The 114775-nt window shown below is 62.8% G+C and carries 96 protein-coding genes, 1 tRNA gene and 9 pseudogenes (2 of these 106 running past the window's edge); 57 read left to right on the forward strand and 49 right to left on the reverse strand.

Features of this window, described 5'->3' with window-relative positions; translation table 11 throughout:
• Positions 1–810: the 5' portion of a nucleoside triphosphate pyrophosphohydrolase gene (mazG, locus tag ACHMW7_RS17050; RefSeq protein WP_395446795.1), read on the reverse strand. 15 nt of this gene lie to the left of the window's left edge; only the first 810 of its 825 coding nucleotides appear in the window; the start codon lies at positions 808–810; its stop codon lies off the left edge, out of view.
• A 167-nt stretch (positions 811–977) separates the two neighbouring features.
• On the opposite strand from mazG, the gene crcB reads away from it, so the two are divergent.
• The 6 genes from crcB (at position 978) to ACHMW7_RS17080 (ending at position 6226) form a co-directional block, all read left to right on the forward strand.
• The gene (gene crcB, locus ACHMW7_RS17055; RefSeq protein ID WP_395446796.1) at positions 978–1355 is read left to right on the forward strand and encodes a fluoride efflux transporter CrcB; all 378 of its coding nucleotides are present in this window, start codon (positions 978–980) and stop codon (positions 1353–1355) included.
• Positions 1356–1390: 35 nt separating this feature from the next.
• Positions 1391–2374, forward strand: a complete 984-nt coding sequence (locus tag ACHMW7_RS17060) for an RluA family pseudouridine synthase (protein WP_395446797.1) — start codon at positions 1391–1393, stop codon at positions 2372–2374.
• A 35-nt stretch (positions 2375–2409) separates the two neighbouring features.
• Entirely contained in the window at positions 2410–3060 is a 651-nt protein-coding gene (locus ACHMW7_RS17065; protein ID WP_395451347.1) for an HAD-IA family hydrolase, read from the forward strand.
• A 143-nt stretch (positions 3061–3203) separates the two neighbouring features.
• Entirely contained in the window at positions 3204–4130 is a 927-nt protein-coding gene (locus ACHMW7_RS17070) for a DMT family transporter (RefSeq protein ID WP_395446798.1), read from the forward strand.
• A gap of 2 nt (positions 4131–4132) precedes the next feature.
• A complete protein-coding gene (locus ACHMW7_RS17075; RefSeq protein ID WP_395446799.1) occupies positions 4133–4927 on the forward strand; it encodes an ATP12 family chaperone protein in 795 nt (264 codons plus the stop codon).
• Positions 4928–5185: 258 nt separating this feature from the next.
• Positions 5186–6226, forward strand: a complete 1041-nt coding sequence (locus tag ACHMW7_RS17080) for a glutamine synthetase beta-grasp domain-containing protein (protein ID WP_395446800.1) — start codon at positions 5186–5188, stop codon at positions 6224–6226.
• A gap of 80 nt (positions 6227–6306) precedes the next feature.
• On the opposite strand, the gene ACHMW7_RS17085 is transcribed toward ACHMW7_RS17080, so the two are convergent.
• Positions 6307–6612, reverse strand: a complete 306-nt coding sequence (locus tag ACHMW7_RS17085; protein ID WP_395446801.1) for a ribbon-helix-helix domain-containing protein — start codon at positions 6610–6612, stop codon at positions 6307–6309.
• Between the two features lie 202 nt (positions 6613–6814).
• Here ACHMW7_RS17085 and ACHMW7_RS17090 point away from each other — a divergent pair, with 202 nt between their 5' ends.
• The 3 genes from ACHMW7_RS17090 to ACHMW7_RS17100 all read left to right on the forward strand — a co-directional run bounded on the left by ACHMW7_RS17090 (position 6815) and on the right by ACHMW7_RS17100 (position 9433).
• Positions 6815–7210: a VOC family protein gene (locus tag ACHMW7_RS17090; RefSeq protein WP_395446802.1), complete on the forward strand. Its 396-nt coding sequence runs from the start codon at positions 6815–6817 to the stop codon at positions 7208–7210.
• Between the two features lie 68 nt (positions 7211–7278).
• The gene (locus ACHMW7_RS17095) at positions 7279–7812 is read left to right on the forward strand and encodes a twin-arginine translocation signal domain-containing protein (protein ID WP_395446803.1); all 534 of its coding nucleotides are present in this window, start codon (positions 7279–7281) and stop codon (positions 7810–7812) included.
• A gap of 49 nt (positions 7813–7861) precedes the next feature.
• A complete protein-coding gene (locus ACHMW7_RS17100) occupies positions 7862–9433 on the forward strand; it encodes a GMC family oxidoreductase (protein ID WP_395446804.1) in 1572 nt (523 codons plus the stop codon).
• 109 nt (positions 9434–9542) lie between these two features.
• Here the strand turns inward: ACHMW7_RS17100 and glnA are convergent, their stop codons facing one another.
• Together glnA and ACHMW7_RS17110 are read right to left on the reverse strand one after the other, a co-directional pair.
• Positions 9543–10952, reverse strand: coding sequence for a type I glutamate--ammonia ligase (glnA, locus tag ACHMW7_RS17105; RefSeq protein WP_115731910.1), 1410 nt, complete (start codon positions 10950–10952; stop codon positions 9543–9545).
• A 48-nt stretch (positions 10953–11000) separates the two neighbouring features.
• On the reverse strand, positions 11001–11339 hold the full coding sequence (locus ACHMW7_RS17110; RefSeq protein WP_091913600.1) for a P-II family nitrogen regulator: 339 nt from the start codon (positions 11337–11339) through the stop codon (positions 11001–11003).
• Positions 11340–11663: 324 nt separating this feature from the next.
• Between ACHMW7_RS17110 and ACHMW7_RS17115 the strand changes: the two genes are divergently transcribed.
• The gene (locus tag ACHMW7_RS17115) at positions 11664–13172 is read left to right on the forward strand and encodes an NAD(P)H-hydrate dehydratase (RefSeq protein ID WP_395446805.1); all 1509 of its coding nucleotides are present in this window, start codon (positions 11664–11666) and stop codon (positions 13170–13172) included.
• Between the two features lie 335 nt (positions 13173–13507).
• On the opposite strand, the gene ACHMW7_RS17120 is transcribed toward ACHMW7_RS17115, so the two are convergent.
• Positions 13508–14296, reverse strand: a complete 789-nt coding sequence (locus tag ACHMW7_RS17120) for an SDR family NAD(P)-dependent oxidoreductase (RefSeq protein ID WP_395446806.1) — start codon at positions 14294–14296, stop codon at positions 13508–13510.
• A 96-nt stretch (positions 14297–14392) separates the two neighbouring features.
• On the opposite strand from ACHMW7_RS17120, the gene ACHMW7_RS17125 reads away from it, so the two are divergent.
• On the forward strand, positions 14393–15019 hold the full coding sequence (locus ACHMW7_RS17125) for a TetR/AcrR family transcriptional regulator (RefSeq protein ID WP_395446807.1): 627 nt from the start codon (positions 14393–14395) through the stop codon (positions 15017–15019).
• Between the two features lie 9 nt (positions 15020–15028).
• Here the strand turns inward: ACHMW7_RS17125 and ACHMW7_RS17130 are convergent.
• Positions 15029–15806, reverse strand: a pseudogene (locus tag ACHMW7_RS17130) (DUF72 domain-containing protein).
• A gap of 297 nt (positions 15807–16103) precedes the next feature.
• Here ACHMW7_RS17130 and ACHMW7_RS17135 point away from each other — a divergent pair.
• On the forward strand, positions 16104–17117 hold the full coding sequence (locus tag ACHMW7_RS17135; protein WP_395446808.1) for a hypothetical protein: 1014 nt from the start codon (positions 16104–16106) through the stop codon (positions 17115–17117).
• Positions 17118–17187: 70 nt separating this feature from the next.
• On the opposite strand, the gene ACHMW7_RS17140 is transcribed toward ACHMW7_RS17135, so the two are convergent.
• The gene (locus ACHMW7_RS17140; protein WP_395446809.1) at positions 17188–17430 is read right to left on the reverse strand and encodes a hypothetical protein; all 243 of its coding nucleotides are present in this window, start codon (positions 17428–17430) and stop codon (positions 17188–17190) included.
• An 88-nt stretch (positions 17431–17518) separates the two neighbouring features.
• A complete protein-coding gene (locus ACHMW7_RS17145; RefSeq protein ID WP_395446810.1) occupies positions 17519–18862 on the reverse strand; it encodes a S8 family serine peptidase in 1344 nt (447 codons plus the stop codon).
• A 252-nt stretch (positions 18863–19114) separates the two neighbouring features.
• On the opposite strand from ACHMW7_RS17145, the gene ACHMW7_RS17150 reads away from it, so the two are divergent.
• Positions 19115–19486 (forward strand): hypothetical protein, encoded by a 372-nt coding sequence (locus ACHMW7_RS17150; RefSeq protein WP_395446811.1) that lies wholly within the window; start codon positions 19115–19117, stop codon positions 19484–19486.
• Between the two features lie 92 nt (positions 19487–19578).
• Here ACHMW7_RS17150 and uvrA read toward each other — a convergent pair whose 3' ends face one another.
• The gene (uvrA, locus tag ACHMW7_RS17155; RefSeq protein ID WP_395446812.1) at positions 19579–22500 is read right to left on the reverse strand and encodes an excinuclease ABC subunit UvrA; all 2922 of its coding nucleotides are present in this window, start codon (positions 22498–22500) and stop codon (positions 19579–19581) included.
• 808 nt (positions 22501–23308) lie between these two features.
• Between uvrA and ACHMW7_RS17160 the strand changes: the two genes are divergently transcribed.
• Complete coding sequence (locus ACHMW7_RS17160; RefSeq protein WP_395446813.1) at positions 23309–24022, forward strand: aspartate/glutamate racemase family protein; 714 nt, start codon at positions 23309–23311, stop codon at positions 24020–24022.
• Between the two features lie 426 nt (positions 24023–24448).
• Here ACHMW7_RS17160 and ACHMW7_RS17165 read toward each other — a convergent pair whose 3' ends face one another.
• The gene (locus ACHMW7_RS17165) at positions 24449–24643 is read right to left on the reverse strand and encodes a hypothetical protein (RefSeq protein WP_395446814.1); all 195 of its coding nucleotides are present in this window, start codon (positions 24641–24643) and stop codon (positions 24449–24451) included.
• Positions 24644–24887: 244 nt separating this feature from the next.
• Between ACHMW7_RS17165 and ACHMW7_RS17170 the strand changes: the two genes are divergently transcribed.
• From ACHMW7_RS17170 to ACHMW7_RS17205, 8 genes and pseudogenes are all read left to right on the forward strand, one after another.
• Positions 24888–26174 (forward strand): ABC transporter substrate-binding protein, encoded by a 1287-nt coding sequence (locus ACHMW7_RS17170; RefSeq protein ID WP_395446815.1) that lies wholly within the window; start codon positions 24888–24890, stop codon positions 26172–26174.
• Positions 26175–26431: 257 nt separating this feature from the next.
• Entirely contained in the window at positions 26432–27250 is an 819-nt protein-coding gene (locus ACHMW7_RS17175) for a carbohydrate ABC transporter permease (protein ID WP_395446816.1), read from the forward strand.
• Between the two features lie 67 nt (positions 27251–27317).
• Positions 27318–28199, forward strand: a complete 882-nt coding sequence (locus ACHMW7_RS17180) for a carbohydrate ABC transporter permease (protein WP_395446817.1) — start codon at positions 27318–27320, stop codon at positions 28197–28199.
• Positions 28196–29065: an ROK family protein gene (locus ACHMW7_RS17185; protein WP_395446818.1), complete on the forward strand. Its 870-nt coding sequence runs from the start codon at positions 28196–28198 to the stop codon at positions 29063–29065. Before ACHMW7_RS17180 ends, ACHMW7_RS17185 begins: the two co-directional genes overlap by 4 nt.
• Positions 29062–29802 (forward strand): GntR family transcriptional regulator, encoded by a 741-nt coding sequence (locus ACHMW7_RS17190; RefSeq protein WP_395446819.1) that lies wholly within the window; start codon positions 29062–29064, stop codon positions 29800–29802. Before ACHMW7_RS17185 ends, ACHMW7_RS17190 begins: the two co-directional genes overlap by 4 nt.
• A 42-nt stretch (positions 29803–29844) precedes the next feature.
• On the forward strand, positions 29845–30639 hold the full coding sequence (locus ACHMW7_RS17195) for a sugar isomerase domain-containing protein (protein WP_395446820.1): 795 nt from the start codon (positions 29845–29847) through the stop codon (positions 30637–30639).
• 239 nt (positions 30640–30878) lie between these two features.
• Positions 30879–31472, forward strand: coding sequence for a single-stranded DNA-binding protein (gene ssb, locus ACHMW7_RS17200; RefSeq protein WP_395446821.1), 594 nt, complete (start codon positions 30879–30881; stop codon positions 31470–31472).
• 262 nt (positions 31473–31734) lie between these two features.
• Positions 31735–32633: pseudogene (locus tag ACHMW7_RS17205) on the forward strand (HNH endonuclease).
• Positions 32634–32853: 220 nt separating this feature from the next.
• Here the strand turns inward: ACHMW7_RS17205 and ACHMW7_RS17210 are convergent.
• A pseudogene (locus ACHMW7_RS17210) lies at positions 32854–33019 on the reverse strand (amino acid transporter); the annotation flags it as partial.
• Positions 33020–33049: 30 nt separating this feature from the next.
• Positions 33050–33679, reverse strand: coding sequence for a MarC family protein (locus ACHMW7_RS17215; RefSeq protein ID WP_184767681.1), 630 nt, complete (start codon positions 33677–33679; stop codon positions 33050–33052).
• 251 nt (positions 33680–33930) lie between these two features.
• On the opposite strand from ACHMW7_RS17215, the gene gyrA reads away from it, so the two are divergent.
• Positions 33931–36720, forward strand: coding sequence for a DNA gyrase subunit A (gene gyrA, locus ACHMW7_RS17220; protein ID WP_395446822.1), 2790 nt, complete (start codon positions 33931–33933; stop codon positions 36718–36720).
• Between the two features lie 110 nt (positions 36721–36830).
• Here gyrA and ACHMW7_RS17225 read toward each other — a convergent pair whose 3' ends face one another.
• On the reverse strand, positions 36831–36983 hold the full coding sequence (locus tag ACHMW7_RS17225; RefSeq protein ID WP_395446823.1) for a hypothetical protein: 153 nt from the start codon (positions 36981–36983) through the stop codon (positions 36831–36833).
• A 206-nt stretch (positions 36984–37189) separates the two neighbouring features.
• Here ACHMW7_RS17225 and coaD point away from each other — a divergent pair, with 206 nt between their 5' ends.
• The 6 genes from coaD to tgt are packed head-to-tail and all read left to right on the forward strand — an operon-like array spanning position 37190 to position 41504.
• On the forward strand, positions 37190–37690 hold the full coding sequence (gene coaD, locus ACHMW7_RS17230) for a pantetheine-phosphate adenylyltransferase (RefSeq protein ID WP_395446824.1): 501 nt from the start codon (positions 37190–37192) through the stop codon (positions 37688–37690).
• A 17-nt stretch (positions 37691–37707) separates the two neighbouring features.
• A complete protein-coding gene (locus ACHMW7_RS17235; RefSeq protein ID WP_395446825.1) occupies positions 37708–38295 on the forward strand; it encodes a peptidylprolyl isomerase in 588 nt (195 codons plus the stop codon).
• Positions 38296–38322: 27 nt separating this feature from the next.
• Positions 38323–38838: a peptidylprolyl isomerase gene (locus tag ACHMW7_RS17240; RefSeq protein WP_395446826.1), complete on the forward strand. Its 516-nt coding sequence runs from the start codon at positions 38323–38325 to the stop codon at positions 38836–38838.
• 7 nt (positions 38839–38845) lie between these two features.
• A complete protein-coding gene (locus ACHMW7_RS17245) occupies positions 38846–39295 on the forward strand; it encodes a DMT family transporter (RefSeq protein ID WP_395446827.1) in 450 nt (149 codons plus the stop codon).
• On the forward strand, positions 39295–40371 hold the full coding sequence (gene queA, locus ACHMW7_RS17250) for a tRNA preQ1(34) S-adenosylmethionine ribosyltransferase-isomerase QueA (RefSeq protein ID WP_395446828.1): 1077 nt from the start codon (positions 39295–39297) through the stop codon (positions 40369–40371). Before ACHMW7_RS17245 ends, queA begins: the two co-directional genes overlap by 1 nt.
• On the forward strand, positions 40368–41504 hold the full coding sequence (gene tgt / locus ACHMW7_RS17255) for a tRNA guanosine(34) transglycosylase Tgt (RefSeq protein WP_395446829.1): 1137 nt from the start codon (positions 40368–40370) through the stop codon (positions 41502–41504). The genes queA and tgt overlap by 4 nt, the downstream gene beginning before the upstream one ends.
• Before the next feature lie 3 nt (positions 41505–41507).
• Here the strand turns inward: tgt and dinB are convergent.
• Positions 41508–42756: pseudogene (gene dinB / locus ACHMW7_RS17260) on the reverse strand (DNA polymerase IV).
• Positions 42757–42899: 143 nt separating this feature from the next.
• On the opposite strand from dinB, the gene ACHMW7_RS17265 reads away from it, so the two are divergent.
• The 3 genes from ACHMW7_RS17265 (at position 42900) to ACHMW7_RS17275 (ending at position 46540) form a co-directional block, all read left to right on the forward strand.
• Positions 42900–43874: a threo-3-hydroxy-L-aspartate ammonia-lyase gene (locus ACHMW7_RS17265; RefSeq protein ID WP_395446830.1), complete on the forward strand. Its 975-nt coding sequence runs from the start codon at positions 42900–42902 to the stop codon at positions 43872–43874.
• 178 nt (positions 43875–44052) lie between these two features.
• Positions 44053–44811 (forward strand): class I SAM-dependent methyltransferase, encoded by a 759-nt coding sequence (locus ACHMW7_RS17270; protein WP_395446831.1) that lies wholly within the window; start codon positions 44053–44055, stop codon positions 44809–44811.
• Positions 44812–44938: 127 nt separating this feature from the next.
• Positions 44939–46540: an ABC-F family ATP-binding cassette domain-containing protein gene (locus ACHMW7_RS17275; protein WP_395446832.1), complete on the forward strand. Its 1602-nt coding sequence runs from the start codon at positions 44939–44941 to the stop codon at positions 46538–46540.
• 7 nt (positions 46541–46547) lie between these two features.
• Here ACHMW7_RS17275 and ACHMW7_RS17280 read toward each other — a convergent pair whose 3' ends face one another.
• Together ACHMW7_RS17280 and ACHMW7_RS17285 are read right to left on the reverse strand one after the other, a co-directional pair.
• Positions 46548–46961 carry a DUF4864 domain-containing protein gene (locus ACHMW7_RS17280; RefSeq protein ID WP_395446833.1) on the reverse strand — a complete coding sequence of 138 codons (414 nt, stop codon included), beginning with the start codon at positions 46959–46961 and terminating at the stop codon, positions 46548–46550.
• 93 nt (positions 46962–47054) lie between these two features.
• The gene (locus tag ACHMW7_RS17285) at positions 47055–47459 is read right to left on the reverse strand and encodes a DUF4864 domain-containing protein (protein ID WP_395446834.1); all 405 of its coding nucleotides are present in this window, start codon (positions 47457–47459) and stop codon (positions 47055–47057) included.
• Between the two features lie 167 nt (positions 47460–47626).
• Here ACHMW7_RS17285 and ACHMW7_RS17290 point away from each other — a divergent pair, with 167 nt between their 5' ends.
• The 6 genes from ACHMW7_RS17290 to ACHMW7_RS17315 all read left to right on the forward strand — a co-directional run bounded on the left by ACHMW7_RS17290 (position 47627) and on the right by ACHMW7_RS17315 (position 53437).
• A complete protein-coding gene (locus ACHMW7_RS17290) occupies positions 47627–47863 on the forward strand; it encodes an Lrp/AsnC ligand binding domain-containing protein (RefSeq protein ID WP_214386181.1) in 237 nt (78 codons plus the stop codon).
• Positions 47864–48016: 153 nt separating this feature from the next.
• A complete protein-coding gene (locus tag ACHMW7_RS17295; RefSeq protein ID WP_395446835.1) occupies positions 48017–49429 on the forward strand; it encodes a circularly permuted type 2 ATP-grasp protein in 1413 nt (470 codons plus the stop codon).
• A gap of 19 nt (positions 49430–49448) precedes the next feature.
• Positions 49449–50390, forward strand: coding sequence for an alpha-E domain-containing protein (locus ACHMW7_RS17300; protein ID WP_395446836.1), 942 nt, complete (start codon positions 49449–49451; stop codon positions 50388–50390).
• A gap of 12 nt (positions 50391–50402) precedes the next feature.
• Entirely contained in the window at positions 50403–51197 is a 795-nt protein-coding gene (locus ACHMW7_RS17305; RefSeq protein WP_395446837.1) for a transglutaminase domain-containing protein, read from the forward strand.
• 33 nt (positions 51198–51230) lie between these two features.
• Positions 51231–51962, forward strand: a complete 732-nt coding sequence (locus ACHMW7_RS17310; protein ID WP_395446838.1) for a peptidase — start codon at positions 51231–51233, stop codon at positions 51960–51962.
• Positions 51963–52012: 50 nt separating this feature from the next.
• The gene (locus ACHMW7_RS17315; RefSeq protein ID WP_395446839.1) at positions 52013–53437 is read left to right on the forward strand and encodes a pyridoxal phosphate-dependent decarboxylase family protein; all 1425 of its coding nucleotides are present in this window, start codon (positions 52013–52015) and stop codon (positions 53435–53437) included.
• Between the two features lie 72 nt (positions 53438–53509).
• On the opposite strand, the gene ACHMW7_RS17320 is transcribed toward ACHMW7_RS17315, so the two are convergent.
• On the reverse strand, positions 53510–54166 hold the full coding sequence (locus tag ACHMW7_RS17320; RefSeq protein WP_395446840.1) for a TerC family protein: 657 nt from the start codon (positions 54164–54166) through the stop codon (positions 53510–53512).
• Between the two features lie 357 nt (positions 54167–54523).
• On the opposite strand from ACHMW7_RS17320, the pseudogene ACHMW7_RS17325 reads away from it, so the two are divergent.
• Positions 54524–55301: pseudogene (locus tag ACHMW7_RS17325) on the forward strand (DeoR/GlpR family DNA-binding transcription regulator).
• Positions 55302–55332: 31 nt separating this feature from the next.
• Here the strand turns inward: ACHMW7_RS17325 and ACHMW7_RS17330 are convergent.
• Entirely contained in the window at positions 55333–55839 is a 507-nt protein-coding gene (locus ACHMW7_RS17330; protein ID WP_395446841.1) for a BA14K family protein, read from the reverse strand.
• A gap of 127 nt (positions 55840–55966) precedes the next feature.
• A tRNA-Lys gene (locus ACHMW7_RS17335) sits at positions 55967–56042 on the reverse strand.
• Between the two features lie 236 nt (positions 56043–56278).
• On the opposite strand from ACHMW7_RS17335, the gene ACHMW7_RS17340 reads away from it, so the two are divergent.
• The 5 genes from ACHMW7_RS17340 to ACHMW7_RS17360 all read left to right on the forward strand — a co-directional run bounded on the left by ACHMW7_RS17340 (position 56279) and on the right by ACHMW7_RS17360 (position 61819).
• The gene (locus ACHMW7_RS17340; RefSeq protein WP_395451348.1) at positions 56279–56611 is read left to right on the forward strand and encodes a hypothetical protein; all 333 of its coding nucleotides are present in this window, start codon (positions 56279–56281) and stop codon (positions 56609–56611) included.
• Between the two features lie 185 nt (positions 56612–56796).
• Positions 56797–57543: a cytochrome c biogenesis CcdA family protein gene (locus ACHMW7_RS17345; RefSeq protein ID WP_395446842.1), complete on the forward strand. Its 747-nt coding sequence runs from the start codon at positions 56797–56799 to the stop codon at positions 57541–57543.
• A 100-nt stretch (positions 57544–57643) separates the two neighbouring features.
• Positions 57644–59011 carry a bifunctional UDP-N-acetylglucosamine diphosphorylase/glucosamine-1-phosphate N-acetyltransferase GlmU gene (gene glmU / locus ACHMW7_RS17350; RefSeq protein WP_395446843.1) on the forward strand — a complete coding sequence of 456 codons (1368 nt, stop codon included), beginning with the start codon at positions 57644–57646 and terminating at the stop codon, positions 59009–59011.
• 145 nt (positions 59012–59156) lie between these two features.
• Positions 59157–60980, forward strand: a complete 1824-nt coding sequence (gene glmS, locus ACHMW7_RS17355) for a glutamine--fructose-6-phosphate transaminase (isomerizing) (protein ID WP_395446844.1) — start codon at positions 59157–59159, stop codon at positions 60978–60980.
• An 83-nt stretch (positions 60981–61063) separates the two neighbouring features.
• A complete protein-coding gene (locus ACHMW7_RS17360) occupies positions 61064–61819 on the forward strand; it encodes a DUF502 domain-containing protein (protein ID WP_395446845.1) in 756 nt (251 codons plus the stop codon).
• Here the strand turns inward: ACHMW7_RS17360 and recG are convergent.
• Positions 61771–63879: an ATP-dependent DNA helicase RecG gene (gene recG / locus ACHMW7_RS17365; protein ID WP_395446846.1), complete on the reverse strand. Its 2109-nt coding sequence runs from the start codon at positions 63877–63879 to the stop codon at positions 61771–61773. The genes ACHMW7_RS17360 and recG overlap by 49 nt on opposite strands.
• A 92-nt stretch (positions 63880–63971) precedes the next feature.
• Between recG and ACHMW7_RS17370 the strand changes: the two genes are divergently transcribed.
• On the forward strand, positions 63972–64259 hold the full coding sequence (locus ACHMW7_RS17370; RefSeq protein WP_395446847.1) for a succinate dehydrogenase assembly factor 2: 288 nt from the start codon (positions 63972–63974) through the stop codon (positions 64257–64259).
• Between the two features lie 8 nt (positions 64260–64267).
• The gene (gene mfd, locus ACHMW7_RS17375) at positions 64268–67768 is read left to right on the forward strand and encodes a transcription-repair coupling factor (protein ID WP_395446848.1); all 3501 of its coding nucleotides are present in this window, start codon (positions 64268–64270) and stop codon (positions 67766–67768) included.
• A 151-nt stretch (positions 67769–67919) separates the two neighbouring features.
• Here the strand turns inward: mfd and ACHMW7_RS17380 are convergent, their stop codons facing one another.
• Complete coding sequence (locus tag ACHMW7_RS17380) at positions 67920–68597, reverse strand: DsbA family oxidoreductase (RefSeq protein WP_395446849.1); 678 nt, start codon at positions 68595–68597, stop codon at positions 67920–67922.
• A 27-nt stretch (positions 68598–68624) separates the two neighbouring features.
• Positions 68625–70445 (reverse strand): extracellular solute-binding protein, encoded by a 1821-nt coding sequence (locus tag ACHMW7_RS17385; protein ID WP_395446850.1) that lies wholly within the window; start codon positions 70443–70445, stop codon positions 68625–68627.
• A gap of 234 nt (positions 70446–70679) precedes the next feature.
• Here ACHMW7_RS17385 and ACHMW7_RS17390 point away from each other — a divergent pair, with 234 nt between their 5' ends.
• Positions 70680–71306, forward strand: coding sequence for an invasion associated locus B family protein (locus ACHMW7_RS17390; RefSeq protein WP_395451349.1), 627 nt, complete (start codon positions 70680–70682; stop codon positions 71304–71306).
• Between the two features lie 72 nt (positions 71307–71378).
• On the opposite strand, the gene hspQ is transcribed toward ACHMW7_RS17390, so the two are convergent.
• Positions 71379–71702, reverse strand: a complete 324-nt coding sequence (gene hspQ, locus ACHMW7_RS17395; RefSeq protein ID WP_184767712.1) for a heat shock protein HspQ — start codon at positions 71700–71702, stop codon at positions 71379–71381.
• Positions 71703–71972: 270 nt separating this feature from the next.
• Here hspQ and ACHMW7_RS17400 point away from each other — a divergent pair, with 270 nt between their 5' ends.
• Entirely contained in the window at positions 71973–72935 is a 963-nt protein-coding gene (locus tag ACHMW7_RS17400; protein WP_395446851.1) for an AEC family transporter, read from the forward strand.
• Between the two features lie 2 nt (positions 72936–72937).
• On the opposite strand, the pseudogene ACHMW7_RS17405 reads toward ACHMW7_RS17400, so the two are convergent.
• Positions 72938–74168: pseudogene (locus ACHMW7_RS17405) on the reverse strand (UbiH/UbiF family hydroxylase).
• Positions 74169–74536: 368 nt separating this feature from the next.
• Between ACHMW7_RS17405 and pcsA the strand changes: the two are divergent.
• The 6 genes and pseudogenes from pcsA to ACHMW7_RS17435 all read left to right on the forward strand — a co-directional run bounded on the left by pcsA (position 74537) and on the right by ACHMW7_RS17435 (position 81125).
• Entirely contained in the window at positions 74537–75277 is a 741-nt protein-coding gene (gene pcsA, locus ACHMW7_RS17410; RefSeq protein WP_395446852.1) for a phosphatidylcholine synthase, read from the forward strand.
• 4 nt (positions 75278–75281) lie between these two features.
• Positions 75282–76259, forward strand: coding sequence for a quinone oxidoreductase family protein (locus ACHMW7_RS17415; protein ID WP_395446853.1), 978 nt, complete (start codon positions 75282–75284; stop codon positions 76257–76259).
• Between the two features lie 100 nt (positions 76260–76359).
• Positions 76360–77938: pseudogene (locus ACHMW7_RS17420) on the forward strand (ABC transporter ATP-binding protein).
• A gap of 242 nt (positions 77939–78180) precedes the next feature.
• Positions 78181–79038 (forward strand): annotated as a pseudogene (locus ACHMW7_RS17425) (ABC transporter permease); the annotation flags it as partial.
• Positions 79031–79945 (forward strand): ABC transporter permease, encoded by a 915-nt coding sequence (locus ACHMW7_RS17430; protein ID WP_310318714.1) that lies wholly within the window; start codon positions 79031–79033, stop codon positions 79943–79945. The pseudogene ACHMW7_RS17425 and the gene ACHMW7_RS17430, both read left to right, overlap by 8 nt.
• A gap of 109 nt (positions 79946–80054) precedes the next feature.
• Positions 80055–81125, forward strand: a complete 1071-nt coding sequence (locus ACHMW7_RS17435) for a BMP family ABC transporter substrate-binding protein (protein ID WP_395446854.1) — start codon at positions 80055–80057, stop codon at positions 81123–81125.
• 92 nt (positions 81126–81217) lie between these two features.
• On the opposite strand, the gene rimO is transcribed toward ACHMW7_RS17435, so the two are convergent.
• The 11 genes from rimO to tagH (ACHMW7_RS17490) all read right to left on the reverse strand — a co-directional run bounded on the left by rimO (position 81218) and on the right by tagH (ACHMW7_RS17490) (position 95223).
• On the reverse strand, positions 81218–82534 hold the full coding sequence (gene rimO / locus ACHMW7_RS17440) for a 30S ribosomal protein S12 methylthiotransferase RimO (protein ID WP_395446855.1): 1317 nt from the start codon (positions 82532–82534) through the stop codon (positions 81218–81220).
• Between the two features lie 198 nt (positions 82535–82732).
• On the reverse strand, positions 82733–83428 hold the full coding sequence (locus ACHMW7_RS17445) for a TerC family protein (RefSeq protein ID WP_395446856.1): 696 nt from the start codon (positions 83426–83428) through the stop codon (positions 82733–82735).
• A 195-nt stretch (positions 83429–83623) separates the two neighbouring features.
• A complete protein-coding gene (locus tag ACHMW7_RS17450; protein ID WP_395446857.1) occupies positions 83624–83965 on the reverse strand; it encodes a hypothetical protein in 342 nt (113 codons plus the stop codon).
• Between the two features lie 79 nt (positions 83966–84044).
• Positions 84045–85058, reverse strand: coding sequence for a YncE family protein (locus ACHMW7_RS17455; RefSeq protein ID WP_395446858.1), 1014 nt, complete (start codon positions 85056–85058; stop codon positions 84045–84047).
• Positions 85059–85161: 103 nt separating this feature from the next.
• Positions 85162–86640, reverse strand: a complete 1479-nt coding sequence (locus ACHMW7_RS17460; RefSeq protein ID WP_395446859.1) for a M23 family metallopeptidase — start codon at positions 86638–86640, stop codon at positions 85162–85164.
• A gap of 22 nt (positions 86641–86662) precedes the next feature.
• Positions 86663–87520 carry a hypothetical protein gene (locus ACHMW7_RS17465; RefSeq protein WP_395446860.1) on the reverse strand — a complete coding sequence of 286 codons (858 nt, stop codon included), beginning with the start codon at positions 87518–87520 and terminating at the stop codon, positions 86663–86665.
• The gene (locus ACHMW7_RS17470) at positions 87517–87906 is read right to left on the reverse strand and encodes a DUF1036 domain-containing protein (RefSeq protein WP_395446861.1); all 390 of its coding nucleotides are present in this window, start codon (positions 87904–87906) and stop codon (positions 87517–87519) included. The genes ACHMW7_RS17465 and ACHMW7_RS17470 overlap by 4 nt, the downstream gene beginning before the upstream one ends.
• A 73-nt stretch (positions 87907–87979) precedes the next feature.
• On the reverse strand, positions 87980–88744 hold the full coding sequence (locus ACHMW7_RS17475; protein WP_395451350.1) for a PP2C family protein-serine/threonine phosphatase: 765 nt from the start codon (positions 88742–88744) through the stop codon (positions 87980–87982).
• A gap of 131 nt (positions 88745–88875) precedes the next feature.
• Entirely contained in the window at positions 88876–92391 is a 3516-nt protein-coding gene (gene tssM, locus ACHMW7_RS17480; RefSeq protein ID WP_395446862.1) for a type VI secretion system membrane subunit TssM, read from the reverse strand.
• A gap of 28 nt (positions 92392–92419) precedes the next feature.
• On the reverse strand, positions 92420–93610 hold the full coding sequence (gene tssL, locus ACHMW7_RS17485; protein WP_395446863.1) for a type VI secretion system protein TssL, long form: 1191 nt from the start codon (positions 93608–93610) through the stop codon (positions 92420–92422).
• Positions 93611–94113: 503 nt separating this feature from the next.
• Positions 94114–95223, reverse strand: a complete 1110-nt coding sequence (gene tagH, locus ACHMW7_RS17490; RefSeq protein WP_395446864.1) for a type VI secretion system-associated FHA domain protein TagH — start codon at positions 95221–95223, stop codon at positions 94114–94116.
• A 201-nt stretch (positions 95224–95424) separates the two neighbouring features.
• On the opposite strand from tagH (ACHMW7_RS17490), the gene ACHMW7_RS17495 reads away from it, so the two are divergent.
• The 3 genes and pseudogenes from ACHMW7_RS17495 (at position 95425) to ACHMW7_RS17505 (ending at position 98531) form a co-directional block, all read left to right on the forward strand.
• On the forward strand, positions 95425–97752 hold the full coding sequence (locus ACHMW7_RS17495; protein WP_395446865.1) for a type VI secretion system Vgr family protein: 2328 nt from the start codon (positions 95425–95427) through the stop codon (positions 97750–97752).
• A gap of 11 nt (positions 97753–97763) precedes the next feature.
• Positions 97764–98189 (forward strand): DUF6484 domain-containing protein, encoded by a 426-nt coding sequence (locus tag ACHMW7_RS17500; protein ID WP_395446866.1) that lies wholly within the window; start codon positions 97764–97766, stop codon positions 98187–98189.
• Positions 98189–98531 (forward strand): annotated as a pseudogene (locus ACHMW7_RS17505) (hypothetical protein). Before ACHMW7_RS17500 ends, ACHMW7_RS17505 begins: the two are co-directional and overlap by 1 nt.
• A gap of 21 nt (positions 98532–98552) precedes the next feature.
• Here ACHMW7_RS17505 and ACHMW7_RS17510 read toward each other — a convergent pair.
• The 14 genes in view from ACHMW7_RS17510 to tssE are tightly spaced (at most 40 nt apart) and all read right to left on the reverse strand, a layout consistent with a single transcriptional unit that may run on beyond the window.
• Complete coding sequence (locus ACHMW7_RS17510) at positions 98553–99437, reverse strand: hypothetical protein (protein ID WP_395446867.1); 885 nt, start codon at positions 99435–99437, stop codon at positions 98553–98555.
• Positions 99438–99472: 35 nt separating this feature from the next.
• Positions 99473–100138: a hypothetical protein gene (locus ACHMW7_RS17515; protein WP_395446868.1), complete on the reverse strand. Its 666-nt coding sequence runs from the start codon at positions 100136–100138 to the stop codon at positions 99473–99475.
• Positions 100116–100547 carry a PAAR-like domain-containing protein gene (locus ACHMW7_RS17520; protein WP_395446869.1) on the reverse strand — a complete coding sequence of 144 codons (432 nt, stop codon included), beginning with the start codon at positions 100545–100547 and terminating at the stop codon, positions 100116–100118. The genes ACHMW7_RS17515 and ACHMW7_RS17520 overlap by 23 nt, the downstream gene beginning before the upstream one ends.
• A complete protein-coding gene (locus ACHMW7_RS17525) occupies positions 100544–101569 on the reverse strand; it encodes a 3-oxoacyl-ACP synthase (protein ID WP_395446870.1) in 1026 nt (341 codons plus the stop codon). Before ACHMW7_RS17525 ends, ACHMW7_RS17520 begins: the two co-directional genes overlap by 4 nt.
• Positions 101566–102675 carry a DUF2169 domain-containing protein gene (locus ACHMW7_RS17530; protein WP_395446871.1) on the reverse strand — a complete coding sequence of 370 codons (1110 nt, stop codon included), beginning with the start codon at positions 102673–102675 and terminating at the stop codon, positions 101566–101568. The genes ACHMW7_RS17525 and ACHMW7_RS17530 overlap by 4 nt, the downstream gene beginning before the upstream one ends.
• Entirely contained in the window at positions 102675–103217 is a 543-nt protein-coding gene (gene tagF, locus ACHMW7_RS17535; RefSeq protein WP_395446872.1) for a type VI secretion system-associated protein TagF, read from the reverse strand. Before tagF ends, ACHMW7_RS17530 begins: the two co-directional genes overlap by 1 nt.
• Positions 103199–106738 (reverse strand): type VI secretion system membrane subunit TssM, encoded by a 3540-nt coding sequence (gene tssM, locus ACHMW7_RS17540; protein WP_395446873.1) that lies wholly within the window; start codon positions 106736–106738, stop codon positions 103199–103201. The genes tagF and tssM (ACHMW7_RS17540) overlap by 19 nt, the downstream gene beginning before the upstream one ends.
• A 3-nt stretch (positions 106739–106741) precedes the next feature.
• Entirely contained in the window at positions 106742–108061 is a 1320-nt protein-coding gene (gene icmH / locus ACHMW7_RS17545) for a type IVB secretion system protein IcmH/DotU (protein ID WP_395446874.1), read from the reverse strand.
• A 4-nt stretch (positions 108062–108065) separates the two neighbouring features.
• On the reverse strand, positions 108066–109400 hold the full coding sequence (tssK, locus tag ACHMW7_RS17550; protein ID WP_395446875.1) for a type VI secretion system baseplate subunit TssK: 1335 nt from the start codon (positions 109398–109400) through the stop codon (positions 108066–108068).
• A 40-nt stretch (positions 109401–109440) separates the two neighbouring features.
• Positions 109441–109893 (reverse strand): type VI secretion system lipoprotein TssJ, encoded by a 453-nt coding sequence (gene tssJ / locus ACHMW7_RS17555; RefSeq protein WP_310318946.1) that lies wholly within the window; start codon positions 109891–109893, stop codon positions 109441–109443.
• A gap of 3 nt (positions 109894–109896) precedes the next feature.
• Positions 109897–111402 (reverse strand): type VI secretion system-associated FHA domain protein TagH, encoded by a 1506-nt coding sequence (tagH, locus tag ACHMW7_RS17560; protein ID WP_395446876.1) that lies wholly within the window; start codon positions 111400–111402, stop codon positions 109897–109899.
• Complete coding sequence (gene tssG, locus ACHMW7_RS17565; protein ID WP_395446877.1) at positions 111399–112463, reverse strand: type VI secretion system baseplate subunit TssG; 1065 nt, start codon at positions 112461–112463, stop codon at positions 111399–111401. Before tssG ends, tagH (ACHMW7_RS17560) begins: the two co-directional genes overlap by 4 nt.
• Entirely contained in the window at positions 112427–114301 is a 1875-nt protein-coding gene (gene tssF, locus ACHMW7_RS17570; RefSeq protein WP_395446878.1) for a type VI secretion system baseplate subunit TssF, read from the reverse strand. Before tssF ends, tssG begins: the two co-directional genes overlap by 37 nt.
• A 2-nt stretch (positions 114302–114303) precedes the next feature.
• Positions 114304–114775, reverse strand: the 3' portion of a protein-coding gene (tssE, locus tag ACHMW7_RS17575) for a type VI secretion system baseplate subunit TssE (protein ID WP_395446879.1). It continues 290 nt past the right edge of the window; only the last 472 of its 762 coding nucleotides appear in the window; its start codon lies off the right edge, out of view — the gene reads right to left on this strand; its stop codon occupies positions 114304–114306.

Here is a 114775-nt window from a genome sequence, read left to right on the forward strand (position 1 = left end):
TGCCTGCTGCCAGAGCGCTTCCATCTCGTCCAGCGTAGCTGCCTCGAGGCTGCTATCGGCATCACCAAGTGCCTGCTCGATGTAATGGAAGCGCTTGCGGAACTTGTCGTTGGTTCCTGAAAGCGCTGCCTCGGAGTCGAGCTCCAGATGCCGGCCGAGATTGACGAGTGCAAACAGCATGTCGCCGAATTCGTCCTTGACCGCGGCCCAGTCGCCCTTGGCCATCGCCTCGCGCAATTCGCCGATCTCTTCTTCGATCTTGTCGAGGATCGGCGCTGCCTTGCCCCAGTCGAAGCCGACGCGGGCGGCCTTTTCCTGCAGTTTCAGCGCCCGCGTCAGCGCCGGCAGCGCTACCGGCACGCTGTCCAAAAATCCCTTGCCGTGATCTTCGGGATCGAGCCCGCGAGCGATGCGAGCGGCGCGCTTCTCTGCCTTCTCCTCCGCCTTGATCTTTTCCCACATGCCCTTGGCCGAGCGCGCCTCGCGCGCCTTGGCGTCGCCGAATACATGCGGATGGCGGCGGATCATCTTGGTGGTGATACCCTGAACCACGTCGCCGAAGGCGAATTCGCCAGCCTCCTGCGCCATCTGGGCGTGATAGACCACCTGCAGCAGCAGGTCGCCGAGCTCCTCGCGCAGATGGTCGATGTCGTTGCGCGCAATCGCGTCGGCGACCTCGTAGGCCTCTTCGATCGTGTAGGGCGCGATCGTCGCGAAATTCTGTTCGATGTCCCAGGGACAGCCGGTTTCCGGCTCACGCAGGGCGGCCATGATCTCGATCAGGCGGGAAATGTCTTTGGAAGGTTGCATGATCGCGATGCTATAGCCCGGCAAGCTCCGGCCCAACAGTGCCTTCCCGAGCCTGGGCCTTGTCCACATGTTGTTTGTCGCGAAAGCGAGCCGTTCTGGCTGCATGAGATTGCAACGGCTGCGCTTTGGCTATTGACCGGCTTTTCGCGCGCAGGCAGGAAATCCCGATGCTGCATCTATCTCTCGTTGCACTCGGCGGTGCCATTGGGGCTGCGCTTCGACATCTCGCCAATCTGCTGGCATTGCGTCTTGTCGGCCCCAATTTTCCCTGGGGTACGCTGGCGATCAATGTTGTCGGCTCCTTTGCGATGGGCCTGTTTATCGGCTGGCTTGCTCGCCGCAGCGGTACATCGAACGAACTCCGGCTGTTCGTGGCCACCGGCATCCTTGGCGGCTTCACCACGTTTTCAGCATTTTCGCTCGATTTTGCTACCTTGTGGGAGCGCGGATGGACACTTCCTGCCTTCGGATACGCCTTTGCCAGCGTCATATCAGCCATTCTGGCACTGTTCCTGGGAATGTGGCTCGCAAGAAGCATCGGCTGATGCTATTGGGCCGCTTCGAAAAGGACGATTGAAAAATGGCTGGCGTTGAACAGATCACGGTGGAAGCCGGCGAAACGGGCATGAGGCTCGACCGCTGGTTCAAGTCCCATTTTCCGGGGCTCGGCTTCGGTCACCTGCAAAAACTGCTGCGCTCGGGCCAGATCCGGGTCGATGGCGGCCGCGTCAAGGCCGACACACGTGTCGAGCCCGGCCAGGTCATCCGCATCCCGCCGCTGGAAGTCGACAAGAAGAATGATGGCCCGCTGACGGCCCGCACCATGCGCGATCAGGACGATGGCGACGTGCTGGCCAAGATGCTGATCTATGAAGACTCCAAGGTCTTTGTCTTCAACAAGCCGGCCGGCCTTGCCGTCCAGGGCGGCTCGGGCATCGTGCGCCATCTCGACGACATGCTCGAAGCCTGGCGCAGCAAGAAGGGCGAAAAGCCGCGCCTGGTGCACCGGCTCGACCGCGACACCTCGGGCGTGCTGGTTGTGGCGCGTACGCGTCTCGCCGCGATGAAGCTCGCCGAGGCCTTCCGCGCCCGCGAAACCAAGAAAACCTATTGGGCTCTGGTCAAGGGCGCGCCACCCAAGCGCGAAGACAAGATCTCGACCTGGCTGATCAAGGAACAGACGCCCGACGGCGACCGCATGCGTGTCGCCAAGCATGGTGAAAAGGGTGCCGACCACGCTGTTTCCTATTACCGCGTGCTGGAGCAGGCGGCCCAGACCATGACCTGGCTGGAGATGGAGCCCTATACCGGCCGTACCCACCAGCTGCGCGTGCATGCCGCCTATATCGGCTGCCCGATCATCGGTGATCCGAAATATTTCGAACACGACACCAACTGGGAATTCCCCGGCGGCCTGCAGAACAAGCTGCATCTTCATGCCCGCCGCATCGTCATTCCGCATCCCGATCATGGCGTGATCGATGTCACCGCACCAATGCCGCCGCATATGCGCCAGAGCTGGAACCTGATCGGCTTCGACGATGAAAGCGGGGAGCCGGCGTGACGGCTGCCGCGTCGCGTGACAACGCATCCGCATCGCTGAAGCTTGTGCTGTTCGATTGCGACGGCACGCTGGTCGACAGCGCCGACATCATCCATGGCTCGATGGTGGCAACGTTCCGCGAAGCCGGCTTGCAGGAGCCGACGCTGGAGGCAACCAAGAGCATCATCGGACTGACGCTCGATCTCGCCATCGCGACCTTGCTTGGGCGCCCGCTCGATGCCGAGTGCGGCCGCCTGGCCGAGCGCTACAAGGAGCATTTCATTGCATCGCGCCAGCTGCCGACCTTCCGCGAGCCCCTCTACGAGGGCATTGCCGAACTGATTGAAACGCTGGCCAAGCGCGACGACGTGCTGATCGGCATGGTCACCGGAAAGTCGCGTCGGGGCGTTCAAAGGGTTCTGGAAACCTACGGTTTCGAGCGCCATTTCGTGACCATTCGCACCGCAGATGATTGTCCGTCGAAGCCGCACCCGGCCATGGTTCTGGAATGCTGTGCTGAAACCGGGATCGATCCGGCGTCGACCTATGTCGTCGGCGACGCCGTCTATGACATGCAGATGGCCAGAAGTGCAGGCGCCCGTGCCATCGGCGTGTCCTGGGGCTACCACAGCCGCGACGGCCTGCTCGCCACTGGCGCACATGCCGTGCTTACCACGCCTAGCGAATTGCTACCTCTTATCGATTAGCTGGACCAAGTGGTGTCAGGCATCTTGTTTTATGTTGCGACCCGCGTCGCGCCGGGTTCCGATCCGCTGCCGATGGCCGGCGAGGCTCAAGGCAGGACCACGACGGCGTATCTGGATCGCGCCCGGCGGGCGTGGAGGGTTTGATGACAGCCACAGCGCAGCCGTTGGATCGTCGCGACAGCATCGATGCTGCCGCCGTCGTGTTCATGCTCTTGCTGACGATGTCGTGGGGCATGAACGGCGTCGCGGCCAAGCTTGCCACCTCGGGTTACAATCCGATCTTCCTCAACGTGGCGCGCTCGGGCATCGGCTGTAGCTTGGTCTTCCTGTGGTGCCTCTATCGCCGTGTTCCGCTGTGGACCAGGGACGGTACGCTGTGGGCGGGCATCGCTGCCGGGCTTTTGTTCGGTGCTGAATTCATCCTTGTTTTCGTCAGCCTTGAATACACGACGGTGGCGCGAAACTCGCTTTTGGTCAACACGATGCCGTTTTGGGTTCTGCTCGGGGCGCATTTCTGGCTTGGCGAGCGAATGACGCTGCAGAAGCTCCTCGGCCTGCTCCTGGCATTCGGCGGCGTGGTGGTGGTCTTTGCCGACAAGCTTGGCGTTACCGGATCGTCGACCCTTGTCGGCGATCTTCTCGCCCTCGTTGCCGGGCTGCTTTGGGCGTTGACCACGCTGGTGATCAAGGGCACCAGGCTGTCGAATGCCGGCGCCGAGAAGGTGCTGCTTTATCAGTTGGTCGTGTCGGCGCTGATGGCGATTCCGCTGGTGTCGCTCGCCGGTCCGGCGATCCGCGATGTGTCGACCGTTGCCACCAGTGCACTGTTGTTCCAAGCTGTTTATGTCGTTGCGTTCACCTATATTCTCTGGTTCTGGCTGATGCGGCGCTATCCCGCGGCAGGGCTTTCCAGCTTTGCCTTCCTGTCGCCGGCATTCAGCGTGATATGCGGCTGGCTGGTGCTCGGCGAGCCGCTGACCTGGAACATTTTTCTGGCGCTCGGCCTCATCGCGGCCGGGCTGATCATTGTAAATCGGCCGTCGCGGAAAACCGCGCCGGCAGCGGAGTAAAGATGCGAGACATTCTGAGCGACCTCGAAACCAGCGACGGCCTGTCCGACCCCGATCCGATCCGCCGTGCGCAAAGCACGTTGCGCAAGCAACTGCCCAAGCGGTTCTACAAAACAGCTTCGGTTGCCGCCGTCGACAATGGTCATGCAGTGCAACTCGACGGCAAGCCGGTGCGCACGCCGGGCAGGGCGCTTCTTGCCCTGCCGACCACGGCGGCTGCCCAACTGATTGCCGACGAGTTCGCGGCCCAGGTCGAAAACATCGACCCTTTCACCATGCCTGTACTGCGCCTGGTCAACACCGCGATCGACGGTGTCGCCACCGACCCGCAGGCGGTGCTTGAAGACATCCTGCGCTTTTCGTCGTCCGACCTGCTTTGCTACCGCGCCGACCAGCCCGAGCGGCTTGTCGAGCGGCAGGCCGAGGCATGGGACCCGGTCATCGACTGGGCTCGGGCGTCGCTTGGCGCGCATTTCGTGCTGGCCGAAGGCGTCATGCATGTCGAGCAGCCGCGTGCGGCAATTGCCGCGCTTGGCGTGCACCTGTCGCAGCGCGCCGAGCCGATGCGGCTGGCTGCGCTCCACCTGATGACCACGCTGACCGGCTCGGCACTTCTGGCGCTGGCGGTCGAGATGGGCGAACTCGGCGTCGACGAGGCCTGGGCCGCAGCCCATGTCGACGAGGACTGGCAGAGCGAGCATTGGGGCCAGGATTCCGAGGCCGTGGCCCGTCGCGCCAACCGCAAGCGCGACATGCTCTCGGCGGTGGCGCTGCTCGAAGCGCTGCAGGCTGGCTGACATCCGTTTGCCGGCCGGCAAGGCGTCGCCTGACGCTAGAGCCGTCCGACACTTGGGGAGCCGGACTTCTTGGGCAGCCCGACTCTTGGGCAGAATGTCAGCCATGCTGCCGTAGTTTGCCTGTTTTTTGAGCACTACGTTTTTCCTGGCCGTCGAACATCGTGCGAATGCTGCATTTTCAAATTGGCACGAGGCTTGCTTCTTCTTATGTGACGCGCCGGCCGCCAATGGCCGGCAGCACGACACTGAGAGGACAGCATGACGAAGTACAAGCTCGAGTATATTTGGCTGGACGGGTATTCTCCTGCGGCCAACCTTCGCGGCAAGACGCAGGTCAAGGAATATGCCGAATTCCCCAAGCTGGAGCAGCTGCCCTATCGGGGTTTTGACGGCAGCTCGACGATGCAGGCCGAAGGCAAGAGCTCGGACTGCGTCCTGAAGCCGGTTGCCATTTATCCCGATCCCGCACGCAAGAACGGCGCGCTCGTCATGTGCGAAGTGATGATGCCGGATGGCGTCACCCCGCATCCGTCGAACACCCGCGCCACGGTCCTTGACGATGAAGGCGCATGGTTCGGCTTCGAACAGGAGTATTTCTTCTACAAGGACGGCCGTCCGCTCGGCTTCCCCGAAACCGGTTTCCCGGCGCCGCAGGGTGAGTACTACACCGGTGTCGGCTACAAGAACGTCGGCAACATCGCCCGCCAGATCGTCGAGGAGCATCTCGACCTCTGCCTCGAGGCGGGGATCAACCACGAAGGCATCAATGCCGAAGTGGCCAAGGGCCAGTGGGAATTCCAGATTTTCGGCAAGGGCTCGAAAAAGGCCGCCGACGAGATGTGGCTGGCGCGCTACCTGCTGCAGCGCCTGACCGAGAAGTACGAGATCGACATCGAATACCACTGCAAGCCGCTCGGCGACACCGACTGGAACGGTTCGGGCATGCACGCCAATTTCTCGACCACCTATTTGCGCGAGAAGGGCGGCAAGGCCTATTTCGAAGCGCTGATGGCTGCTTTCAGCGAAGCTCGCGCGGAACACATCGCGGTCTACGGTCCCGACAACCACCTGCGCCTGACCGGCAAGCACGAGACGGCTTCGATCGACGTGTTCACCTGGGGCGTCGCCGATCGTGGCGCGTCGGTGCGCGTGCCGCACAGCTTTGTCCGTGACGACTATCGTGGCTATCTTGAGGACCGCCGTCCGAACTCGCAGGGCGACCCCTACCAGATCGCCTCGCAGATCCTGAAGACCATCAGCGTGGTTCCGACCGACGTCGAGACCAGGGCTGCTGCCTAACAATCAGGTACATCGTTCCAACAAAAAGCCCCGGGTGCAATCCCGGGGCTTTTTGTTTCTAGCTTGCCGGCGACGCGGCGCTAGGCTGCCTGGCGTTTCAAGGCATCGATCTCGTCGGCGCCCGGCTTGTGGCCGCGCAGATAAAGCGCACAGGTGGTGCGCAGCATCGAAGCGAAGTTCGGGATCTCGCCGTTGATCTCGATTGCCTCGTCATAGAGCTTCGAGATGAATTTAGGCGTCGTCAGCCCTTGCGAGGATGCGATCTCGTCGAGCAGGTCCCAGAAGGTCGCCTCCAGCTGGATGCTGGTCGAATGTCCGGCGATCCGGATCGACCGGTTGATCTGGCGATAGCCCCTCGGATCCTGTCCGGCAAATACCTTGCACATATCAATCCTCCCGATGGCTTGCCCCCGGCTGATTGCTCAGGTGCTGGCTGTTGAAAGCCATCATCGACCCATCGGCACGCCATCGCAACCATGCATTCGTGCCTGGGTAGCAAACTATGCTCCGGCAAGCGTGGTAACGGGCTGCCACCACTTGGCTTTGCACGGATTCATAATCGTCCTGTTCCAACTGCCAGGAGGGCGAATGGCCAAGGCAATTCATTCCATGGTGCGTGTGCTCGATGAAGCGCGCTCACTGTCATTCTATCGCACGGCTTTTGGCCTCGAAATCGCCGACAGGCTCGACTTCGAGACCTTCACGCTGATCTATCTCAGCAATCCCGAGACTGAGTTCGAGGTCGAACTGACGGTCAACAAGGGCAGGGCTGAGCCCTATGCCCTCGGCGACGGCTATGGCCATCTCGCCATGTCGGTGGCCGATCTCGACACCGAGCGCGCCCGCATGGTCGCTGCCGGGCTCACCCCCAAGGACATCGTCGACTTCGCGCCGGGCGGCACGCCGCTTGCCCGCTTCTTCTTCATCGAGGATCCCGACGGCTACAAGATCGAGGTTTTGCAGAGGAGCGGCCGTTTCAAATGACATGCCGCGGCGGAGGAGCGCCGCGCCAGCCAAGCGCCCAGCGCGCATAGCAAGCAAGGGAGGAAATCATGGTGACGATCTATCAAGGCAGGCCCGGCCTGTCGCGGCGTGAGCTGCTCAAGCGTGGCACTGCCGCCGGCGCGCTGCTCATCATCAGCGGCTCCGCGGTGCTCAGTACCGGCGAAGCCTGGGGGCTCGAAAGCACGGCGTTGAAACCTCAAACCGTGGCGACGCTGATCCAGATGGCGCGCGACGTCTATCCGCACGACCAGGTGCCGGACAAGTTCTACGCCATTGCCATCAAGAGCCATGACGAACTCGCCGGCAAGGACGTGGCCCACAAGGAGCTGATCGAGAAAGGCATCGCCGATCTCGACCAGAAGGCCGGCGCCGGCGGTTACACGGGCCTTGGCTGGGAAGACCAGCGCGTCGCCGTTCTCCGGCAGATCGAAAGCACCCCGTTCTTCCAGGCTGTCAGGGGCGGGCTCGTCGTCGGACTCTACAACCAGAAGGAGCTGTGGCCGATCTTCGGCTATGAAGGCGAGTCCTACTCCAAGGGCGGATATATCGCGCGCGGCTTCGACGACATCGAGTGGCTCTAACCGGCCACAGTCGCGAACCCAGCCTTTTCAGCATTCCCGGGAGGAAAACATGCCTGCACCTTATGGTCTCAACGACGACAGCGTCGTCGTCATCATCGGCTCCGGAGCCGGTGGCGGCACGCTCGGCAACGAACTCGCCCAGAAGGGCATCGACGTCGTCATTCTCGAAGCCGGCCCGCGCATCGAATATGAGGACTTCATCAACGACGAGTGGGACTCCTTCGGCCAGCTCGCCTGGCTCGACAATCGAACCACAGGCGGCGGCTGGCGCGTGCACAAGGACTTTCCCAACCTGCCGGCCTGGATCGTCAAGGCGGTCGGCGGCACGACCACACACTGGGCGGGCGCATCGCTGCGCTTCCAGGAGCATGAGTTCAAGACGCTGACCAACTACGGCAAGGTCGAGGGCGCAAATCTGCTCGACTGGCCGATCACGCTCGCCGACCTCGAGCCTTATTACGCCAAGGCCGAAGACAAGATGGGCGTGACCCGCACCAACGGCATCGAAGGCCTGCCTGGCAACAACAACTTCAAGGTGTTCAAGGCCGGCGCCGACAAGCTCGGCTACAAGGAGTGCCACACCGGGCGGATGGCCATCAATTCCGCCGACCGCGACGGCCGCATGGGCTGCCAGCAGACCGGCTTCTGCTTCCAGGGCTGCAAGTGGGGCGCCAAATGGTCGACGCTCTACACCGAAATCCCCAAGGGCGAGGCGACAGGCAAGCTGGAGGTCAGGCCGAACAGCCACGTGCTCAAGGTCGAGCACGACGACAGCGGCAAGGTGACCAGTGTCGTCTATGCCGACAAGGACGGCAAGCTGCAGAGCCAGAAGGCGCGCATCGTCTGCGTCGCCGGCAACTCGATCGAAAGCCCGCGGCTGCTGCTCAATTCGGAATCGTCGAAGTTCCCTGACGGCCTTGCCAATTCTTCGGGGCAGGTCGGCAAGAACTACATGCGCCACACCACCGGTTCGGTCTATGCGGTGTTCGACAAGCCGGTGCATTTCTGGCGCGGTACGACCATGGCCGGTATCGTCAGGGACGAGGCGAAGCACGATCCGTCACGCGGTTTCGTCGGCGGCTACGAGCTCGAAACCTTGGCGCTCGGCCTGCCGTTCATGGCGGCGTTCCTCGATCCCGGCGGCTGGGGCCGTTCGTTCACCACCGCACTCGACCACTACGACAAGATGGCCGGCATGTGGATCGTCGGCGAGGACATGCCGCAGGAGCAGAACGCGGTGAAATTGCATGGCGAGCTCAAGGACAAATACGGCATGCCAATCCCCGATGTCTGGTTTACCGACCATCCCAACGACGTCGCCATGCGCAACCACGCCTACAAGCAGGGCATGGCCATGTACGACGCCGTCGGCGCAACCAGGACCTTCCCGACGCCGCCTTATCCCTCGACCCACAATCTCGGCACCAACCGCATGAGCGAGAAGGCGTCCGACGGCGTGGTCAACAAATGGGGTCAGACGCACGACATCAAGAACCTGTTTGTCTCCGACGGCAGCCAGTTCACCACTGGTGCTGCCGAGAACCCGACGCTGACGATCGTCACCCTGGCCATCCGCCAGGCCGACTACATCGCCGAACAGATGAGCGCGAAGAGCATCTGACCGTTTGGCGGCGCATCCTCCGCGGTCGTCGTCGACCTGCCGACGGCTGGCCCGCCAAACAAAAAAGCCCCGGAGCGATCCGGGGCTTTTTCTTATTATTTTCCGGTGATTACACCGAGTAATACATGTCGTATTCGACCGGGTGCGGGGTCATATCGTAGCGCATGACCTCGGCCATCTTGAGCTCGATGTACGAGTCGATCTGGTCGTCGTCGAAGACGCCGCCGGCCTTCAGGAAGCCGCGGTCCTTGTCGAGGCTCTGGAGCGCTTCGCGCAGCGAGCCGCAGACGGTCGGGATCTTCTTGAGCTCCTTGGCCGGCAGGTCGTAAAGATCCTTATCCATCGGCTGGCCGGGATGGATCTTGTTCTTGATGCCGTCGAGGCCGGCCATCAGCAGGGCCGCGAAAGCGAGATAGGGGTTCGCGCCCGGATCGGGGAAGCGGACTTCGACGCGCTTGGACTTCGGCGAATTGCCGAACGGAATGCGGCAAGAGGCCGAACGGTTGCGCGCGGAATAGGCGAGCAGGACGGGGGCTTCATAGCCGGGGACGAGGCGCTTGTAGGAGTTGGTCAGCGGGTTGGTGAAGGCATTGATTGCTTTGGCGTGCTTGATGACGCCGCCGATGAAATAGAGACAGCTTTCCGACAGGCCGGCATATTCGTTGCCGGCGAAGGTCGGCTTGCCGCCCTTCCAGATCGACAGGTGGACGTGCATGCCCGAGCCGTTGTCGCCGAAGATCGGCTTCGGCATGAAGGTTGCCGTCTTGCCATAGGCGTTGGCGACCTGGTGCACGACATACTTGTAGATCAGCATCTTGTCGGCGTTGCGGACCAGCGTGTCGAACTTGACGCCGAGCTCGTGCTGGGCGGCAGCGACTTCGTGGTGGTGCTTTTCGACGCGCACGCCCATTTCGGTCAGCACGGTCAGCATTTCCGAACGCATGTCCTGGCAGCTGTCGATCGGGGGAACCGGGAAATAGCCGCCCTTGACGCGCGGACGGTGGCCGAGGTTGCCGGTCTCGTAGTCGGTGTCGTCGTTCGACGGCAGTTCGGTCGAGTCGAGCTTGAAGCCGGTGTTGTAGGGATCGGCCTTGTACTTGACGTCGTCGAAGACGAAGAATTCGGCTTCCGGGCCGACATAGACGGTGTCGCCGATGCCTTCGGCCTTCAGGTAGGCCTCAGCCTTCTTGGCGATGCCGCGCGGGTCGCGGTTGTAGGCTTCGCCCGAAACCGGATCGAGGATGTCGCACAGGATGACCATGGTCGACTGGGCGAAGAACGGGTCCATGTGGACCGTGTCCAGGTCGGGCATCAGCACCATGTCGGATTCGTTGATGGCCTTCCAGCCGGCGATCGACGAACCGTCGAACATGACACCGTCGGCGAACATCTCTTCCTCGACCTCGGCAATGTCCATGGTGACGTGCTGGAGCTTGCCCTTGGGGTCGGTGAAGCGCAGGTCAACGAACTTAACGTCGTTGTCCTTGATCTGCTTCATTACGTCTTTGGCTGTCGTCATGTGATGGTTCCCTGTCTGATGACGTTAATACGAGAGCTGATAACGAGGTCAGATGGCGTCGATGCCGGTCTCGCCGGTGCGGATGCGCACGACTTCCTCGATGTTGGAGACAAAAATCTTGCCGTCGCCGATGCGGCCGGTCTGCGCCGCCTTGCGGATCGCCTCGATGGCCGCTTCGACCGATTCGTCGCCAAGCACGACCTCGATCTTCACCTTGGGCAGGAAGTCGACGACATATTCTGCGCCGCGATATAGCTCGGTGTGACCCTTCTGGCGGCCGAAACCCTTGGCTTCGGTGACGGTGATGCCCTGCAGGCCGGCTTCCTGGAGCGCTTCCTTCACTTCGTCGAGCTTGAACGGCTTGATGATCGCTTCGATTTTTTTCATGCGGATATGGCCTCCACTGCCGTAACTCAGGGGTGATGCACCCACTCGCGCATCTTTCAAGCACGAAGCGTGCCAAGTCGAGTGGCTGCGGCAACTTTGTTCGGTTTGCCTTGATGGCAACCGCAGACGTGGCGATTGGAGCGGATTTCCGCCGTTGGGTCGAGATGCGCACAAAATTTCATCGCTTTGTCGAAAGCCCATGTGCACAAAAAAGCAGCAATATGCTCATGATTTGTACGCGGCGCAGGCGGGCGCTTTGCCGATTGGGCGGGATGCCGCGGCGTGTGCTAGTTCTCAAGCCAGAACTCATCCGGGATGACCGCCATGGCGTTTGAATTGCTGACCCCAAGCGAGATGGCCGAGGCCGACCGCTTGACGATCGTTGCCGGTCCGGCGGACGGCATCGGCCTGATGCGACGGGCAGGGGGCGCCGTTGCGGATGTTATCCTCGCGCGGTTTGCGGGAGCGCGCGCCGTGCATGTGCTGTGCGGGCCGGGCAACAATGGCGGCGACGGTTATGTCGTGGCCCGCCTGCTGCGCCAAAGCGGCGTTGCCGTCCGGCTTTTCGCGGCAGGCAGCCCGCGCGCCGGCAGCGATGCGGCGCTGGCCATGGCCGAGTGCCCGGTTGCCGCAGAGCCGCTGGCGGCCTTTGCGCCCGAGCCAGCTTCCGTCGTGGTTGACGCGCTCTATGGCGCCGGGCTGTCCAAGCCGCTTGACGGTACGGTGCTGGTGGCGATCGCGCGGACGGTCGCGGCCGGCGTGCCGGTCGTTGCTGTCGACCTGCCTTCGGGCGTGTCGGGTGTCTCGGGCGAAGTTCTGGGCGCCGCCTTCCAGGCGGCGATGACAGTGACCTTCGCCCGCAAGAAGCCCGGCCATTTGCTCTATCCCGGCCAGGCGCTTTGCGGCGAAATCGTCGTCGCCGACATCGGCATCTCAGATGCCACTGTCGTCGCGACTTCCGCGCGTTGTTTCGAAAACAATCCGGCGTGGTGGCAGCCGTGTTTCCCGTCGCCGGCAAACGACGCCCACAAATACAGTCGCGGCCATGTCGGTGTCTTCTCCGGTGGGGCGTCGGCCACGGGGGCGGCGCGGCTGTCGGCGACGGCAGCGGCACGGGCCGGGGCGGGCGCGGTGACGGTGTTGTCGCCGAGTGCGGCACTGGCTGCCAATGCAGCGCACCTGACTTCGGTCATTCTCAGGCGTTCCGATACGCTCGAGGACGCGCTGGCCTTCTTGGGCGCGCGCAAACCCGAAGTGCTGGTCTATGGCCCCGGTCTTGGTCCCGAGCCCGAGGTCGGGCGTTTCGCGCTCGAGCTGATGTCGGTTGCCGACGGCCGTTTCGGTGCACTGGTGCTTGATGCCGACGGCATCACCTCGCTGTCGCATCAGCGCGCCGCCTTCTTCGAGGCAGCGAAACGGCCGAATGCGCCGGCACTTGTGCTGACGCCGCATCATGGCGAGTTCGGACGCCTGTTTCCCGACATCGCTGCCGATGCAAGCTTGTCGAAGCTGGAGCGGGCGCGGGCGGCGGCGAGGCGCGCCCAGGCGATCATCATCTACAAGGGACCTGATACGGTGATTGCCGCACCCGACGGACGGGCGGCGATCAATGCCAACGGCACACCGCTTCTGGCGACCGCCGGTTCTGGCGACGTGCTGTCGGGCATCGTTGCAGCATTGCTGGCGCAGCGGATGCCGGCTTTTCAAGCCGCCAGTGCTGCCGTCTGGATGCATGCCGAGGCGGCACGGCGCTTCGGGCCAGGCCTGATCGCCGAGGACCTGCCGTTGGCGTTGCGCGAGGTGCTGCAGGAGCTGAGCGCGTACAGGGGGTGACGGTTGGGTCGCTGCTGTCAGGCAGATATTCAACGCCTCATTCCTTCGCACCCCCTCTGGCCTGCCGGCCATCTCCCCACAAGGAAGGCGATCACGCTTCCATCGATGCCCCGGCTAATCCCTAACGCTGCAGGGCTTACTCTCACGACGTTGCAGAACGAGTGCCGCCTTGGACGTGACTAATCTTCCTCCTTGTGGGGGAGATAGCCGGCAGGCAAGAGGGGGTGGGAAGGATCGTGACGGTGAAAATTAGGAGCCCAAAGCCCAACAAAAATCACTGCGCGTTCAAAACCTCTCCACGCCCGCAAGGCACGAGGCGCGGAGAGGTCACTTCGTCAGGCGTTGGTGCCGCCGTCGATGGTGAGTGCAGCCCCGGTGACGAAGCGGCCTTGCGGGCCGGCAAGCCAGGTCACCAGCCCGGCAATGTCGTTGGGTGAGCCGAATTGCGGGATCGCCATCAGGCTGCGCTGGTAGTCGGCGATGTCGCCCTCGGCCGGGTTCATGTCGGTTTCGGTCGAACCGGGATGGACGACATTGACGGTGATTCCGCGCGGGCCGAGGTCGCGTGCCAGCCCCTTGGTCAAGCCGACAAGCGCCGCTTTGCTGGCGGAGTAGAGCGCTATGCCTTCGAACGGCACGCGATCGGCGAGATTGCTGCCGATCGAAATGATCCGGCCGCCTTCCTGCATGACGCTGGCTGCGGCCTTCGAGGCGATGAACGGGGCGCGGAAATTGACGGCCATGGTTTCGTCGAGCTGTTCGAGCGTCACCGTGTCGATGGTTCCGGCGTGCCAGATGCCGGCGCTGTTGACGAGGATGTCGAGACGTCCGAACGCCTCGATGGTTGTGGCGACGGCCGCCTCGACAGCTGCCGCATCGGCATTGTCGGCCTGGATCGCCATACCGCGCGGGCCAAGGGCTTCGATCTGCTTGACGACGGCCTCGGCCTTTTCAGCCGACCGGACATAGGTCAACGCGACGTCGGCACCGGCCGCGGCGAGCTGGATGGCAATGGCAGCACCGATGCCGCGGCTGCCACCGGTGACAAGTGCGACCTTGCCCCGTAGTTCGACATGGGGGAGTTCGAGCCGGGAGAGTTCTTTCGTGCCGTTGTGGGAGGGCATGTTTTTGCTTTCTGTATTGAACGATACAAAATACATGGCAGCCTTGCCTGGGCGCGTCAAGGGCATTATGTATCGATCACAACAGAAAGGTTTCAGATGTCTCAGAAGGGTCGTCCGCGCAGCTTCGACCGCGATGCCGCCTTGCGGCAGGCGATGCGGGTGTTCTGGAAAAAGGGTTATGACGGGGCGTCGCTTTCGGATCTGACGACGGCGATGGGCATCAACTCACCCAGCCTTTACGCCGCTTTCGGCAGCAAGGAGGCGTTGTTTCGCGAGGCTGTCGATCTCTACGGTGCAACCGAAGGCATCGAGATATGGGGCGCCTTCGAACGACCCGGCAGTGCCAGGCAGGCAATTGCTGATTTCCTGCGCGCTTCGGCACGCGCGTTCAGCGAACCGGGCGATCCCAGAGGCTGCCTGATCGTGCTGGGCGCGCTCAATGTCAGCGAAACCAATGTCGAGGTGTTCCGCGATCTCAGCGAACGCCGCATGTCGAGCGCGCGCGACTTGGCCGGCCGTCTGAGACAGGCCGTGGCCGAGGGCGAGTTGCCCGCGACTGCCGATTGCGACGCGATCTCGGCGTTTTACCTCGCCGTGCAGCAAGGCATGTCGGTGCAGGCACGCGACGGTGCATCGCGTGAGGCGCTGTTGGCGGTTGCCGAAGGGGCGATGGCCGCCTGGGGAGCGCTGACTTCAGGCTCCGAACGCGGCGCCGGAGCCTGAAGCGGCTGCCTAGCCGTTGATCCTGTTCATGAAGGCCATGGCGCCGAACGGCGCGCGGACCTTGCCTTCGGTGATGAAGTAAACGAACACGTCGCGCGGCTTGACTGGTGCCTCGGTGGCAGGATCGGCGCGGGGCAGATCGGCGGGGGATTCCGCCGGCGGCCCAGACCTTTGCCCGCTCGGCCCACGCGTCGAGTGCCTCTGATGTGTAGCAGTCGTGGTTGTCGTCGCTGCCGGTCTGCAGCCGCGCATAGACGAAATCACCTGTGACGTCAGCGATTGCCGGATATTTGGCGTGGTCGGCATAGACGATGGCGACGTCGTGCTTCCTGGCGAGCGCGGCGAATTCCGGGACGATGAAGGAATCGTGCCGCACCTCGACCGCGTGGCGCAGTTTCACACCATCCTGCTTTTCCGGCAGAAGCTTGAGGAAGGCGCCAAAGTCGTCTTCGTCGAACTTCTTGGTCGGCGCGAACTGCCACAGGATCGGGCCGAGCTTGTCGCCGAGTGCTGCAACGCCGGAGCCGAGAAACCGCATCATCGATTCGCCGGCCTCGCCGAGCACGCGGCGGTTGGTGACGAAGCGGTTGCCCTTGAGCGCATAGACGAAGCCGTCGGGAGCTTCGTTGGCCCATTTCAGGAAGGTCGGTTCCTTGAAGGACGAATAATAGGTGCCATTGACCTCGATCGTCGGCACGTGGCTGCTGGCGAATTGCAGTTGCTTCGCCTTGGACAGCTTTTCGGGATAGAACGTGCCTTCCCAGGGCTCGAACGTCCAGCCGCCCATGCCTGCCCGGATGTTTCCACTCATCGATCTACCCCTTGCTGCGTCAGTGCGGCCTTTTCTAGCCTAAGGTGCAGGGGCGTCAAAGCCGCGAACGATATCAAGGGGAAGTATCCTGACAGAGCAAGGCGACCAAGGCCAAGACCAACCGGCAATATATCGCACGAGACAGTCGCCGGATTTACTGTTTGTTGGCGGGTAGCCAGCTAGCGAAGCTCATACAAACGCAAACATGTGTGTGTGGGCTTGATGTCGGCGATTCCAGGGACGCGGGTAGCTTCACCATTCGGGGCGGTGCGGATGGGCATGATCACCGCTGCCGGGACGATCATAGTGTCGCTGATTGCCTACGATTTCGCCATCAACGACCGCGACCTTCTGGCCAAGGACAGGGTCGACTGGACGATGTTCGGGCTAATCAGGCCATTCGTCGCCTTGGTCTCGGCCTGCCTGCTGGTCGCGGCTTTGTTCCAGCCGGCAATTGGCCGTCCGCTTTTGGATGAAGGCCAGGCGCCGCTGCTGCTCGGCGCTGCCTATCTGATAGCCGGTGCGTTGCTGATCACTGCGACCGCTGTCGCCGTGATGCCGACAATCCTCAACGAGACCGTGCGGGAAGGGCAGGTGCTGAGCATCCTGACCGAAGTCGTCTTCATTGGCGCGCTGGCGGCTCTGGGGGCCGCTGCATGGCGTGGGCGCCGCAATCGCGCGCGTGTGCTCGGCCTGCCATGCTGGGCGGTCCATGCGGCACTGTTCCTGGTGACGTTGCTGATCCTGATGGAGGAGATGTCGTGGGGCCAGCACTGGATCGGCTGGACGGCCGGGCCGATGTTTGCCGGCAACGTCCAGAACGAGACGAACCTGCATAATTTCGCGACCTACAGGTTCGAGGCCGTCTATTATTCGGCGGCGTTCCTGCTGTTCGTGGTCCTGCCGGTTGCCTGGCCGTCGCATGTCGCAGCCTGGCTGCGGCCGGTCGGGCAGTTCGTTCCGCCGAGGCTGTTTGCGCTGGCGGCCCTGCCGCTGGCCGGATTGCTCTATGAGGAATGGAACATCGTGCCCTACCAGATCTGGTTCTTCATGGGCGTGGTGATCGCGTTCCGGCTGGCAGCTGAATTGAGGCAGGCGCCGGCGGCGTATCGCGCGTCGGGGCTGGCCGTGGCCGTGCTTTTGCCGGCCTCGCAACTGCTGTTCATCTTTGGCGGGCACAGGATGGCCGACGGATACGAACTGTCGGAAATCCGCGAATTCCTGATCGCCTGCGTCATCCTGCTCTATGGCTGCTGGCTGCTGCGGCGGCAGACCGAGGCGGCGTAGGTGTCACCCTACGCGGAGCCTGGATTGCTCAAAGCTTTCGGGCTGGTCCTTCGTCGTGCCGGAGACGATCCTATTGCGGCGTCTTGGGGTCCATCGGCGGCAGCGAAAACGTGCCTTCCTCACGCACCGCGGCGACGCCGTCGATGCCACGCAGGCGCTCGATCAGGTTCTCGTCGAGCTCGCCGGTGATGGTGCGCAGGCCGCGCATCACCTTGTCGACGCGCAGGCCGCCTTTTTCGACAGCATCCTGGACGGATTCGAAGCTGTTGCCATGCTTGGTGTCGATAAGCACCATGACATTCCGTGCCGCCATGACCATGCGTCCTCATGATTTCTCGAACGGCATTATATGGCGCTGCTTGCAGGCAAGTCCACAATCGCAGGCTGCGACGCCTGAAAGCTCAGGGCGCCATGACAAGGCCTTTGCCGACGTCGCGGTCAGGCAGGCCGATGTTCTGGGCGGCGCGTTCGAGCGCCTCCCATAGTGCTTTGCCGCGCAGGCTCTTGTCTGACTGGGCCAAAAGCGCGGCGATGCCGGCGACATGCGGCGTTGCCATCGAGGTGCCGGACAGGCGCTCGTAGCGGCGCGGCATCGGAAACGCCGAGAAAATGTCGACGCCGGGGCCGGCGATGCTGACCGTGCCGCCGGGCGGGATGAGCCCGCCGCAGGAGAAATTGGCTATCTTGAACTTGGCGTCGATGGCGCCGACCGCCATGATCGACTCGCAATTGGCTGGCGAGTTGACCGGCTGAATGGTGCTGTACTGGCGCCAGCTGTCGTTGCCGGCGGCAGCGATGATCAGCGCGCCCTTTTCTAGCGCATATTCGCCGGCGTTTTCATAGAACGGATCCGGTGGCTCGTCGGGCAGGACCGGGCGGCCGAGCGACATCGAAATGACTTCGCAGCCGCTGTCGACCGCCCATTCGATGCCGGCGAGCACCCAGCCTTCCTGGCCGGAGCCGGCATTGTTGAGAACCTTGCCGACATAGATGTCGGCCTCGTGGGCGACGCCGTAGCGGATCTGGCCGGCAGGGGCGCGCGGGCCGCAGGCGGTGCCGATGCAATGGGTGCCGTGGCCCTGGGCGTCCTGGACCGAAGCATCGTCGGGCACAAAGGACTGCTGGACGATGGTGCGACCGGAAAAATCCGGGTGGGTGAGGTCGAAGCCGGTGTCGAGCACGGCGACCTTGATGCCGGCGCCGCTATAGGCCGAAAGCTCGGCTCTTGTGCAGGCGAGGCCCCAGGTGGCCGCCGACTGGGCCGAGATCGCTGTTGGCAGGCCGGTGACAGGCAACGGGGCGACGGGCGGCGCGAAACTGGCCTTCAGCTGCGGCGCGGCACCATTTCCGCTCACGGCCTGGTCGGCCAGCAAAGCGAGGCCATCGCGAACCCAGGCGGCGTGACGGTCGTTCCAGCTGCTCAGCGCTCGCAGCCAGAATTCGGGCCGGGCGAGGCGCACATGCTTGTCGGCGTTGAGATTGGCAGTGGCGACTGCCATCGCGCTGCCGGGCTGCGTTGCAACCACGGCGATGCCGATCCTGTCGAGATTGAGCACGCCGGATTCGGCGAAGGCATCGACCATACGCGAGTCGAGCGTATTGAAGTCACTGGAGTGGGCGACGTTCTTCAGACCGAGCGTGTTGGAAACCAGCCTGTCGACCTGCTTGGGTTTCTGGCCCGGTTGGAACATCACCAATAGGTTGCCGGTCGGCTGTGGCGCCAGGATTGTGGCTGTGCTCGTCATCGATCCCTCCCCAGATCATGATCGACAATTTTTGCGAGCATAATCTGAAAATGAATCAACTGCTAGGTGCATAGAAGATCGTGTTCAGATACTGCCACGAAATTCAGAGAGTCAGATTGGTCGGGCAGCCCGAGCGTGGGTCGTTCATGCGCACTCCCAAAAACCTATTGCAAGATAAGATCAGTCAACTTACTTTGCAACCGGTTGCATCATGCAATCAGAAGTTCGCTGGCGTCAGGCAAAGGTAGTGGCATGGCCGAGCCCGCCGCCGGCAAGCCGATCTACGTCCAGCGTCGCGAGCTCGACGACGCACACAGCGACGGGAACGAATACCCTCTTCGCGAGTGGGTCGATGCGCCCGGCGTGCGGTATGTGCCGGTTGACGGCGAACTCGAACTGCTTCCCGGGCTCCGGCTCGTCCCGGCGCCCGGCCACACGGCCGGGATGCAGGTCGTCGTGATCGAGACTGGTGGGCGGCCGATCGTCGTTGGCGGCGACGTGGCGGTCTGGTTCGGCGAGCTTGACGAGCCGCACAGCGAAGGCCAACTGCGGGTGCTCGCGCTCGACCCCGAATTGGTCTGGCTCGCGCACGAGCACCAGCCGTGGCGACCCAGCACTAGATAGGGCATCACGCCGGCGCTCTCTGGGCGGGCGGGGCAAGCACATATCAAATCTGACTGCACCCTGGCGCAAGCCGTCCGGCGCCGCGCCAATCGCTACTCCGCCGCCTCCTGCTTGCCGCGGGGGCGACGCTCCAAAAGCTCCTTGAGGAACTGGCCGGTGTAGCTGCGCGGTTCGGCGACGATGTCTTCGGGCCGGCCCGAGGCGACAAGTTCGCCGCCGCCGTCGCCGCCTTCGGGGCCGAGGTCGAGCACCCAGTCGGCGGTCTTGATGACCTCCAGGTTGTGCTCGATGACGATCACCGTGTTGCCCTGGTCGACAAGTTCGTGCAGCACCTCGAGCAGCTTGGCGACGTCGTGGAAATGCAGGCCGGTGGTCGGCTCGTCCAGGATGTACAGCGTCTTGCCGGTGGCCTTGCGCGACAGCTCCTTGGCGAGCTTGATGCGCTGGGCCTCGCCGCCGGACAGTGTGTTGGCCTGCTGGCCGATATGGATGTAGCCGAGGCCGACCTGATTGAGCGTGATCAGCTTGTCGCGCACCACGGGCACGGCGGCGAAGAACTCGACGCCTTCCTCGACCGTCATGTCGAGCACGTCGGCGATCGACTTACCCTTGAACAGCACGTCGAGTGTTTCGCGGTTGTAGCGCTTGCCGTGGCAGACGTCGCAGGTGACGTAGACGTCGGGCAGGAAGTGCATCTCGATCTTGATGACGCCGTCGCCCTGGCAGGCCTCGCAGCGGCCGCCCTTGACGTTGAAGGAGAAGCGGCCGGGCTGATAGCCGCGCGCCTTGGATTCGGGCAGGCCGGCGAACCAGTCGCGGATCGGCGTGAAGGCGCCGGTGTAGGTCGCCGGGTTGGAGCGCGGCGTGCGGCCGATCGGCGACTGGTCGATGTCGATGACCTTGTCGAGGAATTCGAGGCCCTCGATGCGGTCGTGATCGGCTGGATGTTCGCGCGAACCCATGATGCGGCGCGACGCTGCCTTGAACAAGGTCTCGATCAGGAAGGTCGACTTGCCGCCGCCCGACACGCCGGTCACGGCGGTGAAGGTACCCAACGGGATTTCGGCGGTGACGTCCTTCAGATTGTTGCCGCGCGCGCCGACCACCTTGATGCGGCGGTTCTTCTTCAGCTCGCGGCGCTGGGCGGGTATTGCGATCTCGAGCTCGCCCGACAAATATTTGCCGGTGATCGAGTTCGGGTTGGCCATGACCTGCTGCGGCGTGCCTTCGGCGATGATGCTGCCGCCATGGATGCCGGCGGCCGGGCCCATGTCGACGACATAGTCGGCGGTGAGGATCGCGTCCTCGTCATGCTCGACAACGATGACGGTGTTGCCGATGTCCCTGAGGTGGCGCAGCGTGTCGAGCAGGCGGGCGTTGTCGCGCTGGTGCAGGCCGATCGACGGCTCGTCGAGCACGTAAAGCACGCCGGTGAGGCCCGAGCCGATCTGCGATGCCAGCCGGATGCGCTGGCTTTCGCCGCCCGACAAAGTGCCGGAGTTGCGCGACAACGTCAGATATTCGAGGCCGACATCGTTAAGGAAACGCAGGCGCTCGCGGATCTCCTTGAGCACGCGGACGGCGATCTCGTTCTGCTTGTCGTTGAGCGACGCCGGCAGTTCCTCGAACCAGGCATTGGCTTTGCGGATCGACTGTTCGGTGACTTCGCCGATGTGCTTGCCGGCGATCTTGACCGCCAGCGATTCCGGCTTGAGCCGGTAGCCGGCACAGGTCGGGCAGGGTGTTGCCGACATGAAGCGCTCGATCTCCTCGCGCATCCAGGCGGATTCGGTCTCCTTCCAGCGCCGCTCGAGATTGGGGATCACACCCTCGAAGGTCTTGGTCGTCTTGTAGGAGCGCAGGCCATCGTCATAGTTGAAGGTGATTTCCTTCGCGCCGGTGCCGCGCAGGATCGCATCCTGTGCCTCCAGTGTCAGGTCGCGCCAGCGGTCGCCGATCTTGAAGCCGTAGACCTTGCCGAGCGCTTCCAGTGTCTGGGTGTAGTAGGGCGAGGTCGACTTGGCCCAAGGCGCCACAGCACCCTCGCGCAGCGACACGTGGTCTTCCGGAACGATCAGCGCCGGGTCGATGGCGCGCTGGTTGCCGAGGCCGTCGCAAGCCGGGCAGGCGCCGAACGGGTTGTTGAAGGAGAACAGCCGTGGTTCGATCTCGGGGATGGTGAATCCCGACACCGGACAGGCGAATTTCTCCGAGAAAAGAATGCGTTCGTGGGTTTCGTTAGCGGATTTGTTGACCGAATCCGCGCCGGTCTGGCTGGCGTCGAGCGGCTTGTCGGCGAATTCAGCGACGGCCAGGCCCTCAGCCAGCTTGAGCGCGGTTTCCATCGAGTCGGCGAGGCGCGTGGCGAGGTCGGGACGGACGACGATACGGTCGACGACGACGTCGATGTCATGCTTGTACTTCTTGTCGAGCACCGGTGCTTCGCCGATCTCGTAGAAAGCGCCGTCGATCTTGACGCGCTGAAAGCCCTTCTTCTGGAGCTCGGCCAGCTCCTTCTTGTATTCGCCCTTACGGCCGCGGACGATGGGCGCCAGGATGAACAGGCGGGTGCCTTCGTCGAGCGCCAGCACCCGGTCGACCATCTGCGACACCGTCTGGCTCTCGATCGGCAGGCCGGTAGCGGGCGAATAGGGCACGCCGACGCGCGCGAAAAGCAGGCGCATGTAGTCGTAGATTTCGGTGACCGTGCCGACCGTCGAGCGCGGGTTCTTCGAGGTCGTCTTCTGCTCGATCGAAATCGCCGGCGACAGGCCGTCGATCTGGTCGACATCGGGCTTCTGCATCATCTCGAGGAACTGGCGGGCATAAGCCGACAGGCTCTCGACGTAACGGCGCTGGCCCTCGGCATAGATGGTGTCGAAGGCAAGCGACGATTTTCCCGAGCCGGACAGGCCGGTCATGACGATCAGCCGGTCACGCGGCAGGTCGAGATCGACGTTCTTGAGATTGTGTTCGCGCGCACCGCGAATGGAGATGTACTTGTGATCGGCCATTGCCGCGCCGCCGCCTCAAATCTGGAATTGCTTGGAGTGGCGGGTTTGCCCGACCATCCCCTCATGTAGGTATTTTCGCCGCCCGGTCGAGAGGCAACCCAATGCGTTTAAGCGCCTTTGGCGGGCAGGGGCAAGTGAAAAGAACAAAGGCCGAACGCCATCCTGACAACGTTATGGCAGGAGCATGGCTGGAATCCGAGGCTGCGAATCCGGCCTTCGATCACATTTTTCCCGACTAACAATGTTGTGGTTGACGTAGCGGAATCAGGGATGCAGAGTGCTGGTGTCGCCTGAGGCCGAGCCTCCTTGAGGGCTCCTCACCATGCTACGGTCGGTCTGCGAGACGCCGCAGACACGCGAGTTGAGCAGCAGGCGAACAAATGGCGCAACTGACGAAGGAGCTAGGCATGACTCCACCGGACAGTCCCAAAGGGTTCCGCTAACAGGACGGAACCGCAGCAGGCGCAGGTGCCTGGCTTTCCCTTAGTGAAAAGCCTCACGCAAACCCCGACCTGTTGATCCCCACGACAATTTGAAACCATTGGTCGGATCGTTGGCCGAGCGCCACGAAGCATCCGAGAGAGCAAGCCGGTAAACCACTCCCGGTAGTCAAGGGTATAACCCGACACAAGGCCCCGTGCGCTCCTGGGAGCGGCGGGGCCATATTTTTGTTTTGTCTGTCGTGAGCCTGTTTCGGGTGTGCCCGCCACGTGATGCGAGGTTAGCCGAACTCCCCTTGCACAAACGATCGATCATGCCGACCTGACATTCGGCACGTCATCGCGGCCGAACCGCGGGGGAGACAACCGTGACTGTTAGGCAGACCAAGCTGATCGGGCTTTTGGGCGGCATGAGCTGGGAATCCAGCGTGCTCTACTACCGGCTGATCAACCAGGCGGCGCATGACCGGATGGGCGGGCATCACAACGCCCGTTCGCTGATGTTTACGCTCGATTTCGACGAGCTCAATCGGCTGGCCGCGCAAGGCGACTGGACTGAGGTCGCGGCGGTGGTTTCAAATGCGGCACGCAGCCTGGAACAGGCGGGTGCTGCCTTCGCCATGCTGACTGCGGTGACGCCGCACACCGTTGCCGAACAGGTGGAAAGCGCAATCGGCATTCCATTGCTGCACATCGCCGACCCGACCGGCGAGGCGATCCGCGGCGCCGGCCTCAAGCGCGTTGGGCTGCTGGGCACGCGCTACACGATGGAACTGGGATTCTTCGCCGAACGGCTGCAGAAGCGGTTCGGCATCGAGGTGATCGTTCCGCCGGACGAGCAGCGCACGGCGCTGCACCGCATCATCATCGATGAGCTGACGCTCGGCGTGGTCAGGCCGGAGTCGAAGGCTGTGCTGTTGCAACTTGCGGCCGACCTTGGCGCGCGCGGCGCGGAAGCCGTCGTGGTCGCTTGCACCGAACTGCCGCTGCTGGCGGGGATGGATGCCTATCCGATGCCGGCTTTCGATGTGGTGAGGCTGCATGCCGAGGCGGCGGTAGAGCGGGCGCTGGCGGAGGGGTGAGGGATGGGACATTTGCCCGGGACGATTGTCGGGGGGCGTGGCGCCACGTCGCGGGCAATCAGTTTCAAGTCGGGGTGGGAAGGTCCGGTAACTTGCCAGGAAGCACAGATTCGATCGAATAGGGCAGGTCGCCCCGAGAGGCTGGCCCTCGATCTCGGCCCATGTGCGTCCGATCATGCGGAGATAGGCAGGGTTCGCCTTGATGTAGCGAGGATCGATCGTTGAAATCGAGAACGGCACAGCGACAGCTCGAACAGATCTCCCAGGGCTGAATCAAGAACATGTTCAGCAATCATCGTCAAGCCGCCACCCGCTCGCCCCATGATGACCTGAACGGGTATTGTCCGCTTGTGAACGTTCGCTGAACATTGGGGCAACTTGACCGCGAAAACTTGCTTGGGAGACCCTGCCTGATGCAACGCGCTGCTAGGCGGGAGCGGCGACGCCAAGGACGATGGCGATCAGCATCAGCAGCGGGCCCATCCATTTGAACTGACGCACGAGGTTGGCGAGCCATGGCTGGTTGGGCGGCACCGGCAGCTCGACATAGCCGAATCCGACTGCCGTCATCCACGCGCCGGCGCAAAACATGATGAATTCGTCGATATAGGCGGCGATCAACGGATCCTCCCCGGTGAGTTGTAGTGGCCCTGTCAGAAGCGCTGACCGTAGTTTTTCGCGGATGGCCGCCGGCGCTGCAAGCCGGTGCCATCGGTCTCCTGCCAAATCGACCGTTCCACCTGAACTGCTGCTCGACTTGCGTTGGGGCCAAGCGAATTTGCCTGCTTGACAGGTCAGTATGACGTTATAACCTATTGGCGCGGATGAAGCCGGGAACATGGCCCCGCATGTGGAGGACGATTTCATGAAACTCGCGTGGATCAAGGGCGCGCTGGCCGCCGGCATTGCCCTGTTGCCAAGCACTGTTTTGGCGCAGTCAGTCAACATTTCCTACCTGACCCACTGGGCGCCGGAGACGGTGGCGCTGCTTGAGCAGGCGGCCAAGGACTTTGCCAAGGACAATCCCGACGTCGCGGTGACGGTGCGGGCCGTGCCGTTCGGTGACCTTTTGACGACACTGCGCTCGCAAGGCGGCGGGCAGGGCGCGACGATCGCCGGCATCTACGACCTGTGGCTGCCGGAACTGGCGCGCGACAAGCTGGTGGCGGCAGCGCCCGAGTCTGTCGCCGGCGAGGTCAAGGGCGGCTGGCCGGCAGGCGTGGTGACGGCGGCAAGCGTCGGCGGGGTTCTCTACGGCATCCCCAACGAGATCGACGTCTATGCGCTCAACTACAACAAGGCGTTGTTCAAGGACGCCGGTATCGCAACCGCGCCCAAGACCTGGGACGAGCTCAAGGACGCCGCCGCCAAGCTGAGCAGGAAGGACTCGGGACAGCAGGGTTTCGGCATGATCAACAGCTGGGCCGCCGGCGTTGTGCATCCGTTCTCGTCGCTGCTGGTGTCCAATGGCGGCGAACTGGTGATGGACGGCAAGCCGATGCTCGACAGCAAGAACGCCGGCGAGACCTTCCAGCTCTACGAGGACCTGATCAAGGCGGGATCGAGCGACCCGGCCATGGGCACGGCCGACGCCAACACGACCGGGCCGTTCCTTGACAACTTCGTTTCCGGCAAGACCGGTATGATCATCATGGCCAATTGGTGGGAGAGCGCGCTCAAGGCAGGCATGACCGACAAGTTCGCCGATATCGCCACGGCACCGATCCCTGTGGGGCCGTCTGGCGACAAGCCGCGCTCGATCTCCTATTCGTGGATGACCGTTGTGAATGCCGGGGTTGCCGAGGCCGAGCAGAAGGCGGCGTGGGATTTCCTCGCTTGGCTGAACAGCCCGAAGTCAGGCCCGAACGGCGCTTCTGCCATGGCCAACATCCTGATGTCGATGGGCATCCTGCCGTCGCGCAGCTCCGACGTCGAAGCCTTCAAGGACAAGCTCGGCTCCGAGTTCCTGTCGGGTTATGTCAGCGTCCTGGCCGACGCCAAGCCTTTTCCGGTCGTTCTCGGCGGCCAGGAGTTCTCGGAATCGCTGCAGCAGACCATCGAGGCGCTGCAATATGGCAAGGTCACGGCCGCAGAAGCGCAGGCGAACGCCCAGGCCGACGCGGCCTCGATCCTGGAGAAGGCTGCGAAGTAGTGCCCGAGCCCGCGTTTTTCTTTCTCCCCGTTCACGGGGAGAGAGTGGCCCGAAGGGCCGGATGACGGGCGGCTCCACGTCTGGAGACCGACGCGCTGCCCCTCATCTGCCTGCCGGCGTTCGATGCTCGAAAAGCCAAGCAATTGGCTTTTCGTCCGCTGCGCGGACCGCCTCTCACCTCCCCATGAACGGGGAGAAGAACGAAGCGGCGACCGTGCCGAGCAACGACAGAGCGCCATCGGGCGCGCGACGTGAAAATGACCAGAACCCACCAACATTCCGTTTGGATGATGCTGACGCCGGCCGTCTCGCTGATCGGTGCCTTCATCTTCGTGCCGATGCTGCTGACGATGTGGCTGTCGTTGCAGGACTGGTCGACGCAGACCGGGTTCCAGACCGCCGATTTCGTCGGGCTCGACAATTTCCGCGAGATTTTTGGCTCGACCTCGGTCGGGCGCGACTTCAAGGGCGCGCTTGTCAACACCGCACTCTACACGCTGATGTCGGTGGCGCTGATCCTGCCTGTTTCGGTCGGGCTCGGGTTGCTCGTCTACCAGCGCAACGTCGCCGGCGGCAACGCGCTGAGGACGATCCTGTTTTCGACCTATATGGTGCCGATGATTGCGGTCGCCCTGGTGTGGTCGAAGCTCTATTCGCCGAGCGAAGGGCCGATCAACCAGATGCTTGGCTGGATCGGCATAGGCCCGCAACCGTGGCTGTCGTCGCCCGGCACGGCGCTGGTTTCCATCGTCTTCCTCAATGTCTGGCAGCAGGTCGGCTATTTCACCGTGCTCGTCGTGGCCGGGCTGACGCAGATCCCAACCAGCCTCTACGAGGCGGCGACCATCGATGGGGCGAATGCGCGCCAGCAGTTCACCGCGATCACCTTGCCGCTGCTGCGCCGGACGTTGCTGTTCAGCGCCGTGATTGCCATCATCAATGCGGTGCAGGTGTTCGAGCCGGTGGCATTGATCACGCAAGGCGGGCCGGTGGGCTCGACCAATGTGCTGACCTATCACATCCGCCGCGTCGGTATCGAACGTGCCCAGGGGGGCTCGGCTCGGCCATGGCAGTGACGCTGATGCTGTCGCTGATCGTGGTGATCTTCGCGCTGTTTTCATTTGCCCGGAAGGGAGACGACGAATGAGCGCGGTTGGCGAGTGGCGGCCGCGCCGCGGCTTGTTTTTCTTCAGGCCGCGCCCGAGCGGGGGCGACTATGCCATGGCACTGCTGATGCTCGTGGTGGCTGTCGCCTCGGCCTTTCCGCTGGTGTGGATGGTGCTGTCGAGCCTGAAGACGCCGGCCGAGACCATGCAGGTGCCGCCGGTATGGCTGCCCGAGAGCCCGAGCCTCGAAGCCTTCGGCAAGGTCTCCGGCGTGATCAATGTCGGCCGCTCGATGCTGAATTCCGCCGTCATTGCCACTGTTACCACCGCCGGCATCATCGTCACCAGCCTGATGGCCGGCTACGCTTTTGCCAAGCACCGCTTTCGCTGCCGTGACGCATTGTTTGCGCTGCTGATCGCGACCATGTTCCTGCCGCCGATCGTGACGCTGATCCCGCTGTACCGGATGATCGGTTCGATCGGGCTCGACGGAAGCCTCGCCGGCGTCATCCTGCCGAATCTGGCCAACGCCTTTGGCATCTTCCTGATGCGGCAGTTCATTGCAGGCGTGCCCGACGACCTGATCGATGCGGCGCGCATGGACGGCGCCTCGGAGATGCGCATCCTGTTCGTCATCGTGGCCCCCCTGGTGACGCCGGCCGTGGCGGCGCTGGCGCTGTTTGCCTTCGTCTATCACTGGAACAGCTATCTCTGGCCGCTGACGGTGCTGCAGGGCAATGCCGACCAATACCCCATCGTCATCAGCCTCAGCCGGCTGTTGAGCTACAACAGGGGCGCGACGAACACCAATCTTGTCATGGCGGGCGCTACGCTGGCCGTGCTGCCGCCGCTGGTGCTGTTCGTGTTCCTGCAGCGCTTCTTCGTCGACTCCATTGTCAGCTCCGGAGTGAAGGGATGAGCAAGGTTCTGGCCATCGACCTCGGTGGCACGCAATTGCGGGCAGGGCTTTCGACCGCACCCGCTGCCGTGGAGCACATCGGTGCCTGGCCGGCACCGGCGGGACTGGATGATCTTCGCACGACGGTCGCCCGGCTGGCCCGGGCGCACGGAGCGACGCGGCTCGGTATCTCGGTGCCGGGCACGGCGCGCGGCGCGCGCTGCCTATGGATACCCAACCTGCCGTGGCTCGACGGGATCGACCTGTCCGAAGTGTTGCCTGATCTCGCAATCGGCCTTGGGCAGGATGCCCAGCTGGCGCTGCTGGCCGAGGCATCGGCGGGCGCGGCCAAGGGTCTGTCGGATGCGATCCTGGTGGCGATCGGCACCGGCGTCGGCTCGGCGGTGCTGTCGGGTTCGCGCATCGTGCGTGGCGGACAAGGTGCTGCCTGCTCGTTCGGCTGGGCCTGTGCCGATCTCGACGATCCCGGCCACGACCGCGATGGTTGGCTGGAGCGGCAGGCAGCGGGCAGGGCGCTCGATGCCATCGGGCGGATGGCAGGGTTCAGTGACGGACGCGGGGTGGTGGCGGCCGCGCGTGCGGGAAATACGGATGCGATTGATGCATTGGCGCGGCCGGCGAAGGCGCTGGGCGTGAGCCTGGCAACCGCCGTGGCGCTGCTCGATCCGCAGGCGGTGATCCTGGCCGGCGGCGTGGCGGAAGCCGCCGACGTGCTGGTGCCGATGGTAAGACACGCAATGGAACGGCAACTGCCGCCGCATCTCAGGGGCGTGCGCATCGAAGCAGGCGCCTTCGGCAAGGACGCCAGCCTCGTGGGCGCGGCATTCGCCGGGGCGCGAGGCCAACAATGGGACGAAATCCGATGAGTGGAACTTTCGCAAAACCCAACCGCAGCCGGCCAGAACCGCTGTGGCACCAGGCCGAGCAGGCGATGCGGACGCTGATCTCATCGGGCGAATGGGCGACGGGCGCGCAGATCCCCAACGAAGAGCGGCTGTGCGACCTGCTCGGGGTCAGCCGCATCACGGTACGCCACGCGCTGCGCAACCTCGAGGATTCCGGCCTGCTCAGCCGCGAGCACGGGCGCGGCACCTTCGTGCGCAGCCCAACTGTCATTGCCGGCGTGCGCGGGCTGACCAGCTTCACCCAGGAGATGGCAAATCTCGGCCTCAATCTGGGCACGCGGCTGCTCGATGCCCGCATCATTCCGGCCGACGCCCAGGTCGCCGGCGCACTGGAGATCGAGGAAGGGACATCAGTGCTGCGGCTGCGTCGTCTCAGGCTCGGCAACGACCAGCCGATCGGCATTCAGACCGCGCATCTGCCGGCGGCACGCGTGCCGGGCCTGCTGGAGACGGCGGCAGGCGTCTCCTCGCTCTACGAGACGTTGAAGGCCAGCTACGGCATCGTGCCCCAGGAGGCGCGCGAGATCTACCGCATCGGTGAGGTCAAGGCCGAGGATGCCGCACTGATCCAGCTGCCAGCCGGCAGCCCTGCTTTCATGGTCGAGCGTATCGCCTTCGACCGCTCTGGCCCGTTCGAATTCACCGTCTCGACCATGCGCGGCGACCGCTACGAAATCCGTTCCGTTCTCCATCTCTGACAAGCGACATCTGACAATCTGACAACCGAAAGGTCTTTTTCCATGACGACTTCCTACATCAGCCGGCTGGCCAAGCTCATCGACGGCGCGGCGAACGCCAACGAAGCGGCGTTCGAGGCCGTATCGGCGCGACTGGCCGAGACGCTCGCCAACAAGGGCTTGGTGCATCTGTATGGCTCGGGCCATTCGGTGCTGCCGTGCCAGGAGGCGTTTCCGCGCTACGGCTCCTATGTCGGCTTCAACCCGCTGACCGACCCGCGGGTGATGTGGCACAACGTGCTCGGCTCCGGCGGTGTCCGCGAGCTTCTGTGGCTTGAGCGCACCGAGAAATACGCCGAAAAGTTCCTCGACCACCAGCCGCTCAACCCGGGCGATTCCATCATCATCTTCGGCCATAGCGGCCGCAATGCCTCGGGCATCGATGCCGCCCTTTATGCCAGGAAGCGCGGGCTGTTCGTCGTCGCCATCACCAGCAAGAACAATCTCGACAAGCCGGCGAGCCATTCCTCCGGCAAGCGCCTGGCGGACGCTGCCGACATCGTCATCGACACGACCTCGCCGATCGAGGACGCGATCGTGCCGGTGGAGGGGTGGAGCCGGCCCGTGGCCGGCTCGTCGACGGTGCTGGCCATGATCATGACTCACGAATTGATCGCGCGCACAGCGCAGAAGTTGGCCGACCGTGGCATCGAGCTGCCGACTTTTGCCTCGCCGACCATCGAGGGTGTGACACTGCACGACACCGACGTGATCTACGGCATCTACCGCGAGACGATGATCGAGGCGCAGCGCAAGCATCTCGATTTCTTCAAAGATCGCATGCAGGGCGAGGCGTAAGCTGCACTGCCGACGTCAAAACCCAGCGGGCTGCCCGAAAGGGCGGCCCGCTGGCATTTGGCATGACAACCTCTTGCCAACTGCCGCGATTGACGATAGAACAAAATAAGAACAAAAAATGTCTTGTGGACGGAACGAGGTTTTCCGCCGGCAGGGGGCGCGGGCGGAGGGTGCCATGGGCTAGTGTGCGCCCTCATATTTTTCTGGAATTTGGTTTCGGACGAGCGCGGAGCGGTGTCATGGCAGGTAGCGTCAACAAGGTCATTCTGGTCGGTAATCTGGGCGCTGACCCCGAGATTCGCCGGCTCAACTCGGGTGAACCGGTCGTCAACCTGAGGATCGCGACTTCGGAAAGCTGGCGCGACAAGAATTCGGGCGAGCGCAAGGAAAAGACCGAGTGGCATCAGGTCGTCATCTTCAACGACAATCTGGCCAAGGTCGCCGAGCAGTACCTCAAGAAGGGCATGAAGGTTTACATCGAAGGCCAGCTCCAGACCCGCAAGTGGGAAAAGGACGGCATCGAGCGCTACACCACCGAAATCGTGCTGCAGAAGTTCCGTGGCGAGTTGCAGATGCTCGACGCGCGCGGCCAGGGTGGCGACGCCGGCTATAGCGGCGGCGGTGGCCAGGTCGGCTATGGTGGTGGCCAGGGCGGTGGTGGATATGGCGGTGGCGGTGGTCGTTCCGACTTCGGCCAGTCGAGCCCGACCGACAGCTATGGCGGTGGCCGTGGTGGCTCGGGTGGCGGTGGTGGCCGCAGCGGCGGCCAGGGCGGCGGTGGCGGCATGGGTGGTGGCGGTTCGCGCGACCTCGACGACGAAATCCCGTTCTGATCGAAACAGAGCGGCGATATCGGCGAATGCCGGCTTAACAGTTTGGGGGCCTGACGCAGCAAAAAGCCTGTCCCGAAGCTGTGGCGAAGGTATGCATGGCGTGATTTACGCCATGCAGGTTGCACGGAAAGTGCAGCCAGAGATGCGGCTGATTTTGGCGGCAGCTTCGCTGAGGCGAGGCGACAAAGAATAGACAAGTTGACCACTCGATTTCGCGAGCAACTGTGCTCGCGAATCTTGCTGCTTCGCGTTACTAAGGCGAATGGGGTACGGGGTCTTCATTCACCGGTCGGATTCGATTTACGACGACAGTCCGGCTGAACGGTATCAATTTCCAGCCCAGTATCTGGGCAGGGTCCAAGGCTGCGTCGGCGACTGGATTATTTATTACGAGCCGCGCAAAGTCACCGAAACACGCGGATACTTCGCTGTTGCCAAGGTGCAGCGGGTCATCCCGGATCCCGGCTCGAAGGGCATGTTTCTCGCGCTTGTCGAACCTGGCACTTATCTCGATTTTGCGAGTCCTGTCCCGTTCAGCGGCGCTAATGGCGTGGTCGAACGTGGGGTTCTCAATGAAGATGGACGAATTTCCGGCCGCGCCCAAGCGGCGGTGAGGCCACTTTCAGCAAGCGACTTCAGTCGGATCGTTACTCTGGGGCTGGATCAGCCGAGCCCGTTGCTGCCAAGAGTCGATCCAGTATTGCCGGTCACCGGCTTCTTCGAGGAACAGGCGCCTTTCGAGTTTGAAGAGAGCCGCGAGCGAGCTCAGTTCTTGACGTCCCGCATTGTACGCGACCGCGTCTTCCGGAAGATCGTCCTGCGCGCCTATGATGAGCGCTGTGCGGTCACTGGATTGAAGCTCATCAACGGTGGCGGACGAGCGGAAGTGGCGGCAGCCCATATCGACCTGTCGAGGCAAACGGGCCGGACATCATCAACAACGGTATCGCGCTCTCAGGGACAGCGCACTGGATGTTTGACAGGGGGCTCATCAGCCTTTCCGATGATCTCGAAATTCTGATTTCGCGGCAAGTGAACGATCCCGATGGCATCCAGGGCATCGTCAATCGCACCGGCCAAGCGATCGGCCCGCAGCGCTTGTCCGACCGTCCCCATCCAAACTTCCTGCAATGGCATCGAGAGCACTGCTTCAAGCAGTAGGCTAGGCTTGCTTGGGGTATCTGTGGTTCCCAAGAAAGTCCGCCGAAACGCAATTCGGCGAAGGCGGTCAGAGCCTGCCTGCCCATTCATGGACTGGATGGCAGATGCCGAGGCATTGTTTCAAACATGTCCGGCGCGGCAGCGTCGTTCCTCGAGGTGCTGGCGCCAAATCTGCGAAATCGCTGCCGGAGGGTCTCGGTGATCTGGTCGTCGCGGAGCCTGTGGACTCAAGGTCGTCGTGTTCGCAGGTCTGCTTGCCGTGCCACAGGTCAAGCGCCCAACCGCCGACGACACACCACGACCTCGATGGGCCAGCCAGGCGCCTCGCCAGCTCGGTTGGATGCCAAGCTCCACGCGTCGTGGTCGACTGCTTCTTGCTCGATCATCCGGCGTCAGCTTGCGCGTTCGCGTGCAGTTCACATTGCCATCAGCGCCTTGATGCCGTCGGCGACGAACTGGACGGCAAGGGCGGCGAGGATGACGCCGAGCAGGCGGGTGAGGATCGAGCGGCCGGTCTGGCCCAGGAACTGGTCGATGCGCTCGGCCAGGATGAACACCAGGTAGGTCAGCGCGAGGCATGCCAGGATGATCAGCACCAGTGCCGCCTGTCCGGCCAAGCCCTGGAACGAGCCCGACAAAAGCACCGTCGCCGAGATGGCGCCGGGGCCGGCGATCAGCGGAATGGCAAGCGGGAAGGCGGCGATGTTGTGGATGTGGTCGCGGGTGATCGCGACATCGGAGATCTTCTCCTTGCGGTCCTGGCGCTTCTCGAAAACCATCTCGAAGGCGATGAAGAACAGCAGGAACCCGCCGGCGACACGGAAGGCCGGCAGCGTGATGCCGAAGACGGTGAGGATGGCCGCACCCGCAACCGCAAAGACGGCCAGCACGATGAAGGCGATGATGCTGGCGCGCATCGATACCTGGAGGCGCTGCTCGCGGTTCATGCCGCGGGTGACGGCAAGAAACAGCGGCGCCAGGCCCGGCGGATCGATGGTCACGAGAATGGTGACGAAGGCATTGAAAACACTGTCGAAAAACGGCATCCGATGTCTCCCCGGCGGATGCAGGCTAACCCGAGGCGGCCGGCAATGCCAGAGCCCTTGCTCATGATTGCTGTGCGATGCGCCTGCGGACGGCAGCAGAGCTGACGGACAGACTGTCGCGGATCAGGTGGTGGCGCCTATCCTGTTGATATCTAGTGAAAAATCAGCGTTGGAAAAGCGCTCCCAAAATTGGTCAATTGCGGGCTGTTCCTATATAAGGAGCAAATGATTCCCAACATGTGTGATCAGAGTTGACCGACCAGAAATCACCGCGCGGACCTGACGGTCCCTCCGGCATCGAGCCGATTTCCATCATCGAGGAGATGCAGCGCTCCTATCTCGACTACGCCATGAGCGTGATCGTGAGCCGCGCGCTGCCCGACGTGCGCGACGGTATGAAGCCGGTGCATCGGCGCATCCTCTTTGCCTCGCATGAGAGCGGCTACCACTGGAACCGGAAATATGTGAAGTCGGCGCGCCCCGTCGCCGACGTGATGGGTAAATATCACCCGCACGGTGACGCCTCGATCTACGATGCCTTGGTGCGCATGGCGCAGGACTGGTCGATGAGCGTGCCGCTGATCGACGGACAGGGCAATTTCGGCTCGATCGATGGCGATCCGCCCGCGGCAATGCGCTACACCGAAGCGCGCCTGACCAAGGTCGCGCACGAACTGCTTGAGGATATCGACAAGGACACCGTCGATTTCCAGGACACCTATGACGCGTCGGGCCAGGAGCCGCGCGTCCTGCCGGCGCGCTTCCCGGCATTGCTGGTCAATGGTGCCGGCGGCATCGCCGTCGGCATGGCGACCAACATTCCGCCGCACAATCTCGTCGAGATCTGCAACGGCGCTATCGCCGTCATGGAAAATCCTGGTATCGACCTGCCTGATCTGATGGAGATCATTCCCGGGCCGGACTTCCCGACCGGCGGCCTGATCCTGGGGCGCTCGGGCATCTACAATGCCTATTCGACCGGCCGCGGTTCCGTCATGATGCGCGGCAAGGTCAACATCGAGCAGAGCCGCGGCGACCGCGAAGCGATCATCATCACCGAAGTTCCGTTTCAGGTGAACAAGGCGACGATGATCGAGAAGATGGCCGAGCTGGTGCGCGACAAGCGCATCGAAGGTATCTCCGACATTCGCGACGAAAGCGACCGCCAGGGCTACCGCGTCGTCATCGAGCTCAAGCGCGATGCCAACGCCGAGGTCATCCTCAACCAGCTTTATCGCTTCACGCCGCTGCAGACCTCGTTCGGCGCCAACATGGTGGCGCTCAATGGCGGCAAGCCGGAGCTGCTGACGCTGCTCGACATGCTGAAGGCGTTCGTGTCCTTCCGCGAAGAGGTGATCAGCCGGCGCACCAAGTTCCTGCTCAAGAAGGTGCGCGACCGCGCCCACGTTTTGGTTGGCCTGGCAATTGCCGTCGCCAACATCGACGAGGTCATCAAGCTGATCCGCACCGCGCCCGATCCGCAGACGGCGCGCGAGCAACTGATGACGCGGCGCTGGCCGGCGGCCGACGTCGAGTCGTTGATCCAGCTGATCGAAGATCCGCGCCACCGCATCAATGACGACGGTACCTACAACCTGTCGGAAGAGCAGGCGCGCGCCATTCTCGAACTGCGCCTGCAGCGCCTGACGGCACTTGGCCGTGACGAAATTTCCGACGAACTCAACAAGATCGGTGCCGAGATCACCGAATATCTCGAGATACTGTCGTCGCGGGCCCGTATCCAGCAGATCGTCAGGGAAGAACTGGTCGCGGTGCGCGACGAATTCGGCGTTCCGCGCCGGACCGAGATCACCGATGCCGGCTCCGACATGGAAGACGAGGACCTGATCCCGCGCGAGGACATGGTCGTCACCGTCAGCCATTCCGGTTACATCAAGCGCGTGCCGCTGTCGCTCTACCGGGCGCAGCGCCGCGGCGGCAAGGGCCGCTCGGGCATGTCGACGAAGGACGAGGATTTCGTCACCCGGCTGTTCGTGGTCAACACGCACACGCCGGTGCTGTTCTTCTCGTCGCGCGGCATCGTCTACAAGGAAAAGGTCTGGCGCCTGCCGATCGGCAATCCGCAGTCGCGTGGCAAGGCTTTGATCAACCTGCTGCCGCTGCAACAGGGTGAACGCATCACCACGATCATGCCGCTGCCCGAGGACGAGGCGAGCTGGGCCGAACTCGACGTGATGTTTGCGACGACGCGCGGCACCGTGCGCCGCAACAAGCTCAGCGAGTTCGTCCAGGTCAACCGCAACGGCAAGATCGCCATGAAGCTGGAGGAAGAAGGCGACGAGATCCTCGGCGTTGAAACCTGCACCGACAATGACGACGTGCTTTTGACCGCCGATTCCGGCCAGTGCATCCGCTTCCGCGTCGACGACGTGCGTGTGTTCCAGAGCCGCAACTCGGTCGGCGTGCGCGGCATCAGCATGGGCGAGGGCGACCGCGTCATCTCGATGGCGGTCATCGAGCATGTCGAGGCGAGCCCGGCCGAGCGCGCCGCCTATCTCAAGCGTTCGGTCGCCGAGCGGCGACTGGCCGCCGGTGTGGTTGCGGGCGAGGACGAGGACATCGCGCTGACCAACGAGGAGGTCGGCGAAGAAGCCGATATCTCCGAGGAACGCTACCAGTTCCTGACCCAGCATGAGCAGTTCGTGCTGACGGTCACCGAATATGGCTACGGCAAGCGCTCGTCGTCCTACGATTTCCGCCTGACCAATCGTGGTGGCAAGGGTATCCGCGCCACCGACGTGTCGAAGGTGGCGGAGATCGGCAAGCTGGTGGCGACCTTCCCGATCGGCAATGACGACCAGATCATGCTCGTCTCCGACGGCGGCCAGGTGATCCGCGTACCGGTCGACGGCATCCGCACGGCGAGCCGCGCCACCAAGGGCGTGACCATCTTCAACACCGCCGACGGCGAGAAGGTTGTTTCGGTCGAGCGGATTTCCGAGCCACAAGGCGAGGACGACGCTGACGAGGCTTCAAACGACGACGCTTCGAACGGTGAAGCGCCGGCGGGCGAGAGCTGATCTCGCTGATGCCTGAACAGCGTTGATGTTCAGGGCGTTAAGTCGGGGAATTTAGGAAAAGAAGGAAGCGGCGCCGAGGCGCCGCTTTTGCCTGGAGGGGCAGAAACTGTTCAGCGCGGGGCGCGCGGATTGCGCCAGCCGGGAAGCTGGAGGCGCGCGGTCTGTACCTTCGTGCGCAAGCGGTGGGCCTCCTGGTGAAGGCTGAAGGCAGTGGCGACAAGCATGGCCAGGGTCATGGCCGCGGCGAGCATAATGATCATCATGGCGCTGTTCTCCTGCTGGAAACAACGGACGACGTGCCGTTTGGTTTCATCTGTTATAGCGACTATCTATTCACATCCGCTTGAACTGATCCTGAGATTGCCATTCATCTCGCATTCATCTCGTAAACCAATTTCCGGCCCGCTCGGGGCCAAGTTGGCGGCAAAGTGCGCTTCCACCTTTGGCGCCGATGTTCTAGAAGCAGCCCATGACTGATCGCATTGCCATCTATGCCGGGTCGTTTGACCCGCTCACCAACGGCCATCTCGACGTGCTCAAGGCGTCACTGGCCGTCGCCGACGTTGTCTATGCCGCAATCGGTATCCATCCCGGCAAGAAGCCGCTGTTTTCCTTCGAGGAACGCGTCGCGCTGATCGAGGAAGCGACCAAGTCGGAGTTCGGCACCGATGGCGGCCGCATCAAGGTCGTGGCCTTCGACGGGCTGGTGATCGACGCGGCGCGCAAGGAAGGTGCTTCGATCATGATCCGCGGCCTGCGCGATGGCACAGACCTCGACTATGAAATGCAGATGGCGGGCATGAACGAGACCATGGCGCCGGAACTGCAGACGGTTTTCCTGCCCGCCAGCCCTTCGGTTCGCACCATTACCGCCACACTTGTCCGCCAGATAGCCTCGATGGGCGGCGACATCCGTCCGTTCGTGCCGGCGGCGGTCGCTGGCGCGCTCAAGGCCAAATTTGCGAAATAATTTCGGAGTATCGGAAAATGCAGCTCAGGAAGCTTGCCTCGTCCTTCGTTGTCCTCGCCGGCCTCATGGCCGGTTCGACTGCGGCCATTGCCGCCGAACCCGACAACACCATGATCATCACGCTGAAGGGCGGCGACGTGACGGTGGCGCTGCGCCCCGATCTCGCACCCAAACACGTCGCCCAGATCAAGACGCTGGTGCGCGAAGGCGCTTATGACAATGTCGCGTTTCACCGCGTCATTGGCGGCTTCATGGCGCAGACCGGCGACGTCGAGTTCGGCGACATGAAGGACGGCTACAATGCTGCCCGCGCCGGTATGGGCGGCTCGAAGCTGCCCGACATCCAGGCCGAGTTCTCGCAGGAGAATTTCAAGCGCGGCGTTGTCGGTATGGCGCGTTCGCAGGATCCGAATTCGGCGAATTCGCAGTTCTTCATCATGTTCGACACCGCGTCTTCGCTTGACGGCCAGTACACCATCGTCGGCGATGTCGAGAGCGGAATGGAACTCGTCGACGCCATCAAGAAGGGTGACGCTGCCAACAACGGGTCGGTCAGCGATCCCGACCGCATGATCAAGGTCCGCATCGCCGCGGACGCCAAGTAACTGAAAACGAAAAGAAGGAGTTTCACCATGGCCGAGATCAAGGACCGCGAAAACGCGCTGATCATGGAAACGACCAAGGGCAAAGTGGTCATCGAACTGTTGCCAGACCTGGCGCCCGGCCATGTCGGTCGCATCAAGGAGCTGGCGCGCGAAGGCGCCTATGACGGCGTTGTCTTCCATCGCGTCATCGAAGGCTTCATGGCTCAGACCGGCGACGTCAAGTTCGGCAAGTCGGGTGGCAAGGACTTCAATCCCAGCCGCGCGGGCATGGGCGGTTCGGACAAGCCGGACCTCAAGGCCGAGTTCTCCAACATGAACCACGGTCGCGGCACCTGCTCGATGGCCCGTTCGCAGAACCCGAACTCGGCCAACTCGCAGTTCTTCATCTGCTTCGAGGACGCCGGCTTCCTGAACCGCCAGTACACGGTCTGGGGCCAGGTCATCGAGGGCATGGACAATGTCGACAAGATCAAGCGCGGCGAGCCGGTGCAGGATCCGGACAAGATCGTGTCGCTGAAGGTCGCGGCCGACATCGCGGAATAACAGGCAGATGTCAGGCGCTCTCTGGTCGCTTCTCGGCGTTCTGGCGGGCGCCTTCATTGCCATTCAGGCTCCCATCAATGCGCAGCTGGCGCGCGGGCTCGGTGTGCCCGTCGCGGCGGCTGCGATTTCGTTTCTTTCTGGCGCGATCGTGCTCGGCGTGATCACTTTGCTTACTACGCGTACGCAAGGGCTGGTCATCGACTGGAAGGCGCCCGCGCCGTGGCTGTTCGTGGTCGGTGGCATGCTGGGGGCGGTCTATGTCACCTCCACGGTGCTGTTGACCCCGCGCATCGGTGCGGCGGCCCTGATGGCCTTCCTGGTGGCGGGCCAGTTGCTGGCCGGCATGCTTGTCGACAAGGCCGGCATACTGGGTGTTGCCGTGCGCGAGATTTCCATGGGCCGCATCATCGGCGCCGTGCTGCTGCTTGCCGGCGCCCTGATGATCCGTATCTACTGATGCGTGTAGACCTTTTCGATTTCGACCTGCCGGAAGAGCGCATCGCGCTGCGTCCGGCCGAACCGCGCGATACGGCGCGGCTGCTGACCGTTCGCCCGGGTGAAGCGTTGGCCGATCTGTCGGTGCACGACCTGCCGTCGCTGCTGAATCCCGGCGATGTGCTGGTGCTCAACGATACGCGCGTCATCCCGGCCCAGCTCAAGGGGGTTCGCGTTCGCGGCGAGGCGGTAGCGCATGTCGATGCGACGCTGCACATGCGCACCGCGCCTGATCGCTGGCTCGCCTTCATGCGGCCGGGCAAGCGGGTCGCTGTTGGCGACCGCATCCAGTTCGGCCACAGCGCCGAGGCGTGCATGCTGGGCCAGCTCGACGCGACAGTGGTGGAAAAAGGCGAGGGCGGCGAAGCACTGCTCGCGTTTGACTTTTCCGGTGCGGCGCTCGACGAAGCGCTGCATGTGGTGGGGCATATCCCCCTGCCGCCCTATATCGCTTCCAAACGCGCCGACGACGCGCGCGACCGCGAGGACTACCAGACCGTATATGCCCGGGAAGAGGGCGCCGTTGCCGCCCCTACCGCCGGCTTGCATTTCACGCCTGAGCTGTTTGCGGCACTCGAGGGCAAGGGCGTCGAGAAGCAGTTCGTGACGCTGCATGTCGGTGCGGGCACCTTCCTGCCGGTCAAGGCCGACGACACCGCCGAGCACAAGATGCATTCGGAGATCGGCCATGTCTCCGAGGAGACGGCGCGGGCGCTGAATGCCGCCAAGGCGCGGGGCAGCCGCATCGTTGCCGTCGGCACCACGTCACTCAGGCTGATGGAAAGTGCAGCGCGCGCTGACGGCAGCATCGTTGCCTGGTCGGGGCCGACCGACATCTTCATCACGCCCGGCTACCGCTTCAGGTTCGTCGACGCGCTGATGACCAATTTCCACCTGCCGCGCTCAACGCTGTTCATGCTGGTTTCAGCCTTTGCCGGGCTGGAGCGCATGCAGGGCGTTTACGCGCACGCTATTTCCAGCGGCTACCGCTTCTACTCTTATGGCGACGCCAGCCTGCTGTTCAGGAACGACCGATGAGCGAAGAATTCACATTCAACGTCCTTGCCACCGACGGCAAGGCGCGGCGCGGCGAGATCACCATGCCGCGCGGCACCATCCGCACGCCGGCCTTTATGCCGGTCGGCACCGGCGGCACGGTCAAGGCGATGTACATGGACCAGGTACGTGGCGTTGGCGCCGACATCATTCTGGGCAACACCTATCATTTGATGCTGCGCCCCGGTGCCGAGCGCGTGGCACGACTTGGCGGCCTGCATGAGTTCGCCCGCTGGCCACACCCGATCCTGACTGACTCAGGTGGTTTCCAGGTGATGTCGCTGTCGAAGCTGCGCAAGCTCAGCGAAAAGGGCGTGACCTTCCGTTCGCATATCGACGGTGCTGCCTATGAGATGTCGCCGGAGCGTTCGATCGAGATCCAGGGGTTGCTCGATTCCGACATCCAGATGCAGCTCGACGAATGCACCGCACTGCCGTCGACGCCGAAGGAAATCCAGCGCGCCATGGAGCTGTCGCTGCGCTGGGCCGAGCGCTGCAAGACGGCCTTCGGCGACCAGCCGGGAAAGGCGATGTTCGGCATCGTCCAGGGCGGTGACATTCCCGACATGCGCGTGCGTTCCGCACAGGCGCTGAAGGCGCTCGACCTCAAGGGCTACGCGGTGGGCGGCCTTGCCGTCGGCGAGCCGCAGGATGTGATGCTCGACATGCTCGACATCACCTGTCCAGAACTACCTCAGGAAAAGCCACGCTATTTGATGGGTGTCGGGACGCCCGACGACATCGTCAAGTCTGTGGCGCGTGGCATCGACATGTTCGACTGCGTGATGCCGACGCGCGCCGGCCGCCATGGCCTCGCCTATACAAGGCGCGGCAAGGTCAACCTGCGCAATGCGCGCCACGCCGACGATCCGCGTCCGCTCGATGAAGAGAGCGATTGCCCGGCGGCGCGCGACTATAGCCGCGCCTACCTCCATCACCTGATCAAGTCGGGCGAGTCTTTGGGCGCGATGCTTTTGACCTGGAACAACCTGTCCTACTACCAGCAGCTGATGGGCGAGATCCGCGCCGCGATTGAAGCCGGAAAATTCGTCGACCGCTCGGTGGAGATCAGCGAAGGCTGGGCGCGAGGCGACATTCCGCTGTACCAGGGCTGAGGCTCACAACTCCTTTTCGGCCAGTTCGCGGAAGGCATCGGGCACCGAGCCGGCGCGCCCAAGGGCGATTCGAGGCATAGCCGACGGCACCCCAGCCGAAACGTTCGCGGATAATGTCCATGGCCCGGTCGGCGTCCCAGCGTGCCTGGCCCTTGAGGGTGCCTGGCCGGTGTCGTTCGTCGGCGAGATCAAGCGGCAACTCGAGCTGCAGGCCGGCGTGTTGTTCGAGATGCGAGACCGAGATCGCCAGCAGCGAGATGCTGCGCTCGCCCGGATATTGGGCAAGTACACCGCGTACCAGTTCTTCGGCGATCTCCGCTATCATCGAGGTAGCAGAGATCGGGGCGTCAAGCGTGATCGACCGTGTCACCGCGCGCATGTCGGCAAAGCGGACGCGGACGGTGATCGTGCGCCCCGGGCGTGACTTGGCCCGGAGGCGCGAAGCGACGCGGTCGGCGAGGTGGCGCAGCGCCGGCACGTAGACATCAGGCCGCGCAGGCTTCATGCCCAGCGCCGACTGCGCGCCAGCCGAATGGGCACGGCGGGACGGCTGGAGCCGCCGCGGATCGCGGTTCCAGGCAAGTGCCGACAGTTTTTCGCCGACGGCAGTACCGAGGAGGCGTTCCAGCGAATGCCTGTTGGCGGCGGCCAACTGGCCGATGGTGGTGATGCCGGCGTCGGTGAGGCGCGTTTCGGTGGCCGGTCCGACGCCCCACATCAGCCCGATGGGCAATTCGTGCAGGAAGGCGAGCTCAGTTCCTGGGTCGACGACGACCAGTCCGTCGGGTTTGGCGACCTGCGAGGCGATCTTGGCGAGGTGCTTGGTCCGGGCGACGCCAACCGAGATCGGCAGGCCGAGCTCGGCGCGGACCCTGTGCCTGACCTGCCTGGCGATTTCTTCCGGCGGACCGAACAGGTGGGTGCAGCCGGCGACATCGGCGAAGGCTTCATCAATCGAGATGCGCTCGACGAGCGGGGTGAAGTCGTCGAGCACCGCAATCGCGGCGTCGCCGAGGCGCTGGTACTCCGTGAAGTTGCCGCCGACGAAGATGAGCCCGGGGCACAGCTCGCGGGCGCGCCGGCCGGGCATGCCGCCGTGGACGCCGAAAGCCTTGGCCTCGTAGGAGGCGGCGAGCACCACCCCGCTGCCGACGGCGATGGGCTTGCCCAGCAGGCTGGGGTCGAGCAGCTGTTCGACCGACGCGTAGAAGGCGTCGAGATCGGCATGCAGGATCGTGGCTGCGCTTTCCATCGTGGTGTTCTGCGGAGAATGGATAAGAACACAAAGGGAACATGTGGGCGATAAGTCAAGCGCTGGCGCAAGCGGTGATGCGCCGTGCGGGCTTCTTGAAACAGCTCGCCTCGACTAGAGTGCCGCGCTCAAGGAGGATTCTCATGACTGTTTCGCTGCGCGTTCCGACATTCGAAGACGTCAAGGTTGCGGCTTCGCGCATCGCTGGCGAGGCACATCGCACGCCGGTGCTGACCTCGCGCACCGCCAATGCCAAGGCGGGCGGCGCTCTCTTTTTCAAGGCCGAGAATTTGCAGCGGGCGGGGGCCTTCAAGTTCCGCGGCGCCTACAACGCTGTTTCGGCGCTTTCACCGGAATCCAGGCGGAGGGGCGTCGTCGCCTATTCTTCGGGGAACCATGCCCAGGCGTTGGCCTACGCGGCGACGCTGCTCGGCGCGCCATCGGTCATTGTCATGCCCAAGGATGCACCCGAGATTAAGATTGCCGCGACGCGCAGCTATGGCGCCGAGGTGGTGTTTTTCGACCGCCACAGCGACGACCGCGACGCGATCGCGCGGCGCATCTCGGAGGAACGCGGCATGGCGCTGGTGCCCCCCTTCGATCACCCCGACATCATCGCCGGCCAGGGAACGGCGGCCGTGGAACTGTTCGAGGAGGTCGGGGAACTCGACATCCTGATCACACCGCTGGGCGGCGGCGGACTGCTCGCTGGCTGCGCGCTGAGCGCCAAGGCACTGGCACCCAACTGCCGGGTCATTGGCGTCGAGCCGGAAGCCGGAAACGACGGTCAGCAGTCATTGCAAAAAGGCGAGGTGGTTCGGATCGCGCCGCCCAGATCGATCGCCGACGGCGCACTGACGACATTCATCGGCGACCACAACTTCCCGATCCTGCAGGCAAAGGTCGACGAAATCGTCACCGTCAGCGATGCACAGCTGGTGTCGACGATGCGCTTCTTCGCCGAACGGATGAAAATCATCGTCGAGCCGACCGGCTGCCTTGGCGCGGCTGCGGCGCTCAACGGTGTTATCGACTGTACGGGAAAACGTGTCGGCATCGTGCTCAGTGGCGGCAATGTCGATCTCAAGGCGCTGAGCGGGTTTTTCGCCGGCGCCTGACACGGGGCCGCCGACACCTGGCGCAAGGCGTGGTTATTGCGCCACAGGCTCCGTGGAACCATTCCAGCTGATGAAGCTTGCGACTGGACGCGGCAAGCAAATCCGTCCTATGGCGCGCCAGCTGCATGCTTGGACCAAAGATCATGCATGTAGCGGAACGTCAGTGGGGCGATGTCGAATGAACAACAGATACGGAACGCTTGCCTCCTGGGTCTACAATCTCGACAAGCCGGTCGGCCGCTCTTTCGGCGACATCGAATATTATCGCGAACGACTTTCAAGCTGTGCGGGACCGGTTCTGGAACCCGCCGTTGGCAATGGCAGGTTCTTCATTCCGATGTTCGAGGTAGGTATCGACATCAGGGGGTTCGATCCGTCCGAGGAAATGCTCGGTTACTGCCGCAAGGCCGGCGCAGCGTGTTCGCTCGAAGGCCGGCTCAGCCGCCAGACCTTCGAGCGCTTCAGCTATGACACCGATTTCGCAGCGATCGTCGTACCATTGGGCTCGTTCCAGCTGATCACAGACGTGGTCGCTGCCAAATCGGTGTTGCGGCGGTTCTTCGAGCACTTGGCGCCTGATGGACGGCTGATGATCGATCTCGACGCCATCGGCGGGTTCCTGGGCGAGTGCGGCAGGGTGCGCAGCTGGACCACCGAGGACGGCGACCTGCTGACGCTGACCGACACGCGGGTTTCCATCGACCACATCGCGCAGACGACAGTGACGCATCTGCGCTACGAGTTGTGGAAGGAGACAAGACTCGCCGACACCGAACTGGAGTTGTTCAGCCTGCGCTGGTGGGGCGTCGAGGAATTCGCCATGGCGCTGCGCGAGGCGGGCTTCATCGATGTGGTTGTCTCAGGCAACTATCGATACGGCGAGGCGCCGGCGAAGGGTTGCGAGACGATCAGCTTTGAGGCGTACCGGCCGCAATGAATTCGACGGCTTGAACCAGGACGACAAGCGGACTATCTAGTCGCCATCAGCAATTTCAACAGGATGTGTGCAGCAATGGATCTTAACCCGACAGCAACGCCGAACCGCTTTGCCATTGGGGAATTCCATGCCTGCATCCATCTCTCTGTCGAACATTGCCTGGACCACGTCTGACGGCCGGACGCTCTTTTCCGATCTATCGCTGAATTTCGAGGGCGGCCGTTCGGGGCTCGTCGGGCGCAATGGCGTCGGCAAGTCGACGTTGCTGCATCTGATATCAGGTTGGCTGCAACCGCAGGCGGGCAAGGTGTCCGCCAGCGGAACGCTCGGCCTGTTGCGACAGGCAGCGCAGACCTCCGCCGATGAAACCGTGGCCGACCTGTTTGGGGTCGCATCCGGGTTCGACGTGCTGCGCCGCGCCGAAGCCGGGCTTGCCGATGTCGATGAGCTCGCTGCCGCCGACTGGACGCTGGAGGCGCGCATCGCGACGGCTCTCGCCCGTGTCAGGCTGAGTGCGGCGCCCGATACCCGGCTTTCGACGCTTTCAGGCGGCCAGCGCACACGCGTTGGGCTTGCCGCGCTGGTCTTCGGCGAACCTGACTTCATCCTTCTTGACGAGCCGACCAACAATCTCGACCGTGACGGGCGGATGGCGGTGATCGACCTTCTCGCCGGCTGGCGGGCCGGCGCGATCGTCGTCAGCCATGACCGCGAACTGCTCGACACGATGGATGCAATCGTCGAGCTGACCTCGCTGGGCGCCAGCCGCTATGGCGGCAACTGGAGCCATTATCGCGGGCGCAAGGCGATTGAGCTGGAGGCTGCCGAGCATGATCTGCTCGACGCTGAACGGCGCGTCGCGCAAGTGGCCCGGGCCACGCAGGCCACCGCCGAGCGCAAGGCGCGCAAGGACGGCGCCGGCAAGCGCAAGGCTGCCAGGGGCGACATGCCGCGCATCCTGATGAATGGGCTCAAGAACCGCGCCGAAAACACGTCCGGTGACAATGCCCGTCTTGCCGAGCGCCAGCGCGTGCAGGCCGTGGCCGATGCTGCCGCGGCACGCGAGCGGATCGAGGTGCTGCAGTCGTTTGCCGTGAAATTGCCTTCGACCGGGCTGCCGTCGGGCAAGGTGGTGCTGCGGATCGACGGACTGACAGTGGGCCATGAGCCGGGCCGGCCGGTGATTTCTGGGTTTTCGCTCGATATCGCCGGACCTGAGCGTATCGCGGTGAGCGGTGGCAACGGGAGCGGCAAGACCACCTTGCTCAAGGCGATCTCAGGCGCGCTAGGCCCATGGGAGGGACGTGTCGAGGTCATGACCGGCTACGCCATGCTCGACCAGCAGGTCGGCCTGTTCGATCCCTCCAGCTCGATCCGGGACAATTTTCGCCGCATCAATCCGGACACGGACGAAAACGCTTGCCGATCGGCGCTGGCGCGCTTCATGTTCCGCGCCGATGCGGCGTTGCAGATCGTGGGCAGCCTGAGCGGCGGACAATTGCTGCGGGCAGGGCTAGCCTGCGTGCTCGGCGGCAAGGTGCTTCCGCCATTGCTGATCCTCGACGAGCCGACCAATCATCTGGACATCGACTCGATCGAAGCCGTGGAGGCGGGGCTGCGTGCCTATGACGGCGCGTTGCTGGTGGTGAGCCATGACGAGCGGTTCCTCGATGCCATCGGCATTGGCAGGCGAATTGTGCTGGAAAAGGGATCTGCGACCGCGAGATGACCGGCTGCTAGGTGCTCAGCGAGTTCGAGGCGCGCAGGCTGACGCCGGTGATGCGCCAGACGCCGTCGGGCTGCAGTTCGAGCGTGTAGACGGCTTCATAATCCTTGCCGTCGGCGCCGACGATGATGACCTGCTGGACGATCGCGGTCGGGCTCACTTGCTGCGACTTGCCGAAGGAAAAGCTCTGCGGCTTGTGCACCGGCTTGTAGGCGCCTGACACCATACCCATGAAGGTGTCGAGCGTTGGGAAGATGCGCTTCACATTGGGCGCGGCAAAACTGTAGGCGCTGGCATTGTCGTTGGCGCGGAAGGCTCGCAGCTGGCCGGTGATGCTATCCTGTGCCGCGTTGATCTCGGCATCGCCGGCGAGCGCGGGGAATACCAATAGCAAAGAGAAAAACAGGGCTGTTGCACGGCGCATGACGTTCTCCGGCGCATGTCGCCACCATCGGGCGACGCTTGCAGACACGCTGGACGCCGCGAAATGGTTGCATGCGACGACGAGTTTATCAGATCAGCCGGTCGTTCGCCTGCTGGATCGTGACGCCGGTGATGCGCCAGGCGCCGTCGCCTTGAAGCTCGAGCGTGTAGAACGCCTGATAGCACCGTCGGAGCCTTCGATGGTCCGCTCCTGGGTGATCGTCGTAACGTTGATCTCGTCGACGCGGCCGAAAGTGAAGACCCTGGCATTGGCGAGCGGCTGGAAGCTGTCCCTGATCAGCGCCATGTAGGCGGCGAGCGTCGGATAGTTCTCACGCACGTTCGGGGCTGACAGTTCGTAGGCGCGCTTATGGTCGCCTGAGCGGAAAGCCACGATCTGTTCGGCGATGGTTTGCTGCACCGCGTCGATCGAGACGTGATCGGCGCGTGCGGGCAGGGCCAACACAAGCAGGATGAAGGCGATTGTGGCGCTGCGCATAAGGCGTCTGATCCGGCTAGGAGGCCGAGGTTCCACCGGTATTCGCGAGCGTTGCGGCAATTGCTACATTGGCGTGGGTTTTTTGGCCTGTTCACGATGAAGCTGCCGCGCTTGAAAGGGGTGGCGTGTTCTGCGACAAGACGGGCAAAGATGGAATGGACGGTGCGATGAAGACCTTTTTCGTGCAGATCAAATGCGAACTCGGCAAGGCCTATGAGGTGGCGAGCGCATTGGCGGACGCCGAGATCGCCTCGGAAATCTACTCGACCGCCGGCAATTTCGACCTGCTGGCGAAGTTCTATGTCGACGACGAGGAAGACGTCGGACATTTCGTCAACGAAAAGGTCCATGCCATCGGCAACATCAAGGACACGTTCACGACTGTGACCTTCCGCGCGTTCTGAGCGTGGAAAGGGCAGGGATGCGCCCAAAGTCCCTGCATCTTGCCGAAATGCTGGGCAATTTCCCGATTATGAAGCCGGCTGCGCCTGAAACCGGCGATTGCGCTTGATTTTCTCCCCCGAGGTCATTTCACTGGTGATGAGGGGAGTTCGCCATTGGTCGCGTTCGATGAAATGCTCCCGGCAGAAGCCGGACTGAGACGGCCTTATGAAGCCTATGACGGCTGGCTGAAGAACCAGGATCCTGCCCGCCTTACCGAAAAGATGCGCGATGCCGAACGGGTGTTCCGCAAGACCGGCATCACCTTCGCCGTCTATGGCGAGCAGGAAGCCTCCGAGCGGCTGATCCCATTCGACATCGTGCCCCGCATCATTTCGGGCAATGAGTGGCGCAGGCTGACGCAAGGCATCGAACAGCGCGTCCAGGCGCTCAACGCCTTCCTCGATGACATCTACCACCGCCAGGAAATCCTGCGCGCCGGGCGCGTGCCACGCGAGTTGATCGCCACCAACGAGGCCTTCCTGCCGGAGATGATCGGGGTGAGACCGCCTGCCGGCGTCTACACCCACATCATCGGCGTTGACATCGTGCGCATCGCTGAGAACGAGTTCTATGTACTCGAGGACAATGCGCGCACGCCTTCAGGCGTTTCCTACATGCTGGAGAACCGCGAGACGATGCTGCAGCTCTTCCCCGAGCTGTTCCAGCGCATCAAGGTGCATCCGGTCGAGAACTATCCGCAACTGCTCCGGCAGTCGCTGGCGGCGGTGCGGCCGAACGGGGTGAACGGCGCGCCGACGATCGCCGTGCTGACGCCCGGCAGCTTCAACTCGGCCTATTTCGAACACGCCTTCCTGGCCGACCAGATGGGGGTGCAGCTTGTCGAGGGGCAGGATTTGCGCGTGGTCGACGGCCACGTGGCGATGCGCACCACCGAGGGCTACAAGCAGATCGACGTGCTCTACCGTCGCGTCGACGATGCCTATCTCGATCCGCTGACCTTCAGGCCGGATTCGGCCCTTGGCGTGCCAGGTATCATGGATGTCTACCGCGCCGGCAACATCACCATCGCCAATGCGCCAGGCACTGGTATCGCCGACGACAAGGCGATCTATTCCTATATGCCGGAGATCATCGAGTTCTACACCGGCCGCAAGCCGATCCTCGGCAACATTCCGACATGGCGCTGCTCGGAGCCTGACAGCCTGAAATACGTGCAGGAGCACCTCGCCGAACTGGTGGTCAAGGAAGTGCACGGCTCGGGCGGTTACGGCATGCTGGTCGGACCGGCCGCGAGCAAGAAGGAACGCGAGGAGTTCTCCAAAAAGCTCGCTGCCAGACCGTCGAACTACATCGCCCAGCCGACGCTGTCGCTGTCGACCTGCCCGATCCTGACCGAAAAGGGCCTGGCGCCGCGCCATGTCGATTTGAGGCCGTTCGTGCTGGTCTCCGACCGCATCCGCATCGTGCCTGGCGGGCTGACACGCGTGGCTTTGAAAGAGGGCTCGCTGGTCGTCAACTCGTCGCAAGGCGGGGGAACGAAGGATACGTGGGTTTTGGATGACTAAAGGGGGACGCTGACACCTCATGCTTCTGGGACGCACAGCCAACGGCCTCTATTGGATGAACCGCTACATCGAGCGGACCGAGAACATGGCGAGGTTGATTGATGCCGGCTTGCGCATCGCACTAACCCGCAGCCAGGACGCCTCGGAAGAATGGAACTCGGTGCTGCTTTCGGCGGGGGCGGCGACTGCGTTTGCCGCCAAGCACAGCGACTATACGGCCGAGAATGTCGCCGATTTCCTTCTGCGCGACATGTCGAACCCGTCAAGCGCGGTTGCAGCGATCGAGACGGCGCGCAACAATGCCCGCATGGTGCGCACGGCTTTGACCCGGGAAACCTGGGAGAGCATTAACGAGGCGTGGATGTCGCTGAAGCGGGTGCTGGCAAGCCCGATCGACCAACGCGAACTGCCCGGCGTGCTCGACGCCATCAAGCGCGAGACAGCACTGATCCGCGGCTCGTTCTACGGCACCATGCTGCGCAACGAGATCTTCGATTTCGCCCAACTCGGCACCTATGTCGAGCGCGCCGACAACACCGCGCGCATCCTTGACGTCAAATATTACGTGCTGCTGCCGTCCGTCTCATGGGTCGGCTCGTCGCTGGACAACTACCAGTGGGAATCGATCCTACGTTCGGTGGCTGCGCACCGCTCCTATCGCTGGGTCTACGAGGCCGAATACAAACCGACGAACATCGCCGAATATCTGATCCTCAATGCGCGCATGCCGAGGTCGCTGTCGTTCAGCTACCGTTTTCTGGCCGAGCACCTGAAGTTTCTCGGCGAGGATTATGGTGCCCGCCATCCGGCTCAGGAGATCGCCGAACGGACCTATGCCAGGCTGCGCGGCACCGAGATCAAGGATATCTTCGAAACCGGGCTGCACGAATTCCTGGCCGACTTCATCAGGGACAACAACCGGCTGGGCGATCAGGTCGCCCAGGATTTCGGCTTCTATTGATCGGATAGCAAGATGCGGCTCAAGGTCACCCACCGCACCGAGTACAATTACGACGAGCCGATCCGCTACGGCCTGCAGCGGTTGCGGCTGTGGCCGGCCAGCGGCCCGGCGCAGACCATGCTGACCTGGGCGCTGCACATCGAGGGCGCGCGTGAGGAAGTGCGTTTCCTCGACCAGTTTGGCAATGACACGCGGTTACTGTCCATCGACGGCGAGCCCCACACGATCAGCGTGGTGGCCGAAGGCGAGGTAGAGACCAATGATACGGCAGGCGTGTCGGGGCCGCATCGTGGCTTTGCCCCGCTCTGGCTGTTCGAACACCAGACGCCGCTGACGGCACCTGGCGCGGCAATTCGCGATCTGGCGGCTGATATCGCTGCGGCTGGCGAGCTGGAGCGGCTGCACGCGCTGATGGCGCTGATCCAGCAACGCATAGCCTATGTCACCGGCACGACAGACTCCCGCACGACCGCCGAAGAAGCGCTGTTGAAGGGGACCGGCGTCTGCCAGGACCACTCGCATGTCTTTGCGGCTTGTGCCCGCCTGCTTGGATTTCCGGCGCGCTATGTCAGCGGCTACCTGATGATGAACGACACCATCGATCAGGTGGCAAGCCATGCCTGGGCGGAAGCCTATGTCAACGGCCTGGGCTGGGTCGGCTTCGATGCCGCTAACGGTATGTCGCCCGACGAGCGTTATGTGCGCGTGGCTGTCGGGCGCGACTACCGCGAAGCCATGCCGATTGCAGGCATTCTGATCGGCACGGCGCAGGAACGGCTTGCAGTCCACATCACGGTAGAGCAGTAATCCGGCATAAAAGCTTTCGCCGGACTGGAATCGATGACCTATTGCGTCGGCCTGAAAATTGATCGCGGCCTGGTGTTCATGTCGGACACCCGGACCAATGCCGGGGTCGACAACATCTCGACCTTTCGCAAGATGCGTATCTGGGAGCAACCAGGCGAGCGCGTCGTCGTGCTGATGTCGGCGGGCAATCTCGCCACCACGCAAGCGGTCGTCAGCCTGCTCGACGAGCGGACCAAGGCCGCCGCCGAGCGCGCGCCGACGCTGCTCGAAGCGCCTTCGATGTATCAGACAGCGCGGCTGGTCGGCGACACGGTCAAGGAAGTGATCGCCCAGTCGGCGCCGGCCGGACAGACGGCGGATGCGGCATTCAACGCCTCGTTCATTCTCGGCGGCCAGATCAAGGGCAGCGAACCCAGGCTGTTCATGATCTATCCGGAAGGCAATTTCGTCGAATGCAGCGACGACACGCCGTTCTTCCAGATCGGCGAGACGAAATACGGTAAGCCGATCATCGTGCGCGCCTATGACCGCAAGATGAGCTTTGCCGAAACGGTCAAGCTGCTTTTGGTGTCGTTCGATTCGACGCTGAAATCGAACCTGTCGGTCGGCCTGCCGCTCGACCTGGCATTTTACGAGAAAGACAGTTTCAAGATTGGACTGAAGAAGCGCATCGGCGCCGACGATCCCTATTACAGGAGCGTCTCGGAGGGCTGGTCCGATGCGCTCAAGACGGCGTTCCAGAGCCTGCCTGATTTCACCGAGTAGCGGATGCGTTGCCCGGTCCACGGGCCGATGGCAAGACCGGGGGAATAGCCATGGATAACAATGCGTTTCGCCACTGGTCGCTGAAGGCGGCCGAGTGGGGCGTCGACTACCGCGACGGTTTGCGCGACCGGCCGGTGCGGCCGAAGCTCGAACCCGGCCAGGTGCTGAACTCCATCGCGGCCAGCCCGCCTGAAGCCGCCGAGTCGATGGAGGCGATCTTCGCCGATTTCGAGGCCAAGATCGTGCCCGGCATGACGCATTGGCAGCATCCGCGCTTTTTTGCCTATTTCCCGGCCAATGCCGCGCCCGTGTCGGTGGTGGCGGAGTATCTTGTCAGCGCGATGGCGGCGCAATGCATGCTGTGGCAGACCTCGCCGGCGGCGACGGAACTTGAAACCCGCGTCGTCGACTGGATGCGCCAGGCGCTTGGGCTGCCTGACGGCTTCTCCGGAGTCATCCAGGATTCCGCGTCGTCGGCGACACTCGCAGCGGTGCTGACGATGCGCGAACGCGCGCTCGACTGGCAAGGCAACAAATCGGGGCTGTCGGGCGCTCCGCGGATCCGCGTCTATTGCTCGGAGCACGTGCACACTTCAATTGATCGCGCGATCTGGATCGCCGGTATCGGCGAGGAAAACCTCGTGCGCATTCCAACCGGCGGACGCTTTCGCGCCATGTCGGCTGCAGCACTGGAGGCGGCGATCGTCGAAGACCGCAGCCAAGGCTTTTTGCCAGCAGGAGTTATCGCTTGCGTCGGCGGCACCAGCATCGGTGGCACCGACGACATCGCTGCGGTCGTGGATATAACCGCCCGCCACGGCCTTTACTGCCATGTCGACGCGGCATGGGCCGGATCGGCGATGATCTGTCCGGAATTCAGGCACTTCTGGGCCGGGGTTGAGCGCGCCGATTCGATCGTCTTCAACCCGCATAAATGGCTCGGCGCGCAATTCGACTGTTCGATCCAGTTCATCCGCGATCCCGAAAGCCTGGTGCGGACGCTGGCGATCCGGCCGGAGTTTTTGAAGACGCATGGCCGCGACGGTATCACCAACTATTCCGAATGGTCGGTGCCGCTTGGCCGGCGTTTCAGGGCGCTGAAACTGTGGTTCCTGCTGCGCGCGCATGGCTTGCAAGGTCTGCGGACGATGATCCGCAATCATGTGTCGTGGAGCGGGAAACTGGCCGAACGGCTGAGGCGCGAGCCCGGTTTCGAGATCACCAGCGAGCCGATGCTGTCGCTGTTTTCGTTCCGCCATGTGCCCATGGGGTTGAGCGATCTCGATCAGCACAATCTGGCGCTCGCCGAGGCGATCAATCGTGATGGGCGGATTTATCTGACCCAGACGCGGGTCGACGGCCGCACCGTGATCCGTTTCCAGGCCGGGCAGTTCGAGGCGACCGAGGCCGATGTCGACAAGGCCTTCGAGGTCATCGTCGAGATCGCCCGGGCTGTAGGATCGCCACCGGCCTGAGAGGCTGGGGCCGACAAAAAAACCGGCCGGAACATGCCGTTCCGGCCGGTTTTTGTTCGTTCAAGCGACGCGTTACGTGCCCTGGATGTAAGGCAGCACCTCGATCGTGCCGCGATAGATCATCTCGCCGGCGACATAGAGGATGATGACCAGGCCGACATAGGCAATCCAGCGGTACTTCTGCAGCAGATTGGCAATGAAGCTTGCGGCAATGCCCATCAAGGCGATCGAAAGCACGAGGCCGAAGATCAGCACGTTCGGGTGGTCGCGCGCCGCACCGGCAACCGCCAGCACGTTATCCAGCGACATCGACACGTCGGCGATGAGGATCTGCCAGGCGGCCTGGGCAAACGTCTTGCGTGGTGCGGTGCCGGCGACCTTGCCGTCGCGGTCGATATCCGCGCCGGTCAGGGCCTCGACGCCCTGGGTCTCTTCTGCGTGGCTGTGCCTGAGTTCGCGCCACATCTTCCAGCAGACCCACAGCAACAGCACGCCGCCAGCAAGCAGCAACCCGACGATCTGCAGAAGCTGTGTCGTTGCTGCGGCAAAGCCGATCCGGAGAACAGTCGCGGCGATGATGCCGACGACGATCGCCTTGGTGCGCTGGTCCTTGGGAAGGCCCGCCGCAGCGAGACCGATAACGATGGCATTGTCGCCGGCCAGCACCAGATCGATCATGATGACCTGGAACAGGGCGGTTAAGGCTTCGGGAGTAAAGAATTCTGTCATATGGCACCCTTTGTTTCAGCAAGGGCGACATGGCTTGCAGGCGTGACCTGCCGCACAGGGATTGCTCCGAGTGGGCGCGAGTCAAGAACTGCCGGAGATAAGGAACATCAAAGCCAGGCCGCCGGATTGGAACTCCAGTCCGACATCGCAGCCATTGTGACTGCCAGAGGGGCCCGGCCTGGGTGGCAGCTTCGTAGTCGATCGTTGCCGTAATTTCAAGTTCGAATGAGCGCTACCGCACATCCGGCGAGCGCCAGGGACTGGACACCTAGCGCTTCGATGTGACTTTCGAAGCGCCTTTTCACTGCTTTCGTTTTCGCCTATCGTTGGTCAAAACGAAATTCGGGGAATGCCCAGATGTATCTGTCGCCGCGCCAATCTGAAATCATCCAGCTCGCCAAGGACAATGGGCGGGTGCTGGTCGACGATCTGGCGACGCATTTTCAGGTCACGCCGCAGACGAATTCGTAAGGATCTCAACGACCTGTGCGATCAGCGCCTGCTCAGCCGCATCCATGGCGGCGCGCTGTTTCCCTCGGGCATCGAGAACCTCGAATATGAGGCGCGACGCAAGATCGCCGCCGATGAGAAGGACGCGATTGGCCAGGCCGCGGCGCGGATCATTCCCGACAACGCGTCGCTGTTCGTCAATATCGGCACCACGACCGAGGCCGTCGGCAAGGCACTGCTCGACCACAAGGGGCTGATGGTGATCACCAACAACATCAATGTTGCCAACAGGATGCGGGTGTATCCTGATATGGAGGTGGTGATTGCCGGCGGTGTGGTGCGCGGTTCGGACGGCGGCATCGTCGGCGAAGCGGCCGTCGATTTTATCCGCCAGTTCAAGGTCGATTACGCGGTGATCGGCGCATCGGCGATCGACCATGACGGTGCGCTGCTTGATTTCGATTTTCGCGAGGTCAAGGTGGCGCAGGCGATCATCGCCAATGCGCGCCATGTCATCCTGGTGTCGGACCAGACCAAGTTCGAGCGCACCGCACCCGTGCGCATCGCGCATCTGTCGCAGATGGACACCTTCATCACCGACCATTGCGATATTCCGAGTATCCGCAAGATCTGCGCGGAATCGGATGTTCAGCTCGTCGAAACGAAAAGACCCGCGCCTTTGTGAGCGCGGGTCCGATCCTGCCGAACGCCACCCCTTAATAGGGCGAATAGCACTGCTGGCGCGGCCCGTTGTAGGGCTGGAACGTGTTGTCGGATGCACGATAGGAGCGGTAGCGGTCGTAGCACCACTGAACGTGCGAATTGCCATAGCGGCTCGGCTGGACATAACGCGGCTGTGGCTGGTTGGCCAGGGCGCCGCCGATGATCGCGCCGGCAATGAAGGCGCCTGCCGGGAACCAGAAGTCATTGTGGCGGCGATAGCCCGGGCGGTAGTCACGGTAGCCGCGATGGCCGTTGAAATAGACGGCGTCGCCACGGTCGCGGTAGAAGCCGCTGCGCGGCGCGCGGAAATGGCTGGCGCTGTCGCTGCTCATGATGCGACGCTTCTTCCAGTAGCCGTCATACTGGATCTGCTGGACCGCCGTATCGGCCTGCGGTGCCTTGGGCATGTAGGTTGGTGCCGCCGCGGCCTCGGCGACAGGCATCATCGCAAACGATGCCGCGATGGCCGTCGCCATCAAGCTTGAGATTACCTTGTTCATTGTCTTCTCCTCGTAGGACGGGTCGTTCCTTCACGGGCATAACGACGCGAAGCGCCAAATGTTCCTGAAGCCGGAACAGGTGTCGTGCGGCAATGCAAGTTTGACAATGATATTGGCCAAGATTTGGTGGTGAGCGCGCAGGGATTCGAACCCTGGACCTACTGATTAAAAGTCAGTTGCTCTACCGGCTGAGCTACGCGCTCCCGAAGGCCGCGCGGCGACCTCGAAATTCCGGCGGAACATAGGGAGAGTGCCCCTGCGGGTCAACCGGAAAAACGCTCTTGCAAACAGCCTGTTAAATACCGGTCGCCGGACGGCGGCGATGCGCATCCGGATGGCGTAATATTACCGGGCGGTGATATTGCTGGCGTCATGGCCTACTGCTAGACAATGGTGCCCAATATCGGGCCGCCATCGTTTTGGAAATTGATAAATGCGTATGCTTTTGAAACTCGCCTTTGCTTCCGTTGTCGCAGCTTCCGTTCTTCCCGCCGTTGCCCAGGCAGAAGACCTTGTCTTTACGCTGAAGAACGGCACGACCTCGGTGCTGACGAATTTTTATGCCTCACCGGTCGGTGTCGACAAGTGGGAAGACGACATTTTCGGCCGTGATACGCTGGGCGCGGGCGAAAGCATGCAGATCACCATCGCCGACGGCCGCAGCGTCTGCGAATACGACATGCGCTTCGAGTTCGAGGAATCCTCTGATCTCGACACCACCGAAGACAAGCAGAACCTCTGCGAACTCGGCGAATACACCATTCACGAATAAGAACCGGCCACGAATAAGAACCGGTCACGAATAAGAACCGGTCACGAATGGTCGCTACGGGCAACGCGGCTGACGAGAACTTGTTCGGGCCGGCAGCAACCGGCCCGGCTGCCACAAAATGGTGATTGGTACCTGAATGCCGCCGCCGCTATAGCGGCGCCTGTATAGCAGTGGAGCGGCACTAAATGGCATTGGACGTCGGTTATCTCAGCGCCTTGGGGGCAGGAGCCCTGTCTTTCCTGTCGCCTTGCGTGCTGCCGCTGGTGCCACCCTATCTCTGCTACATGGCCGGCGTGTCGGTCGACGATTTCAGGGCCGAGGGCGGGGCGGCCACCGTTTCCAGGGCCCGCGGCGCGCTGCTGACCGCGTCGGCCTGTTTTGTGCTTGGCTTTTCCACCGTCTTTATAGCGCTCGGTGCCGGTGCTTCGACCATCGGCCAGCTGCTGCGCACATGGCAGGAGCCGCTGGCGATGGCCGCCGGTGTGCTGATCATCCTGATGGGGCTCAATTTTCTCGGCGTCCTGCGCATTCCGCTCTTGTCGCGCGAGGCGCGGTTCCAGTCGCAGGGCAAGCCGGCAAGCAATCTCGCCGCCTATCTGATGGGCCTGGCCTTCGCTTTTGGCTGGACACCGTGCATCGGACCGGTGCTGGGTCCGATCCTGACTTTGGCCGGCGGGCGTGAGACTGTGGGCGAGGGTGCCGCCCTGCTCGCGGTTTATTCGCTCGGGCTCGGCATTCCGTTCCTGATCGCCGCGCTGTTTTCGGGCGCCTTCATGCGCTTCCTGCAGAAGTTCCGTGTGCACCTGGGCAAGGTCGAAAAGGCCATCGGTGCGCTTCTGGTGGTGGCCGGCGTGCTGTTTTTGACCGGCGGCGTGCAGACCGCTTCCTACTGGCTGCTGGAGCGCTTCCCAGTACTGGGGCAACTCGGCTAGCTCCAACAGACGGCCCGATTCCGTGTGCATTGGAGGTGATTGCCAGCAATGCTAGAAAGGTGGCCGATTCCAGCCGCCTTCTTCCAATCCGGACAACGTCATGACCTCGAGAACCTGCCTGTCGATCATCCTTGCCGCCGGCGAAGGCACGCGCATGAAAAGCAGCAAAGCCAAGGTGCTGCACCAGATCGCCGGCTTGGCGATGGTGGCGCATGTCGCCAGGGCAGCCGAGCAGGCGGGCGCGGACGCCATCGCGCTGGTGGTCGGACATGGCGGCGACGAGGTCAGGAAGGCAGCGGAAGGTTTTGCGCCAAAGGCCGACATATTCGTCCAGAGCGAACGCCTCGGCACCGCACACGCGGTGCTGGCGGCGCGCAGCGCGATCGCACACGGCTTCGACGACATTTTGGTGATGTTCGGCGACACCCCGCTGGTCGAGGCCGATTCGCTGGCTTTGGCACGGGCGAAGCTTGCCGAAGGTGCTGCCGTCGTCGTCATCGGCTTTCGGCCGCCTAATCCGGCAGGCTACGGCCGGTTGATCGAAAAGGCCGGCAAGCTGGTGGCGATTCGCGAAGACAAGGATTGCAGCGACGAAGAGCGCAAGATCGGCTTCTGCAATGCCGGCCTGATGGCGATCTCCGGTGCGCACGCGCTCAAGCTGCTTGACCAGGTCGGCAATGCCAATGCCAAGGGCGAATTTTACCTCACCGACATCGTCGAGATCGCCGACAAGGCGGGACTGACTGTCGTTGCCACCGAGGCGAGCTTCGAAAGCGTGCTCGGTATCAACAACCGCGCCGAACTGGCCGAAGCCGAGGCGATCTGGCAGAGGCGCCGCCGCCGCCAGGCGATGCTGGAAGGTGCGACGCTGATTGCACCCGAGACCGTCTATTTCTCCCACGACACCAGGATCGGTGCGGACGTGCTGGTCGAGCCGAGTGTCTGGTTCGGACCTGGGGTCAAGGTTGCCGATGGCGCGACAATCCATGCGTTCAGCCACCTTGAGGGTGCTGATGTCGGGCCACGCGCCGAAGTCGGGCCGTATGCGCGACTGCGTCCGGGCGCCGAACTGCACGAAAAGGCCAAGGTCGGCAATTTCTGCGAGGTCAAGAAAGCGACGGTCGAGAGGGGCGCCAAGGTCAACCACCTGACCTATATCGGCGACGCACGGATCGGCGCGGGCGCCAACATTGGTGCCGGCACAGTCACCTGCAACTATGACGGCTATTCCAAGTTCTTCACCGACATCGGCGAGGGCGCCTTTGTCGGCTCGAACTCGTCGCTGGTCGCCCCGATCGTCATCGGTGCCGGCGCCTATGTTGCCTCGGGCAGCGTCATCACCGAAGAAGTGCCCGAAGACGCGCTCGCATTCGGCCGGGCGCGCCAGAAGACGCTGCCGGGCAAGGGCAAGGAATTGCGCGAACGCTTTGCTTCGGCGGCGGCAGCGAAGAAGGCCGGCGCAAAGTAACCGCATTTCAATCCGGGCGTGCCATTGTGGCCTCACCTGACGGACGGGATGGCTGATACGTTGCGAAACGGAATGTGACTTCCGCTTGATCGTTACGCTGCCTAAAAGGCCGACAGGGTTTTGAGGGATTGGACGGGGCAAGATCATGTGCGGAATTGTCGGAATCGTCGGCCAGGCGCCGGTTGCACCGCTGATCGTCGATGCGTTGAAGCGGCTTGAATATCGCGGCTACGATTCCGCCGGTGTCGCCACCATCGAGAATGGCGAACTGGCGCGCCGCCGTGCCGAGGGAAAGCTGATCAATCTCGAGCGCCGGCTCAAGGAAGAGCCGCTCGACGGCAATATCGGCATCGGCCACACCCGCTGGGCAACCCATGGCGTGCCCAACGAGACCAACGCGCACCCGCATTTTTCCAACGGCGTGGCGATCGTCCACAACGGCATCATCGAGAATTTTGCCGAGCTTCGTCATGAACTTACGGCCGACGGCTACGAATTCACCTCGCAGACCGACACCGAGGTGGTGGCGCATCTGATCGCGCGCGAACTGGCCGGTGGGGCAAAGCCCATCGATGCGGCTCATGCGGCGCTGAAGCGGCTCAATGGCGCCTTTGCGCTCGCCATCATGTTCAAGGGCGACGAGGACCTGATCGTTGGCGCCCGCAACGGTCCGCCGCTGGCTATCGGCCATGGTGAGGGCGAGATGTTCCTGGGCTCGGATGCCATTGCACTGGCACCGTTCACCAATTCCGTCACCTATCTCGAGGATGGCGACTGGGCGGTTGTGCGCCGCAACGAATTCCAGATCTACGACATGGATCGCAAGCCGGTGGAGCGCCAGAGGCGCCAGTCGGTCGGCACCAGCTATCTCGTCGACAAGGGCAATCACCGCCACTTCATGGAAAAGGAAATCCATGAGCAGCCGGAAGTGATCTCGCACACGCTTGCGCATTATCTCGATTTCACCCAAGGCACGTCAAAGCCGCTCGACCTGCCGTTCAATTTCGCCGACATCGACCGCCTCGCGGTTTCCGCCTGCGGCACGGCCTATCTCGCCGGGCTGGTCGGCAAATACTGGTTTGAGCGCCATGCGCGGTTGCCGGTCGACATCGATGTCGCCTCGGAATTCCGCTACCGCGAGATGCCGATCTCGAAGAAGAGTGCGGCGTTCTTCGTGTCGCAGTCGGGCGAAACCGCCGATACGCTGGCGTCGCTGCGCTACTGCCGTAGGGAAGGCGTGCCGATCGGTGCCATCGTCAATGTGCGCGAATCGACGATGGCGCGCGAATCCGACGTCGTGATGCCGACGCTTGCCGGTCCCGAGATCGGAGTCGCCTCGACCAAGGCATTCACTTGCCAGCTTTCGGTGCTGGCGGCGTTGACCATCCGGGCGGCCTCGCAACGCGGCACCATTACGGCGGACGAGGAAAAGGCCCTGGTGCGCAGCCTTTCGGAGACGCCGCGCTATGCAGCCCAGGTGCTCAAGCTCGACAAGCAGATCGAGAAGGTTTCGCGCGAACTGGCTTCGTACAAGCACGTGCTTTACCTCGGACGTGACACCAATTTCCCGCTCGCCATGGAAGGCGCGCTGAAGCTCAAGGAAATCTCCTACATCCATGCCGAAGGTTATGCCGCAGGCGAGCTGAAGCACGGCCCGATCGCGCTGATCGACGAGAACATGCCGGTTATCGTCATTGCGCCGCATGACCGCATCTTCGAAAAGACCGTGTCGAACATGCAGGAAGTGGCGGCGCGCGGCGGCAAGATCATCCTGATCACCGACCAGAAAGGCGCGGCGCAGGCGACGGTGAAGACGATGGAGACCATCGTTTTGCCCGACGTTCCGGAATTCATCGCGCCGATCATCTACGCCCTGCCGATCCAGATGCTGGCCTATTTCACCGCGGTGTTCATGGGCACTGACGTTGACCAGCCGCGCAACCTGGCGAAATCGGTGACGGTGGAGTAGGGCGAAGCACCCTACGAAGATCGCTGTTTCAAAGCGCGGTGCGCTTGACTAATGTTGCACTGCAAACAATGCGGCGGTGAGCGATGTCGGACGGCCACAAGACCTCGGCGATGACGCGGTTGAGGAACTATTTCCTCACCGGCTTCATCGTCTGCGCGCCGCTGGCTCTGACCAGCTACATCGTCTGGTCGTTTGTTGGCTGGGTCGATTCCTGGGTGAAGCCCTATATCCCGCCGAGCTATAACCCGGACAACTATCTCTCGATCAAGATCCCCGGCTTCGGGCTGATCGTGGCGCTGGTGCTGATCACGCTGATCGGCTTTCTCACAGCCAATTTCATCGGCCGTGCCATTGTCGGTTTTGGCGAGCGGCTGCTGAATGGCATGCCACTGGTGCGTGGCCTCTACAAGGCATTGAAGCAGTTGTTCGAGACGGTGCTGTCGAACAAGAACGAGATGTTCCGCACCGTTGGCATGGTCGAATACCCGCGCAAGGGCGTGTGGTCGCTGGTCTTCGTCGCCAATGAGAAGCAGACCGAGATCAACGAGAAGCTCGACAAGGAAGGCGATCCGCTGATTGCCGTGTTCATGCCGTGCACGCCCAACCCGACGACCGGCTTTTTGATGTATGTGCCGAAATCCGAGATCGTCGTGCTCGACATGAGCATCGAGGATGGGGCCAAGCTGATCGTCTCGGCCGGTCTGGTGGCGCCCGAGGTCAAGAGCAAGGCTGCGGCGAAGGGCATTGTCGTCGAGGGGCCGATCGGCAATCCGCCGGTCGGCACCCTGCCTCAACCGGCTCTCAGCAAGCGCACCGCCTCGTCCCTGCCGAACACATAAAGCAGCAGCCGCAGCGCTTCGCCGCGCGGTGACACGAGATCGGGATCGCGGTTGAGAACCAGGCGAGCGTCATCGCGGGCGATTTCCAGCAGATCGGCATGTGCCTCGATGCGGGCTACCTGGAAGCCCGGCGTGCCAGACTGGCGCGTGCCGAGCAGTTCGCCTTCGCCGCGTAGTTTCAGGTCTTCTTCGGCGATGAGAAAACCGTCCTCGGTGTCGCGCATCACTGACAGGCGGCGCTTGGCAGTTTCGCCGAGCGGATCCTTGTAGAGCAGGACGCAGGACGACGGCTTCGACCCACGGCCGACACGGCCGCGCAGTTGATGCAACTGGGCGAGGCCGAAACGCTCGGCATGTTCGATGACCATGATGGTGGCGTCCGGCACGTCGACGCCAACCTCGATGACGGTCGTGGCGATCAGCACGCGCGTTTCGCCGGCCTTGAACGCGCGCATCGCCTCGTCCTTGTCAGCGCCCTTCATGCGGCCATGGACGAGGCCGATGCGGTCACCGAAGACTGGTTGCAGCGAGGCGAAGCGATCCTCCGCCGACATCAGCTTGATCTCTTCTGATTCCTCGACCAGCGGGCAGATCCAGTAGATCTTCTGGCCCTCGGCGACGGCATCCCTGATCCGGCCGACGAGTTCGTCGATGCGCTCCAATGGCAAGGTGACTGTGCGGATCGGCTGGCGTCCGGCGGGTTTTTCGGTGAGGCGCGACACATCCATGTCGCCGAAAGCGGTGAGCACCAGGGTGCGCGGGATGGGCGTCGCCGTCATTACCAGCATGTCGGGCGCCTGACCTTTGGCGTTCATGGCCAGGCGCTGGTGCACGCCGAAACGGTGCTGCTCGTCGATGACGGCCAGCGCCATGTCGCGGAAGATGACGGTTTCCTGGAACAGCGCGTGCGTGCCGATGACGATATCGATCTCGCCGCTCTCAAGCCCGGCCAGGGTCTGGGCGCGTTCGCGGCCCTTTTCGCGACCGGTCAGCACGGCAACACTCATGCCGACGCGCTCGGCCAGCGGCGCGATGGTGGCGAGGTGCTGGCGGGCGAGGATTTCGGTCGGCGCCATCAGAGCTGCCTGGCCGCCGGCTTCGACGGCCCGGGCCATGGCAAGCAGCGCGACAACCGTCTTGCCGGAGCCGACATCGCCTTGAAGCAGGCGCAACATGCGTTCCGGCTTGGCGAGGTCGGCGTCGATTTCTTCAAGCGCTGTCTGCTGCGAGCCGGTCAGCTGGTAAGGCAAGGCCGCGCGGAGTGCATTGACGATGCGGCCGTCGCCGGTCAACGGGCGTCCGTGCAGCTTGCGCACCCGGGCCCGGACCAGAGCCAGCGAGACCTGGCCGGCAAGCAGTTCGTCGTAGGCCAGCCGGCGCCATGCCGCGTTCTCGGGCGAAGCGTCGATCGGGTCGGCAGGGTTGTGGACGCGCTGCAATGCTGCGGCGAAGGTGGGGAAACTTTGCCGGCGCATGATTTCGGCATCAAGCCATTCTGGCAAAGCCGGCAGCCGCTCCAGCGATTGGCCAATGGTGCGGCGCAGCACCTTGCCCGACAAGCCGGCGGTGAGCGGATAAACCGGCTCGACCAGTGGTAGCTTGTCGGCCTCGCTGGCGAGCGCGATGTGATCGGGATGGACCATCGACGGGCGGCCGTTGAACCATTCCATGCGGCCTGAGACGATGACCTTTTCGCCTTCGGGCATCGCCTTTTCGAGATAGGCGGCGTGGGCATGGAAGAAGGTCAGCGTGATCTCGCCGGTGTCGTCATGGGCAAAAACACGGTAGGGCGCGGAGCGGTTGCCGCGCGGCGCCGGCTGGTGGCGGTCGATGCGCACATCGAGCGTGACGATGGCGCCTTCGGCAGCGAGCGCGATGCCGGGACGATGGCGCCGGTCAATCACGCTGTTGGGCAAAACGAACAACAGGTCGCCGACGCGTGCCGCCCGGTCACCCAGATCGGCCGGCACGACCTTCTCGATCAGCACGGCGACTTTCGGTCCGATGCCGGCAAGCGAGGTGATGGGGGAGAACAGGGGATCAAGCAGGGATGGGCGCATGATGTCAGCTTATGCGCTGGAGTTGCCGGGGCAAAGGCTGACAGGGGCGGCTATCCACGCTATATGCGCCCCGACATCAGAGGATTGCTGAAATGACCGGATCGACACGCTCGAGCGAAGGGCTTGATACACGCAGGCGCAAGCTGCTGTTCCGTTCATGGCATCGCGGCATGCGCGAGATGGACCTGATCCTTGGCAGTTTCGCCGATGCCAATATCGACAAGCTCAGCGATGAAGAACTCGACCACTACGAGGTGCTGCTCGACATCACCGACAGGGAACTGCTGTCGTGGATCATCGGCGAGCACCCGGTACCCGCGGCGGTCGACCATGACGTCTATCGCCAGATCGTGGCATCGCGCGGCGCATTCACAGCCTGAGTGAAATCATGAGCCTGATCAAACCAATCGGCCTGCCCAAAGGTCGCGCCGGACAGTTCATCGTCGATGGCGTCGCCGATGGCTACGAGGCCTTCGCGCTGGCGACCGCGGCCGCCGAGATGGCACCCGACAAGCCGCTGCTGTTTGTCGCGCGTGATGGTCAGCGGCTGCCGCAGATCGTCGAAGCGCTGGCGTTTGTCGCACCCGAACTGCCGGTTCTCGAACTGCCGGCCTGGGACTGTTTGCCTTACGACCGCGTCTCGCCGGGCTCAGATGCGGCGGCACGCAGGCTCGACGCGCTTGCGGCGATGATCGCGCTGCGCAAGGAGCCGCACAGGGCGATCGTTTTGACGACCGCCAACGCGCTGCTGCAGCGCGTGCCTCCGTCAGCCGCCATCGAAGCCCAGGAATTCCGCGCCAAGCCAGGCAACCAGGTCGAGATGAACCGGCTTGTCGCGCGGCTCGAGCGCGCCGGCTTCGAGCGCGTGCCGACAGTGCGCGGCGTCGGCGAGTTCGCCGTGCGTGGCGGTATCCTCGACCTTTATGCGCCGGGCGCCACAGACGCGCTTAGGCTCGACTTCTTCGGCGACACGCTTGAGACGATCCGCGCCTTCGACGTCGCCAGCCAGCGTACCACCGGCAGCCGCAATTCGGTGACGCTTCAGGCCATGAGCGAAGTGGCGCTGACGCCGGAGACGATCAGCAAGTTCCGCCGCAGCTACATCGACGCCTTTGGCGCGCCATCGCGCGACGATGCGCTTTATGCCGCGGTCAGCGAGGGCCGGCGATTTGCCGGCATGGAGCACTGGCTGCCGTTCTACTATTCGCATCTCGAAACGATGTTCGACTATCTGCCCGACGCGCCGGTGGTGTTCGACCATCTGGCGCGCGAGGCGCTGGGCGAGCGCCATACGCTGATCCTCGATCACTACGATTCCCGACGCAAGCAGGGTGAAGGCAAAGGCCTGAAGGACGCGGTGCCTTACAAGCCGGTAGCGCCGGAACAGATGTATCTTTCGCCGGACGAGGTGACTTCGGCGCTCGCCGACCAGCCCAATGCTGAACTTACGCCCTTCGACACGCCCTTTTCGAGCGGGCGCAAGGTGCTGCATGCCGGCTCGCATGCCGGCCGCAGCTTTGCCGAGGAACGCGCTGACCCCAACGCCAATGTCTTCGACGTGGTGGCAAGGCACATCGCCGACCAGCGTGCCGCCAAGCGGCGCGTTGTCGTTGCCGGCTGGACTGAGGGTTCGCTCGACCGGCTGACGCAGATCCTCGACGAGCACCATCTCGGCAATCTCAAACGCGTGACGAACCTTGCCGACGTCGAAGCGCTGAAGCCGGGCGAGGCGGGTCTTGCGGTGCTGCCGATCGAGGCCGGCTTCGAGTCGGGCGATCTGGTTTTCGTTGCCGAGCAGGACATTCTGGGCGACCGGCTGATCCGGCGCTCGAAGAAGCGCAAGCGCGCCGCCGATTTCATCGCCGAAGCCTCGGCGCTGTCATCAGGCGATATTGTCGTGCATGCTGACCACGGCATCGGCCGCTTTGTCGGCCTCAAGACCATCGAGGCGGCAGGCGCACCGCATGACTGCCTCGAGATTCACTATGCCTCCGACGGACGGCTGTTTCTGCCGGTCGAAAACATCGAGCTTCTGTCGCGCTACGGCTCGGATTCGGCTGAAGCCCAGCTCGACAAGCTCGGCGGTGGCGCCTGGCAGTCGCGCAAGGCCAAGCTCAAGCGGCGTCTGCTCGAAATGGCGGGGCAACTGATCAAGCTCGCCGCCGAACGGCACATGCGCGAGGCGCCGGCGATGAACCCGCCGGATGGCGTCTATGGCGAGTTTGCCGCGCGCTTCCCCTATGAGGAAACCGAAGACCAGCAGAGCGCCATCGATTCCGTCATGGAGGACCTCGGCGCCGGCAAGCCGATGGACCGTCTGATCTGCGGCGACGTCGGCTTCGGCAAGACGGAAGTGGCGCTGCGCGCCGCCTTCATCGCGGCCATGGAAGGTTTCCAGGTCGCGGTGGTGGTCCCGACGACGCTGTTGTCGCGCCAGCATTTCAAGACGTTCACGCAGCGCTTCGCCGGCCTGCCGATCAAGGTGCGGCAGGCCTCGCGGCTGGTTGGCACCAAGGAACTGGCAGAGACCAAGCAGGGCATTGCCGACGGCACCGTCGACATCGTCGTTGGCACACATGCGTTGCTCGGCTCGTCGATCCAGTTCAAGAACCTTGGTCTGCTGATTATCGACGAGGAACAGCATTTCGGCGTCAAGCACAAGGAACGGCTCAAGGAGCTGAAGAGCGACGTGCACGTGCTGACGCTGTCGGCAACGCCGATCCCGCGCACGTTGCAACTGGCGCTAACGGGGGTGCGCGAGTTGTCGCTGATCGCCACGCCGCCGGTCGACCGAATGGCGGTGCGCAGCTTCATTTCGCCCTTCGATCCGCTGGTCATCCGCGAGACGCTGTTGCGCGAACGCTATCGCGGCGGCCACAGTTTCTATGTCGTGCCGCGCATCGCCGATCTCGCCGAGATCCAACAGTTCCTGCAGGAATCGGTGCCTGAGCTGAAGGTCGCGGTGGCGCATGGTCAGATGCCGGCGGGCGAGCTCGACGACATCATGAACGCCTTCTACGACGGCCAATATGACGTGCTGCTGTCGACGACGATCGTCGAATCCGGTCTCGACATTCCGACCGCCAACACTCTGATTGTGCATCGCGCCGACATGTTCGGCCTGGCGCAGCTCTACCAGCTGCGCGGGCGCGTCGGTCGTTCCAAGGTGCGCGCCTACGCGCTGTTCACGCTGCCGGCCAACCGGACGTTGACCACCACCGCCGACAGGCGGCTCAAGGTGCTTCAATCGCTGGACACGCTGGGCGCGGGTTTCCAGCTCGCCAGCCACGACCTCGACATTCGCGGCGCCGGCAACCTGCTCGGCGAGGAGCAGTCGGGCCATATCAAGGAAGTCGGCTTCGAACTCTACCAGCAGATGCTGGAAGAGGCGGTGGCCGAACTGCGCGGCAGCGGCGAAGCGATCGACACCGGCTGGTCGCCGCTGATCGCGGTCGGCACGGCAGTGATGATCCCGGAAGCCTATGTGCCGGACCTGCAACTCCGCCTGGCGCTCTATCGACGGCTCGGCGACCTCGAGAATACCGAGGAAATCGACGGCTTCGGCGCCGAGCTCATCGACCGCTTCGGGCCGCTGCCGGAAGAGGTCAAGCACCTGCTCAAGATCGTCTTCATCAAGGCGCTGTGCCGCAAGGCCAATGTCGAGAAGCTCGATGCCGGGCCAAAGGGCGTCGTGGTGCAGTTCCGCAAGCGCGAATTCGCCAATCCGGCCGGACTGGTGCGCTATATTGCCGAGCAGGGCTCGCTGGCCAAGATCAGGCCCGACCACAGCGTGGTGTTCGCGCGCGACTGGCCGAATCCGGAGAAGCGGTTGGCCGGTTCGGCCGTCATCATGACACAGTTGGCCAAGCTCGCCGAACAAGCGGCCTGACACGAAATCCCTCACCACCACTACAGCGCCGCGCGTCCAACAGGACGCGCAAAGGACGCTGTAGTACTTTGAATCTCTGTGCATGTTCCTTTCCGATTATCGGGGGCATGCACTGGGCGATGAGGGATGGGTATTTTCTGCGATCAGAAGATCAGTTGAGCGTCGGCGCGCCAGCGGCCTTTTCGGTTGCGACCTGACGGATGGCGTCGGCCAGAGTCGCCGCATCCTGGGCGCCCATGACCGCATATTTGCCGTCGAGCAGGAAGCACGGCACACCGGTGATTCCCATGCGCGAGGCGGTGACGATTTCGTTGGTGACGTCGTCGCGATCGGCGTCGGTGGCCAGCAATGACTCGACCACCGCCGCATCCATGCCAGCCGCGCGCGCCGCTTCGACCAGCACGGCGCGGTCGCCGATGTTCTTGCCTTGCTCGAAATAGAGGCTGAACAGCGAACGTGCGAGCTTGTCTTGCACACCCGCACCCGACGCTGCCGCCCAGCGGATGAGGCGGTGGGCGTCGAGCGTGTTGGGCGCAACCGTGATGGCGTCGAAATCGAACGCGATGCCTTCGACGGCGCCGAGCGAAACCAGATTGGCATGGACCTGCTTCAGCCGGTTCTCATCGCTGAATTTCGCCAGCATGTAGGCCTTGCGTTCCTTGCCCTCGGGCGGGATCGTCGGGTCGAGTTGAAACGGCCGCCAATGCACCTCGGCCTTGATGTCGGGCAGGCTGGCGAGCGCGTTCTCGAGGCGCTTCATGCCAAGAAAGCACCATGGGCAGACGACGTCAGAGACGACGTCGATGGTGAGATGGTTCTGTTCGGTCATAGAAAAGTCCTTGGAAATACGGAGCGATTAACCGCCCTGGCTCCACCAGACCGGCAATTGATAGCCAAATATGGGTGTTTTTTCCGGATGTTTTAGTCTTTTGGCAAATGCGATCCACTGCTCGGAGTTGTGCTGCATCGGCACCATGTAGTTGCCGGAGATCAACAGGCGGTCGAGCGCGCGCACGGCGGCGACGAAATCATCCTTTTCGCGCGCCTTGAGCATGGCATCGATCATCGCATCGATAGCCGGGTTGGCGACGCCGGCAAGATTGAACGAGCCCGGCTTTTGGGCCGAGGCGGAGCCCCAGCGGCCTATCTGTTCGATGCCCGGCGACAAGGTGCCAGTGAAGCCGGTCACGCCGATCAGGGCGTCGAATTCGAAGGCCTGCTTGCGTGACTGGATCTGGTCGGCCTCGAGCGCGCGAATGGTGAGCGCGATGCCGAGCTTTTCCAAAGTGCGCTGGTAGATGGCGGCAAGGCGCTGCTCGGCCTCGGACGACGTCAGCATCTCGAATGCGAAAGGCTTTCCTTCGGCGTCGAGCATCTTACCGCCCTGCAAGGTGTAACCGGCACTCTTGAACAGCTCGAAGGCCGCCTTCATCACCTTGCGGTCCTGCCCCGAGCCGTCGGTAACCGGCGGGCGATAGGTGCCGTCCATGATGTCGGGGCGCACGGCATCGGGGAAGGGCGCCAGCAGCGCCTTTTCCTTGTCATTGGCGGGCACGCCATAGGCTGACAGTTCCGATCCCTGCCAGTAACTGACGGTACGCTCATACTTGCCGCTGAACAGGTTCCGGTTGGCCCACTCAAAGTCATAGAGCATGCCGAGCGCCTGGCGGATGACCGGGTTGGCGAATTTCGGCAGACGGGTGTTGAACATGAAGCCGGTGACGACGGGCGGCAGGCCGCTCTTGAAGGTCTCGGCGACGATGTCGCCGTTCTTGAAGGCCGGGAAATCGAAGCCGCGTTCGCGCTTGACCGGATCGGCCTCGGTGAAGGTGTCGCAGATACCCTTCTTGAACGCCTCGAACTGGGCAGCGGCGTTGAGGAAATACTCGATGGTGATCTGGTCGTAATTGTCGAAGCCGCGCTTCGAGGGGATGTCACGCGCCCAATATTCGGGGTTGCGCTTGAAGACGATACGTTCGCCCGGCTTCACCTCGGCGACCGTATAAGGACCGCTGCCGACGAGCGGCTTGAGCGTGGTCTGGTCGAACGTATCCATCGAGAAGGCGTGCTTGGGTACGATCGGCGTCAGCCCGATGATCAGCGGGAATTCGCGGTCGGCCTTGTCGTTGAAGGTGAAACGGACACTGTGGTCGCCGGTCTTTTCGATCTTTTCGATCTTGGCCATGCGGTCGGAGTAGGGTGGCCGGCCCTTTTCGGTGAAGACTTCATAGGTGAAGATCACATCGTCGGGCGTGATGTCCTGGCCGTCCGACCATTTGGCATTGGGGTCGAGGTTGAACTCGATCCACTTGCGCTCCGGGTCGATGTCGACCGACTTGGCGGTCAGGCCGTAGATACTGAAGGCTTCGTCGGCGCTGCGCTGCATCAGCGATTCGAAGACAAGATTGCCGTAGATCGTGTCGATCATGCCGCGCGCGGTGGTGCGCAGGCTCTTGATGATGAACGGATTGAGATTGTCGAAGCTGCCAATCACGCAATAGGTGATCTTGCCGCCTTTTGGAGCGTCGGGATTGGCGTAGGGAAAGCTCTTGAAATCGGCCGGCAGAGCGGGCGTGCCGTGCATGGAAAGGCCATGAACAGGCTCTGCCAGAGCCGTACGCGGCGCGAGAAAAGCGATGGCGGCGGTGGCAACCAGCAGCGAAAGAGTGCGTCTCACGACGATTCTCCACGAATTCGGGGAAGCTTTGATGATTCGAAGCGTAGCGCACGCGCATGTGGCCCGTCCATTGCCGGCTCAAGGCACAAGAAATGCGCGGAAACAGGCTGGATTCACAGGCCGCAGCAGTGTAACACGCGCGGCGAAGTCATGCTGTTGCCTCATTTGCCCAACAGGTAGCGTCGACACACGGCTTGGGCCGGTTCCGGGATTGTTTGAGAGGAATTCATGAAGATGACGAGCCAGAAATTCGACGGTCTCCGCCTGTCGGCCTTGGCGGCTGGCGTTGCCGGTCTGCTGGCGTCGGGCCTTTCGCCTGCGGCTGCGCAGCAGCAGCAGGTCCCGCAGGGCTGGTTCAAGGCCTGTTCCAAGCAGGCTGACGTCGACATCTGCAACGTGCAGAACATCCTGACTGCTTCCAACGGCCAACTGGTCACCGGCATCTCGATGATCGAGCTCAAGGGCAAGGTCAATCGCAAGGTGTTCCAGGTCACCGTGCCGAGCGGCCGTCTCATTCCTCCGGGCATCGGCCTGCAGGTCGACGGCGCCAAGGCACAGAAGCTGGAGTACGTGATCTGCTTCCCGGATCGTTGCGTCGCCGAGATCGCCCTGACCGACGCGCTCGTCGGTTCGTTCAAGAAGGGCACCGATCTCACCTTGACCTCGATCAACTTTCAGAATCAGCCGAACCCGATCAAGGTTTCGCTGTCGGGCTTCACCGGCGCCTTTGACGGCGAGCCGCTGAAGCAGTCGGATCTGGAAGACCGCCAGAAAAAGCTCCAGGAGTTCGTCTCGAAGAACAACGAGGACTTCGCCAAGAAGCTCAAGGAAGAGCAGGACAAGGCCAAGACGGCCAACTGATCGACCTGACGAAAAACGAACGAAAAAGCGGGGCTTCGGCCCCGCTTTTTGTTTGAAATCAAGTGGTTGAGTTTAGTGGCTGCTGCGCGCCTTGGGTGCGTAGTGGCCGTCCGCGGTCTTGTCGAAATATTCGCCTACTTGCGGATGCCGGACCGGCTCGCCCGAGCTGTCCTCGAGCAGGTTCTGCTCCGAGACGTAGGCGACGTATTCGGTCTCCGAATTCTCCGCCAGCAGGTGATAGAAGGGCTGGTCGCGCCTGGGGCGTACGGCGGCAGGGATTGCGTCGTACCATTCTTCAGTATTGGCGAATTCGGGGTCGACATCGAAGATCACGCCCCGGAACGGGAAGACACGGTGGCGTACCACCTGTCCGATCGAGAACTTTGCTGTCTTCATGCGGATCACCTGACGCCGCGCATGATCCGCCGAATCACACACGCTTTCAATCGCTTAGGGCACAATTGGGGTCGAAGAGGCTCTCCGGTTCCAGTGATCGTGCCATTCCAACTCCCTATTTGGCGCAGCAAGGCAGCCATTTCAATGGCATAGCTGCTTGACTGCCGGTCGAGCCGCACGATACCGGCTGGTTGAAATGCTCCACCGCGCGACCGTTGCCGTTTGGCGAGGGACGCGTCTTTTCCAGTCCTGCCACGCGGGAAAGTGCCCATGTCTGACGTGATCGGTCTGGTCCTGCCGTTCTTCGGGCTGATCTTCATGGGCTTTGTTGTCGCCCGGATCACCAGGCAACCGCTGGAAGCGCTTGGCTGGATGACGACCTTCATCGTCTATGTCGCGCTGCCGGCGCTGTTTTTTCAGCTGCTGGCCAAGACGCCATTCGAGCGCTTGACCGAATGGGGCTACATATCAGGCGCGGTGTTCTCCACTTTCGTCATCTTCGCGCTGATGTTCACGGCGTCCTACATCAGGGGGCGTGGCGAGATCGCCGAATCGACGATCAAGGGTCTGGCATCAGCCTATGGCAACATCGGCTATATGGGCCCAGGCTTGGCGCTGCTCGCCTTCGGCGAAGAGGCCGCCGTGCCGGTGGCGCTGATCTTCTGCTTTGAAAACATCATGCATTTCACCATTGCACCGATGATGATGGCGTTGGCCGGCGACGAGCCGCGTTCGCCGGGGAGCGTTGCCGTCGACGTGGTCAAGAAGATCGCCTTTCACCCGTTCATCATCGCCACCGCCGTCGGTGTGCTGGCGGCCTATGTCGAGTTCCGGCCGCCGCTGCCGGTCGAGCGGTTCCTCGAATACCTGTCGCGCGCGGCAGCCCCTTGCGCGCTGTTTGCCATGGGCGTGACCCTGGCCTTGCGCCCGCTTAAGCGCGTGCCGCATGAGATGGTGCCGATCGCGCTGCTCAAACTGATCGTGCATCCGCTGCTGTGCTACGTCGTACTGAGCTGGATCGGCAATTTCTCGCCGGTATGGCTGTTCTCGGCGATGCTGCTGGCAGCCCTGCCGACGGCGACCAATGTGTTTGTCATCGCCCAGCAATATGGCGTGTGGGTCGAGCGCGCATCGGCCAGCGTGCTGGTCACCACCTGCGTTTCGGTGCTGACGGTGACCGGGCTGCTGTACATGATCCAGCATGGCATCCTGCCGCCGGATCTCTTCCCATAGGCTCAGTCGGCAGAGGTGTCGCGCGGATAGCGTGGCGAACGCAGGCCGGAGGCGATCGACGAAAAGCCGCTGCCGGGCCGCAGGCCCTCCCGCATGAAGAAAGCGCGGAGCGGCGAGAAGCCGCCAAGGACATTGAGCCCGGCGCTGCGGGCCAGTTGGGCCGGCAGCATGTCGGACAAAAGCGACCTATTGAGCAGGTTGACCGCGCTGGTGCGGGCGAGAATGTCGGGGCGGCGCGCAGAATCATAGGCGGCAAGGGCTGCCGGCGCACCTGCATCGTCTGCGTGTTTCGACGCGATTTCAACGAGTTGATCGACATCCCTGATGCCGAGATTGAGCCCTTGGGCGCCGATCGGCGGAAACACGTGTGCGGCTTCGCCAACAAGGGCGACGCGGTTTTGGGCAAAACGCTGGGGTAGCGACGTCGACAGCGGGTAGATCTGCCGGCCGCCTTCAACCGTGACGCGGCCGAGCATCGACTGCATCTGGTGCTCGACACGCAGCGACAAGGCCGCGTCATCGAGAGCGGCGAACTCCCTGGCGGTCTCGGGCCGGAGAACCCAGACGAGGCTGGAGCGGCGGCCCGGCAGCGGCACCTGGGTGAAGGGGCCGGTCTCGGTATGGAACTCGGTCGAGGTGAAGGCGTGGTCGCGGCTGTGGGCGAAATTCAGCACCAATGCCGCCTGTGGCAGCGTGTGTGCTGACGCCGAGATGCCGGCAGCCTGGCGCGCCGGTGAGTTCCGGCCGTCGGCGGCCACAGCCAATGGCGCTTCGGCGATCGACCCGTCGGACAGTGTGGCGATGGCCTGGCCGGGTTCGATGGACCAGTTATCGACCATCGCGCGGCGCCATTCGATGCCGGCATGCGTCTCTACCGCCTTTTCAAGCACCGCGTTGAAGAACTCGATTCTGAAAGTTGAGGCCGAAATGGTCCTCGCCGATTTCGCCAGCGCGAAAGGTGACGATGGGGCTGCGGATCAGCCGTGACGTACCGTCGATGATGCGCATCACCTTGAGCGGCGCTGCGTCAGGTCCAAGCTGATCGAGCACGCCGAGCCTGGCCAGGAATTTCAATGCCGGCACCATCAACGCCGTGGTGCGGCCGTCATCGCCGCGCGCCGGAGGTCCGGCAAGCACGACGCCAAAACCGGCCTCGGCGAAGGCGAGGGCGGAAATCAACCCTACCGGCCCCGTACCAGCCACCAGAATGCGGTTTGTCGTGTCGACGCTCATTGGCCGCCGTCCATGCTGTTGCGGTGCCAACTGCGCACCTTAGTTGTTCCGGTATATTGCAGGCCTAAGCCATTGATCAACGCGGCGATTCATCCCATTCGATTGCAATGTCGGATCGTCGCGATGATTTGTGCCGACTTGCCGTGGGACCGGCCGTTCACGCCGATGTTCATGACTTGGCTTTCGGCTTGTCTGGAAAGCGGTGCTGCTATTAAGTGCCGGAATGGCAGGGGAGACTATCGGTGGCAATCAGGACTGCGCGATGAGACAAGAATTCGTGCGGACGTGCCACAGAAGATTCCCCGCGCATGCTTGGTGGTCATGTTCATCCATTCGGCTCAATGCTGCAAACACGATTGGCGGGAACCGTGAAGCCTAAAAAAGTCACCTGGCCGCAAGCCCGCGCCTTTTCGGTGCATCTGCTCACCGCCTCGGGTTCCTTCCTGGCGTTCCTGTCGCTGGTTGCGGCAAGCGAAGAGCGCTGGACGGCGATGTTCTGGTGGCTCGGGCTCGCGCTGTTCGTCGACGGCATTGACGGGCCGATCGCGCGCAAGCTCGAGGTCAAGGAAATCCTGCCGACATGGTCGGGCGAGCTGCTCGACAACATCATCGACTACGTCACTTACGTGCTGATCCCGGCCTTCGCGCTCTACCAGAGCGGCTTCATGGGCGAGGGGCTGTCATTCCTGTCGGGTGCGATCATCGTGGTGTCGAGCGCGATCTATTACGCAGACACCGGCATGAAGACCAAGGAGAACTTCTTCAAGGGTTTTCCGGTGGTGTGGAACATGGTGGTGTTCACGCTGTTCGTCATCGCGCCCGGGCAATGGGTGTCGTTTGCGGTGGTCGTCATCGCCGGCATCCTGACCTTTGTGCCGATGAATTTTCTGCACCCTGTGCGTGTCGTCAGGCTCAGGAGCATCAACCTGCCGATGACGCTGATATGGTGCGCCTTTGGCACGGCGGCACTGCTGCAGCAGATGCATGCCAGCGAATGGGTCAAGATCGGCATTGCCATCAGCGGCCTCTATCTGTTCTTCATCGGTGGCGTGATGCAGTTCTTCCCCAAGCTTGGCGGCAAGCCGGCTCTTGAGACAGAGAAAGACTGACGACGTGGCCAAAGCCATACGCGTGCATGCCCATGGTGGCCCCGAAGCACTGGTCTACGAAGAGGCGGATGTTGGCCGGCCGGGTCCCGGCCAAGCACTGATCCGCCACACGGCGATCGGCCTGAACTTCATCGACGTTTATTTCCGCACCGGGCTTTATCCAGCGCCTGCCGGCATGCCGGTGACACCAGGCGGCGAAGCGGCGGGCTTGGTGCTCGAACTCGGCGAAGGCGTCGACTGGCTCAAGGTCGGCGATCGCGTTGCTTATGCCGTACCGACCGGTGCCTATTGCGAGCAGCGCGTGATTGCCGCCGACAGGCTGGTCAAGGTGCCTGATGGTATCAGCGACGAGCAGGCGGCGGCGATGATGCTGAAGGGCATGACCGCCGAGTACCTGCTGTTGCGTACCTTTAAGGTGAAGGCCGGCGACACCATTCTCTACCATGCCGCTGCCGGCGGCGTCGGCCTGATCCTTGGCCAATGGGCCAAGCATCTCGGCGCGACTGTTATCGGTACTGCCGGTTCGGCGGAGAAAGGCGAACTCGCCAGGGCGCACGGCTTCGACCACGTCATCAACTACCGCGACCAGGATTTCGTCGCCGAGGTGGCCGCCATCACCGGCGGCAGGAAATGTGACGTCGTTTATGATTCCGTCGGCAATGATACTTTTCCCGGCTCGCTCGACTGCCTGCGGCCGCTCGGCATGTTTGTCAGCTTCGGCCAGTCGTCGGGCCCGATCCCGCCCTTCAACATTTCGCTGCTGGCGCAGAAGGGCTCGCTATTTGCCACGCGGCCGACGCTGTTTGCCTACAATGCCAAGCGCGAGGATATAGTAAAGTCGGCTGAGGCGCTGTTTGACGTTGTGCTGAAAGGCGCAGTGGAGATCAGGATAAACCAGCGGTTTGCATTGCGTGACGCGGCCCAGGCGCATGCCGATTTGGAAGGCCGGAAGACGACGGGGACGACGGTACTTATCCCTTGAGTTTTCGCTGGAATTCTTGAAGCTCTTTCAACTTGTGACATGCTTTGCTCCGAGAGCAGGACGCGCCTACCATGCTCTCGGGAACATAAAAAGTAAGACAATGGGAGGCGTTGTGGACACAACCCCTTTAGCCAATGGTCCGAACCTGCTCGAGGTTCGCGGCCTGACGAAGATATTCGGCACTCTGAAAGCGTGCGACCACGTCGACCTGACCATCGCCAAAGGCGAAATCCACGCTCTGCTTGGTGAAAACGGCGCTGGCAAGTCGACGCTGGTGAAGATGCTGTTCGGCTCGCTGGAGCCCAATGCCGGCGAAATCCGCTGGAACGGCCAGCCGGTCAAGATCACCAGCCCGGGCGTTGCCAAGAAGCTCGGCATCGGCATGGTTTTCCAGCATTTTTCCCTGTTCGAAGCGCTGACCGCTGCCGAAAACATCGCGCTTTCCCTGGCAGACGACACGCCGATCAGCACCATTGCTGCCAAGGCGCGCGCGCTGTCTTACAGCTACGGCCTGCCGCTCGATCCGGACTCGCTGGTCGGCGACCTGTCGGTTGGCGAACGCCAACGCATTGAAATCATCCGCTGCCTTTTGCAGACGCCGGACCTCATCATTCTCGACGAGCCAACCTCGGTGCTGACACCGCAGGAAGCCGACAAGCTGTTCGAGACGCTGGAAAGGCTGCGCGAGGAGGGCAAGTCGATCCTCTATATCTCGCATCGCCTCGACGAAGTCCGCCGCCTGTGCGACGGCGCCACGATCATGCGCCATGGCAAGGTTGTCGGCCATTGCAATCCAAAGGTCGAGACGCCGGCATCTCTCGCCCGCATGATGGTCGGCACCGACGTCAAGAACGCCGAGCGGACGACGGTGTCCGTGCGCGGCGAGGAGCTGCTCAGCATCTGCGGCATGAGCCGCAAGCCGGCTGGCCCGTTCTCGATGCCGCTCAAGAACATCTGGTTGAGTGTCGCTGGCGGCGAGGTCATCGGCATTGCTGGCGTGGCCGGCAACGGCCAGGGCGAGCTTTTCGAAGCGATCTCGGGCGAAGTGCTCCAGGAAAGTGCCGATGCCATCCGCATTCGCGGCAAGTCGGCCGGACGCATGGGCATTTCGGCGCGGCGCCTGCTGGGTGCGGCCTTCGTGCCCGAAGAACGTCTCGGTCATGGTGCGGCCCCACGCATGCGGCTGTCGGAAAATCTTCTGCTGTCGCGTCACACCACCGACGGCAAGGCGTTCGTCGGTGGCGGCGGACTGGTCAAGTCAGGCGCCATCCAGAAGGCGGCACAACGCATCGTCACCGTGATGGACGTGCGCAAGAGTGCGCCGGACCCTGAGGCCGCAGCACTTTCGGGCGGCAACCTGCAGAAATTCATCATCGGCCGCGAGCTCGACCGCAACCCAGCTGTCATGATCGTCAACCAGCCGACCTGGGGCGTGGATGCCGGTGCTGCCGCGCGCATCCGCCAGGCATTGATCGAACTCGCCCGCAATGGCTCGGCGGTGCTGGTGATCAGCCAGGATCTCGACGAGCTGTTCGAAATCTCCGACTCGATCGCCGTCATGCACAATGGCGAGCTGTCGAAACCGATCCCGATCGCCGAAGCGACTCTCGAACGTATCGGCCTGTTGATGGGCGGTGCCGAAACCGGGTCATCCCGAACATGCGAAGGAGGTCGCGTGATGCGGATCGAACTCGTCAAACGTCCAGAGCGCTCCGCGCTCTTTGCTGCCCTTTCGCCCTTCATCGCGCTTGGGCTGACGCTGATTGCCGGTGCGATCATGTTCTCGCTGCTCGGCAAGAACCCGGTCGAGGCGCTGTATTATTATTTCATCGATCCGTTGCGTGAGGTCTGGTCGCTGCATGAGCTGGCGATCAAGGCCGCTCCGCTGATCCTGATCGCTGTCGGCCTGTCGATCTGCTACCTCTCCAACAACTGGAACATCGGTGCCGAAGGCCAGTTCATCATCGGTGCCATCACCGGCTCGATCCTGCCGGTGATGTTCCCCGACTTCCAGTCGTGGATCGTCCTGCCGCTGATGCTTTTGATGGGTATCGCCGGCGGTGCCGCCTATGGCGCCATTCCGGCCTATCTCAAGGTGCGCTTCAACACCAACGAGATCCTGACCAGCCTGATGCTGGTCTATGTCGCGCAACTGTTCCTCGACTGGATGGTGCGTGGTCCCTGGCGCAATCCCGCCGGCATGAACTTTCCGGAAACTCGCACCTTCACCGACAGCGCCATATTGCCGGAAATCTGGTCGGCTTCGGGCCGTGCCAACTGGGGCTTCGTGTTCGCCATCGTCGCGGCAATCGCGCTGTGGTTCATGCTGTCGCGCACCTTGAAGGGCTTTGAAGTGCAGGTGCTCGGCCAAAGCCCGCGGGCCGGCCGTTTCGCCGGCTTTTCACAATCGCGCCTGGTGTTCTTCGCCTTCCTGGTTTCGGGCGGTCTTGCTGGCCTTGCCGGCATTTCGGAAGTGTCCGGTGCCATCGGCCAGCTCAGGCCGACGATCTCGCCCGGCTACGGCTTTGCCGCGATCATCGTCGCTTTCCTCGGGCGGTTGAACCCGCTCGGCATCATCGCCGCGGGTCTTGTGCTAGCGCTGTCATATCTCGGTGGCGAAGCGGCACAGATCTCGATCGGCGTGTCCGACAAGGTGGTGCGTGCCTTCCAGGGCATGCTGCTGTTCTTCGTGCTCGCTTGCGACACGCTCATTCTTTACCGCATCCGCTTTGTCGGCGCCTCCGCTGCAAAGACCGTGGAGGCCACGCAAAATGTTTGAAGATATCCTGATAACGATTGCGACGGCGGCGACCCCGCTGCTGATCGCAGCCGTCGGTGAAGTGGTGGTCGAACGCTCGGGCGTGCTCAATCTCGGCGTCGAAGGCATGATGGTGATGGGGGCTGTGACCGGCTTCGGCGTCGCGCTGACGACCGGCTCGCCTTGGCTCGGCGTTGTTGCCGCGATCATCGTCGGTGCGCTGTTTTCGCTGCTGTTCGGCTTCCTGACGCTGACACTGGTGACCAATCAGGTGGCGACCGGCCTTGCGCTGACGCTGCTCGGCCTCGGCCTTGCCGGCATGCTGGGCGAGAGTTTCGTCGGCCTGCCCGGCATCAAGATGAGCTACCTCTACATTCCGGGCCTCAGTGATCTGCCCGTGGTGGGCAAGCTGCTCTTCGGCCAGGATCCGCTGTTCTACGTCTCGATAGCGCTGACCGCAGGCGTGGCCTACTTTCTGTTTCGCACCCGTGCCGGGCTTACCTTGCGCTCGATCGGCGACAACCACACGTCAGCGCATGCACTCGGCATCAAGGTCATCGCCATCCGCTACATGGCGGTGATGTTCGGCGGCGCCTGTGCCGGTCTCGCTGGTGCCTATCTGTCGCTGGTCTACACCCCGCAATGGAACGAGAACATGACTGCCGGGCGCGGCTGGATCGCGCTGGCGCTGGTGGTCTTCGCGTCCTGGCGGCCGTGGCGGGTGCTTGCGGGCGCCTATCTTTTCGGGGCGGTTTCGATCGGCCAACTGCATGCCCAGGCTCTGGGCATCGGCGTGCCGTCGCAGCTGCTTTCTTCGCTACCCTATCTGGCGACCGTCGTTGTCCTTGTGCTGATTTCGCGCAACAGGCGACTGACGATGGTGAACACTCCGGCTTCATTGGGGCGGCCGTTTGTGCCAGATCGCTAAGGACATGATTTCGACTCGAACCAACATAGCGGTTTGAAGTAAGGATCATGTCTGTGGGACTATAAATGGATGGGATAGTGCCCCGGGCAACCACTAGAGGAACAAAAGTATGAAGAAGACAATTCTGTCGTTGGCAGCGGCTGCCGCCGTCATGTCGTTCGGCACCGTTGCGGCCGAGGCCAAGGTCAAGGCCTGCTGGATCTATGTCGGCCCGATCGGTGACTTCGGTTACTCTTACCAGCACCACCAGGGCCTGTTGGAAGCCAAGGCGAAGTTCGGCGACGAGCTCGAGACCGCCTATCTCGAAAGCGTGCCGGAAGGCGCCGACGCCGAGCGCGCCATCGAGCGCTTCGCGCGTTCGGGCTGCAACATCATCTTCGCGACCTCGTTCGGCTACATGGACCCGCTCAACAAGGTCGCCGGCAAATTCCCTGACGTGAAGTTCGAGCACGCCACCGGCTACAAGCGCGAGCATCCGAATGTCGCAACCTACAACTCGAAGTTCCATGAAGGCCGCTACATTCAGGGCGTGATCGCCGCCAAGGAATCCAAGACCGGCGTTGCCGGCTACATCGCCTCCTTCCCAATTCCGGAAGTGGTGATGGGCATCAACTCGTTCATGCTCGGCGCGCAGTCGGTCAACCCTGACTTCAAGGTCAAGGTGGTGTGGGCCAACACCTGGTTCGACGCCGGCAAGGAAGCTGACGCTGCCAAGGCGCTGATCGACCAGGGCGTCGACATCATCACCCAGCACACCGACTCGACCGCGCCGATGCAGGTTGCGACCGAGCGCGGCATCAAGGCGTTCGGCCAGGCTTCCGACATGATCAAGTTCGGCCCGACCACGCAGCTGACCTCGATCGTCGATGACTGGGGTCCGTACTACATCGAGCGCATCAAGGAAGTCATCGACGGCACCTGGAAGCAGAGCGACGTCTGGGGCGGCATGAAGGAAGGCCACGTCGTGATGGCGGGCTACGCCAACATGTCGGACGAGACCAAGAAGCTGGCCGAGGAAACCGAAGCCAAGATCAAGTCGGGCGCGTTCAACCCGTTCACCGGCCCTGTCACCAAGCAGGACGGCACCGAGTGGCTGAAAGCCGGCGAAGTGGCTGCGGACGGCGTGCTGCTTGGCCTCAACTTCTACGTCAAGGGCGTGGACGACAAGCTGCCGCAGTAAGCCGGCTGATCTTGCCGGGCGCGTTTCTCGTGCTCAAAAAGAACCCCCGGTTTTGCCGGGGGTTTTTTGATTTCGTATGGTGACTGCAGGCGTCAGACGGCCGAACCGTAGAGGTCATAGGCGTCGGCGCTGTCGATCTTGACGGTGACGATGTCGCCGACACGCAAGGGGCGGCGCGACTGGATGTGCACCGAACCATCGATCTCCGGCGCGTCGTATTTTGTGCGGCCCTTGGCCGAAGTGCCGTTGGCTTCGTCGATGATGACGGGCAGACGCTTGCCGACCTTCTTTGCCTGCTGGGCAGCCGAAATCTTCTGCTGGCGCTGCATGAAACGGTGCCAACGGGCTTCCTTGACCTCTTCCGGTACCTGTTCGAGGCCGAGATCGTTGGAACGCGCGCCCTTGACCGGCTCGTATTTGAAGCAGCCGGCGCGATCGATCTTGGCGTCGTCGATCCAGTCGAGCAGCATCTCGAAATCTTCTTCGGTCTCACCAGGGAAGCCGACGATGAAGGTCGAGCGTATGGCAAGGTCCGGGCAGACCTCGCGCCAGCCGCGAATGCGCTCAAGCGCCTTTTCGCCATGGGCCGGGCGTCGCATGTTCTTCAGCACTTGCGGCGAGGCGTGCTGGAAGGGAATGTCGAGGTAAGGCAGGATCTTGCCTTCGGCCATCAGCGGGATGACGTCGGCGACATGCGGATAGGGGTAGACATAGTGCATGCGCACCCAGATGCTGAGTTCGCCAAGTTCCTGCGACAGGTCGAGGAACTTGGCCTTGACCTCGCGGTCCTTCCACGGCGACGTGGCATACTTGATGTCGATGCCGTAGGCGCTGGTGTCCTGCGAGATGACAAGCAGTTCCTTGACGCCCGCATTGGCCAGCTTTTCCGCCTCGCGCAGCACGTCGCCGGCCGGGCGCGACACCAGATCGCCGCGCAGGTCGGGAATGATGCAGAAGGTGCAGCGGTTGTTGCAACCCTCTGAAATCTTGAGATAAGCGTAGTGGCGTGGCGTCAGCTTGACGCCTTGCGGCGGCACCAGGTCGACATAGGGATCATGCGCCGGCGGCGCGGCCTCGTGGACAGCCGCCATGACGCTTTCATAGGCCTGCGGCCCGGTAATGGCGAAAACGTTGGGGTGCTTTTCACGGATCAGCTCCGGCGTCGCGCCCATGCAGCCGGTGACGATGACCTTGCCATTTTCCTTCATCGCCGTGCCGATCGCATCCAGCGACTCCGTGCGGGCGGAGTCGAGGAAGCCGCAGGTGTTGACCACGACAAGGTCGGCGCCGTCATGCTTGCGGGCGATCTCGTAACCTTCGGCGCGGAGACGCGTGATGATGCGTTCGGAATCGACAAGCGCTTTCGGGCAACCGAGGCTGACAAAACTGACGCGGGGTGCTGCGGACATAGACAAGGTTCCAATGGACACGGGCCGCAACCCCTGAAGGCCGGCCCGGAAGTCTCGAATTTTCTCGATCTGTCGGCTCTTAAAAGAGCTCAATTCGGTCGGCGCAATAGCACAGATCGGCGCCCAAGCAAACCGACCGATGGTCACATGTAACAAGGGCCGGGATTTCTCCGGCCCTTGTTGTCAATCGTGTCGGCCCTAGTGGGCGGGCGCGCTATGTCCGCCGAACCATTCGCTCAGGAAGCCAAACTGCTCGGGGAACTGGTCGACAGCGCCGTCGAGCAGCATCTTGAGTGCGACGTAGAGGATGATCACCAGGCCGATATAGGCAATCCAGCGATACTTGTGCAGCAGCCGCGCGACGAATGAAGCGGCAAAGCCCATCAACGCGATCGACAGCGCCAGGCCGATGATCAGGACAGTGGGATGATCCATTGCCGCGCCGGCAACCGCCAGCACGTTGTCGAGCGACATCGAAACGTCGGCGATGACGATCTGCCAGGCAGCCTGGGCGAAGGTCTTGCGCGGACCCTTGCCGGCGATCTTGCCATCCCTGTCGTAGTCGGCGTCGGAGAGCGCCTCGGTGGCCTCATGTTCCTGTTCGTGGCTGACGCTGAGTTCGCGCCACATCTTCCAGCACACCCACAACAGCAGCAGGCCGCCGGCGATGAGAAGCATCGGGCCGATCGCCAGAAGCCACTGGGTGATCAGCGCGAAACCGATGCGGAGAACGGTCGCAGCAGCGATGCCGACGAGGATGGCCTTCTTGCGCTGGTCGGCGGGAAGGCCGGCAGCGGCAAGACCGATGACGATGGCATTGTCGCCAGCGAGCACGAGATCGATAGCTATGACCTGCAGAAGGGCGGTGAAGCCTGCAGCAGTGAATATCTCCATCGGACGGGACCCTCTCCGTTCATTTCCAACGACTGAACGTGGGCTATAACGCCCAGTGCGCGCGCGTCAACAGACAAGCAAAGCGTTTAGCTGAAACGAGTCAAATCGGCGCGATAGCTGACGTCAAGCTGACGAAGGATGGCCAAAAACATCGATATGGCCGAGTTCTGAGGAGCTCGCCGACCGATCATGCGGTCATTCGCAAACGTATTTGACGCGACCTGTGGGGCCGCTTGCGGCGCGACAGGCGATCGGCTTGGTGTTGCTGCCGGCACCAGATGCGCGGCTTGGCGCGCGTGTCGCCGGGCGTGGGCCGGGTTGCTGGGTAACGAAGCGGATCTCGGGGCTTGCTGGAAAAGCGGTCGCCTGTTGGCGCTCGGCTGAAGCGCGCCTGGCTTCGTCGTCCTGCCAGAAGCGCCGTGAGTCCACCGTTTTGGGAATGACCACCGTGCCGTCGGACGAGCGACTGCAGCCGCCAAGCAGCGTGGCGGAAAATCCCAAGGCAAGCGCAAGCGCCAATGTCGAACCAAAACTCATGCGAATGCTATATCGCGCTCGATGGCGTCAATAAAGTCCCTGCGTTCAAGCAGTTGGGATAAATGAGTAAATTCGCCTACTACAGCAAGGCGGGAATATGAAAGCAGGCGAGGGGCTGTTCCTCGTTGGTGACAACCAGCAAATCCCCGGACGCATCGATGTCGAGCCCTTTCGACCCGCCTTCCTCAGGATTGTGCCTGCCTTTGTGAAAAGTTTCGTCGTCAAGCACCCTGAATGAAACCACGGGTTCGTGATCACCCGCCCAGCCATCGGGACCAGCCTCATAGATATGCACGTGAGGCGTGCCGGCATCGGCGACATAGATCCTTTGGCCGTCCGGCGAAAACCGGAGGCCATGCGGATAGCTGACACCCAAAAGCGCTCCGACATGAGACGACTTGCGATTGAGGCGCGCCATATTGTCGAAAACGAGCACGCTGCTAGTCATGTGATTGCTGATGGCGATCCAGGCTTTGTCGGGGCTCATCGCAATGCCATCGGGCACTGCGAGCCCTTGCTCCAGCACAATGGAGTTGCGCGGCAGGCTCCAGCCGCCGTCGAGACGGATCACATGCCTGGTGATGCGATGCTTGTAATTGTTGCAGACCAGAATCTCGCATCGACCATTCTTGACGCTGGCGACACAGACGGAGCCAGGTGAATCGAGACGTTTTCGAACACCGGCCCGGGTGATGGTCCGCAGCGGCATAAGACTTTGTGTGCGTTGAGTTCCGACGTGTTGCGGGACACCGAAGATCGTGACGCCGCCCATTCGATTGGCCACGACCAGGGTTCGATCATCGACGAAATCGAAGCCATGTGGCTCTTTCAGAGCCGGCGAGTGCAACTCCATGTAGTCGGTGATGTGCAGGACTGGACGTGGCCCTGAGCGTACGATCTCGACCTCGAGAACCAAACAAGTTCCCTTGGCAAAACCGGCGATTGCCATGCGACGGCCATCGGGAGAGAATCTGAGGTCTTCGGTTCGCCCAAGCCGCGCCATTGCCGCTTCGGCTTCCTTGGCCACGACGAAGTCCAGCCTGGCCCTGCTGTCGTCGATGATCCTGGTCGGGCTGGGAACCGCAATGTTCATGGATGGCAGGCTCGTTGGATCGGATAAGGCAAGTCTGCGCCACAGATCACAATGGCACGAGATGTGACAAGCCCTCCATCGTTTGAAGGATGGGGACGCGCAATCACAGCGTGCTTGCCACCGAACTCAACGTCGCGGCGATTGCCTGCTTATATTTCTCGAATTCCGGCGATGTCTGCCTGACTTCCTGGGTCGTGGTGGTGGTGGACGGTTGCGCTGTCACGGCAGGTGCGCGGCCGGTCATCTTTTTTTCAGCCCAGGCAATGACATAGTTGGCGTTCTTGCCCGTCAGGAACGGATTGGCCTTGATGACGACTGCGCCGAGGACGTCGGCAATCATCGCGTCGCTGGACGCCGACAATATCTGGTGGGCGCCCTCCATGCCGAGGAAGTGGCAGAGATAGAGCCGTCCGGGGGTGATCTGGTGGCCACGCTGCTTGAGATAGGCTTCGCCCTCGCGCGCCAGATTGCGCACCATTTCGCGCGAAATGGTCGGGTCAAAGCGCAGTTCGAGCAGTTCTGCTGTCGAAAGCGACCTTGCCAGATCAGGGCGGTAGGTGTTCATCATCCTGATCCAGGTCTTGCTGATGAATTGTCCGAGCCCGGTTGCCGACGACAGCGGATTCTTGGCGCGCGCGCTGCCGCCGCTTTCGACATGGACGATACGGTTGGTCAGCACCTCGATGGCTGAATCGTCCGAGGACGCCGAGACGATCGTGGAGGCGGTAGCGACGGTCACGGTGCCGAGCGGATCGATCGCCTGACCGTCCTGATAGAGTTCGAAATGGAGGTGCGGGCCGGTCGACAGGCCCGTTGTGCCGATATAGCCAATGACGTCGCCGGCCTTGACGGTCGACCCGACGCTCATGCCGTCGGCGAAACGCTGCATATGGGCATATCGGGTTTCGCGATTGTTGGCGTGCGAGATGCGGATGAGGTTGCCGTAGCCCTTGCCGTCGCCTTCGAACACGATCTGGCCATCGAAGGCGGCCGCGATCGGCGTGCCGATGGGGGCGGCCCAATCGACGCCCTTGTGGATGCGGACCGTCTTCAGGATCGGATGCATGCGCGGCCCGAAGGTCGAGGTCATGACGCCGTTGACCGGCGTGACCATGCCATTGGCGGTCGTCAGCGAGCGAACCTGATCGTCACCCGTGACGCAGGAGAATTGACCGTCACTTTGCTGGAAGACGAAACATTCGAGCTTCTTGTCGGTGCCGTGAACGCCGACATAGAGCACCCGGCCAGCCACCCCGTCCTTGCCACGCGCCGTTTCCGAATAGAGCAGGACCAGCTGCTGGTCTTCGCTGGCAAAGGCGTTGAGGTCCTGGCCACGCGACAGATACATGATGGCCTCGCCGAGCACGCCGGTGGGAACGTTGTTGCGCGCGGCTGTCGAATAAATCGCGTCGAGCAGCCGGTATTGGCGCTTGTGTGTCCCTTCCTGCGGGGCGCCGGAATAGTTGAACAGGTCGTCGCGCACCCACGGGTCGACGCCTGAGACGAACTGACCGGCTGAATTGCGGGCCAGCGTGCCGACGAACCTGTTCATGGCGTAGACCGAGACCTGCATCAGCGCCATTGCCGGCGCCCCGCGCCGTGGCCTAAAATCCACGCAGGGCGACGACATAGCCAGGTGCGAGACCTTCCAGCTTGAACAGCGACTTCAGCGCTTCGCCAGCCAGCTTGGCCTCGTCAGTGGCAAAATGTGCCTCGAGCACGACGCTGTCGAGCGTGCGGTTGGTGAGGATCTTGACGAAGATGTCTTCCGTTGGCGCGAAGCGCTCGGTTTCGGGCGTAGCCGTCGCGACGCTGGTGTTGTTTTCGATCGCGGTCTTCTCGAACTCGGGCAAGGCGGCTTCGCCCTGGTCGATGGTTTCACCCCAGCCGGCGCCGAGATCGGAAGACGGATCGCCCTCGGGCTCGACCTGATCGAGATCTGCGTCCGCTGGCGGCGCTGCCTGATCGTCCGCCTGCTGGCCGGCACCCGGTTCGGCCACCGCCCGCTGCGCCTGAAAGAAGGCAAAGTCCTCCTGCGTCGATGGGATCGCCGTCATGAAGCGCTCGCTGGAACTCAGCATCGTGTCGGCGAGGTATTCGATCTTCGGCGAAATGCCGTCCTCGACAAGGTCGACCGGGCGCGAAAGCGCGCGCCGCTTTGTCTCGCCGCCGGCTTCATGCGCCAGGTTGATCCACATCGGGTCGCCGGCGAGGTCAACGATGGCAGGTACATAGACAGCAGCATCCGCCGGCACGATGTCCGCTTCCTCTGTCGGCTGAAGATCTCCCTCATATTCGCCGAAGGACCAGTAATCCGAGCTAAGATAGACGGTGGCTGCCGCGGCGAGCAGCAGCGCAAGGATACCGGCGGCGATCATGGCCTTCAGTCGGCGTGATTGCGCGCGCCGCGCCATCCGCTGCTGCTTTTGCTGCTTGAAGCTTGCGTCGATGCCATGCGTCATGGCGAACGCCCGGTCAGGAAGAAGGTCCAGCGCGCCTGTTCGAGCGTGTCGACTTCGTAGAACCGGGCTGCGATGTGCCCGCGCTGCCAGCATTCGTCGATGCCCCTGACGGTGAAGCGCTTGCGCTCGACGCACATATCGGTCGAGCCGCTGAGGATCGCGTTGCCGAAAACGTCCGTTGCGTAGATGTAGATGTAGCGGTTGGTCAGTTCATCGCGAATGACGTTGACGCACTGGTTCGCGCCGATCGTCCACCAACCGTCGGTCTGGAAGGCGCTGTCGATCTCCTGGCCGACGGCGAGATTGACGACGTCGAGCGTCTGGTTGCAGACGGTGAATTCGGCGCGAGCCAGGTTCGGAGCGAAGAGCAACGACGCCAGAGCCATGAAGACGCCAACAAGTATTGCGCGGCCTGCCTGGGCGCGGCGCTGGATCCCGTTCGCATCGTCTCGCCGGCCGCTATCGGCCTCCCGCCAAAGCTTCAGATGCACCGTCGGTCGCGCCCCGAATCCGCACTAGCACAATGGTGACGTTGTCCGTTCCGCCGCGCGCGAGAACCTTTGCGAGCAGATCTTCACATGCCGCCTGTGGCGTCGCTGAAACCACCGAAGTCTCGATCTCGGCGTCCGAGACATGGGCGGTCAGCCCATCCGTGCCGAGCACGAAGACGTCGCCAGGCAGGAGGTCGCCTTGCCGGAAGTCGACATCGATGTCGTCGCTGACGCCGATGGCGCGGGTGATGACATTGCGGCGCGGCCAGGTTTGCGCCTCCTCAGCGGTGATCGCGCCGCGGTCCAGCAGTTCCTGCACCTCGGTATGATCGTGCGAGACCTGCGAGATGGTGCCGTCGCGCACAAGATAGACGCGGCTGTCGCCAAGCCACAGGCAGGCGAACTTGCCGTCCATGGCCAGCAACGCCGCGACGGTGGAGCCGATCGTCGCGCCACGCGAGTCCGAAATCTCGCGGATATCGGAATGAGCCATTCTCAGCCGGTCGACGAAGCGTGCGCGCAGGTCCGGTGCGGACTCGGCAATGCCGATCGTGGCGAGATGCGCAACGATGCTGGCGGAGGCGACTTCTCCGGCGTCATGGCCACCCATGCCGTCGGCAACCACCCACAGGCCGCTGCGGGGCTCGATCAGATAGCTGTCTTCATTGACCTGGCGGACGCAGCCCTTGTGGCTGACGCCATAACTTTCGAAGGGGAGGGCGACATTGTTCAATGGCCTCAAGCGCTTCTCGGCGCCCCTCTGCGTTGCGTAGTAACGCTCGCACCTTTCAGTCTGCCACAGGCCCGAGCGTTAGAGTACAGAAATTAGCATGCGCCAGATCGCAGTTGCACATCCTTGCTGGGTCAAAGTCCCTTCGGGCAGGTGAAGCCGGAGAATGCGGCAAGCGAAAACGGATTGCCCGGCGGGTTTATCTGGACGGTATAGGCGACATCGCGGCCGCCGATGACGTAGCGCAGCTCAAGTTTGTCGCCGTTGAGGGTGGAGGTTCCGGCGTCGAGCAGCCGCTTCAGCGCCCACGGCCCTTCGAACCGGATGGCGGACTCGCGGCCAGCAAGCTCGGGTGTCAGGCTGAGGTTGGCCGAACCGGCGGTCATGCTGCCTGGCCAGGTAACGATGCCTGGGCTGCTGCCGTTCTGATAGCTTTGGACGATCTGGCCGTTGACGTCGAGCAAGGCCATGTCGGCGTCGCCATGCAGCGAAAACGGCGTGAAGGTGATGTTGACGGCAGGCGTGGACCCGCCAAGCGGAAAGAACGCATCGCGGATTTCAGCGGCGAGCTGGAACTGCTTCAGTGTCGACCTGGATAGTCCACGGCCGAGGCGCGACTCCTGCTTCCACTGCCACTCCTGGCCCGACATGTCGGCAAAGGATGCCAGGTTCTGCGCGAAAAACCGGTCGATGACGCCGCTGGGCGCGAAAAGGCGGGAAAAATCGGCGATCGGAACGTCCTGATTGGCGCCGGTACCGAAGGGATAACGATTGGCGATCACCTCTTCGCATGGGCCGCTGACCGTTTCTTCAAGCGCCTGATTGAGTTGTGCAACCGAGGTGTCGGCGACGTCGCCTTCGAAATCGTCCGCCGCGGCATGAACCATCCGCGACAGCGCCTTGGGCAGGCGAGAGGCGTTGGCGCGAAGATTGGATATCTGCAGCTGCAGATTGGCATTGACGCGGCCGGCTTGCGACGGCGCCGCAGCGGAGATCGTCAGGCTCTGGTAGATGGCGTGGAAATTCTGGATCAGCGCGTCGATCGGGCGCTGACCGGGACGACCGTCGACAAGAAGCTGGAACGGCCGGAACTGCGCCTCGATATTCGCTCCCGGCACCAAAGTCGGCGTGTTGGCGAACGCGGCGCCAGCGCGGCTGTTGGATTTTCGGCCGGCCAGCTCAATGCCGATGCGGGCAAGGCCGTCGGCACGAACCTCGCTATCGCTGGGCGCGGCGCCGCCGCGCGTCAGTGCGGTTTCGCGTGCGATCGCATCGAACAGCTGTGCAAGCGGCGAACTGGGCGAACCCGCAGCGGAAAGGGCAAGGTATTCCGGTTTGTCCGCCGACATCGGCTTGAACTTCAGCTTGTCGAGGACGCCGTTCCAGGCGCCTGAGAATTCGTTGCTGTAGCGATCGAGCAGTTCGGGGCCGAGCCGCAGAAGTTCCTGCTCGACATCGCCTTGCTCGCTGCCGGCGCCGATCACCCATTGCTCGTCGACGAGCTTCTGCGCGATGGTAGCGAGCTGTCCAAGGTAGAAATCATTGAAGCCGGCATAGGTGTAGAGGCCGGGAATGCGCAGCGTCGACAGATCGCTGCCGCCGACCGTCTCGAAAATCAGCTTTGCTTCCGGACCGCCTTTCGCTGCGACGGTGAAATCCTCAAGCGTGGCTGCCGACATTGCCGAGGCAATCAGGGCAGAGGCGCGATCGGCAACTGTCATGCGGCCGAGGGCCCGCTGCGCGGCTTCGACGACAGGGCGATTGAGCTCGAACGATGGATCATGATCGTCGTCGAGGGCCAGCATCGCGCGCAGGTGTTTCTCCAGGATGAGGCGACCTTCGCGATTTTGCGGCCCGGGATAACGGTTCTGCTCCCAGTCTTTCTTCATCCACGAAACGATCTGCTCGTCATCGACTTTTGGCGCCTTGCCGCCAAGCATGAGGTAGATCTTCAGTGCCTCGTAGAGCGCGGCCGGGTCGCTCATCTTCGCCTCGATCGTGCGCTCGACATGAAGCAACAGGCGCGGACGGAACATCCGCTCAAGCGCCAGCCGATAGGTGGTCTCCGATGCCGAAAGCAGCCGCGCGCGCTGGCTCAGCCCGAGTGTCTCTTCCGGCGATGTCCGCTGGTCGCGGTTCTCATAACCGGTTGGCAGGCCGCGAACGCTCTCCAGCGCTTCGATGACGTTTTCAAGATCGACGTCGGACACGGTTCCGGCCTGGAGCAAGGCACTGGCAGTTGCATTGTAGCTGTCCGCCGCCTGGCCGGTGGCGGCGATCAGTGCCTTGTTGGCGGTGTAACTCATGACCAGGGCGCCCAGCGCGGCAGCCGCAATCAATGTGATGGCACCGATGCCGGCATAGCGGGAGACCCTGGCGCGCCTGTCGGCGGCATCGTTATAGGAGACCCAACCGGCTTCGGCGAAGATGACCCTGGCGAGCAGGTCGTGCAGGAAGAAGCTTTTTCCTGTGCCTGACAGATGCGCCTGAGAATCGCTGCCGAAGCTGCGACCAATGGCGCCGAGCACACGGTCGATCGGGGTTCCCTCCTGTGTGCCGGAGGAGAAATAGAACCCGCGCAAGATGGCGGTTGCCTGCTTTTTCGTCGGCTCGAAGACGCGGCCGAGAAAATCCGCACTGCGCTGCTTGAGCGAAGCGAACTGCGCGGCAAAGCCGAAGATCGAGATGCGCGCGACCGGGTCGGGTTCGTCTTGCAACCGATCCGGCACTTCCTCGGACAGGCGGCGCACGAGGGCATCAAATTCGGCTGGCACCTCGCCGATCATGTTCTTATGGTGATCCGCATCCTGGAACGTGGCGCCCCAAACCATGCGCCGCCGGGTCTCGTCCAACCTGCCGAAATGTTCCATGAAGCCGGCTACGAGATCGACCTTGGTGAAGAGGACATAGACCGGGAAGCTGATCTTCAGCGTCTCGTGGATCTCGCGCAGGCGATTGCGGATTTCGATGGCATGGGCGCCGAACTCCTGATCGCCTGATGTCATCAGGTCGGAGAGGCTGATGGCGACGATCACGCCATTGATCGGTTGGCGGGCGCGGTGCTTCTTGAGCAAGGCAAGGAAACCCAGCCAGCCCTTGCGGTCGCTTTCGGCATCGGAGTCCTGCGTCGTGTAGCGGCCGGCGGTGTCGACCAGCACGGCTTCGTCGGTGAACCACCAGTCGCAGTTGCGGGTGCCGCCGACACCGGGTACCGGCTGGGCGGCACCTGATACGGCGAGCGGAAATTTCAGCCCCGAATTGACCAGCGCGGTGGTCTTGCCGGCACCTGGTGGGCCGATGATCAGATACCAGGGCACTTCATAGAGAAAGTTGCGTTTGCCGCTGGCGCGCTTGAGCGTCGCGATCGCCTTGGTTATGCCCTTTTCGAGCAGTTGGGCATCGCCGTCATATGCGCCATCGCTCGTGATTGCCGCCTCGATGGCCTTTTGCGCGTTGCGGGCGTGCACGGAGCGGAACAGGTAGATGCCGGCAATCACCGCGACGACCAGGCCGATGACTGCAATGCGTGGCCAGGTTGACGCCAGCGGGCGCGTGTCGTCGAAGACGATCAGCGGACCGGCGAACCACACGACGGCGGCAAGGCCGATCAGCGCCAGGATGCAGCATATCCTGAACAGCCAGAGCATCATGACCGCCACCTGAAATGGCTGGGCGGGCTCACGGCGTCTCCTCCCGCCGGATCATCATGTCGACACGGCGGTTCAAGGCCCGACCGTCGGCAGTCGTATTGTCGGCGACCGGCTCGTCCTCGCCCTTGCCTTCGACCGTGATCCGCGCGGGATCGCCGATCTCGGGGGCGAGAGCCTTGGCCACCGCCTGGGCGCGGGCGACGGAGAGATCGTAGTTCGACTTGAAGGCGCCGGACTGGCGCGGTTTCACGTTGTCGGTGTGGCCAACGATCTTGATCGGTCCTTGCTCGGCGGCGAATGCCGCGGCAATCCGGGTCGCGACGGGCGCAAACTCGGACCTTGTCTCGGCTTTGCCCGGTTCGAAGAGCAGGGCATTGTTGATCTCGACGACGATGAACTGGCCCCTGGGGCCGACAGTCACGCCACCGTTCTGGATGTCTTGTGCAAGGGCTGCGCGGATGCGGTCGATCTGCGCGACAGTTGCAACAGTTTCGGTTTCGGCAGGCTTGGCTTCCTCGACCAGCGGCACGAAATCCGCGCGTTCAATGACCACCGGCGTCGAAGGCGTCAGCGCCACCAGCTTGGCGGCGAGTGCGTCGCCTTGAAGGGTGATGTCGTTGCGCATCCAGAAGAAGACGCCCGTGACGAGCACCAGGGCGGCGGCGGCAATCGCCCAGAGAGGGAGCCGGGCAGGGCGCCGCGCCATGGTTGCCGACAAGCCTTGCCAGCGTGGGGATATCTCGTCGTCGGCAAGCGGTCGGAAGTAGCGCAGCGCGGCGTAGACATCCTGACGCACGGGCTCAAGGCTGTTTTCACCGCTGGCCGCGCCGCGATAAGGGCCTTCGAAGCCGAGCGACAGACAGGCGTGCATCAGTTCGAGCAGGTCGCAGCGCTCCGCGGGATCTTCCAATACCGTGTTGAGCGCATCGAAAAAGCCGTTGCCGGGAGCGTCGATGTCATAAAACCGCGACAACATGCCGTGCTGTGCCCAGAGGTCGGGACCAAGCCCGGGCAGGTTGGCAATGATGTCGTCGGCGGTTTCGCAAAGCGCATATCTGGCGATGCGCGCATCCTCGTCGGCAACACCGGCGTCCGCAATCTTCCATTCGAATTCTTCGATGAAACTCGCGACATGCTGGGCCAGCGCTGCAACGTCGGTTTCGACAGTGGTGATCCTGAGATGGCCGAGCAGCATCAGCAGCGGTGCGGCGGCCACCATGATCGGGTTCGCACCGACGATTTGGACACGGTCCGCTGCTTCGAACAGCGCGTCCTGCGAAACGCTGGGTTCCGCCCCGGCGCCCTTTCGTTGCTTGTTGCCAGCGCGAGCGGCGTCCTTTTGGCGCTCGCGGAACGGGGGCGCCTTGATAGATCACCGTGCCGGAGGGCGGCTGTTGTTCGGCATTGCCCGTGTAGATGATGGTCGGATCGGATCTTGGCGGCGGGGCCGAAGATGATGCATCCGGCCGTGGCGCGCGGCGCGGCGATCCGCGAATGACGGTTCTGCCGTCGGAGCCGGAAGGATCGTCCTTCGAACTCATCGCCGATTACCCGCTTTCGCGCGACAATTGCCATGCCATGACAATGCCGCAGGCGCCTCCGCTCAGACAGCGTTGCTCGCGTGCCAGTCATGCATCGTAGTGCAAGGAAATGCCGATTGGAACCGGGGCCGGTTCGGTCGGGTCAACACAGGATCGACAGCGATACGGCCGCCATGCGACGCTACTTCTTGCTGGCTTTGGCATATGCTTCACTGAAATAGGCCAGGAACACGTCGAGCATGCCATTTTCATGAGCTGCCTCCTTGGCCTCCCATGTCGCGACGAACATATCCCAGGCGCGGCCCTTCTTCGATACGAACGAAGAACCAGGAAGCTTCCTCTCGATGGTGTCGGGTGACAACTCGGTGAGCAGCCGTGAGAGTGCTGCCTGCATCGCCGCGTAGGTGGCGAGTTCATGCGTCTTGAGATCGCGGAATGCCTCTTCGACGCTGTGCCTAGCATCGAGATAGCCGGAGCGGCGCTGGGCGAACATGATTTCGAGGATCTCTTCGGAGCGCGGGATGAATTTCAGCGGGTTGTTGTCGACGCCGCCGATCATTGTGCGCTGGCTACTCTTGGCCAGTGCCTTGGCAGCCGCGCGGGCCTTGAGCAACAAGGCAAGTTCATCGACAACCGATCGCAATACAGCACCGATTTCGGCGGCGACGTCGTGCGGATCACGCTGCAGGAACACCTCAGGGGAAACACCGGCGCCGGCGGCAATGAGGCGAAGCAGTTCCGTGGTCTCCAGTCGTTGCGCTGGAGCCACCGAGGGCAATGGCGCTGCTGGTGCGTGCCCAGGTGGTGCTGATGCACGCCTTTGCTGGCTTGGTTGCTGCGCCGCGACACCGGTTGCGTTTTGACCGTTGCTCGCCCCGCCGAAGAAGGGGTCCGCGAATTGCGGCTGAGCATGGCCGGTGTAGTCGGCGACATGCCGTGCAGGCGTTGGATTGCCCCAATCGTTGCCCGTGTTCCGGTTGTCTTCGATCGATACCGAGACGATGTAGCGGCCGATCGAGAGCTGGTCACCGTGGTTGAGCGGGTGCGGGTCGGTGACGCGCTGGTCAGATCCGTTGACGAAGGTTCCGTTGCGCGAGAGGTCGTAAAGCCAGAACGTGCCCCTGTCGTAGCGCACCTCGCAATGCAGGCCGGAAATGAAGAGGTTGGGGTCGGGCAGGTTCCAGTCGCGATTTTCGCGACCAATGGCGAAGCTGCGGCCATCGGAGCTGTAACTGAGCGGTCCGCCGTTTGGCAGCCGGTCGACATTCTCGATGGTCAGACTGATGAACATGCGAATTTGCCCGCCAATACTCGCTTCCCGGCAGCCTCGTCCAAATTCTCCCTTTTATTCTAGCAGTTTGCGGCCACCTGAGCACAGTGGCATTTCAGAGCGGCATATTAAGCTGCCGCGTCGTCCCGACTTTGGCCGGTTGAAAAACTTGTGCTAAGCTTCGCCTTAGAGGTCCGGCCGTCCCCGGAGAGGCACGACGCCATGGCTAACGATCGCGCGACTGTGGTCCGGACTCCGCTTGGCGCCGATGCGTTGATCTTTACCCATCTGACCGGACGCGACGAAGTCAGCCGCTGTTTTGCCTATACCGTCGGCTTCGTCAGTGGTGATCCCGATATCGATCCGTTGAAGATGCTTGGCGGCGCCGTTTCGATCGAGGGCGAGTCTGACCCCAAACGCTGGTTCAGTGGGCTGGTCTCTGATTTCCGTCTTACCCGCATCGAGGACCGGCAAGCCTATTATGAAGCCATTGTCAGGCCATGGCTGTGGTTTTCAGGCAATGCGACCGACTGCCGTATTTTCCAGAACATGAGCGTCGTCGAGATCGTCGAGAAGATCTTTTCCAAATACCCCCAGGCGAAATTCGAAAAGCGGCTGCAGGGCTCGTATCCGCCACGCGATTATTGCGTCCAGTATGACGAGTCCGACCTGGATTTCGTGCAGCGGCTGCTCGAGCACGAAGGCGTCATGTATTTCTTCGAGCACGACGACGGCGAGCACACGCTGATCCTTGCCGACGCCATGAACAAGCTCAAGCCGGCGCCGGGATACGAAACGGTGCCATATCATTTCGAAGGGCAGGGCGCGCGCCGCGACGTCGAATACATCACCAAATGGATCCCTGGCAGTTCGGTGCGGCCAGGTGCCTACACGCACACCGATTATGACTTCAAGAAGCCAGGTGCCAGCCTGATGGCGAAGTCCGACCAGGCGTTCGGCCACAAGCTCGCATCCGGCGAGAACTATCGTCAACCCGGCGCTCATCTGGATGTCGGACGCGGCGACAAGATTGCCTCGATACGCCGCGAAGAGCTCCAGGCCGTTCACCAGCGCATAGCCGCCGCGGGGACCGTACGCGGTCTGTTTTCAGGCTGCACTTTCAAGCTCGATGGTTTTCCGCGCGACGATCAGAACCAGGAATACCTCGTGGTCAGTGTCGAGTACCGTGTGTTCGACCCGGGTCATCACACGGGGATCGAGACCGAGGGTGAAAGCTTCACGGTGGTTCTCGGCGTCGCTCCGACCAGCCTGCCTTATCGCCCGCCGCGCATCACGCCGCGTCCGGTCATGCGCGGACCGCAGACGGCAACAGTCGTCGGACCCTCTGGCGAAGAGATCTTTACCGACGAGTATGCCCGGGTGAAGGTGCAATTCCACTGGGACCGCCTGGGCAAAAATGACCAGAACAGCTCCTGTTTCGTCCGGGTGTCGCAAACCTGGGCCGGCAGTGGCTACGGCTTCATCCAGATCCCGCGCATCGGACAGGAGGTCATCGTCGACTTCATCGAGGGCGACCCCGACCTGCCGATCATCACGGGCAGGGTGTACAACGCCGCCCAGATGCCACCCTACGGATTGCCGGGCTCGGCCACCCAGTCGGGCTGGAAATCCGATTCATCGAAGGGCGGCGGCGGCTACAACGAGCTGATGTTCGAGGACAAAGCGGGCTCCGAACTCGTCAACTTCCAGGCCCAGAAGGACCACAACCTTCTGATCAAGAACGACCGCACCAAGCTGGTGCAGCACGACCAGTCCGACCGCATCGATCACGACGCCAAACATTCCGTCGGCCACAACCTCGACGAAGACGTCGGCAACAACAAGACGGTAAAGGTCGGCGTCGACCAGAAGACGGATATCGGTTCGAATGACACCGAGACGGTGGGCAAGAACCGGTCGCTGACCGTGGGGTCGAACGAGACCATCAGTATCGGCTCGAACTCGACGGAGACGATCGGCGCCAATCATGCGCAGACGGTGGCCATAGCCCAGGCGATCACGGTCGGCGCCGCGCGCGTGGACAGCGTCGGCGCGACCGAGACGCGCACGGTGGGGGCCGCGCAGACCAACACGATCGGGTCGACACGCGCGGTAACCGTAGGTGCTGCCCAAACCCATCAGATCGGAGCTGACGACAGCTGGAACATCGCCTCGAACCAGAACGTGACGATCGGCGGGGCGCAGAAGTTCAGTATCGCCAAAGATCAGACCAGCCAGATCGGCGCGGGAAGGCGTACGGAAATTGCCAAGGACGACGGCACCAAGATCGGCGGCGCCTTCCAACTGGAGATAGCCAAGGCGAGCATGACGCAGATCGGTGAGGACGGAAAGATCACCATCGCCAAGACATTCCTGGTCGAAGCAGGCGATGCAATCGCTCTGAAATGCGGCTCGTCGTCGATTACCATGAAGAAGGATGGCACCATCACCATCGAAGGCAAGGACATCATGATCAAGGGGTCCGGCAAGATCAATGTGAAGGCGTCGAGCGACATCACGATGAAGGGCAGCAAGATCAATCAGAACTAGGATTGCCTGCCATGACCAAGGTTCATGAACGCATTGAAGGTGTGGTGATTGGCCAGTTTCTCGGCTTCGATTCCGATTCGCCACTGGTCGTTTTTCCCGGCAATCCAAGTGATGCGGCGGTTCCCGCACGCAGCCTGACTGAGCTCACTTCGGCCATGATCGGGGCTGAAGTCGCGTTGCTGTTTCAGGAAGGGGACCCGTCGCGGCCGCTGATCGTCGGGCGGATCGTCGAGCCTGCCCGCAAACTACCGACACCGCAGGTCATTCGTGACGGCGAACGGGTGACCATCGTGGGCGAGGAACGGATTGAGCTCCGCTGTGGCAAGGCGACGATCATCATGGAAAAGGACGGCCACATCACCATTCGCGGCACCTATGTGACGAGCCATGCCAGTGCCACGAACAGGATCCGTGGCGGGTCAGTGAACCTGAACTGATGGCCAGGATCGTCTTGCGCGAGATCGTTCGCCAACATGCCGAAATGGCGGCATTTCTATGGACGGTCTACGACCACCACCTGCTGCATCCGGACGAGAATCCCGACATGGACGAAGAGCGGCTGGCGCGAACTCGTGGAACGGCTTGACGCGCATGTGGATGGTCTCCGCGTCGCTGGCGAAGTGGGCCAGGAGATCGCAGAGGCGCTCTATGCCGAGTATCCCGAAGCAGGCGAGCTGTTCGTCCTGCGTATGCTCATCAAGGGCGCGCCATCAAGAATCGCGGAGCTCGACCTGCCCAAGGTGAGGGCGTATCTGTCGACCAATGGCAGCCGGAAGTAGGCAAGCGCAACGATCAGACCGTCACACCAGCCGGAATTCGCTGTCATAGACGAGTGTCAGCTTTTTCCACGCCTTGCCGTCGAAGCGCCAGGCGCTGTCGATGCCGGCGACATAGAGATAGTCGCCGTCGCTGCGCAAATCCGAGCCGATGCCGGTATCCTCGAAGGGCCGTAGCGCGTCTGCGGCCTCAACGCTTACACCCACCTCGTCGCCCCAATAGGCGCGTCCCTTGAAACTGCGCACGGCAAAGAACGTATGGTCGGGCGCCTCAAGCTCCGTCGCTTCCTCGCTGGCCACTCTTAGGCAGACACCACCGTCTCCTGCAAGCCGGATCGTTCCGTCGGGCGCCACGTCGATGCCGCGGAACTGGTCGTGGCGATGAAGTTCCACCGGCTGCCAACCTGCATCAGTCAAACGGTGGAGGCTGCCTTGGTTGCCGCAGGCAAACAAGCCATGTCGAGGCGTACCGTGAACGTCGAAATATTGTATCGGGGCAGCGGGTGGTATCGGGCGCCAGGCAGCCCCTTGGAACCGGAGAGCCACCCCTTTGTTCCCCACGGCAATGGGACCATTCGGGTCCTTCGCCCAGATGCGCCTGAGGCTGATATCCGAGACCTTGTCACGCGACCAGTTGGCGCCTGTAAAACGCCATACCCGGGTGGTTGCCTCAAGCGCAAGCAGTTCGTCCGACGGCGTCGCGGAAAGGGACATCAGCCATGCATCCGACAGCAGAATACGCTTGGCAGAAGCCGGATGGAAATCATCCACGGCGAAGACGACCGACACGGTGTTCTCAAAATCTGGATCACTGACGAGGAAGAGGATTGCGGCACGGCCGTCACGCATCGGCGCGACTTGAATGCACTGGTATGCCGTGTCGCTATCCATTGCGAAAATATCGAGCAATTCTCGGTCCATTCGCATCGATGGAGCCTTTCCTACTAAGTGCCGGCGCGTCGCTTGCACCCGACTGTCGGCCTTTGCTTCATCACCTTCTCGACCTGTCGCGCGCTAACTGTCGGCTTCTTGAGTTTCTTCTTCGCTGCTGCGACACGCTCTTCCTCCGCATAGGCGCGTGTGCAGGTCGTGTGGCACATCTGCTTGTCCTTTACGGCCTGCTCATCCTTATCCAGGTTCTTCTTGAGGTAGTTCATGTTGGCGACTTCCAGGCATTCAGTCGCGATGGCAACTTGCGATGGCGGCAGGTCCAGGTTTTCCACTGTGGCGGCAACACACGTGTTCACGAAATCGCCCAGCTTTCCCTCGGGATTGTCGGCGATCCAGTTTCTTGCTTCTGCCGACTTGTAGTAGTGAGGCGTATTGGTCGTTCTTCCTAGAACCGAACGGCCTTCGACGCCTGCTTCACGTGCCGCCGCGCCTTCGCCAGCGACCCATTTGGCCTTCATGCAGATGCATGGCGCAGTCCTGTCGTCGTATTTTTCGCAGCACTTGAGGACGAGATTGCGTACGCCACCTGCCGTGAAGAATTGAACTTCGACCGTGTGCTCCTTCTGCTCGCCCGGATCGCATTTCAGCTTGTTGTATGGCTTGATTCCAAGGAAGTCGCATCTGGTGTCTGTCTCATCAAGAATGCCCACCTTGGGCAACGGAGTTCCCACCGGCGATGGGCGAGGCGTGGTCATTGGACGAAAGATCGGAAAAGCGGCTTATCGGTTCGCCGTCCATTTTGACGTTGCCGGACCAGGCATGGGCGTATTCCTTGCCTGTGTTCACGGAAGTGATGATGTTCTTTTTCGGCGCGCAGCCCGCTTCGTTGCCGGTGCATTTGGTGTAGTAGGACTTGTTCTTCTGAGTAATCGTCTTGCCGCCGATCTTAACGGTGCTGGTGCCATTGTCCGTGTCACTGTCGCTTCCAAAAGTTGGGTATGGCACAGGTACACCGGGCGGTGTCGCCGGCGTTTGTGGCGGCGTGAAGCAGACATAGGGAAAGGCCGCTATGACCTGGTTAGCCTGAGCTTTGCAGGCGACCTCCAGACCGTTGGCGAAGACCGTCATGCAGCTTTCCTCATGCCAAACAGGGCGGCGCCGCAGGCTCCTGCGTCCGAGGACGCCTCGATCAAAACCGGATTGCCGGCAGCATAGCCTTTCTGGGCTGCGGTCCACGCCATCCCGACCATCAGCGGCACGACGGCAGCACCAACATTGCCCAGGGATTCGGCCGGTGACCAGAGATCCTGAAACCGGTGCCGGCCCCTCAGCAGCCGGATCGTCACGAGTGCAGCCTGCTTGAACCAGTACTGTTCGCCGACAAGGTCGGAGATGCGATAACCGAGCCGATTCATCTCGATACCGCTCTCACGGAAGACCGCGCTGTAGGCCGCTGTCATGCCATCCGCCCGTAGAGGCAGATCGTCAGCGTTGACGATCGATGCCGGTTCGCGTGCAAGCCCAAGCCCAAAGAGCTTGAACCCGTCGCCTTCCGGCCGGGAACAAAGGACTGCGGCGGCGGCCTCGCCCGGAATGAAGCCGTCGGGATTGTCAGACGTCAGCAAGCGCTTCTTGTCGAGATAGTGATGGACCGCCGGCGCTGTCAGGTAGCTGTCCACGCCGGCGATCATCACATAGGGCGCCTCGCCGGAACCCAACAGGCGGCGGGCATAGTCGAAAGCCGCGTGCCCCGATGGCCGGCCATGCGCTACCGTGCGGGAGCGGCTGTGGGGCGAGACGTTTACGATCTCGCCAATTCGCCGCAGCAGGGCAGAGTTGTCTCGCATCGGCCGGCCCGGCCGGTCTTCTTCCGGTAAGCAGAGGATAAGAGCGGTTTGGCCGCGAGCCTGTGGCGCGGCCTCGAAAGCCTCGGAGATCGCACCCGCAGCGAGATGCGCCATACGCTTCTCACCGATCCAGTTGCGCGGAAGCGGTACGGGCGCGCCATTGAGCCGGGTGTCCGACGATTCAAAAAAGTTCGTTTCCCGAAAGCCATCCAGTCGCGCCCGCATCGCCGCGCAACTTGACGGCCCGTCGAGCCCAACGGCCGTCACCATGCCAACTGATACGATATCGAGGCTGGCGCTCATGCCGCCTCCTCGCCGTCATCGTCCGGCAATCGAGTGGCGAACTTTCGGATGTAACGTTTGCCTGTCGCATGGGCCAGCAACATGCCGGGTGTCGGCGGCCCGATCCAGCATTCGGAGAAATCGAGGATCGTGCGATGCAGCCGCTGTGACAGCCGCCAAACCAGCGAAAACCGCCGGCGTTCCGGGTCGAACAGGATCGTATCGGCGGTGACAGTCGTGTCGACCACCTTCTTTCCGTCCTTGAACAACGCCATCGGCAGCGCCGTGTCCGGAAGGCGGAAGCTTACCCGCCCATCCGGCGTCAGGTTCACCAGTTGAACCTCTTCGCCGCCTCTGGGATGGTCTATCTGCTGGTCCGGTGGGGCCATCTGGAAGTAGCGTTCGTCGAAGTCAGGCGGCAGGAACGGGAAGATGTTCTTGGTCCAGTTGTCGTCATAGGTGCCGCCATATTCGATGCGGCCGGGCCAGCCACGGCCCATCGGCCCGAAGCTCATGGGTGTGTAATCGCCGAAGGGTGAGCGGATTTCCTCGCCGACCTTCTGCGTGTTGGGCAATCGCAAGCCCGGAATGAAGCGCTGGTTCCTGCTGCGGGACCAGCCGGTGCCAACCGGATTGGCAGCGTAGACTCCCGGTATCTTGTCTTCCGGGTCCAGCTTGTCGACGCCGCCCCAGGCAACGTCGTAGCTGATCGGCAGCTTCAGGAAAGGTTGTGGCGAGGTGGCGGTGAAGACCGGGCCGATTGCGCGCCACTCGCGATGCCCCACCACCTCGAAGTGTTTCGACCAGTTGCCGACCTTGATGCCGACAGGCACTCGTTCCGCCGGCCGGCCGCCGGGCGCGTAGGCCCAGCCATTGACAATCACGTCGCAGCGCGGTTTGCGGAAGGCGAAATCGGTTTCCCACAAGGTGGCTGAATAGCCCGGCTCGCCCGTTTGCGTGTCGGCGAAGACCAGCGGGGCCTGCTCGACCGACTTGCGCACCTCTGCGCCAGGCTTCGCCGGGAAGTCGAACGTTGCCTTGACCACGACGACGAGCCAGTCGTGCCCTGCGACATCCGTGGCCGCAGTGAACTGGTGAGGGTAGCCCATCTGGTTCAGGATCTGCATCAGCTGGTCTCCCAGCTTGCGGTGAGCAGCCGGCCCAACGCCGCTTGCGGGGCTGCCGGATCGACGTCGACCGGCACCCAAGGACCGGCCCACAGGACCATGCCGGGCACAGGCTCACCTGTCATGTCCGCTGCCGGAAAAGGCAGTGTGGCCAGATTGGCGGCGAACTGGTCCGCGCTGACATAGGCATAGCGGGCAGCGTCCGCCGCCATCTCGATGTCCTCGAACCATTTCGCCGCCATGTCAGGCACGCCGGATGCGGCTGCTGATAGCGGTGCTGCAACGGTCAGCGGAAAACGGCGGCCGGCGCGATCGTTGCTCGTCACGACGATGCCGGCCATCGGGCCATTGGCATCAGGGCCGAGCAGGAAGCGCAAGGCAACGTCTTCGGGCCAGGCGCCCGAGCTCTGCAAAGGAGCGAGATGGCTCGCCACCCACCGGTCCCATGCGAGCACGAAGTCGCCGGGGAGGCCGCGGCCGACGAAGTCTCCGGTCGCCGGGATCTTGCCGTAGAAACCGGTGCCTAGATATTCGTCGGGCACGTGAACCTCTTGAACATCTGCAGGTTGTAGGGGTTTTCCACGCTTGCCGCCTTGAGCTCGAAATCGGCGTAGAAGTTCTTGGCGCCCAGGCGCAGATTGTAGACGTCGGAAAGGGCAGTGCCGGTGAAGCGGCCCTTGGTCAGCAGCCGCAGCCATGCCCAGCTGCCGGTTTCATTGACGATGACTTCGGGGGACCCGTCGATGGGCTGGAAGGCCAGCGAGATGGTGCCGGTGCCATCCTTGCCCGGCCATGTCATCGGCTGCGGGCGAGTGGCGTTGTTGTAGTAGACAAGGCTCTGGCCATCGAGATTGAGCGTCACCCGGGTGACGGTCGGCGACAAATCCTTGGGCTCGAGCGTGAAGCTCATCAGCGGACCGGTTCCGCCCGGAAACAGGTCGTCGCGGATGCGGCGCGCCTGCTCGAAGGCGGCGAGGGCGGATGCGTCGAGGCCGAAATCGGCCCGCCATGTCCACGGTTGCTTGGCGGTGTCGACATAGCTGATGAGATGATCGTTGGTGAAGGCGTCGATCAGTCCGCCAGGGCCGAAAAGGCGGGCAAAATCGCGAACATTGACGTCGACGGCGCTTTGCGGGCTGAACGGGTAGCGATCGGTCAATGCCGCCTGGCAGAACGGCAGTATATCAGCGCGCCAGATGGCGTTCAGCTCGGAGGTGACCGCTTTCTCGGTCAGGCCGCTCGCGTCGCCAGCTATGCCACCGAGCCAGTCGTCGATCGGATCAGGCAGGATCTGCGCCTGGCGTGCGACGGCACCGGTCAGTTCGGCAAGGCCTCCCTGCTTCTTGATCGCATCCTGCGGGTCGGGATTGGCTGTGACGGTCTGCAGCACATTTGACAATGCTGTGAGGGCGACGACAGCGGCATCGAGCATGGGCGGCTGGCCATCCACTTCGGCGACAGTGCCCTTGAGCGGCTTGAAATGTTCGGCGACAAGCGTGCCGGTCATGTCGACTTCGGCAGCCGAGCCGGCGCGTGGGAGCAGCCTTGCGCCCGCCTTGGCGAGCTTGCCGACCTTGCCGAGCTTGCCCAGCAGTTTCGATGCGCCTTTGGACGCAGCCTTGTTGTCGCCAGCCGGTTCCTCGTCGGAACGAATGAGATCGGTTTCGTGGACGACAGCGGTGACAAGACGCTTGAGCGCTGAATCGGCACTCGAAAGGTCCTTGAGGTTTTCGCTGGCGACGTTGAGGTCGGTCAGCGGCGCCAGACGGATGTCGCGCAGCAGGCTATCCCACTGGGCGATGAAATCCTCATAGTAGAGCTTGAGGATATCTTCCGACAGTGCCGACACCGAGGTCTCGGAATTCTCCGCGCAACCGCCGGCAAAGACGGCGCGATCAAGTGCGGCCTGTGCTGCTACGTCCTCCAGCCGGTCGAGGATGACATCGTGGAAGCCGGCATAGGTAAATGCGCCTGAAATGCCGACACGCATGGTCTTGTCCGAGCGGCGGGCAAAAACCTTGGAGCCGTTGGGTCCGGCAAAGTTGGCCGGGATCCACTCCTTTAGTTCGGAGACGGCAGGATCGGCCAGCAACTGCTTGTAGGCACGGGCCGGCAGCGAAATGGTGCAGACGCTCTTCAATGCCTCAGCGACCAGTGCCGGATCGGGCGCGACATAACTCGCATCGACAGTCATGCGGCGGATGGCGGCAAGCTGGTGTTCCTCGGCGTTTGGCGTCGGGAAGGGAGCTACAGGAGCAAATTCGGGCAGGTGGTTCACCCACCAGTCCTGGGCGAAATCAGGGTCCATCTGCGACAGGCCGGTCATCATGCGATAGGTCTTCAGTGCCCCAAGCATGAATTCGGGATCGCGGACCTGGCGCCACATCGTTGTTTCGAGCAGCGCCACCATGCGTGGCTCGAGGATGTTGCGCAGGGCGTGATTGTAGCTATCGGCCTGGGCGCGTAGCAGCTCAGGCGCGGCTGTCGGGCCGATGAGGTCGCGAATCCCGCTGGGCGGCGGCGTGCGGGCGTCGGTCACCTCGTCCATCGCGGCCAGTGCGACGTCGATGTCGGGTGCGTCGACCGGGGCCGGAGCTGCCGCGAAGGGTGCGAGCGGCGCCTGCAGGGCCTCCAGTTGGCCGGCTTGTGCTGTGATGGCATAGCGGCTGTCGTAGTAAGACAGCCCGAAGAGCAGGCCGGCGAGCAGCACCGCCGCCCCTGATGCCGCAGCCGCACCGCGCCAGATCCAGGTCCGGCGACGCTGCGCCAGCGGGTCGAACATGCCGAGGCCAGCCTCCTTGAAGATCACCTCGGTCAACAGGTTCTTGAGAAAGAAACTGCGCTTATCGACACGCGGCGAAGACATGGCGCGGCGCGGTGGCAGGCCAAATGAGGACGAGAGCGCGGCAGTGAGCCGGTCGATGGGCGCGCCTTCCTGCGTCGCCGAAGTCAGGTAAACGCCGCGCAGCCAGGCACTGTCTTCATAGCGGCTTTCGCCGAAGATCTGTTCGACGAGCAGCCGGATCGGTTCGGACAGGCTTTCGACCTGTGCCGGGAATCGGAAGATTTCGGCGCGGGCCGCGAGGCTGTCTTCGTCTTCAAGGCGAGGGACGAGGCGTCTCTCAAGTTCTGTCGCCAGCAGCGAGATTTCGCTAGCTACCATCTTGGCGTCGACGCGTGCGGCTGGCGCAAAGGTCGTGCCCCATACCTGTTCGCGTGCCGAGGTCGAGAGCCCGCCGAAGAAAGGCTCGAACCCCTTGATCAGGTCTGCCTTGGTCAGCATCAGATAGACTGGCAGGCGGATTTCCAGGCGTTCGTTCAACTCGGCCAGGCGCCGGCGGGTCTTTCGACCATGCGCCTTGATGGCTTCGTCGCCCTCCGACAGAGCATCGATTGACAGCGCGACGATGACGCCGTTCAAGGCGCGCCGCCCGCGATGCTTCTTCAACAGGTCAAGGAAGCCGAGCCATTCGGCGGCATCGACGTCGGGCTGGCTTTCCTGCTGGACGTAGCGGCCGGCAGTGTCGATCAGCACGGCGTGCTCGGAGAAGAACCAGTCGCAGTTACGGGTGCCGCCGACGCCCTGGATGTCGTCGGTGAGGTCGATCGGGAAGTTGAGGCCGGACTGGCGCAAGGCCGTGGTCTTGCCGGTGGCCGGTGGCCCGACGATGACGTACCACGGCATGTCGCGCAGCAGCTTGCGGCCGCCGAGCTTGCGCCGTTTCATCTCGTCCATCAGCCCCTGGAACTTGGCGCCGACTGCGGCAACGCTTTGCTCGCCCGCCGTCAGCGGCTTTTCCACTGGAGCTGCGGCGATCTCGGCAACGAACATGCGATTGGCGCGAATGGCGCGGCGCTGCGCCAGGATCAGCCAGATCAGCCACAGGATGACCAGGCCCGCGATCAACGCCATGCGTACCGTTTCGGAGGCAAACGGCGTGCTTTGGCCAATGGCGACGATGGGGCCGAATATCCAGATGATCAGCGACAGCAGCGTCAGGCCGATCAGAGTCCAGAGCCACCGCGACGTCAGTACCGACCAGAGGAAGCGCAGGATGAACATCTGTCACAGCCTCTTTTCGACCAGCACTTCGACGCGGCGGTTGAGCGCGCGGCCTTCGCGCGTGCCGTCATCGGCGACAGGGTCTGTGGCGGCACGCCCCTCCGAACGGACACGATCCCGCGGCACGCCATTCTGCACCAGCATGTCGGCAATCGTTGCGGCGCGGGCCTCCGACAGGCGCTGGTTGGTGGACAGAGGATTGGTTCTTTGCAGTGGAATGCCGTCGGTGTGGCCGACTATGGTGATGTTGCCGATCAGCTCCTGGTTCTCGACGATCACCTTGGCGATGGCCTCGATGAGCGGCTGGAAGCCGTCGGTCAGCTCGGCCCGGGACGACTGGAACAACTCCGGGTTGGAGGCCTGGATGACGAGCCGGGCCAGGGAAACGCTTTCGGCGCCCTTCAGGGCGGGGCGAAGTCCTTCAGGAGTCGCCGCTGCGAATTCAGGCAGCAACGCGAAGTCGACAGTCTCGACCGGAGGCGCTTCCGCCTGAGGTGTCGTGCGCAACACCTCGGCACGATCTGCCGGCGGAAGCGCACGGACAAGGGCTGAGAGCTGGACGGCCTGATTGCTCAGCCCAAGCGAGAACCCGACATAGATCGCCGTCGCGAGCACCGCTGATATGACGCCCATGACCCAGATCGGCACGGTGAAACGTGGCGCCTCGTCTGCGGCGATGACGCCCTTCCAGTTCGGTGAAAGCGGCGCATCCTCGGCGTCGGCATCGCGCAGGAAACGCGCGGCGGCGACACGCACGGCATTCAACGACCTGTCGCCTGAGCGGCCAGGCACCCGGTATTTGCCGCGGAAGCCGAGCGCCATGCAATGATACTGCAGCTCCAGCATTTCCTTGTCGCGGTTGGGGTGGCGCTCGAGCTCTTCCAGACGCGAGAAGAACTGGGCGCCGGCATCGACGTCGCCGCGCAGCATGACGACCAGCGGCTGGCGTGGCCAGGCGCTCGAACCGCCCCAGGGCGTGTTCAGCGCGAGATCGTCGAGCAAAGCTGCGACCGACCAGGCGGCCTGATCCGCACGCTCGATCGATGATCCGGCGGCAACGGCTGCATCGCGCCCGCGCACAAGCTCTTCGAGCAGACGGGTACGCAGGTGCTCCGGGTTCTCAGGCGGCAGCGCATTTTCGAGTTCGGGCGCGAATTCCAGCAAGGCAGAAAACGCGTTGACCAGTGTGTTCGGATGGGCGCGCGAGCGCTTCAATGGGGCAGACGAAAACGGCATCGGCATGCGCGGCGACGGCGTACCGACCATGCGTATCCGGGTACGCTCACGATCCTCCGACAAGCCGAAAGGATCGTCCTGGCTCATCTCATCACCTGTTCACCGAATAGCAATCGACCTGCGGCTCGCTCGGCAGCACGCCGGATACGCCGATGACGAATCCGGGTGCGTCGAGGAGGGAGGCCCAGTGCTCGCTTCTCTGATCGAGTTCAAGGCAAAGGCGGTCGCCGTCATAGGGGATTTCGCGCGGTTGCGAATGCAGTGGCTTGAGCGGAATGCCCGGCAGCCGCGACTTCCACAGGCCTTCGAATTCGCTTGCCGCCCCCACGGTTGCCTGGTTGACGAAGATCTTGCGCAGGGCGTCTTCCGACAGCTCGGAGCCGACGCGGATGACGATGCGGCTGGCGACCAGCAGCTTGGGGTTGTCGATGCGCACCTTCCAGACATTGGTGGAATGGCGCATGACCGGCAGTGCCCGCGATTTCGGCTCGACATAGCGCAAGCTCAGGATCAGTGAGCGCAACGTGTCGGCGAGTGCGGAATAGGCTGGGCCGGGCGCCATGTGGTCATAGACAGGCAGTTCGGCGAGGCGCCGCGAATTCGAGCCATATGTCGCCATCGAGCCGGCAAGGCCGGCAAGCTCGAGATAGAGCTCGGCCGGATGGAAGATGTCCTGTGCCAGCATGTGCGCCAGGCGTGGCCGTGCCGCATTGGCGAGGTTGAGCATCAGCAAGTCTTCGACGCTGCGGCCGGGTCCGCCGAGCACCATCTTGGCGTGTGCTTCGGCGATCTGATCGAGACCGGTGATGACTTCCTGGAGAAGCTGGGCGTACCAATGGACGGCGCCTGTCGCGAGCGTCGGCGGCAGGAAGTTGGCGTCGACGGCAACGCCACCGTCGGCGCGCAGGCCGGTGATTTCGGTGACCGGCAAGGCTGTGTAGCCGCCTACCGATTTTCCCGGCGCAAGCAACAGCGCCTGGGGCCGGGCGATCTCGATCTCCTCGGGATCCGATCCGCCTTGCACCGCGTCACGGACGGTAACGATGCGACCGCGATAACGCGCACCGCTGGTCTCGGCATGCGCGGGATCGAAGCCGACGCCGCCGGGCGGCTCCAACGGCACGGCAATCAGCACCGGACCTCCACCCATGTCGGCGGTGATGGCGAGCGGCTTCGGCGCATCCATGGTGTCGGGAATGGCGAAGGGCGTACCATCGGGAAAGATGCCACGTGCGGATGACACAGCGACTTGTCCGGCCTCGAGCAAAGCGGGGTCGAGCGTCAGCGCGGTGAAGCCGAAGGTATGGAGTTGCCCGGCTTGCAGCGCGCCGCGCACCGTCGCCTCGAAGAAGCGGTCCTGCTGCTGGAAGTGCTGGGTCCGGAGGAACAGGCCTTCGGACCATAACACCTTGTTTGCGTCGGTCATGCGGCAACTTTCTGCATCGACAACTCCTGAAATGGCCGTGTCAGGCCGAAATGCCTCCACTGCCGAGGGTCACGGTGATCGTCACCGTCGAGCCCGGCGAGACCGATTTCGTCGTTCGCCAGGTGCGGCCGGTGGGTTCGCGTACAAGTGCGACGAAGCCGAGCGCGGTTGCCTCCGGCTCGACGGTGATCGTCTTGGACGCCGCAGCACCGGGGCCGACCGAAAGCTGATCCGAGCCGATGAGATCGCCGGCAAGTGCCGAACCCGCGTCGCCCTGCAGGGCGAAGTAGTCGGCCGAGTTGAACTTGCCTGTGCTTTTCAATCGCATGACCAGAACTGTCACCGGCCTGTCGCCGCCGTCGGGCCCGGGGTTCATACCGGCTTGACCGCTCACATTGACGGTGACGGTGGACGGTTTCGGTGGCCCGCTTTGGCAGGCGGTCACCAGTCCTGTAGCGCCGAGAGCAATAATGAAGTCGCGCCGGTCGATCATGCGTCACTCCTCTTCGTATGCGTTGCGGAAATCAGCTCCTATTTCGCCCATGAAGCGCGTTTCGGCACTCACGGCGATTTCGCGATGGCGTTTCTTGTAGAGATCCCAAAGCTTGGCGCTGCGGCCGCCGGCCAGCAGCTTTTCGATCGACGAACTCGCTTTCAGTTCATCTTCGAGCGCGACAGGGTCAAAGCGATCGATCATGTGGCGAAGCGCGCCCTGCAGGCCGCGCCAGGCGCGGACATGGTGGTGAGCGAGGTCGCGTATGGCGTCTGATATCGCCGGCTCGCCGGCAAGAAAGCCCGGGCTGCGTTCGGCCAGGATGGTTGCCAGCGCATCGTCGACGGTCGGCAGGAACTTGAGCGGGTTGACCTCGGACGAGCCGACAATGGTCTGCTCGATGCGGGCATTGCCCTTTTCCTCGGCCCGTTTGCGCAGCAGCTGCATCAGGCCTTCGAGCATCAGGCGGTATTCGCGACCGAATTTTTCCATCTCGACGAGCGGGTCACGGCCGGACGGATTGCTTTCGTCAAGGCCGAGGCCGCGGAGGAAGGCGGCGCGAAGTGCGCTATCCGAGGGCGCCGTGGCAGGTGCAGCGACAGGGCCAGCCTTCTCCCGAGCACGCAACGACGGCGGAGGGGGAGGAGGAGTTGCATCGGAACGGCGGGGCGGCAAATCCCAAGGCGCGGGCGATGCCTGTTTGCCCTGGTCATGGCCGGCTGCGCGTGGTTTCGCATCGGCGACAGGCGGCGGTGCAACCGGCGGAAGGTCAAAGCCATCGTCGAACGATGGCGGTGGTTGCCTGTGGACGGGTTCCGGCTTCGGCTTGGGCTGTGGTGTATCGGCTGGGGCGAGACCAAAGGGATCGGCAAAGGCCGCCGTGCCGTTCTGGCTGCCATCGGCATGGCCATTTGAAACAGGCGTCGCCACCGGGTCCAGGCTGAACGGATCGTCGAAGGCAGGCGAATTGCGTTCAGCGCCTCCAGCCCGCTCGTAAGCTCGAAACGCCCCGGGTTCGGGATGCTCGAAGGGATTGGGAAGGTCGGCGGGGCGAGGGCGCTGAGGCTCCTCATCGGTCTTGAGCGAGAAGAAATCATCGCCACCCAGACCGATCGGCGCACGCGATGCCGGTGCTGGTTGAGGTACCGACGTCCTCGACGGCGATGGCTTCGGCAGCGGTGGCTGGGCTTCCGTTGGTTGCAGCTCGACCGACACGACATAATCGCCGAGCCTAAGCCGCATTCCGTGGCGCAGCCGTGCCGAATTGCCAGACCCGAGCGGGCTGGCGGAATCGTCGAGAAACAGGCCGCTGCTCGACGTATCGGTAATGACGTAGCCGTCTTGGCTTGCGGTGATCTTGCAGTGGGCGCGCGAGACGAACATGTCGGGGTCGTCGATCTGCCAGTCCGCATCGGGACTGCGACCGATCACCAGTTCACCCTTGTCCAGCCGGGTTTGGCGCACAGCCTGTGCGCGCGGTCCCTGCTCAAGCGTGAGGAGCAAGCTCATGCCCCGACTCCCGCCATTTCTGGCCGCCAACCGACGATCGTCCGCAGGCGCATATCCTCAGCATCGCCCCTTTCCGCAGGGGGCGCAAGCCACGCCGTACGACCGAGCTGCGCGGCGCCGATCCTGGCCGGCGGCACCTCCGAGCAGGCCAGCACGAGCCTGAGGTCGACGTCGAGCAACTCACCGATGAGGTCGCGGATGGCGCGCTTCAGCACGGGCAGTCGCTTGCTGCCGGGAAGAAACGTTTTGTAGGTTTCAAGGTCGAGCGGACCGATGCGCAGCTCGACCCTGTTTTGGCGACTGAAGCTGCGCGGCCCGATCGTGGCACTTCTGCCCAGCGAAGCGCTGGCCTGGCCGAGCCTTGTCTGCAACGCGGCCGGAACCTCCAGCCAGGAGGCGACGAATTCCTTCAGCTGGACTGGCACCTTGAAAACTTCGGCGACGAACAAGGTCAGCCGCTCCGGTCCGTCGACCTGCCCGGCAAGTGCCGCTGCCTGTCGCAGCTTGACCGCATCCAGATCCGCATCCTGCGCATTCCTGGTGTCGGGCAGTCCGATGCCCGCCATGGCTTCCAGCATCGAGCGGACCCGGCCACCGACGGCACGCTCGACCTGCACGCCTGGATGCGCATCCGCCCAGGCGCGATAGAACAGGGCGATCATGCGGTGCTGCAGGATGTTGACGAACTCGACGAAGGTCGTGTCGCTGGTCTGATGGGCGTCGGCGCCGGCAAACCAGCGCTGCGACATCCGATCGAGCACCCAACGCGTCACATGCAGCGGCAATGGTCCCTCTGGTCCCAGCAGGCCCAGATTGGCGACGGTGACGCGGGCAGGGGTCTTGTCCGTGGCCTCCTCGAACTTGACGACGTCCTGGGTCGAAAAGCCGAGACGCACATGCTGGCCGAGCCGAGCCGGCTCACGATCGGGACGCCCGGAATGACCGAACAGTCCGCTGCCCCGGTTTTCAAGCTGGCGAAGCAACTCGAAGAAGTCGTAGCTCTCGGTCAGCGTGTCGCGTAGCGCTAGATCAGGAAGCGGTTGCCGGGCGTCATCGGCCATGGCACGTCCTCCTGCTTCTGGAGAAGCCGCGTGCGGGTGCGCACGAAGCCGTTGATACCGGCGTGGCGGGCAAACAGCCGCGCCAAAAGGGCGGAAAGCAATAACGAGCTTTGACCAGACAGGACCGACTGGTCGACATGGAGCAAGACCTCGGTACCGCGGCCAAAACACATCGGCCCAGGAATGGCCAGCCGCTCGATCACCGGCTGCGAGTCGATGCGGACGATCGAGCGGACGTGGCGGGTTAGCCCCGGATCACCGCGATCGGCATAGAGGTCGAGCAGCGCATGCAGCGGATCGACGCCACGGCCCTCCTTGGCAAGGCTGAGGAAATTGAGCGCCAGTTGCGCCACCAGCCGCCAGGCGAGTTCGTCGGCGCGGGACTCGGCATCGGCCCCGGCAGGCAGCGTGGCTGGAATGGCCGGCTGCGGCGCACGCAAGGCGCCAAGCAGCCTGACCGCGTCGACTGGATCGCCGCTCTCCAGCGTCAATGTCGGATTGTCGTCGAGGATCGGCAGGTCGCGGTTGGTGCAGAGCGCGGTGACTTCGATGCGTTTGAGCGCGCGGCCGGATGGCATGCCCGCCGGGCGAGAGATCGCCAGGAAGACATCGTCGCCGGTGTAGGAGGTGCGGGTCATGCCCTCGCGCCGCTCGTCTTCGGTTGCGCGGCGTGGGCGGCGTTCGGTCGAATAGACCCAGCCATTGCCCCGGTTTTGCCCAAGGCTGAATAGTGCCGGAATCTCGGCGTCGGCGCCTTCGGACTCGGCGTCTTCGACATGGGTGACACGGTAGATCTCGAAATCCCTGGGTCTGGTGCGGTCGGCGTAAAGCACCTGCCGGGTCTTGCGCGCGTCGAGTTCGATGACGTTGCATTCACGCTCGAACAGATTGATCAGCGGCGTGGCAAACAATTCGAAATCGGCCGGGGCAAGGTCAGCGAGTTCCGGCACGGCCCGCCGCAGCAGGAAGACGATCTCAAGCCCGGCCTCGCAGCTGCGCACGGTGGGCTGGAGCCCTTGGATCCGTGCATAATGGAAGCGCTCGGGCATCATGAAATATTCACGCAGCAGCCGGTAACCTTCAAAGGTCGGGCGCGTGCGCGGCATCAACGCTTCTGCATCGCTGATGCCGATCATCTCGGGCATCGGCAAGACAGCGAGCTTGCCTGATTTCCCGTCCCGACGGGCGCCCACGGCGGTGCAAACGCCAAAGATCGTGTCGAACAGCAGCGCGGCTTTGGTACGCCCGGCAAAATGCAGGTCAAGCCGGTCGAGCGCCAGTTCGCTGAGTTTGCCCTTGCCGGTCCTGGCGATGGTGATGCGCAATGCAGCTTCGCAAATGACGCCGCCGATCGGTGCGATGCCGGCTGCGGCCAGGGCGCTGCGGTCCTGGTAGTAGCCCACGGAGGCAATCTCGATCGGCCACAAGGTAACATCCTGGGCCGTCGTGAACGTGCAGCGCGTCGACAGGCCAGGCTGCAGGCTAGCCACCAGGCGGGTGCCACGCTTGACGACGTGGCCGGTGTTCATCGTCTGAACCTGCTGGCCTGGTTTCAGTACCACCATGGTGGTCGCGGGTGCCGGCGTCAGCAGGTCGGGATAAAGGACCTCAAGAACGCTGCGCGCGAACCTGGAGCGCTCGGCATCGACCTTCAGCCGGGTCCGCGCGGCAAGAAAGGCGACACCGTCGAGCAGGCGTTCGACATAGGGGTCGGGACAAGGCGCTGTGTCGAGCGACAGGTTGCGCGCGACCGCCGGGTGCATGTCGGCGAATTCGGCCGCGAGCGTGCGGATGTGGGTCAGCTCCTCCTCGTAATACTCCAGGAAGATCCGATCCATGTTCAGGCTTCCTTGAAATCGGTCCGCGCCATGCCGTTGTCGAGATTTATCGTGGTGCGCAGCCGCAATCGCTCGGGTGTCGGGGTCATGATCAAAACGGCGTCGATCTCGATCTTGAGGCCGGTCGTCTTGTCGCCGAGGTTGACGGTTACCTTGGTCGCGCTGTCTTTCAGACGCGGCTCGAAATTGGCCAGCACCTGGCGTATCTCGCGCGCCAAGGTTTCACGATCGAAGTCGCGCGACGACCGGCCGGAGAATGACGGCACGCCGTAGTTGACGACGCTCCGGCGCACCTCGGGGAAATCCGTGAGATCTGGCGGATCGTCAGCGGCGTGTTCGACCTCACTGTCGGAAAGCATGGGCGTCGCTTCAAAGCGCTCGGTATTGAACAACGCCTCGATGTCGCGCCGTACCGCCTCGCGCAGCACACGCGCCGACACCACGACGCCCCGACTTTCCAATTCGACACGCTGC

It is taken from the genome of Aminobacter sp. UC22_36, from assembly GCF_044056035.1.
Classification (GTDB): Bacteria; Pseudomonadota; Alphaproteobacteria; order Rhizobiales; family Rhizobiaceae; genus Aminobacter.

Excerpts from the sequence above, each read along its gene's own strand:
- ACHMW7_RS17380 (WP_395446849.1), bottom strand. The coding sequence starts at position 68,597 with ATGACCGAACAGAACCATCTCACCATCGACGTCGTCTCTGACGTCGTC.
- glnA (WP_115731910.1), bottom strand. The coding sequence starts at position 10,952 with ATGACGACAGCCAAAGACGTAATGAAGCAGATCAAGGACAACGACGTT.
- ACHMW7_RS17115 (WP_395446805.1), top strand. The coding sequence starts at position 11,664 with ATGGCGTTTGAATTGCTGACCCCAAGCGAGATGGCCGAGGCCGACCGC.
- ACHMW7_RS17345 (WP_395446842.1), top strand. The coding sequence starts at position 56,797 with ATGGCATTGGACGTCGGTTATCTCAGCGCCTTGGGGGCAGGAGCCCTG.
- ACHMW7_RS17470 (WP_395446861.1), bottom strand. The coding sequence starts at position 87,906 with ATGGCTCTGGCGTCGTTGCTCTTCGCTCCGAACCTGGCTCGCGCCGAA.
- ACHMW7_RS17060 (WP_395446797.1), top strand. The coding sequence starts at position 1,391 with ATGGCTGGCGTTGAACAGATCACGGTGGAAGCCGGCGAAACGGGCATG.
- ACHMW7_RS17275 (WP_395446832.1), top strand. The coding sequence starts at position 44,939 with ATGCCTGCATCCATCTCTCTGTCGAACATTGCCTGGACCACGTCTGAC.
- ACHMW7_RS17270 (WP_395446831.1), top strand. The coding sequence starts at position 44,053 with ATGAACAACAGATACGGAACGCTTGCCTCCTGGGTCTACAATCTCGAC.
- ACHMW7_RS17500 (WP_395446866.1), top strand. The coding sequence starts at position 97,764 with ATGACCAAGGTTCATGAACGCATTGAAGGTGTGGTGATTGGCCAGTTT.
- tagH (WP_395446864.1), bottom strand. The coding sequence starts at position 95,223 with ATGTTCATCAGTCTGACCATCGAGAATGTCGACCGGCTGCCAAACGGC.
- icmH (WP_395446874.1), bottom strand. The coding sequence starts at position 108,061 with ATGAGCCAGGACGATCCTTTCGGCTTGTCGGAGGATCGTGAGCGTACC.
- ACHMW7_RS17315 (WP_395446839.1), top strand. The coding sequence starts at position 52,013 with ATGGATAACAATGCGTTTCGCCACTGGTCGCTGAAGGCGGCCGAGTGG.
- glmS (WP_395446844.1), top strand. The coding sequence starts at position 59,157 with ATGTGCGGAATTGTCGGAATCGTCGGCCAGGCGCCGGTTGCACCGCTG.
- queA (WP_395446828.1), top strand. The coding sequence starts at position 39,295 with ATGCGTGTAGACCTTTTCGATTTCGACCTGCCGGAAGAGCGCATCGCG.
- tgt (WP_395446829.1), top strand. The coding sequence starts at position 40,368 with ATGAGCGAAGAATTCACATTCAACGTCCTTGCCACCGACGGCAAGGCG.
- ACHMW7_RS17080 (WP_395446800.1), top strand. The coding sequence starts at position 5,186 with ATGACGAAGTACAAGCTCGAGTATATTTGGCTGGACGGGTATTCTCCT.
- ACHMW7_RS17095 (WP_395446803.1), top strand. The coding sequence starts at position 7,279 with ATGGTGACGATCTATCAAGGCAGGCCCGGCCTGTCGCGGCGTGAGCTG.
- ACHMW7_RS17075 (WP_395446799.1), top strand. The coding sequence starts at position 4,133 with ATGCGAGACATTCTGAGCGACCTCGAAACCAGCGACGGCCTGTCCGAC.
- ACHMW7_RS17450 (WP_395446857.1), bottom strand. The coding sequence starts at position 83,965 with ATGAGTTTTGGTTCGACATTGGCGCTTGCGCTTGCCTTGGGATTTTCC.
- ACHMW7_RS17180 (WP_395446817.1), top strand. The coding sequence starts at position 27,318 with ATGAGCGCGGTTGGCGAGTGGCGGCCGCGCCGCGGCTTGTTTTTCTTC.
- ACHMW7_RS17085 (WP_395446801.1), bottom strand. The coding sequence starts at position 6,612 with ATGTGCAAGGTATTTGCCGGACAGGATCCGAGGGGCTATCGCCAGATC.
- ACHMW7_RS17215 (WP_184767681.1), bottom strand. The coding sequence starts at position 33,679 with ATGCCGTTTTTCGACAGTGTTTTCAATGCCTTCGTCACCATTCTCGTG.
- ACHMW7_RS17320 (WP_395446840.1), bottom strand. The coding sequence starts at position 54,166 with ATGACAGAATTCTTTACTCCCGAAGCCTTAACCGCCCTGTTCCAGGTC.
- ACHMW7_RS17120 (WP_395446806.1), bottom strand. The coding sequence starts at position 14,296 with ATGCCCTCCCACAACGGCACGAAAGAACTCTCCCGGCTCGAACTCCCC.
- ACHMW7_RS17465 (WP_395446860.1), bottom strand. The coding sequence starts at position 87,520 with ATGACGCATGGCATCGACGCAAGCTTCAAGCAGCAAAAGCAGCAGCGG.
- ACHMW7_RS17305 (WP_395446837.1), top strand. The coding sequence starts at position 50,403 with ATGCGGCTCAAGGTCACCCACCGCACCGAGTACAATTACGACGAGCCG.
- ACHMW7_RS17135 (WP_395446808.1), top strand. The coding sequence starts at position 16,104 with ATGGGCATGATCACCGCTGCCGGGACGATCATAGTGTCGCTGATTGCC.
- ACHMW7_RS17110 (WP_091913600.1), bottom strand. The coding sequence starts at position 11,339 with ATGAAAAAAATCGAAGCGATCATCAAGCCGTTCAAGCTCGACGAAGTG.
- ACHMW7_RS17070 (WP_395446798.1), top strand. The coding sequence starts at position 3,204 with ATGACAGCCACAGCGCAGCCGTTGGATCGTCGCGACAGCATCGATGCT.
- ACHMW7_RS17280 (WP_395446833.1), bottom strand. The coding sequence starts at position 46,961 with ATGCGCCGTGCAACAGCCCTGTTTTTCTCTTTGCTATTGGTATTCCCC.
- tssM (WP_395446873.1), bottom strand. The coding sequence starts at position 106,738 with ATGTTCATCCTGCGCTTCCTCTGGTCGGTACTGACGTCGCGGTGGCTC.
- ACHMW7_RS17175 (WP_395446816.1), top strand. The coding sequence starts at position 26,432 with ATGACCAGAACCCACCAACATTCCGTTTGGATGATGCTGACGCCGGCC.
- ACHMW7_RS17400 (WP_395446851.1), top strand. The coding sequence starts at position 71,973 with ATGTCTGACGTGATCGGTCTGGTCCTGCCGTTCTTCGGGCTGATCTTC.
- ACHMW7_RS17240 (WP_395446826.1), top strand. The coding sequence starts at position 38,323 with ATGGCCGAGATCAAGGACCGCGAAAACGCGCTGATCATGGAAACGACC.
- tssM (WP_395446862.1), bottom strand. The coding sequence starts at position 92,391 with ATGATGCTCTGGCTGTTCAGGATATGCTGCATCCTGGCGCTGATCGGC.
- ACHMW7_RS17360 (WP_395446845.1), top strand. The coding sequence starts at position 61,064 with ATGTCGGACGGCCACAAGACCTCGGCGATGACGCGGTTGAGGAACTAT.
- coaD (WP_395446824.1), top strand. The coding sequence starts at position 37,190 with ATGACTGATCGCATTGCCATCTATGCCGGGTCGTTTGACCCGCTCACC.
- ACHMW7_RS17150 (WP_395446811.1), top strand. The coding sequence starts at position 19,115 with ATGGCCGAGCCCGCCGCCGGCAAGCCGATCTACGTCCAGCGTCGCGAG.
- tssL (WP_395446863.1), bottom strand. The coding sequence starts at position 93,610 with ATGGTGGCCGCCGCACCGCTGCTGATGCTGCTCGGCCATCTCAGGATC.
- ACHMW7_RS17195 (WP_395446820.1), top strand. The coding sequence starts at position 29,845 with ATGACGACTTCCTACATCAGCCGGCTGGCCAAGCTCATCGACGGCGCG.
- ACHMW7_RS17285 (WP_395446834.1), bottom strand. The coding sequence starts at position 47,459 with ATGCGCAGCGCCACAATCGCCTTCATCCTGCTTGTGTTGGCCCTGCCC.
- ACHMW7_RS17100 (WP_395446804.1), top strand. The coding sequence starts at position 7,862 with ATGCCTGCACCTTATGGTCTCAACGACGACAGCGTCGTCGTCATCATC.
- ACHMW7_RS17140 (WP_395446809.1), bottom strand. The coding sequence starts at position 17,430 with ATGGCGGCACGGAATGTCATGGTGCTTATCGACACCAAGCATGGCAAC.
- ACHMW7_RS17460 (WP_395446859.1), bottom strand. The coding sequence starts at position 86,640 with ATGGCGCTGATGCAGGTCTCGGTCTACGCCATGAACAGGTTCGTCGGC.
- ACHMW7_RS17390 (WP_395451349.1), top strand. The coding sequence starts at position 70,680 with ATGACGAGCCAGAAATTCGACGGTCTCCGCCTGTCGGCCTTGGCGGCT.
- ACHMW7_RS17455 (WP_395446858.1), bottom strand. The coding sequence starts at position 85,058 with ATGAACATTGCGGTTCCCAGCCCGACCAGGATCATCGACGACAGCAGG.
- recG (WP_395446846.1), bottom strand. The coding sequence starts at position 63,879 with ATGCGCCCATCCCTGCTTGATCCCCTGTTCTCCCCCATCACCTCGCTT.
- ACHMW7_RS17245 (WP_395446827.1), top strand. The coding sequence starts at position 38,846 with ATGTCAGGCGCTCTCTGGTCGCTTCTCGGCGTTCTGGCGGGCGCCTTC.
- crcB (WP_395446796.1), top strand. The coding sequence starts at position 978 with ATGCTGCATCTATCTCTCGTTGCACTCGGCGGTGCCATTGGGGCTGCG.
- ssb (WP_395446821.1), top strand. The coding sequence starts at position 30,879 with ATGGCAGGTAGCGTCAACAAGGTCATTCTGGTCGGTAATCTGGGCGCT.
- ACHMW7_RS17330 (WP_395446841.1), bottom strand. The coding sequence starts at position 55,839 with ATGAACAAGGTAATCTCAAGCTTGATGGCGACGGCCATCGCGGCATCG.
- ACHMW7_RS17340 (WP_395451348.1), top strand. The coding sequence starts at position 56,279 with ATGCTTTTGAAACTCGCCTTTGCTTCCGTTGTCGCAGCTTCCGTTCTT.
- ACHMW7_RS17145 (WP_395446810.1), bottom strand. The coding sequence starts at position 18,862 with ATGACGAGCACAGCCACAATCCTGGCGCCACAGCCGACCGGCAACCTA.
- rimO (WP_395446855.1), bottom strand. The coding sequence starts at position 82,534 with ATGTCCGCAGCACCCCGCGTCAGTTTTGTCAGCCTCGGTTGCCCGAAA.
- ACHMW7_RS17190 (WP_395446819.1), top strand. The coding sequence starts at position 29,062 with ATGAGTGGAACTTTCGCAAAACCCAACCGCAGCCGGCCAGAACCGCTG.
- ACHMW7_RS17265 (WP_395446830.1), top strand. The coding sequence starts at position 42,900 with ATGACTGTTTCGCTGCGCGTTCCGACATTCGAAGACGTCAAGGTTGCG.
- ACHMW7_RS17125 (WP_395446807.1), top strand. The coding sequence starts at position 14,393 with ATGTCTCAGAAGGGTCGTCCGCGCAGCTTCGACCGCGATGCCGCCTTG.
- ACHMW7_RS17185 (WP_395446818.1), top strand. The coding sequence starts at position 28,196 with ATGAGCAAGGTTCTGGCCATCGACCTCGGTGGCACGCAATTGCGGGCA.
- ACHMW7_RS17235 (WP_395446825.1), top strand. The coding sequence starts at position 37,708 with ATGCAGCTCAGGAAGCTTGCCTCGTCCTTCGTTGTCCTCGCCGGCCTC.
- ACHMW7_RS17520 (WP_395446869.1), bottom strand. The coding sequence starts at position 100,547 with ATGACGGTCTTCGCCAACGGTCTGGAGGTCGCCTGCAAAGCTCAGGCT.
- tssF (WP_395446878.1), bottom strand. The coding sequence starts at position 114,301 with ATGGATCGGATCTTCCTGGAGTATTACGAGGAGGAGCTGACCCACATC.
- tagH (WP_395446876.1), bottom strand. The coding sequence starts at position 111,402 with ATGAGCTTGCTCCTCACGCTTGAGCAGGGACCGCGCGCACAGGCTGTG.
- mfd (WP_395446848.1), top strand. The coding sequence starts at position 64,268 with ATGAGCCTGATCAAACCAATCGGCCTGCCCAAAGGTCGCGCCGGACAG.
- ACHMW7_RS17530 (WP_395446871.1), bottom strand. The coding sequence starts at position 102,675 with ATGCAGATCCTGAACCAGATGGGCTACCCTCACCAGTTCACTGCGGCC.
- uvrA (WP_395446812.1), bottom strand. The coding sequence starts at position 22,500 with ATGGCCGATCACAAGTACATCTCCATTCGCGGTGCGCGCGAACACAAT.
- ACHMW7_RS17290 (WP_214386181.1), top strand. The coding sequence starts at position 47,627 with ATGAAGACCTTTTTCGTGCAGATCAAATGCGAACTCGGCAAGGCCTAT.
- ACHMW7_RS17300 (WP_395446836.1), top strand. The coding sequence starts at position 49,449 with ATGCTTCTGGGACGCACAGCCAACGGCCTCTATTGGATGAACCGCTAC.
- ACHMW7_RS17445 (WP_395446856.1), bottom strand. The coding sequence starts at position 83,428 with ATGGAGATATTCACTGCTGCAGGCTTCACCGCCCTTCTGCAGGTCATA.
- hspQ (WP_184767712.1), bottom strand. The coding sequence starts at position 71,702 with ATGAAGACAGCAAAGTTCTCGATCGGACAGGTGGTACGCCACCGTGTC.
- ACHMW7_RS17225 (WP_395446823.1), bottom strand. The coding sequence starts at position 36,983 with ATGATGATCATTATGCTCGCCGCGGCCATGACCCTGGCCATGCTTGTC.
- ACHMW7_RS17435 (WP_395446854.1), top strand. The coding sequence starts at position 80,055 with ATGAAGAAGACAATTCTGTCGTTGGCAGCGGCTGCCGCCGTCATGTCG.
- ACHMW7_RS17525 (WP_395446870.1), bottom strand. The coding sequence starts at position 101,569 with ATGAGCGCCAGCCTCGATATCGTATCAGTTGGCATGGTGACGGCCGTT.
- glmU (WP_395446843.1), top strand. The coding sequence starts at position 57,644 with ATGACCTCGAGAACCTGCCTGTCGATCATCCTTGCCGCCGGCGAAGGC.
- ACHMW7_RS17310 (WP_395446838.1), top strand. The coding sequence starts at position 51,231 with ATGACCTATTGCGTCGGCCTGAAAATTGATCGCGGCCTGGTGTTCATG.
- ACHMW7_RS17090 (WP_395446802.1), top strand. The coding sequence starts at position 6,815 with ATGGCCAAGGCAATTCATTCCATGGTGCGTGTGCTCGATGAAGCGCGC.
- tssK (WP_395446875.1), bottom strand. The coding sequence starts at position 109,400 with ATGACCGACGCAAACAAGGTGTTATGGTCCGAAGGCCTGTTCCTCCGG.
- ACHMW7_RS17495 (WP_395446865.1), top strand. The coding sequence starts at position 95,425 with ATGGCTAACGATCGCGCGACTGTGGTCCGGACTCCGCTTGGCGCCGAT.
- tssG (WP_395446877.1), bottom strand. The coding sequence starts at position 112,463 with ATGGCCGATGACGCCCGGCAACCGCTTCCTGATCTAGCGCTACGCGAC.
- tssJ (WP_310318946.1), bottom strand. The coding sequence starts at position 109,893 with ATGATCGACCGGCGCGACTTCATTATTGCTCTCGGCGCTACAGGACTG.
- ACHMW7_RS17170 (WP_395446815.1), top strand. The coding sequence starts at position 24,888 with ATGAAACTCGCGTGGATCAAGGGCGCGCTGGCCGCCGGCATTGCCCTG.
- ACHMW7_RS17430 (WP_310318714.1), top strand. The coding sequence starts at position 79,031 with ATGTTTGAAGATATCCTGATAACGATTGCGACGGCGGCGACCCCGCTG.
- ACHMW7_RS17370 (WP_395446847.1), top strand. The coding sequence starts at position 63,972 with ATGACCGGATCGACACGCTCGAGCGAAGGGCTTGATACACGCAGGCGC.